The sequence below is a fragment of the Rhodococcus sp. GA1 genome (assembly GCF_024321955.1).
Taxonomy (GTDB): Bacteria; Actinomycetota; Actinomycetes; order Mycobacteriales; family Mycobacteriaceae; genus Rhodococcus; species Rhodococcus pyridinivorans.
The window spans coordinates 2,584,809-2,697,689 of sequence record NZ_CP097186.1; the positions used below are offsets into that span (position 1 = coordinate 2,584,809).

General features: G+C 67.7%; 114 protein-coding genes and 3 pseudogenes (1 of these 117 cut by a window edge). 50 read left to right on the plus strand and 67 right to left on the minus strand.

All coding sequences use genetic code 11. From position 1 onward, the window contains the following. Positions 1–545: the 5' portion of a TetR/AcrR family transcriptional regulator gene (locus M3330_RS12150; protein ID WP_024102478.1), read on the minus strand. 43 nt of this gene lie to the left of the window's left edge; only the first 545 of its 588 coding nucleotides appear in the window; it begins with the start codon at positions 543–545; the stop codon falls past the left edge of the window. Between the two features lie 81 nt (positions 546–626). Between M3330_RS12150 and M3330_RS12155 the strand changes: the two genes are divergently transcribed. Genes M3330_RS12155 through M3330_RS12165 form a run of 3 tightly spaced genes read left to right on the plus strand, consistent with a single transcriptional unit; the run spans position 627 to position 3,704 of the window. Further along, positions 627–1,859, plus strand: a complete 1,233-nt coding sequence (locus M3330_RS12155; protein ID WP_006550825.1) for an acyl-CoA dehydrogenase family protein — start codon at positions 627–629, stop codon at positions 1,857–1,859. Between the two features lie 16 nt (positions 1,860–1,875). Next, positions 1,876–2,949 (plus strand): phosphotransferase family protein, encoded by a 1,074-nt coding sequence (locus M3330_RS12160; RefSeq protein WP_064060737.1) that lies wholly within the window; start codon positions 1,876–1,878, stop codon positions 2,947–2,949. After that, a complete protein-coding gene (locus M3330_RS12165) occupies positions 2,946–3,704 on the plus strand; it encodes an SDR family oxidoreductase (RefSeq protein ID WP_006550823.1) in 759 nt (252 codons plus the stop codon). Before M3330_RS12160 ends, M3330_RS12165 begins: the two co-directional genes overlap by 4 nt. 88 nt (positions 3,705–3,792) lie before the next feature. Here M3330_RS12165 and M3330_RS12170 read toward each other — a convergent pair whose 3' ends face one another. Both M3330_RS12170 and M3330_RS12175 read right to left on the minus strand, forming a co-directional pair. Further along, positions 3,793–4,893, minus strand: coding sequence for an inositol-3-phosphate synthase (locus M3330_RS12170; RefSeq protein WP_006550822.1), 1,101 nt, complete (start codon positions 4,891–4,893; stop codon positions 3,793–3,795). Further along, complete coding sequence (locus M3330_RS12175) at positions 4,886–5,443, minus strand: PadR family transcriptional regulator (RefSeq protein ID WP_006550821.1); 558 nt, start codon at positions 5,441–5,443, stop codon at positions 4,886–4,888. Before M3330_RS12175 ends, M3330_RS12170 begins: the two co-directional genes overlap by 8 nt. A gap of 253 nt (positions 5,444–5,696) precedes the next feature. On the opposite strand from M3330_RS12175, the gene M3330_RS12180 reads away from it, so the two are divergent. The 7 genes from M3330_RS12180 to M3330_RS12210 all read left to right on the plus strand — a co-directional run bounded on the left by M3330_RS12180 (position 5,697) and on the right by M3330_RS12210 (position 13,506). Beyond that, positions 5,697–6,098 carry a DUF5318 family protein gene (locus M3330_RS12180; protein ID WP_082921003.1) on the plus strand — a complete coding sequence of 134 codons (402 nt, stop codon included), beginning with the start codon at positions 5,697–5,699 and terminating at the stop codon, positions 6,096–6,098. Between the two features lie 15 nt (positions 6,099–6,113). Continuing rightward, on the plus strand, positions 6,114–6,290 hold the full coding sequence (locus M3330_RS12185) for a hypothetical protein (RefSeq protein WP_153811623.1): 177 nt from the start codon (positions 6,114–6,116) through the stop codon (positions 6,288–6,290). Positions 6,291–6,813: 523 nt separating this feature from the next. Beyond that, positions 6,814–9,513: a transglycosylase domain-containing protein gene (locus M3330_RS12190; protein ID WP_255028900.1), complete on the plus strand. Its 2,700-nt coding sequence runs from the start codon at positions 6,814–6,816 to the stop codon at positions 9,511–9,513. Positions 9,514–9,522: 9 nt separating this feature from the next. Further along, positions 9,523–11,115 (plus strand): glycosyltransferase family 87 protein, encoded by a 1,593-nt coding sequence (locus tag M3330_RS12195; protein WP_219129711.1) that lies wholly within the window; start codon positions 9,523–9,525, stop codon positions 11,113–11,115. A gap of 27 nt (positions 11,116–11,142) precedes the next feature. Further along, positions 11,143–11,625, plus strand: coding sequence for an RNA polymerase subunit sigma-24 (locus M3330_RS12200; protein WP_247849658.1), 483 nt, complete (start codon positions 11,143–11,145; stop codon positions 11,623–11,625). 887 nt (positions 11,626–12,512) lie between these two features. Beyond that, positions 12,513–12,848, plus strand: a complete 336-nt coding sequence (locus tag M3330_RS12205; protein ID WP_255024887.1) for a WD40 repeat domain-containing protein — start codon at positions 12,513–12,515, stop codon at positions 12,846–12,848. Between the two features lie 121 nt (positions 12,849–12,969). Next, complete coding sequence (locus M3330_RS12210) at positions 12,970–13,506, plus strand: hypothetical protein (protein WP_064256091.1); 537 nt, start codon at positions 12,970–12,972, stop codon at positions 13,504–13,506. A 3-nt stretch (positions 13,507–13,509) separates the two neighbouring features. Here the strand turns inward: M3330_RS12210 and M3330_RS12215 are convergent, their stop codons facing one another. The 3 genes from M3330_RS12215 to M3330_RS12225 are packed head-to-tail and all read right to left on the minus strand — an operon-like array spanning position 13,510 to position 15,844. Then, entirely contained in the window at positions 13,510–13,890 is a 381-nt protein-coding gene (locus M3330_RS12215) for a DUF2752 domain-containing protein (protein WP_255028901.1), read from the minus strand. 26 nt (positions 13,891–13,916) lie between these two features. Beyond that, complete coding sequence (locus M3330_RS12220) at positions 13,917–14,504, minus strand: GNAT family N-acetyltransferase (protein WP_255024888.1); 588 nt, start codon at positions 14,502–14,504, stop codon at positions 13,917–13,919. Then, complete coding sequence (locus tag M3330_RS12225; protein WP_255024889.1) at positions 14,501–15,844, minus strand: glycosyltransferase 87 family protein; 1,344 nt, start codon at positions 15,842–15,844, stop codon at positions 14,501–14,503. Before M3330_RS12225 ends, M3330_RS12220 begins: the two co-directional genes overlap by 4 nt. Before the next feature lie 154 nt (positions 15,845–15,998). Between M3330_RS12225 and rpsF the strand changes: the two genes are divergently transcribed. From rpsF to dnaB, 5 genes are all read left to right on the plus strand, one after another. Continuing rightward, positions 15,999–16,286, plus strand: coding sequence for a 30S ribosomal protein S6 (gene rpsF / locus M3330_RS12230; protein WP_006550802.1), 288 nt, complete (start codon positions 15,999–16,001; stop codon positions 16,284–16,286). 64 nt (positions 16,287–16,350) lie between these two features. Further along, complete coding sequence (locus tag M3330_RS12235; RefSeq protein ID WP_006550801.1) at positions 16,351–16,869, plus strand: single-stranded DNA-binding protein; 519 nt, start codon at positions 16,351–16,353, stop codon at positions 16,867–16,869. A 41-nt stretch (positions 16,870–16,910) separates the two neighbouring features. Further along, positions 16,911–17,153 (plus strand): 30S ribosomal protein S18, encoded by a 243-nt coding sequence (gene rpsR, locus M3330_RS12240; RefSeq protein WP_006550800.1) that lies wholly within the window; start codon positions 16,911–16,913, stop codon positions 17,151–17,153. A gap of 17 nt (positions 17,154–17,170) precedes the next feature. Continuing rightward, positions 17,171–17,626, plus strand: a complete 456-nt coding sequence (rplI, locus tag M3330_RS12245) for a 50S ribosomal protein L9 (RefSeq protein ID WP_006550799.1) — start codon at positions 17,171–17,173, stop codon at positions 17,624–17,626. A 613-nt stretch (positions 17,627–18,239) separates the two neighbouring features. After that, positions 18,240–21,320: a replicative DNA helicase gene (gene dnaB, locus M3330_RS12250; RefSeq protein WP_255028902.1), complete on the plus strand. Its 3,081-nt coding sequence runs from the start codon at positions 18,240–18,242 to the stop codon at positions 21,318–21,320. A gap of 75 nt (positions 21,321–21,395) precedes the next feature. Here dnaB and M3330_RS12255 read toward each other — a convergent pair whose 3' ends face one another. Beyond that, a complete protein-coding gene (locus M3330_RS12255) occupies positions 21,396–21,896 on the minus strand; it encodes an ArsI/CadI family heavy metal resistance metalloenzyme (RefSeq protein ID WP_255024890.1) in 501 nt (166 codons plus the stop codon). A 93-nt stretch (positions 21,897–21,989) separates the two neighbouring features. Here M3330_RS12255 and M3330_RS12260 point away from each other — a divergent pair, with 93 nt between their 5' ends. Together M3330_RS12260 and M3330_RS12265 are read left to right on the plus strand one after the other, a co-directional pair. Next, positions 21,990–22,349 carry an Rv2640c family ArsR-like transcriptional regulator gene (locus M3330_RS12260; RefSeq protein ID WP_006550795.1) on the plus strand — a complete coding sequence of 120 codons (360 nt, stop codon included), beginning with the start codon at positions 21,990–21,992 and terminating at the stop codon, positions 22,347–22,349. Between the two features lie 48 nt (positions 22,350–22,397). Beyond that, positions 22,398–23,003 (plus strand): phosphoribosylanthranilate isomerase, encoded by a 606-nt coding sequence (locus M3330_RS12265; RefSeq protein WP_006550794.1) that lies wholly within the window; start codon positions 22,398–22,400, stop codon positions 23,001–23,003. A 23-nt stretch (positions 23,004–23,026) separates the two neighbouring features. Here the strand turns inward: M3330_RS12265 and M3330_RS12270 are convergent, their stop codons facing one another. The 4 genes from M3330_RS12270 to M3330_RS12285 form a co-directional block, all read right to left on the minus strand. Next, a complete protein-coding gene (locus M3330_RS12270) occupies positions 23,027–23,977 on the minus strand; it encodes a DUF808 domain-containing protein (protein WP_170318487.1) in 951 nt (316 codons plus the stop codon). A 205-nt stretch (positions 23,978–24,182) separates the two neighbouring features. Beyond that, positions 24,183–24,590: an arsenate reductase ArsC gene (locus M3330_RS12275; protein ID WP_019290558.1), complete on the minus strand. Its 408-nt coding sequence runs from the start codon at positions 24,588–24,590 to the stop codon at positions 24,183–24,185. Beyond that, positions 24,587–25,666 carry an ACR3 family arsenite efflux transporter gene (gene arsB, locus M3330_RS12280; RefSeq protein WP_024102459.1) on the minus strand — a complete coding sequence of 360 codons (1,080 nt, stop codon included), beginning with the start codon at positions 25,664–25,666 and terminating at the stop codon, positions 24,587–24,589. Before arsB ends, M3330_RS12275 begins: the two co-directional genes overlap by 4 nt. Continuing rightward, entirely contained in the window at positions 25,663–26,022 is a 360-nt protein-coding gene (locus M3330_RS12285) for a helix-turn-helix transcriptional regulator (RefSeq protein ID WP_255024891.1), read from the minus strand. Before M3330_RS12285 ends, arsB begins: the two co-directional genes overlap by 4 nt. A gap of 81 nt (positions 26,023–26,103) precedes the next feature. Between M3330_RS12285 and M3330_RS12290 the strand changes: the two genes are divergently transcribed. Together M3330_RS12290 and M3330_RS12295 are read left to right on the plus strand one after the other, a co-directional pair. After that, positions 26,104–26,862 carry an IclR family transcriptional regulator gene (locus M3330_RS12290; RefSeq protein ID WP_033098463.1) on the plus strand — a complete coding sequence of 253 codons (759 nt, stop codon included), beginning with the start codon at positions 26,104–26,106 and terminating at the stop codon, positions 26,860–26,862. Positions 26,863–26,965: 103 nt separating this feature from the next. After that, entirely contained in the window at positions 26,966–28,162 is a 1,197-nt protein-coding gene (locus tag M3330_RS12295) for a 4-hydroxybenzoate 3-monooxygenase (protein WP_039584387.1), read from the plus strand. Positions 28,163–28,165: 3 nt separating this feature from the next. Here M3330_RS12295 and M3330_RS12300 read toward each other — a convergent pair whose 3' ends face one another. Together M3330_RS12300 and M3330_RS12305 are read right to left on the minus strand one after the other, a co-directional pair. Beyond that, positions 28,166–29,383, minus strand: a complete 1,218-nt coding sequence (locus M3330_RS12300) for an alpha/beta fold hydrolase (RefSeq protein WP_255024892.1) — start codon at positions 29,381–29,383, stop codon at positions 28,166–28,168. 134 nt (positions 29,384–29,517) lie between these two features. Next, the gene (locus tag M3330_RS12305; RefSeq protein WP_050993543.1) at positions 29,518–30,507 is read right to left on the minus strand and encodes a bile acid:sodium symporter family protein; all 990 of its coding nucleotides are present in this window, start codon (positions 30,505–30,507) and stop codon (positions 29,518–29,520) included. Positions 30,508–30,591: 84 nt separating this feature from the next. On the opposite strand from M3330_RS12305, the gene M3330_RS12310 reads away from it, so the two are divergent. Next, positions 30,592–31,449 carry a LysR family transcriptional regulator gene (locus M3330_RS12310; RefSeq protein ID WP_033097578.1) on the plus strand — a complete coding sequence of 286 codons (858 nt, stop codon included), beginning with the start codon at positions 30,592–30,594 and terminating at the stop codon, positions 31,447–31,449. A gap of 70 nt (positions 31,450–31,519) precedes the next feature. Then, the gene (locus M3330_RS12315) at positions 31,520–32,014 is read left to right on the plus strand and encodes a hemerythrin domain-containing protein (protein WP_006550785.1); all 495 of its coding nucleotides are present in this window, start codon (positions 31,520–31,522) and stop codon (positions 32,012–32,014) included. Here M3330_RS12315 and M3330_RS12320 read toward each other — a convergent pair. Then, positions 32,007–32,690, minus strand: coding sequence for a hypothetical protein (locus tag M3330_RS12320; protein ID WP_006550784.1), 684 nt, complete (start codon positions 32,688–32,690; stop codon positions 32,007–32,009). The two genes, M3330_RS12315 and M3330_RS12320, sit on opposite strands and share 8 nt — an antisense overlap. An 85-nt stretch (positions 32,691–32,775) precedes the next feature. On the opposite strand from M3330_RS12320, the gene M3330_RS12325 reads away from it, so the two are divergent. Together M3330_RS12325 and M3330_RS12330 are read left to right on the plus strand one after the other, a co-directional pair. Beyond that, positions 32,776–34,050, plus strand: coding sequence for a glutaminase (locus M3330_RS12325; RefSeq protein WP_024102450.1), 1,275 nt, complete (start codon positions 32,776–32,778; stop codon positions 34,048–34,050). A gap of 208 nt (positions 34,051–34,258) precedes the next feature. Further along, complete coding sequence (locus M3330_RS12330) at positions 34,259–35,131, plus strand: alpha/beta fold hydrolase (protein ID WP_006550782.1); 873 nt, start codon at positions 34,259–34,261, stop codon at positions 35,129–35,131. A gap of 301 nt (positions 35,132–35,432) precedes the next feature. Here the strand turns inward: M3330_RS12330 and M3330_RS12335 are convergent, their stop codons facing one another. From M3330_RS12335 to M3330_RS12370, 8 genes are all read right to left on the minus strand, one after another. Further along, positions 35,433–35,906 carry a hypothetical protein gene (locus M3330_RS12335; RefSeq protein WP_039584385.1) on the minus strand — a complete coding sequence of 158 codons (474 nt, stop codon included), beginning with the start codon at positions 35,904–35,906 and terminating at the stop codon, positions 35,433–35,435. Between the two features lie 95 nt (positions 35,907–36,001). After that, complete coding sequence (locus M3330_RS12340; protein ID WP_006550780.1) at positions 36,002–36,676, minus strand: ABC transporter permease; 675 nt, start codon at positions 36,674–36,676, stop codon at positions 36,002–36,004. Continuing rightward, positions 36,673–37,317 carry an ABC transporter permease gene (locus M3330_RS12345; protein ID WP_039584383.1) on the minus strand — a complete coding sequence of 215 codons (645 nt, stop codon included), beginning with the start codon at positions 37,315–37,317 and terminating at the stop codon, positions 36,673–36,675. Before M3330_RS12345 ends, M3330_RS12340 begins: the two co-directional genes overlap by 4 nt. Continuing rightward, positions 37,314–38,423, minus strand: coding sequence for an ABC transporter ATP-binding protein (locus M3330_RS12350; protein ID WP_024102447.1), 1,110 nt, complete (start codon positions 38,421–38,423; stop codon positions 37,314–37,316). Before M3330_RS12350 ends, M3330_RS12345 begins: the two co-directional genes overlap by 4 nt. A gap of 16 nt (positions 38,424–38,439) precedes the next feature. Then, positions 38,440–39,351 (minus strand): ABC transporter substrate-binding protein, encoded by a 912-nt coding sequence (locus M3330_RS12355; RefSeq protein ID WP_024102446.1) that lies wholly within the window; start codon positions 39,349–39,351, stop codon positions 38,440–38,442. 83 nt (positions 39,352–39,434) lie between these two features. Next, positions 39,435–39,935 (minus strand): cysteine dioxygenase family protein, encoded by a 501-nt coding sequence (locus M3330_RS12360; protein ID WP_037217386.1) that lies wholly within the window; start codon positions 39,933–39,935, stop codon positions 39,435–39,437. 206 nt (positions 39,936–40,141) lie between these two features. Beyond that, entirely contained in the window at positions 40,142–41,035 is an 894-nt protein-coding gene (locus tag M3330_RS12365) for an amidohydrolase family protein (RefSeq protein WP_019290572.1), read from the minus strand. A 48-nt stretch (positions 41,036–41,083) separates the two neighbouring features. Next, positions 41,084–43,159, minus strand: a complete 2,076-nt coding sequence (locus tag M3330_RS12370) for an ATP-binding protein (protein WP_006550774.1) — start codon at positions 43,157–43,159, stop codon at positions 41,084–41,086. Positions 43,160–43,446: 287 nt separating this feature from the next. Here M3330_RS12370 and M3330_RS12375 point away from each other — a divergent pair, with 287 nt between their 5' ends. Continuing rightward, positions 43,447–44,370: a LysR family transcriptional regulator gene (locus tag M3330_RS12375; protein WP_006550773.1), complete on the plus strand. Its 924-nt coding sequence runs from the start codon at positions 43,447–43,449 to the stop codon at positions 44,368–44,370. A gap of 71 nt (positions 44,371–44,441) precedes the next feature. Here M3330_RS12375 and M3330_RS12380 read toward each other — a convergent pair whose 3' ends face one another. From M3330_RS12380 to M3330_RS12395, 4 genes are read right to left on the minus strand one after another with little or no spacing between them, the layout of a single operon-like run. Beyond that, a complete protein-coding gene (locus M3330_RS12380; RefSeq protein WP_006550772.1) occupies positions 44,442–45,314 on the minus strand; it encodes an SRPBCC family protein in 873 nt (290 codons plus the stop codon). A 53-nt stretch (positions 45,315–45,367) separates the two neighbouring features. Further along, entirely contained in the window at positions 45,368–46,222 is an 855-nt protein-coding gene (locus tag M3330_RS12385; protein ID WP_006550771.1) for a xanthine dehydrogenase family protein subunit M, read from the minus strand. Beyond that, positions 46,219–48,618 (minus strand): xanthine dehydrogenase family protein molybdopterin-binding subunit, encoded by a 2,400-nt coding sequence (locus tag M3330_RS12390; protein WP_255024894.1) that lies wholly within the window; start codon positions 48,616–48,618, stop codon positions 46,219–46,221. Before M3330_RS12390 ends, M3330_RS12385 begins: the two co-directional genes overlap by 4 nt. A 2-nt stretch (positions 48,619–48,620) precedes the next feature. Beyond that, on the minus strand, positions 48,621–49,109 hold the full coding sequence (locus tag M3330_RS12395) for a (2Fe-2S)-binding protein (RefSeq protein ID WP_006550769.1): 489 nt from the start codon (positions 49,107–49,109) through the stop codon (positions 48,621–48,623). A gap of 172 nt (positions 49,110–49,281) precedes the next feature. On the opposite strand from M3330_RS12395, the pseudogene M3330_RS12400 reads away from it, so the two are divergent. Next, a pseudogene (locus M3330_RS12400) lies at positions 49,282–49,601 on the plus strand (SDR family oxidoreductase); the annotation flags it as partial. Here the strand turns inward: M3330_RS12400 and M3330_RS12405 are convergent. The 6 genes from M3330_RS12405 to M3330_RS12430 form a co-directional block, all read right to left on the minus strand. After that, entirely contained in the window at positions 49,589–50,731 is a 1,143-nt protein-coding gene (locus M3330_RS12405) for an XdhC/CoxI family protein (RefSeq protein ID WP_039584380.1), read from the minus strand. The pseudogene M3330_RS12400 and the gene M3330_RS12405 overlap by 13 nt on opposite strands. Beyond that, positions 50,724–51,836 carry a VWA domain-containing protein gene (locus M3330_RS12410; RefSeq protein ID WP_006550766.1) on the minus strand — a complete coding sequence of 371 codons (1,113 nt, stop codon included), beginning with the start codon at positions 51,834–51,836 and terminating at the stop codon, positions 50,724–50,726. Before M3330_RS12410 ends, M3330_RS12405 begins: the two co-directional genes overlap by 8 nt. Continuing rightward, a complete protein-coding gene (locus M3330_RS12415) occupies positions 51,833–52,726 on the minus strand; it encodes a MoxR family ATPase (RefSeq protein WP_006550765.1) in 894 nt (297 codons plus the stop codon). Before M3330_RS12415 ends, M3330_RS12410 begins: the two co-directional genes overlap by 4 nt. 56 nt (positions 52,727–52,782) lie before the next feature. Further along, the gene (locus M3330_RS12420; RefSeq protein ID WP_039584483.1) at positions 52,783–52,992 is read right to left on the minus strand and encodes a hypothetical protein; all 210 of its coding nucleotides are present in this window, start codon (positions 52,990–52,992) and stop codon (positions 52,783–52,785) included. Between the two features lie 72 nt (positions 52,993–53,064). Further along, positions 53,065–53,229 carry a hypothetical protein gene (locus M3330_RS12425; protein WP_153811622.1) on the minus strand — a complete coding sequence of 55 codons (165 nt, stop codon included), beginning with the start codon at positions 53,227–53,229 and terminating at the stop codon, positions 53,065–53,067. A gap of 125 nt (positions 53,230–53,354) precedes the next feature. After that, positions 53,355–53,684 carry a helix-turn-helix transcriptional regulator gene (locus tag M3330_RS12430; RefSeq protein ID WP_006550764.1) on the minus strand — a complete coding sequence of 110 codons (330 nt, stop codon included), beginning with the start codon at positions 53,682–53,684 and terminating at the stop codon, positions 53,355–53,357. Between the two features lie 157 nt (positions 53,685–53,841). Between M3330_RS12430 and M3330_RS12435 the strand changes: the two genes are divergently transcribed. Further along, entirely contained in the window at positions 53,842–54,267 is a 426-nt protein-coding gene (locus M3330_RS12435; RefSeq protein WP_019290579.1) for an Hsp20/alpha crystallin family protein, read from the plus strand. A gap of 56 nt (positions 54,268–54,323) precedes the next feature. Here M3330_RS12435 and M3330_RS12440 read toward each other — a convergent pair whose 3' ends face one another. After that, positions 54,324–55,505 carry a zinc-dependent alcohol dehydrogenase gene (locus M3330_RS12440; RefSeq protein ID WP_019290580.1) on the minus strand — a complete coding sequence of 394 codons (1,182 nt, stop codon included), beginning with the start codon at positions 55,503–55,505 and terminating at the stop codon, positions 54,324–54,326. Positions 55,506–55,732: 227 nt separating this feature from the next. Between M3330_RS12440 and M3330_RS12445 the strand changes: the two are divergent. Then, positions 55,733–55,979 (plus strand): annotated as a pseudogene (locus M3330_RS12445) (DUF6480 family protein). 34 nt (positions 55,980–56,013) lie between these two features. On the opposite strand, the gene M3330_RS12450 reads toward M3330_RS12445, so the two are convergent. Both M3330_RS12450 and M3330_RS12455 read right to left on the minus strand, forming a co-directional pair. Further along, positions 56,014–56,478 carry a response regulator gene (locus M3330_RS12450; protein WP_255024895.1) on the minus strand — a complete coding sequence of 155 codons (465 nt, stop codon included), beginning with the start codon at positions 56,476–56,478 and terminating at the stop codon, positions 56,014–56,016. Next, positions 56,475–58,115, minus strand: coding sequence for a CHASE3 domain-containing protein (locus M3330_RS12455; RefSeq protein ID WP_039584378.1), 1,641 nt, complete (start codon positions 58,113–58,115; stop codon positions 56,475–56,477). The genes M3330_RS12450 and M3330_RS12455 overlap by 4 nt, the downstream gene beginning before the upstream one ends. Positions 58,116–58,379: 264 nt before the next feature. Here M3330_RS12455 and M3330_RS12460 point away from each other — a divergent pair, with 264 nt between their 5' ends. Continuing rightward, positions 58,380–59,252 (plus strand): LLM class F420-dependent oxidoreductase, encoded by an 873-nt coding sequence (locus tag M3330_RS12460; RefSeq protein WP_050993536.1) that lies wholly within the window; start codon positions 58,380–58,382, stop codon positions 59,250–59,252. Between the two features lie 87 nt (positions 59,253–59,339). Here the strand turns inward: M3330_RS12460 and M3330_RS12465 are convergent, their stop codons facing one another. Both M3330_RS12465 and M3330_RS12470 read right to left on the minus strand, forming a co-directional pair. Next, positions 59,340–60,110, minus strand: coding sequence for a thioesterase family protein (locus M3330_RS12465; protein ID WP_019290584.1), 771 nt, complete (start codon positions 60,108–60,110; stop codon positions 59,340–59,342). Continuing rightward, on the minus strand, positions 60,107–60,766 hold the full coding sequence (locus tag M3330_RS12470) for a TetR/AcrR family transcriptional regulator (protein ID WP_019290585.1): 660 nt from the start codon (positions 60,764–60,766) through the stop codon (positions 60,107–60,109). Before M3330_RS12470 ends, M3330_RS12465 begins: the two co-directional genes overlap by 4 nt. Before the next feature lie 89 nt (positions 60,767–60,855). Between M3330_RS12470 and M3330_RS12475 the strand changes: the two genes are divergently transcribed. From M3330_RS12475 to M3330_RS12495, 5 genes are read left to right on the plus strand one after another with little or no spacing between them, the layout of a single operon-like run. Then, on the plus strand, positions 60,856–62,475 hold the full coding sequence (locus M3330_RS12475) for a carboxyl transferase domain-containing protein (RefSeq protein ID WP_019290586.1): 1,620 nt from the start codon (positions 60,856–60,858) through the stop codon (positions 62,473–62,475). 8 nt (positions 62,476–62,483) lie between these two features. After that, a complete protein-coding gene (locus M3330_RS12480; protein ID WP_200359034.1) occupies positions 62,484–64,517 on the plus strand; it encodes an acetyl/propionyl/methylcrotonyl-CoA carboxylase subunit alpha in 2,034 nt (677 codons plus the stop codon). After that, positions 64,517–65,680, plus strand: coding sequence for an acyl-CoA dehydrogenase family protein (locus tag M3330_RS12485; protein WP_006550753.1), 1,164 nt, complete (start codon positions 64,517–64,519; stop codon positions 65,678–65,680). Before M3330_RS12480 ends, M3330_RS12485 begins: the two co-directional genes overlap by 1 nt. Next, positions 65,677–66,171, plus strand: coding sequence for a MaoC family dehydratase (locus M3330_RS12490; protein WP_006550752.1), 495 nt, complete (start codon positions 65,677–65,679; stop codon positions 66,169–66,171). The genes M3330_RS12485 and M3330_RS12490 overlap by 4 nt, the downstream gene beginning before the upstream one ends. Continuing rightward, positions 66,168–66,989, plus strand: a complete 822-nt coding sequence (locus M3330_RS12495; RefSeq protein WP_006550751.1) for a CoA ester lyase — start codon at positions 66,168–66,170, stop codon at positions 66,987–66,989. Before M3330_RS12490 ends, M3330_RS12495 begins: the two co-directional genes overlap by 4 nt. A gap of 7 nt (positions 66,990–66,996) precedes the next feature. On the opposite strand, the gene M3330_RS12500 is transcribed toward M3330_RS12495, so the two are convergent. Then, on the minus strand, positions 66,997–67,770 hold the full coding sequence (locus M3330_RS12500) for an IclR family transcriptional regulator (RefSeq protein ID WP_019290591.1): 774 nt from the start codon (positions 67,768–67,770) through the stop codon (positions 66,997–66,999). A 202-nt stretch (positions 67,771–67,972) separates the two neighbouring features. On the opposite strand from M3330_RS12500, the gene M3330_RS12505 reads away from it, so the two are divergent. Together M3330_RS12505 and M3330_RS12510 are read left to right on the plus strand one after the other, a co-directional pair. Next, positions 67,973–68,734 carry a CoA transferase subunit A gene (locus M3330_RS12505; RefSeq protein ID WP_255024897.1) on the plus strand — a complete coding sequence of 254 codons (762 nt, stop codon included), beginning with the start codon at positions 67,973–67,975 and terminating at the stop codon, positions 68,732–68,734. A 3-nt stretch (positions 68,735–68,737) separates the two neighbouring features. Continuing rightward, complete coding sequence (locus M3330_RS12510) at positions 68,738–69,391, plus strand: CoA transferase subunit B (protein WP_006550749.1); 654 nt, start codon at positions 68,738–68,740, stop codon at positions 69,389–69,391. Here the strand turns inward: M3330_RS12510 and M3330_RS12515 are convergent. Next, positions 69,378–69,914 carry a DUF1992 domain-containing protein gene (locus M3330_RS12515; RefSeq protein ID WP_039584374.1) on the minus strand — a complete coding sequence of 179 codons (537 nt, stop codon included), beginning with the start codon at positions 69,912–69,914 and terminating at the stop codon, positions 69,378–69,380. The two genes, M3330_RS12510 and M3330_RS12515, sit on opposite strands and share 14 nt — an antisense overlap. A gap of 138 nt (positions 69,915–70,052) precedes the next feature. On the opposite strand from M3330_RS12515, the gene M3330_RS12520 reads away from it, so the two are divergent. From M3330_RS12520 to dmpG, 4 genes are all read left to right on the plus strand, one after another. Next, complete coding sequence (locus tag M3330_RS12520) at positions 70,053–70,808, plus strand: IclR family transcriptional regulator (protein WP_033097576.1); 756 nt, start codon at positions 70,053–70,055, stop codon at positions 70,806–70,808. Between the two features lie 91 nt (positions 70,809–70,899). Then, on the plus strand, positions 70,900–71,745 hold the full coding sequence (locus M3330_RS12525) for a 2-keto-4-pentenoate hydratase (protein ID WP_039584373.1): 846 nt from the start codon (positions 70,900–70,902) through the stop codon (positions 71,743–71,745). Continuing rightward, positions 71,742–72,674, plus strand: coding sequence for an acetaldehyde dehydrogenase (acetylating) (locus M3330_RS12530; protein WP_019290597.1), 933 nt, complete (start codon positions 71,742–71,744; stop codon positions 72,672–72,674). Before M3330_RS12525 ends, M3330_RS12530 begins: the two co-directional genes overlap by 4 nt. Then, positions 72,671–73,726: a 4-hydroxy-2-oxovalerate aldolase gene (dmpG, locus tag M3330_RS12535; RefSeq protein ID WP_200359028.1), complete on the plus strand. Its 1,056-nt coding sequence runs from the start codon at positions 72,671–72,673 to the stop codon at positions 73,724–73,726. The genes M3330_RS12530 and dmpG overlap by 4 nt, the downstream gene beginning before the upstream one ends. 19 nt (positions 73,727–73,745) lie before the next feature. Here the strand turns inward: dmpG and M3330_RS12540 are convergent, their stop codons facing one another. The 9 genes from M3330_RS12540 to M3330_RS12580 form a co-directional block, all read right to left on the minus strand. After that, positions 73,746–74,036: a GNAT family N-acetyltransferase gene (locus M3330_RS12540; protein WP_024102424.1), complete on the minus strand. Its 291-nt coding sequence runs from the start codon at positions 74,034–74,036 to the stop codon at positions 73,746–73,748. Between the two features lie 91 nt (positions 74,037–74,127). Then, on the minus strand, positions 74,128–74,604 hold the full coding sequence (bfr, locus tag M3330_RS12545; protein ID WP_016693088.1) for a bacterioferritin: 477 nt from the start codon (positions 74,602–74,604) through the stop codon (positions 74,128–74,130). A 48-nt stretch (positions 74,605–74,652) separates the two neighbouring features. Further along, positions 74,653–74,850, minus strand: coding sequence for a bacterioferritin-associated ferredoxin (locus M3330_RS12550; RefSeq protein ID WP_019290600.1), 198 nt, complete (start codon positions 74,848–74,850; stop codon positions 74,653–74,655). Positions 74,851–75,001: 151 nt separating this feature from the next. Next, positions 75,002–75,751, minus strand: coding sequence for an AIM24 family protein (locus M3330_RS12555; RefSeq protein WP_016693090.1), 750 nt, complete (start codon positions 75,749–75,751; stop codon positions 75,002–75,004). After that, entirely contained in the window at positions 75,748–76,452 is a 705-nt protein-coding gene (locus tag M3330_RS12560) for an AIM24 family protein (RefSeq protein ID WP_255024898.1), read from the minus strand. Before M3330_RS12560 ends, M3330_RS12555 begins: the two co-directional genes overlap by 4 nt. Before the next feature lie 6 nt (positions 76,453–76,458). Next, a complete protein-coding gene (locus M3330_RS12565; protein WP_033097527.1) occupies positions 76,459–77,079 on the minus strand; it encodes an AIM24 family protein in 621 nt (206 codons plus the stop codon). An 83-nt stretch (positions 77,080–77,162) separates the two neighbouring features. Then, on the minus strand, positions 77,163–78,320 hold the full coding sequence (locus M3330_RS12570; protein ID WP_255024899.1) for an acyl-CoA dehydrogenase family protein: 1,158 nt from the start codon (positions 78,318–78,320) through the stop codon (positions 77,163–77,165). Positions 78,321–78,362: 42 nt separating this feature from the next. Beyond that, on the minus strand, positions 78,363–79,556 hold the full coding sequence (locus M3330_RS12575) for an acyl-CoA dehydrogenase family protein (protein ID WP_255024900.1): 1,194 nt from the start codon (positions 79,554–79,556) through the stop codon (positions 78,363–78,365). Then, positions 79,553–80,797 (minus strand): CoA transferase, encoded by a 1,245-nt coding sequence (locus M3330_RS12580; RefSeq protein WP_033097526.1) that lies wholly within the window; start codon positions 80,795–80,797, stop codon positions 79,553–79,555. The genes M3330_RS12575 and M3330_RS12580 overlap by 4 nt, the downstream gene beginning before the upstream one ends. 304 nt (positions 80,798–81,101) lie before the next feature. On the opposite strand from M3330_RS12580, the gene M3330_RS12585 reads away from it, so the two are divergent. The 4 genes from M3330_RS12585 to M3330_RS12600 all read left to right on the plus strand — a co-directional run bounded on the left by M3330_RS12585 (position 81,102) and on the right by M3330_RS12600 (position 86,220). Then, a complete protein-coding gene (locus M3330_RS12585) occupies positions 81,102–82,448 on the plus strand; it encodes an MFS transporter (RefSeq protein WP_006550734.1) in 1,347 nt (448 codons plus the stop codon). A 166-nt stretch (positions 82,449–82,614) separates the two neighbouring features. Further along, entirely contained in the window at positions 82,615–83,745 is a 1,131-nt protein-coding gene (locus tag M3330_RS12590; RefSeq protein WP_033097525.1) for a thiolase family protein, read from the plus strand. 40 nt (positions 83,746–83,785) lie between these two features. Beyond that, positions 83,786–84,550, plus strand: coding sequence for an SDR family NAD(P)-dependent oxidoreductase (locus M3330_RS12595; protein WP_024102416.1), 765 nt, complete (start codon positions 83,786–83,788; stop codon positions 84,548–84,550). A 14-nt stretch (positions 84,551–84,564) separates the two neighbouring features. After that, a complete protein-coding gene (locus M3330_RS12600) occupies positions 84,565–86,220 on the plus strand; it encodes an AMP-binding protein (protein ID WP_064060055.1) in 1,656 nt (551 codons plus the stop codon). A 126-nt stretch (positions 86,221–86,346) separates the two neighbouring features. On the opposite strand, the gene M3330_RS12605 is transcribed toward M3330_RS12600, so the two are convergent. Next, positions 86,347–87,531: an acyl-CoA dehydrogenase family protein gene (locus M3330_RS12605; RefSeq protein ID WP_019290607.1), complete on the minus strand. Its 1,185-nt coding sequence runs from the start codon at positions 87,529–87,531 to the stop codon at positions 86,347–86,349. A 165-nt stretch (positions 87,532–87,696) separates the two neighbouring features. Between M3330_RS12605 and fabG the strand changes: the two genes are divergently transcribed. From fabG to M3330_RS12620, 3 genes are all read left to right on the plus strand, one after another. Further along, a complete protein-coding gene (gene fabG / locus M3330_RS12610; RefSeq protein WP_006550729.1) occupies positions 87,697–88,437 on the plus strand; it encodes a 3-oxoacyl-ACP reductase FabG in 741 nt (246 codons plus the stop codon). Between the two features lie 40 nt (positions 88,438–88,477). Further along, positions 88,478–89,689 (plus strand): acetyl-CoA C-acetyltransferase, encoded by a 1,212-nt coding sequence (locus M3330_RS12615; RefSeq protein WP_006550728.1) that lies wholly within the window; start codon positions 88,478–88,480, stop codon positions 89,687–89,689. A 173-nt stretch (positions 89,690–89,862) separates the two neighbouring features. Continuing rightward, entirely contained in the window at positions 89,863–90,723 is an 861-nt protein-coding gene (locus M3330_RS12620) for an endonuclease domain-containing protein (protein WP_255024901.1), read from the plus strand. 77 nt (positions 90,724–90,800) lie between these two features. On the opposite strand, the gene M3330_RS12625 is transcribed toward M3330_RS12620, so the two are convergent. From M3330_RS12625 to M3330_RS12665, 9 genes are all read right to left on the minus strand, one after another. Next, entirely contained in the window at positions 90,801–91,901 is a 1,101-nt protein-coding gene (locus tag M3330_RS12625) for a class I SAM-dependent methyltransferase (protein WP_200359022.1), read from the minus strand. A 56-nt stretch (positions 91,902–91,957) separates the two neighbouring features. Continuing rightward, positions 91,958–92,869: a LysR family transcriptional regulator gene (locus M3330_RS12630; RefSeq protein WP_019290612.1), complete on the minus strand. Its 912-nt coding sequence runs from the start codon at positions 92,867–92,869 to the stop codon at positions 91,958–91,960. Positions 92,870–92,873: 4 nt separating this feature from the next. Then, the gene (locus tag M3330_RS12635) at positions 92,874–93,743 is read right to left on the minus strand and encodes a LysR family transcriptional regulator (RefSeq protein WP_006550724.1); all 870 of its coding nucleotides are present in this window, start codon (positions 93,741–93,743) and stop codon (positions 92,874–92,876) included. Between the two features lie 44 nt (positions 93,744–93,787). Further along, positions 93,788–94,582 carry an enoyl-CoA hydratase/isomerase family protein gene (locus tag M3330_RS12640; protein ID WP_255024902.1) on the minus strand — a complete coding sequence of 265 codons (795 nt, stop codon included), beginning with the start codon at positions 94,580–94,582 and terminating at the stop codon, positions 93,788–93,790. Positions 94,583–94,584: 2 nt separating this feature from the next. Further along, positions 94,585–95,346 (minus strand): crotonase/enoyl-CoA hydratase family protein, encoded by a 762-nt coding sequence (locus M3330_RS12645; RefSeq protein WP_255024903.1) that lies wholly within the window; start codon positions 95,344–95,346, stop codon positions 94,585–94,587. A gap of 1 nt (position 95,347) precedes the next feature. After that, positions 95,348–96,412 (minus strand): MBL fold metallo-hydrolase, encoded by a 1,065-nt coding sequence (locus M3330_RS12650; RefSeq protein WP_200359018.1) that lies wholly within the window; start codon positions 96,410–96,412, stop codon positions 95,348–95,350. Next, on the minus strand, positions 96,409–97,974 hold the full coding sequence (locus tag M3330_RS12655) for a long-chain-fatty-acid--CoA ligase (protein ID WP_006550721.1): 1,566 nt from the start codon (positions 97,972–97,974) through the stop codon (positions 96,409–96,411). The genes M3330_RS12650 and M3330_RS12655 overlap by 4 nt, the downstream gene beginning before the upstream one ends. Positions 97,975–98,172: 198 nt before the next feature. After that, positions 98,173–98,496: a putative quinol monooxygenase gene (locus M3330_RS12660; protein WP_039584361.1), complete on the minus strand. Its 324-nt coding sequence runs from the start codon at positions 98,494–98,496 to the stop codon at positions 98,173–98,175. Positions 98,497–98,559: 63 nt separating this feature from the next. Then, positions 98,560–99,756, minus strand: a complete 1,197-nt coding sequence (locus M3330_RS12665; protein ID WP_235367019.1) for a DUF418 domain-containing protein — start codon at positions 99,754–99,756, stop codon at positions 98,560–98,562. A gap of 160 nt (positions 99,757–99,916) precedes the next feature. Between M3330_RS12665 and M3330_RS12670 the strand changes: the two genes are divergently transcribed. Beyond that, on the plus strand, positions 99,917–100,441 hold the full coding sequence (locus tag M3330_RS12670) for a pyridoxamine 5'-phosphate oxidase family protein (RefSeq protein WP_039584358.1): 525 nt from the start codon (positions 99,917–99,919) through the stop codon (positions 100,439–100,441). A gap of 21 nt (positions 100,442–100,462) precedes the next feature. Here M3330_RS12670 and M3330_RS12675 read toward each other — a convergent pair whose 3' ends face one another. The 7 genes from M3330_RS12675 to M3330_RS12705 form a co-directional block, all read right to left on the minus strand. Further along, positions 100,463–101,950: a TerD family protein gene (locus M3330_RS12675; protein ID WP_255024905.1), complete on the minus strand. Its 1,488-nt coding sequence runs from the start codon at positions 101,948–101,950 to the stop codon at positions 100,463–100,465. Between the two features lie 3 nt (positions 101,951–101,953). After that, positions 101,954–103,189 carry a TerD family protein gene (locus tag M3330_RS12680; protein WP_064852028.1) on the minus strand — a complete coding sequence of 412 codons (1,236 nt, stop codon included), beginning with the start codon at positions 103,187–103,189 and terminating at the stop codon, positions 101,954–101,956. 42 nt (positions 103,190–103,231) lie between these two features. Continuing rightward, on the minus strand, positions 103,232–104,008 hold the full coding sequence (locus M3330_RS12685; RefSeq protein ID WP_052040079.1) for an HAD family hydrolase: 777 nt from the start codon (positions 104,006–104,008) through the stop codon (positions 103,232–103,234). A 65-nt stretch (positions 104,009–104,073) separates the two neighbouring features. Further along, positions 104,074–105,180 (minus strand): cysteine protease StiP family protein, encoded by a 1,107-nt coding sequence (locus M3330_RS12690; RefSeq protein ID WP_219129636.1) that lies wholly within the window; start codon positions 105,178–105,180, stop codon positions 104,074–104,076. After that, complete coding sequence (locus M3330_RS12695; RefSeq protein ID WP_039584352.1) at positions 105,177–106,472, minus strand: phosphoribosyltransferase family protein; 1,296 nt, start codon at positions 106,470–106,472, stop codon at positions 105,177–105,179. Before M3330_RS12695 ends, M3330_RS12690 begins: the two co-directional genes overlap by 4 nt. Beyond that, a complete protein-coding gene (locus M3330_RS12700) occupies positions 106,469–107,626 on the minus strand; it encodes an HpcH/HpaI aldolase/citrate lyase family protein (protein WP_006550712.1) in 1,158 nt (385 codons plus the stop codon). The genes M3330_RS12695 and M3330_RS12700 overlap by 4 nt, the downstream gene beginning before the upstream one ends. A gap of 29 nt (positions 107,627–107,655) precedes the next feature. Further along, the gene (locus tag M3330_RS12705) at positions 107,656–108,777 is read right to left on the minus strand and encodes a hypothetical protein (protein ID WP_255028903.1); all 1,122 of its coding nucleotides are present in this window, start codon (positions 108,775–108,777) and stop codon (positions 107,656–107,658) included. 292 nt (positions 108,778–109,069) lie between these two features. Between M3330_RS12705 and M3330_RS12710 the strand changes: the two genes are divergently transcribed. From M3330_RS12710 to M3330_RS12720, 3 genes are all read left to right on the plus strand, one after another. Next, positions 109,070–109,645, plus strand: a complete 576-nt coding sequence (locus M3330_RS12710) for a TerD family protein (RefSeq protein ID WP_006550710.1) — start codon at positions 109,070–109,072, stop codon at positions 109,643–109,645. A 104-nt stretch (positions 109,646–109,749) separates the two neighbouring features. Further along, complete coding sequence (locus tag M3330_RS12715) at positions 109,750–110,856, plus strand: DUF475 domain-containing protein (RefSeq protein ID WP_033097514.1); 1,107 nt, start codon at positions 109,750–109,752, stop codon at positions 110,854–110,856. A 121-nt stretch (positions 110,857–110,977) separates the two neighbouring features. Then, positions 110,978–111,637 carry a Tellurium resistance gene (locus M3330_RS12720; RefSeq protein WP_033097513.1) on the plus strand — a complete coding sequence of 220 codons (660 nt, stop codon included), beginning with the start codon at positions 110,978–110,980 and terminating at the stop codon, positions 111,635–111,637. 164 nt (positions 111,638–111,801) lie between these two features. Here M3330_RS12720 and M3330_RS12725 read toward each other — a convergent pair. After that, positions 111,802–111,930 (minus strand): annotated as a pseudogene (locus M3330_RS12725) (nitroreductase/quinone reductase family protein); the annotation flags it as partial. An 80-nt stretch (positions 111,931–112,010) separates the two neighbouring features. Next, on the minus strand, positions 112,011–112,835 hold the full coding sequence (locus tag M3330_RS12730) for a helix-turn-helix transcriptional regulator (RefSeq protein ID WP_255024906.1): 825 nt from the start codon (positions 112,833–112,835) through the stop codon (positions 112,011–112,013). Positions 112,836–112,881 lie beyond the last annotated feature (46 nt).

Sequence of the window (112,881 nt, forward strand, 5' to 3'; positions counted from 1 at the left end):
TCGACGACCTCGTCGACGCTCGGTGTGCCTTCGCGGAACCGGTCGATGGCCAGCGACTCCACGAACGCCCACCACGCCCGCAGCCGCATGCGGGTGACGGGGGTGTCATCGCAGCCCAGCGCCGCGACGACCCGCTCGACCATGGTGTCGCGCATCGAGTCGTGGATGTCGCGGATCTGAGGGTCGGAGCCGACGCCGCTGTGGAAGAACGTCTGGTAGTTGTCGCCGTGGCGGTCGATGAACGACACGAACGGGTGCAGCACCGCCCGGAGGGGATCCTGCTCGTCCGGATCGGGATCCGCCGCGCGGAGCAACCGGCGTGATGCGGCGCCGACGACGGCGACGTAGAAGTCCTGCTTCGTGGGGAAGTAGCGGAACAGCAGGCCGCGGGAGATGCCGGCGATCTCGGCGACGCGGTCGATCGACAGGGCGTGGATCGGGCGCGTCGACAGCTCCTGCAGCCCGATCGCCACGAGTTGCCGGCGACGTTCCTCGGGTGGCAGGCGACGCCGTCCTTTGGACGCCTCTTGTCGCGGGGTGCTCATACCGATAGCCTAACTGAGCATCGCTCAGTTACGACCGCCCGACCGGGCAGATTCCCGGTCGAACTCGACGGAAGGCACCCGATGGATTTCGCACAGTCCGAGCGCAGTCGCGACTATCTCGAACGCCTCCGAGCGTTCATCGTCGCCGAGGTCACGCCCGTCGAACAGCGACTGCGGGCCGAGCGACGCACCCCGGGCGAGGGACGACGCGACATCGACGCCGCCGAGAGGTGGGCCGTCTCCCCCGAATTCCGCGAGCTGCAGCGCAAGGCCCGCGCCGAGGGCCTGTGGAACCTCTTCCTGCCCGACGCCGAACTCGGTGCCGGACTGTCGAACATCGAATACGCCCCGCTCGCCGAGGAGATGGGCCGCTCGCAGTTCGCCTCCGCGGTGTTCAACTGCGACGCCCCCGACACCGGCAACATGGAGGTCCTCTACCACTACGGCAGCGAGGCGCAGAAGGAACAGTGGCTGCGCCCGCTCCTCGACGGTGAGATCCGTTCGGCCTTCTGCATGACCGAACCCGAGGTCGCGTCGTCGGACGCGACGAACATGGCCGCGACCGCCGTGGTCGAGGGCGACGAGATCGTGCTCAACGGCCGTAAGTGGTGGAGCACCGGCGTCGGCCATCCCGACTGCAAGGTGCTCATCTTCATGGGCCTGACCGATCCGGAAGCCCACAAGTACCAGCGACATTCGATGGTCCTCGTGCCCTTCGACACCCCCGGCGTGAAGGTCGAACGCATGCTCCCGACGATGGGCTTCTTCGACGAGCCCGGCGGCCACGGCGAGGTGTCGTTCACCGACGTGCGACTGCCGCTCGATGCCGTCATCGCCGGTCCCGGACGAGGATTCGAGATCGCCCAGGGCCGGCTCGGTCCCGGCCGCATCCACCACTGCATGCGCCTCGTCGGGCTGGCCGAGCACACCCTCGAACTCGCGTGTCGCCGCGGCCTCGAGCGCACCGCCTTCGGCAAGCCGATCATCAACCTCGGTGGAAACCGCGAACGCATCGCCGACGCCCGTATCGCGATCAACCAACTGCGGCTGCTCGTCCTGCACGCGGCCTGGCTGCTCGACACGCAGGGACTCGCCGGAGCGCGCTCGGCGGTCTCGGAGATCAAGGTCGTCGCACCGCGCGTCACCCAGCAGATCGTCGACTTCGCCATCCAGATCCACGGTGGTGGCGGGCTTTCCGACGACTTCCCCCTCGCCGGTGCGTGGACGGCGGCGCGAGCACTGCGTCTCGCCGACGGACCCGACGAGGTGCACCAGGGGCTCGTCGCCCGGTTCGAACTCGGCAAGTACGCGTGAGAGGGAGATTTCGACGATGACCACACTTCCCGACAACGCCCGCACCGTTCGCGAGGAAGACGCCTTCGACGTCGACGCGGTCGCGGCCTGGCTCGCCGAGCACGCCGGCATCACCGGAGTGCCGGAGGTCCGCCAGTTCTCCGGCGGCGCATCCAACCTGACCTACCTGCTGCGCTATCCGGATCGCGATCTCGTGCTGCGCCGGCCGCCGGCCGGGGCGAAGCCGTCGTCCGGGCACGACATGGCACGTGAGTACCGCATCCAGTCGATGCTCGCACCGGTCTACCCCTACGTGCCCACCATGATCGGCCTGTGCACCGATCACAACGTGCTCGGCAGCGACTTCTACGTCATGGACCGCGTTCCCGGCACCATCCTGCGGACGAATCCGCCCACGCAACTCGACCTCTCCGAAGCGGATACCCGCACCCTGTGCCTGCGCATCGTCGACCTGCTCGTCGAACTGCACGGCATCGATCCGGAGTCCGCAGGACTGTCCGAACTGGGTCGCGGATCCGGTTACGTCGCACGGCAGGTCGCGGGCTGGACGTCGCGCTACGCCAAGGCCCGCACCGACAACGTCCCCGACTTCGCCCGTGTCACCGAGTGGTTGGCGGCTCGGCAGCCGCAGGACGTCGCGCAGACCGTGATCCACGGCGACTTCCGGCTCGACAACATCGTCCTCGACGAGAACGATCCGCTGAATCCGGTCGCGGTCCTCGACTGGGAGCTGGCCACCATCGGCGACCCCCTGATGGACCTCGGCTCGTCGCTCGCCTACTGGGTCCAGGCGGACGACGACGACATGCTGCTCCTGACGAAGCGACAGCCGTCCGATCTCCCCGGCATGCTCACTCGTCAGGAGATCGTCGAATACTATTCCGAGCGAACCGGACTGCCGGTGGACGGTTGGGGATTCTACGAGGTGTTCGGACTGTTCCGCCTCGCCGTGATCGCCCAGCAGATCTACTACCGCTATCACCACGGCCACACCTCCAATCCTGCCTTCAAGGACTTCTGGATCGTGGTCGGCTATCTCGAATCCCGTTGCAGTGCATTGATCGATCGATACGAGAAGGAGAGCCGATGAGCCGCCCGCAGCGACGGAACATCCTCATCACCGGTGCGAGTTCCGGCCTCGGTGCCGGAATGGCGCGTGAATTCGCCGCGCGAGGAAGGAATCTCGCGCTCGCCGCTCGGCGCGTCGAACGGCTCGAGGAGCTGCGGGACGAACTGCTCGCCGCGTACCCGGGCATCACCGTGAGCGTGCGCGCTCTCGATGTGAACAAGCACGACGACGTGTTCACCGTCTTCCGCGAGTTCGACGAGGAGCTCGGTGGTCTCGACCGGGTGATCGTCAACGCCGGCCTCGGCAAGGGACAACCGCTCGGTACCGGCTACTTCCGCGCGAACGCCCAGACGGCGAACACCAACTTCCTCGGTGCACTGGCGCAGAGCGAAGCGGCCCTCGAGCTCATGCGGCCCCGTGGGCGCGGGCACGTCGTCCTCATCTCGTCCATGAGCGCGGTGCGGGGCATGCCGCGCAACCTGACGACCTACGCCGCGTCGAAGGCCGCCGTCGCCTCGCTCGGTGAGGGGATGCGGGCCGACCTCGCCGACACCGACATCTCGGTGAGCACGATCTTCCCGGGATACATCCGGTCGGAGATCAACGAGAAGGTGAAGAAGGTCCCGTTCATCGTCGACACCGAAACAGGTTGTCGCGCACTGGCGGCTGCGATCGAGAAGGAACCGGCCAAGGCGTACGTGCCGGGCTGGCCGTGGATTCCGCTCGGCTACGCGATGAAGGTGCTGCCGCTGTCGGTGATCCGGAAGATGGCGTAGGCGGGTCCGGAACCCACAGCGGCAACGGCGAAGGCCGCATCCCACGTGAGGGATGCGGCCTTCGCCGGAAATACTGCCGGAGAACGACTTACGCGTCGGCTCCGATGATGAACGCCTCGAGCTGGGCACGAGCGGAATCGTCGGCCATCTGGACCGGCGGGGACTTCATCAGGTATGCCGAAGCCGGGAGGATCGGGCCGCCGATGCCGCGGTCCTTGGCGATCTTCGCCGCGCGGATGGCGTCGATGATGATGCCGGCCGAGTTGGGGGAGTCCCAGACCTCGAGCTTGTACTCGAGGTTCAGCGGGGCGTCACCGAAGGCGCGACCCTCCAGGCGGACGTATGCCCACTTGCGGTCGTCGAGCCACTGCACGTAGTCGGAGGGGCCGATGTGCACGTCGCGGTCGTGGACCTTGCCGGCGAGGGGGCCGTTGAGGTTCGACGTGACGGCCTGGGTCTTGGAGACCTTCTTCGACTCCAGACGCTCGCGCTCGAGCATGTTCTTGAAGTCCATGTTGCCGCCGACGTTGAGCTGGTACGTGCGGTCGAGCACGACACCGCGGTCCTCGAACAGCTTTGCCATCACGCGGTGGGTGATGGTGGCGCCGACCTGCGATTTGATGTCGTCGCCGACGATCGGGACACCGGCGTCGGTGAACTTCTGCGCCCACTCGGGGTCGGAGGCGATGAACACGGGGAGAGCGTTGACGAAGGCGACGCCCGCGTCGATGGCGCACTGCGCGTAGAACTTGTCGGCCTCTTCGGAACCCACGGGGAGGTAGGAGACGAGAACGTCGACCTGGGCGTCCTTGAGCGCCTGAACCACGTCGACGGGCTCGGTGTCGGACAGCTCGATGGTCTCGGCGTAGTACTTGCCGATGCCGTCGAGCGTGTGGCCGCGCTGCACGGGCACGCCGAGCGGCGGCACATCGGCGATCTTGATGGTGTTGTTCTCGCTCGCGAGGATCGCCTCGGACAGGTCGAAGCCGACCTTCTTGGCATCCACGTCGAACGCGGCGACGAACTGGACGTCGCGCACGTGGTAGGGACCGAATTCGACGTGCATCAGGCCGGGGACGGTGGTCTCGGCGTCCGCATCCTTGTAGTACTCGACGCCCTGGACCAGGGAAGAGGCACAGTTCCCCACGCCCACAATGGCCACGCGCACCGCGGTGCTGTTCTCACCCATGGTCGGGTTCTCCTTCTTTGTTGCGTGCTGCTGACGACTGCTCGGCGGCGATGAGTTCGTTGAGCCAGCGCACCTCGCGCTCGCTGGACTCGAGGCCGAGCTGATGGAGCTGACGGGTGTAACGATCGAGTGTGCCGCTGGCCCGTCCGATCGCATCGCGGAGCGCTTCTCTGCGCTCCTCGACCTGGCGGCGCCTGCCTTCGAGAATTCGCATCCGCGCTTCGGCGGGAGTGCGACCGAAGAAGGCGAGGTGCACGCCGAATCCGTCATCGGTGTAGTTCTGCGGTCCCGTGTCGGCGACCAGCTCGGTGAAGCGTTCTCGACCCTTCGGGGTGAGCTGATAGACGCGGCGGGCACGTCGTTTCACGGGACCGGGAATTCCCGGATCCTCTTCGATGAGGCCGTCCGCCTGCATTCTCCGCAGAGTCGGATAGAGCGACCCGTAGGAGAAGGCGCGGAAGGCTCCGAGGAGCCCGGTCAGACGCTTGCGCAGCTCGTAGCCGTGCATGGGCGATTCGAGGAGGAGCCCGAGTATCGCCAGTTCCAGCACGGGTCACCTCCTGTTTCCGTTCGAACCAACCGATTGATACGACACGGAACTATATCGCGCCGATATATACGACGATACGCCCCATACGGTTCGTGTCACGTCCGGTTGCGGGCGGGCACCCTTCGCCGGACCCGATCGGACATGCGTCGGTGCCACCTCGACCACCCGTCTTCGATGTCCGGTGGGCCACTCCCCGCCCCTCGCCGCATCGCCCGCACGTACTCTGGAAGCCGTGCGAATTCAGCGGCAGGTGGTGGACTACGCGTTGCAGCGGCGCTCGCTGCTCGCAGAGGTCTACTCGGGGCGACGCGGAGTCAGCGAGGTCTGCGACGCGAGCCCCTATCTGCTGCGGGCGGCGAAATTTCACGGCCGGGGCAGCGATGTGATGTGCCCCATCTGCCGTAAGGAGCAGTTGACTCTTGTCTCGTGGGTCTTCGGCGACAAACTCGGTCCGGTGTCCGGGTCGGCGCGCACCCCCGAAGAGTTGGTGCGTCTGGCCGCCAGCCAGGAGGAATTCTCGGTTCACGTGGTCGAGGTGTGCCGCACCTGCAGCTGGAATCACCTGGTGCAGTCGTACGTCCTGGGATCGCAACCAGCACCCGAGAGCCCGCGTCGCCGGTCGACGGGATCGAGCCGTCGTACCGCCAGCGAGTGAAGGGGTACCGGCAACGTGCCCGTACGCTTTCTCGTGGAGTTCGCTCCTGGGTCCGACCCGCACGACCTGATCGTCGCGTCGTCCGCTGCGCACATCGTCGATCGACTGCCGTCCGTCGGCATCGCCGATCGGCTCTTCGTGGAGCAGTGTCGAGGCCGCGGCGTGATGCGTCGCGAGAACAGTTGGAGATGAGTACGTGAGTTCCCCCGACAACGAACCCGAGGACAACAAGGCCGTCCCGCCCCAGCGCAGCGGTCCCGCCGGACCGCAACCCGGGCAGCAACGTCCCGGTCCTCCTGCCGGTGCCGGTCAGGGACAGCCGGGTCCGGGACAGCCCGCTCCGGGACAGCAGCGCCCTGCCCAGGGCCCGGTGCAGGGTCGTCCGTTGCCGCCGCAACCGCGCCCGCAGGGCCAGCCGGGAGCACAGGGCCAGCCGGGTCGACCGGGCGGACAGCCCGGTGGTCCCGCAGGTCAGCAACCGCCGCGCCCCGGCGGCCGGCCGCCGTACCCGCCCCAGGCTCCCGGTCAGGGACAGCGTCCTCAAGCCCCCGTCCAGGGACAGCGCCCTCAGTCCCCCGGCCAGGGACAGCGTCCTCCGGCTCCCGGTCAGGGGCAGGGACCGGGCCCCCAGCAGGGCCGACCGGGACAGCCGTACCCACCGCGCGGACCGGTGCCCGCCCCGGGCGCCAACCAGCCGCGTAACCCCAACCAGTCGATGCCGCCGCGTCCCGGCACGTTGCCGCCCGGCGCGGTGCCTCCCGTCCAGCGCACGCCGCAGGCCGACCCGACCGTCGCCATGCGTCCCGGAGCGGACGCGGCAGGTGCGCAGCGTCCCGGAGCGGACGCGGCAGGTGCGCAGCGTCCCGGAGCGGACGCGGCAGGTGCGCAGCGTCCCGGAGCGGACGCGGCAGGTGTACAGCGTCCCGGAGCGGATGCCCCGACGCAGCGGGTCTCCGCGGCGAGCGCTGCAGTCGGTGCGAGTGCTGCAAAGAGTGCGAGTGCTGCGGACGATGCACCCACGACGCGCGTTGCCGGTGGCCCGCCCGCAGGCGGACCTCCCACGGTTCCGCCCGGTGGCGGTTCGGGTGGCGGCGCCGGGGGTGGAAAGGGCGACGGCAAGAGCAACCGCTGGCGCACGATCCGCCGGATCGGTTACGGCGTGGTCGCCGCCGGCATCCTCGTCCCGATCCTCATGTTCATGCTGGCGTACATCGTCCAGGACGTGCCGCGCCCCGGTGAGCTGCAGACGAACCAGGCCGCGACCATCTTCAACTCCGACGGCCAGGGTGTCATCACGAAGGTGATCCCACCGGAGGGCAACCGCACCGAGGTCGAACTCGACGCGATCCCCGTGCACGTCCGCAACGCCGTGCTCGCCGCCGAGGACCGCGATTTCTACAGCAATCCCGGCTTCTCGGTCACCGGCTTCGCGCGTGCCGCCCGCGACAACGTGCTCGGCCGCGACAGCGCCGGTGGTGGTTCGACCATCACCCAGCAGTACGTGAAGGTCGCCGTCGTCGGTTCCGAGCGGACGTTGACGCGAAAGCTCAAGGAGCTGGTGCTGTCGACGAAGATGGCGAACCAGTGGGCCAAGGACGACATCCTCGCGGCCTACCTCAACACCATCTACTTCGGTCGCGGTGCCTACGGCATCGCAGCGGCGTCGAACGCGTACTTCGGCAAGCCCGTCGGTGAGCTCACCGTCGAGGAGGGCGCCGTGCTCGCGTCGTCGATCCAGTTGCCGTCGCTGCTCGATCCCGAGCAGAACCCCGAGGGTGCGGAGGCGCGCTGGAACTACGTGCTCGACGGCATGGTCGCCGCCGGCACGCTCGATGCCGCCGAACGGTCGGGTATGAAGTACCCGGCCTACGTGCCGATCGCTGAGCTCGACAACGGCGACCAGTCGTCCGGCCCCGAAGGTCTGATCAAGAACCAGGTGCTCGCCGAGTTGTCCCGCGAGGGCATCGACGAGAACCTCCTCAATACGGCCGGTCTCCAGATCACCACGACGATCGACCCCCAGGCCCAGCAGTCGGCGGTCGAGGCGGCGCAGAGCAATCTCGAGGGCGAACCCGAGGAGTTGCGTACCGCGGTGGTGTCGGTCGATCCCCGGTCCGGGGCGATCCGCGCCTACTACGGCGGGGAGAGCGGTGTCGGTTACGACTTCGCCCAGTCCGGTCTGCAGACGGGGTCGTCGTTCAAGGTGTTCGGCCTGGCCGCCAACCTCGACCAGGGCGTGCCGTTGTCGCAGACCTACGACAGCGGTCCGCTGACGGTCAACGGCATCAAGATCGGCAACGTCGAGGGCGAGTCGTGCGGGCAGTGCACCATCGCCGAAGCGCTCAAGCGGTCGCTGAACACGAGCTTCTACCGGATGATGCTCGAGATGGACAACGGCCCGCAGGCCATCGCCGACATGGCGCACAAGCTGGGTGTCGCGAAGGAACTGCCGGGCATCGGTGAGACACTCACCGAGCCGGAGGGCGTCGGCCCCAACTACGGCATCGTGCTGGGCCAGTACCAGTCGCGCGTGCTCGACATGGCCTCGGCGTACGCCACGCTCGCGGCGTCCGGCCGTCATCACGAGCCGTACTTCGTGCAGAAGGTCGTGACGTCCGACGGCGAGGTGCTCCTCGACCGTGGCACCCCTGCCGGTGAGCAGGTCGTCGACGCGGCGGTGGCCGACAACACCACTTCCGCGATGACCCCGATCGCCGCGTACTCGAACGGCCACGCCCTGGCCGGCGGCCGTCCGTCCGCGTCGAAGACCGGTACCGCTCAGCTCGGCGACACCGGCTCCAACAAGGACGCGTGGATGGTCGGTTACACCCCGTCGCTGTCGACCGCGGTGTGGGTCGGCACCGAGGAGGGCCTGCCCCTCGAAAACAGCTGGGGCGGCATGATCTACGGCTCGGGTATCCCGTCGGACATCTGGAAGGACACGATGGACGGCGCTCTCGAAGGCACCGAGGTCGAGTCGTTCCCGAAGCCGGAACCGATCGCCGGTGTCTCCGGCGTGCCGGCGTGGACCGCGTCGACGACAGCTCCGGCCACCCGTGAGCAGACCACCACCTCGCGTGTCGTGCCGAGTCTTCCCGAGGTTCCGGAGATCACCACGCAGAACGTGGAGATCTTCCCCGGCGTCACCATCCCCGTTCCGGGTGTCGCCCCGCAGACGACCACCCAGAACGCGCCCTCCCGTCCCGGCAACGGTGGTCAGGAGGAGGAGAGCGAGGATACCGGCGGCGGAACCGGCGGTGGTACCGGCGACGACTCCGACGAGGGTGGATCGCCTCCGCAGAACCGCATCCCGGGACTCGAGAGCCCCGCGATCCCGGGCGCGCAGGGAGGCGGATTCCAGGGCGCGCAGGGCGGTAGTCCCCAGGGCGCGTTCGAATACGCTCCGGCCGGGTAGCCTCGCCGCGTGAGCGACGACCGGGGATCCGACGCCCGGCCGGTGGTGTCCGCTGCACCACCGGCCGAGGATCGTCGTTCCCTGGACTGGCGCGACACCCCCGGGCGTACCGACCCGACGGTGTCGCGCCTGACCGCCGTCATCGGCGGTCCGGTGGGCCGGCACGCCGTGCTCGGGCGCACCCGCTTCTTCACTCCCCTGCGGGCGATGTTGCTGCTCGCGGTCGTCTTCCTCGCCTTCGGCTGGTTCACGAAGGCGGCCTGCGTCCAGCAGGGACCCGTCGGTCCCGACGGCGCGCTCGGCCTGGACTGGAGCGGCAACCGGCAGTACGTGGCGATGTGTTATTCCGACATCGTTCCGCTCTACGGTGCCGAACGGCTCGCCGAGGGCGCCTTCCCGTACCGGACGTCGTGGGAGGAACCCGGCCCGGACGGGCAGGTGCAGACCCGGTACATGGAGTATCCGGTGCTCGCGGGGCTCTACCAGTACGGCTCGATGCGCATCGCGAAGGCGTGGGACGCCACACCGTGGCTCCCCGATGCACTGCAGGTCGCGATCTACTTCGCCGTCGTCGCGGTCGGTCTCGCGCTCGCCTGGCTCGTCACGGTGTGGGCCACCGCGATGTCGGCGGGCCGCAGGATCTGGGACGCCGCGCTCGTCGCGGCGTCACCACTGGTCGTGGTGCACGCCTTCACGAACTTCGATGCCCTGGCCACGGCCTTCGCCGCGGGTGGTCTGCTGGCGTGGGCCCGCCGTCGACCGGTTCTCGCCGGCGTCCTGCTCGGCCTCGGTGCGGCGACGAAGTTGTATCCCTTGCTGTTGCTCGGTCCGCTGCTGGTGCTGTGCCTGCGGACCGGCCACCTGCGGTCGTTTGCCCGCACCGCGGGAGCGGCCGCCGCGGCGTGGCTAGTGGTGAACCTGCCGATCATGGTGCTGTACCCGAGCGGGTGGGCGGAGTTCTTCCGACTCAACTCCGATCGCGGAGCGGATCCGGATTCGATCTACAACGTGCTGCACTCGTTCGTGGGCTGGCCGGCCTGGTCGGCCTCGACCTTCAATGGGGTCTCGCTCGTGTTGTTCGCCGCGGCCTGCGCCGCGATCGGGTGGATCGGGCTCACCGCGCCGCGCCGTCCCCGCCTCGCGCAGCTGTGTTTCCTTCTCGTCGCGGCCTTCCTGCTCACGAACAAGGTGTGGAGTCCGCAGTATTCGCTGTGGCTCGTGCCGCTCGCCGTGCTGGCCGTACCCCACCGGCGCGCACTGGTCGCCTGGATGACGATCGATGCGCTGGTGTGGGTTCCGCGCATGTACTACTACCTCGGTCCCGATCGGAAGGGGCTGCCGGAGCAGTGGTTCACCGCCACGGTCTTCCTGCGCGACGTCGCCGTCGTGGCACTGTGCGCGGTTGTGCTGTGGCAGATCCGGCGTCCGGTGCGGGATCCCGTGCGGTACGGCTTCGTCGACGATCCCGTCGGTGGTGTGCTCGACCAGGCTCCCGACCGTCCGCCACGATGGCTGCCCGCCAGGTTGCGACCTGCTCACCATCGGGTCACAAGAGAAGAATCATCCGAACGAGGGATGTCGGAGACTTCGTCGGTCCCCTAGGCTCGGGAACGAGCACGAGGGGGGACAATGGCGAGCGGCGGACGGGGATTCGGAGCGGGGACGGATGTCACCGCCTCACAGTTCACGACGTGTGAGTTGGCGTGGACGGTCGCGAGCGGCGACGCCACCGCGATCCCACGACTTCTGCGCGACCTGCATCCGCTCGTGATCGCCTACTTGCGGGCCCGTGCGAAAGCCGCCGGAGGTACCATCGCCGACGCCGATCGTCTCGCCCTGGCTGCCTGCCGTGCGATTCTCGCCGAGCTCACCGCGCCGTCCGGAGCCGACCGGCCTTTCCTGCGGTTGGCCTACACGCTGGTCGCCGACGCGGCCGATGCCGAGTTCGCGAGCCCGCGGGCCTTCCCTCTGACCCGACTCCAGCAGGAGATCCTCATCCTGCGCACCATCGTGGGCCTCGACTCGTGGCAGACCGCGGTGGCGCTCGCCGTGGCGCCGGGACGGGTCGGTGTCGAGCAGCACGCGGCGCTGAGTTCCCTGCGCGCGGCCTGAACCGGGTGGACAGAGTCCACATCCACGGGCGCGAGATGACAGCCGCCTCGCCGCTTCGGTCTTCGAGTCCGCTGTCAGCCAGGTGAGCAGAACTTCCTTCTCACGGGTGCTGAGCAGAGGCCGCACGAGGCCGCCGACACGCATTTCGTGGAACGAGGACGAACGGTGCTGAGCGCTCACGGCGAACCGCCTCTCGGCTGACGAAGAGTCTGGAGAACCGGTGCGAATGCGCCACACCGAATCCTCGTCGCCGTCGGCGCCAAGACCTACGCCCGCGCGTGATCCCGTACGAAATCCGTACAGTCATACATCGCTGAACTGCGGAAACGCAGATTCTTCCCGAGGGAACCGTAGATGACGGAAACAACCGTGGAGGCGGCCGATCCGACCTCCATCACCTCCCGGACCGAGTTCGGCCGGGCCCTGACCGCCCTGCGAACCCGAGCAGGACTGTCGATCCGAGATGTCGTCGACGCGTCCGGCGCATTACACGGCACGGTCGCCGGATGGTTCTCCGGACAGCACCTGCCGACCCGCGCCAGCGAGCCGGCCTTCCGTACCGTGCGGTCGCCGGGCAGTGGCCGAGGGGGTGATCCTCGTCGTCGGTCCCCTGTCGGCGGCCGAACTCGAATCCGATCTCGCTCCCCGCGCATCGCGGAGGACGGTCGAATGCTCTGCCGCTGTGGGGAATCGTCGATCCCGTTGCGGCGGTGGAACTTCCGTCCCTGAGCCCACCCGTCGAGGATCGGTTCAGCGGTGCCGCGGCACTGTCGAAGACCGGATCGCTCGCTGCAGCAGGAACATCCGTCGGGTCCGTGCACCTGTGAGATGTCGCGGACCCTGCCGTCCCACGCGAACTGGCGCGGATCACCGGGCCGGCGGACGCGGTGTATTCGCTGCACTTCTCCCCCTACGGGGATCGTCTCACGGCCGGCGTCGGCGACGGGTCGGCGTGGATCTGGGATGTCACCCGACCGGACTCCCCCACCACCCACGCGGTGCTCACCGCCTACGGAAGCCGGTTCTACGACGCCACCTTCGCGCACGACGGAGCGGCGCTCGTCGGAGGTGGTCCCGACCGTTCCGTGCGACTGTGGCAACTCGACCCCGAGCCCGTCGCGGCGACACTGTGTTCCACCGTCGGCACTCCGGTGACCGAGGACGAATGGGAACGGCACCTGCCGGGTGTTCCCTTCCGGCCGCCGTGCGGCGACACGGCGTGAATCGGAATGGCCGGAAGATGTTCCGACCGAGACAGATTCATCCGATTGCAGGATACGCACAGGCCTCGCGGTGTGGGAACGTCCTGGTGGGGGATTCAACGCATCGATCATCGGAGGAAGCATGTCTCGTATTCGCAGTTCGGGTCTGCGCGCGGTTCTGACGGCGGTCACGGTGGCGGCGGTCGCATTCGGTGCGCCCGTTGCCGCTTCGGCCGCTCCCACCGGCAGCGCCGGCAGCAACGATCTGCCCGGCAGCGTGTCCGAACTGCCCGGCAGCGTGGTGGATCTGGGTGGACGGGCGATCGATCTGGGCAGTGCGATCCTGGGCAACGGATCATCGCTGCCGACGACCCAGCAGTGCAACCAGTCGCGGCAGTCGGGAGGGGAAGGTGTCACCGGCACCTACCACGAGTTGGGTCGCAGCGGTCCCACGTCGTTCCTGCTCGAATGGGAGACCTACGACGTTCCCGACCGGATCCAGGTGTTCTACGGGGGTTCCCAGATCTACGACACCGGCCGTATCGGTGACAGCATCAACGAAGGCACCGGATCGGCAGTGGTGAATGTGCCGGCAGGTAGCGCATCCTCGATTCTCGTCCGAGTGACCGGGGATCCCGGGACGGACTGGGACTACCTGGTCAACTGCCCGATCCTCTGACGGTCAGATCCGTAGGGCGGTGAACGGCGCGACCGGGATGTTGCGCACGACGAACCACATCGCCGTCAGGATCAGCACGAGGTGCGGGGGCCACCGGTATCGCGTCCACCGCGGCATCGGTGTGCCCCGCGCCCTGCTCCACGTCCATAGACCGAAGGCCACGGTGAGCACGGCCAGCGCGACGAGACCGAGGGCGTTGTAGTGCAATGCTGCCGGCACGTCGAGATGGACGAGCGAATACAACATCCGCGACGAACCGCAGCCGGGACACAGGATTCCGAACAGTGAGTAGGTGGGGCACGGCGGAATGACCCCGCCCGGCGTGGTCGGGTCGGCCCACGCCACCGCGGCGCACACCGCGACCGCACCCACGGCGATCGCCATGGGGGCTGCGAGCGCGCGCCTCGTCCTCATCGCACCGTGCGCTCCTCGAGCCGGGCGCGTACCCCGGGCCACTCGTCGTCGGTGAGGGAGAACAGCGCGGTGGTCCGCCAGCTGCCGTCGCGGCGCCTGCGGTGCTTGCGGAGCAGGCCCTCCTCGGTGGCGCCGAGCCGGCGCAGGGCGTCGCGCGAACGGGTGTTGCGTTCGTCGGCGTGCCAGGTCACGCGCACGGCCCCGAGGTCGTCGAAGGCGCGCTGCAGCAGAAGCAGTTTCGACTCGCTGTTCACGTGGGTCCGCTGCACCCGGGTCGACAGCCAGGTGGCGCCGATCACCAGTGTGCGGTGGGCCGGTTCGAGGAGGTAGTAGGACGTCGACCCCAGCACCTCGCCGGTCGCCCTGTCGACGATCGCGTACGGCAGCCGGGACGGATCGGCCACGGCCTCGCGCACGAATGTGCGCGCGTCGTCGAGGTCGCGGATCACAAGGTGTGCCCAGGCGAAGATCGTGTCGGGATCGTCGGCGGCCTTCAGCAGATCTTCGACGTGCGCGTCGGCGAGGGGCTCGAGTCGGATACGAGGGCCCTCGAGGACGGGATGTTCCATCCAGTGGTCGTTCATTGCGCTCTCCCGGTCGTCGTCGGACGGCGAGCGTAGCCCGTCCGTTCCGTCTGCTGCCACGGAGTTCTGGGCGGGACGCGCAGGAAGACGAAGAACAGCACGACCAGCAGGACCGCGCGTCCCCACACTCCGATGTGGACGAGCGTGAGCGGCAGGGCCATGTCCGTTTCGCCGGCGGTCGCGGCGAACCATCGGAAGATGCCGATGCCGATGGCGAGATCGGCGAGCAGATAGGCGGCGACGAGACCCCATGGCACGCGCAGCAGAATCAACATCGGCAGCAGCCACAGCGTGTACTGCGGTGAGTGCACTTTGTGGAAGAGCATGAACCCGCACAGCATCGCGGCCCCGGTACCGAGCCACGGATAGACGCCGTCGCGGAGGTATCGGCGCCATCCGAGCCACAGGGCGAGCGCGAACGACAGCGCGATCAGCGTCGGCGACAACTGGGCCACCAACTCGTTGTACTGGGGGGTGTTCTCGTATTCCTGGTAGCCGCCCATCAGCGGCCGCAGACCCCAGTACCAGATGGAGTTGCTGGTCCCGTCCGCTTCCCGGTTCTGCTGGAAGGCGAACGACGCCCGCCAGCCCTCGTAGCCGAGGATCGCGAAGGGCAGGTTGATCGCGGCGACCGTCGCTGCCGCCGTGCCCGCGACGGCGAGGGCGCCGGGGACGTCCCGCTTCCGATCGGGTGAGCTCCCGCCGGTGAGAACATAGGCCATGAGCGGCAGAACGAAGATGCCCGGATAGAGCTTGAGACAGAAGCCCACGCCCAGCAGCACTGCCGCGACCACTCCGCGAGTCCGCAGCGACCAGCGTTCGATCGTCAGCACCGCGGCGGCGGTGACGGTGACCGCCACGACCGGCAGGTCCCAGTTGAGGAAGGCGTAGAGCACGAGCGGCGGCGTGAGCGACCACAACAGCGCGGCCCATCCGGCCATCCGGGCGAGCAACCACGCGGTGACCAGCCCGAAGGGGGCGAGCAACAACGCCGACTGCAGGAGGAACTCCGCATCGGTGTGGGCACCGATGGCCCCGATCCACATGAGCACCCCGCTGAGCACGGGGTACTCGACGGTGCCCCCGGTCAACGCTCCCGACGAGGTGATGCCCCCGTCGACGAAGGGGAAGACGTGGAGGTTGATGCCGCGGCCGATCCACAACTGCTGGATGTCGGAATAGCAGACGTCGGCGTCCTTGATGTCCTCGAACCGCAGCGTGCGGCCCTCCGCGTCGAAGGTGGGGCCGGCGCACCGGGCCTTGTTCAGGTAGCCGAACCACATCATCACCGCGCACGTCAGGACGGCGACGAGCGAGACGGTCCCGGAGCTCGTGCGCATGTTCTCACCCTAGGACAAATCCCCCGCCCCCGACGGTCGGCGATTTCGCTGGTCGCCGGGCCGTCGTGTACCCTTCATGGGTTGCTGACGCAACGACCCTCCTGTCACGGAACGTCCGTGACCGTTCACAGTCCATAGGAGGTGATGAGGTCTTATGCGTCATTACGAATTGATGATCATCCTGGACCCCAGCCTGGACGAGCGCACTGTCGCTCCCTCGCTGGAGACGTTCCTCAACGTCATTCGCCAGGAAGGCGGCAAGGTCGACAAGGTCGACGTGTGGGGTAAGCGCCGTCTCGCCTACGAGATCGCCAAGAACAGCGAAGGCATCTACGCGGTGATCGACATCAGCGCGACGCCTGCTGCCGTTGCAGAGCTGGATCGCCAGCTCGGCCTGAACGAGTCGGTGCTCCGCACCAAGGTTCTGCGCCACGGCAAGTGAGCCTGTCGGCGCCGGGCCGTAGGCTCTGGCGCATCAGGACTCCCCACACTGCAGGAGGAACCACATGGCAGGCGACACCGTCATCACCGTGGTCGGCAATCTGACCGCCGACCCCGAACTGCGTTTCACCCCCGCGGGTGCTGCGGTTGCGAACTTCACCGTTGCATCCACGCCCCGCGTGTTCGACCGTCAGTCCAACGAATGGAAGGACGGCGAGGCTCTGTTCCTGCGCTGCAACATCTGGCGTGAGGCAGCGGAGAACGTGGCCGAGAGCTTGACTCGCGGCTCGCGTGTGATCGTGCAGGGCCGGCTCAAGCAGCGCAGCTACGAGACGCGTGAAGGCGAGAAGCGCACTGTCGTGGAGCTCGAGGTCGACGAGATCGGCCCCTCGCTCCGTTACGCCACGGCCAAGGTCACCAAGGCCGGTCGCGGTGGCGGTGGCGGAGGCTTCGGTGGTTCCTCCGGTGGATCGGGCGGTGGCCGTCCCGCTCAGAACACGAACGTCGGCGGAGACGACCCGTGGGGCGACGCCCCGCAGTCGGGTTCCTTCGGTGGTTCCGGGGACGACGAGCCTCCGTTCTGATCCGACCTCGATCGGAACATCCAAAATTACGGAGAACGACCATGCCTAAGTCGCCCGCGCGCGAGAAGGTTTTGAAGAAGAAGGTCTGCACCTTCTGCAAGGAAAAGAACGTGCAGATCGATTACAAGGACACGACGCTGCTGCGCAAGTACGTCAGCGATCGCGGCAAGATCCGCGCTCGCCGCGTCACCGGCAACTGCGTGCAGCACCAGCGCGACGTCGCTGTTGCTGTCAAGAACTCTCGTGAGGTGGCTCTGCTCCCTTACGTCTCGACGACTCGCTGAGGAAAGGGAGGGACACGATGAAGCTCATCCTTACTGCTGACGTGGACAACCTCGGTGCGCCTGGCGACACCGTTGAGGTCAAGGACGGCTACGGCCGCAACTACCTGCTGCCCCGCGGCCTGGCGATCGTCGCCACCCGTGGTGCCCAGAAGCAGGTCGAGGGCATCCGCCGTGCCCAGGAGGCTCGCGCCGTGCGCGGCCTCGAGCACGCTCAGGAGCTCAAGGCCGCCATCGAGGGCCTCGAGGACGTTTCGCTGAGCGTCAAGACCTCGAGCGACTCGGGCAAGCTGTTCGGCTCGGTCACCGCTGCCGATGTCGCCGGTGCTCTCAAGGCTGCCGGTGGCCCGGTTGTCGACAAGCGCATCATCGAGCTGCCCAAGGCCCACATCAAGGCGACCGGCAAGCATCAGATCGTCGTGAAGCTGCACCCGGATGTCACCGCGAAGTTCACGCTGAACGTCGTGGCTGCCTGATTCCGGCCCCTCGAGGAGCCCCGCGCCTGGTCGGCGTGGGGCTCCTCGTCGTCTGTGCACAGCCTGTGGATAAACCGGGGGGTAAACCACACCGTTGTGACTCCTCGGAATGTCGTTCGGGGAACGAATGGGTGAACACGCCCGGCCCTCCGACACGCCGAAATTCTTCTTCTCCACACGTGTGAACAGACATTTTTCTGCTCCTACCTGCAGTTATGAGAGATGTGAGATGTGTTGTCCCCAGGTTGTGCACATCCGGTACACAAGGCTGTCCTCCTCTTTCCACAATTCATCCCCAACTGTGTGCACAACCCGAGTTGTGGAGGGTCATCCGGATCCCTAACGTCGGGCGCACGACTCCACACACAGGATGTCGGTAGGGGCGAGTAGAACCGGACACGAAACCCCGGGTACCGACACCGGGAGTGCGTGCAGGTATCCGCCGGAGCACAGCGCGCCGGACGGGGACATGTGGAGGAAGGCAGGCACTGCAGTGGCCGTCGTTGACGATCGTGGAAATCCCGAATATTCGGGACCTCCCGAGGAACCGAGTGGAGACTTCGGTCGACAGCCCCCTCAGGATCTCGTGGCCGAGCAGTCCGTGCTCGGTGGCATGCTGCTGAGCAAGGACGCCATCGCCGACGTCCTCGAAGTGCTGAGGCCCGGCGACTTCTACCGTCCGGCCCACCAAGCCGTGTACGACGCGATCCTCGATCTCTACAGCCGTGGCGAACCCGCCGACCCGGTCACCGTGTCGGCCGAGCTCGACCGGCGCGGCGAACTCAAGCGTCTCGGCGGAGCCGCCTATCTCGTCACGCTCACCCAGACCGTCCCCACCGCGGCCAATGCCGGCTACTACGCCGAGATCGTCGCCGAGAAGGCCGTCCTGCGTCGTCTCGTCGAGGCGGGCACGCGCATCGTCCAGTACGGCTACGCCGGCGCCGACGGCCAGGACGTCGCCGAGATCGTCGACCGCGCGCAGGCGGAGGTCTTCGAGGTCGCCGAACGACGCACCACCGAAGACTTCGTGCCGCTCGAAGAACTCCTGCAGCCCACGATGGACGAGATCGACTCCATCGCCAGCCGCGGCGGTATCTCCCTCGGCGTGCCCACCGGCTTCGCCGAACTCGACGAGCTCACCAACGGGCTGCACGCCGGCCAGATGATCATCGTCGCCGCGCGTCCCGGTGTGGGTAAGGCCCTCGCGCTCGACACTCTCCTGCCCACCCCCACCGGCTGGACCACGATGGGCGAGGTCGGTGTGGGCGACGAACTCCTCGGCGCCGACGGCCGCCCCGTCCGCGTCCTCGCCGCCACCGAGGTCATGCACGGCCGGCCGTGCTTCGACGTCGTGTTCTCCGACGGCACCGTGATCGTCGCCGACGAGCAGCACCAGTGGCGCACCGGCGACGGCGCGATCCGCACCACGGGCGAACTCGCCGCCACCGCCGACGCCGGGCACACCGTCGCGAACACCGAGGCACTGTCGTTCCCGGCAACAGAGCTGCCCGTCTCCCCCTTCACGCTCGGTGCGTGGCTCGGCGGCCCGTCGTCCGATCCCGAACTGCACATGCGTATCGACGGCGAAGGTGGTTTCACGAGCGCCCTCGTCGCGCTCGGCGCACACATCCCCGCCGAATACCAGCGGGCATCCGAACCGCAGCGTCGCGAACTCCTCGCGGGTCTGCTCGACGCCGGTGGAGAGATCGACGACGACGGCACCATCCGGTTCGTCGGCTCGTCCGAGCGTCTGGCGCAGGGCGTCGCCGAACTCCTGTCGGGCCTCGGTTACGCGCCGGTGCTCGACGGCACCGAGATCTCCTTCACCACCGACGACGACGTCTTCGTCCTGCCCAGCAAGGCCGTGCGGCACAAGGAATGCCGCGCCACCATGCCGCGCGAGCGCCGCATCGTCGCCGTCCGCCCGGTTTCCTCGGTCCCGGTGCGGTGCGTCGAGGTCGACGGCGACCACATGTACCTCGCGGGTCGCGCGATGGTGCCCACACACAACTCCACGCTGAGCATGGACTTCATGCGGTCGTGCTCCATCAAGCACGGCATGGCGTCGGTCATCTTCTCGCTCGAGATGGGCAAGACCGAGATCGTCATGCGTCTGCTGTCCGCGGAGGCGAAGATCAAGCTCGGCGACATGCGATCCGGACGCATGACCGACGACGACTGGACGCGTCTCGCCCGCCGCATGAGCGAGATCAGCGAAGCGCCGTTGTTCATCGACGACTCACCGAACCTCACGATGATGGAGATCCGCGCAAAAGCGCGGCGGCTCAAGCAGAAACACGACATCCGTCTCATCGTCATCGACTACCTGCAGCTCATGTCGTCCGGCAAGAAGGTCGAGTCGCGTCAGCAGGAGGTCTCCGAATTCTCGCGTAGCCTCAAGCTTCTCGCGAAGGAACTCGAGGTTCCGGTCGTCGCGGTGTGTCAGCTCAACCGTGGTCCCGAGCAGCGCACCGACAAGCGGCCGCAGGTCTCCGACCTCCGTGAGTCGGGCTGCCTGCCGGCGTCCACGCGCATCATGCGCGCCGACACCGGCGCCGAAGTCACGCTCGGCGAGCTGCTCGAGTCGGGTGAACAGCCCCTCGTGTGGTCGCTCGACGAACGCATGCGGATGGTCGTCCGGCCGATGGTGAAGGTCTTCCCCAGCGGCCGTAAGGAAGTCTTCCGGTTGGAGCTGACCTCGGGGCGTCGTGTCGAAGCCACCGCGAACCATCCCTTCCTCACCATCGACGGCTGGATGCCGTTGGGCGAGTTGGTCGCCGGTGAGCGTGTCGCAGTGCCGCGTGCGGTGCCCGCACCCCTCGACGTGATACCCGCATCCGACGACGAGGTGGTCGTTCTCGCGGACACTGCCGTGGCCGGCCGACTGATCCCCACCCGCGCGTTCTCGCTCCCCAAGGAGCAGGTCGCCGAGCTCGTCTGCCACATCTGGGAAGACAGCGGTGAGGTCGCATGGGACGCAGGCGCTGCCCGCGCCGTCGTCCGCTACCGGTCGGCGGAGCGTCGTCTGGCCGACGACCTCGCGCGCCTGCTCCTGCGCATCGGCGTGTTCGCGCGGATCACCGATGCCGTCGAGGGCTGGGACCTCACTGTCACCGGGGCGGAGAACCAGGCGGTCTTCCTCCACGACGTGGGCAAGCACGGAACCGCGGCGCAGTGGGTCCTGGCGCAGCTCGGACCGAAGCTCGTCAAGCACAGCCCCGACACCGTCACCCCCGAGATCGAAGCCGAGCTCGGCGAATTGCTCGCCGTCGAACAGCTCGCTCCGATCGGACCGGTCGCGTCCGCCACCCCGCGCACCACCGAGGGTGCACGCTCGCGGCTCGCCCGGGTCGCCGATGTCCTCGACACGGCCGACATCGACATGGTCGCCACCAACAACGTGTTCTGGGACGAGATCGTCTCCGTCACGAGTCTCGGCGAGCAGGACGTCTACGACGGAACGGTGCCCGGCACACACAATTTCGTCGCCGACGGCATCGCGGTGCACAACAGCCTCGAGCAGGACGCCGACATGGTCATCCTGCTGCACCGCCCCGACGCCTTCGAGCGCGACGACCCGCGTGGTGGCGAGGCCGACCTCATCGTCGGCAAGCACCGTAACGGCCCGACCGCGACCATCACCGTTGCCCACCAGCTGCACCTGTCGCGGTTCGTGGACATGGCGCGAGGCTGATACGAGTCGTCGCCCCGCCCGGCGGCGAGGCGACAGATCTCGTCCCGGTTCCGTGATATTCGTAGCGAAAGGCGGTCAGCAGCAGGAGGTTACGCCGGTTTTCGGCGTGGAGTTGTCGTCCTGCTGCTCGTCCGGGGCACCGGTCGTGCAGCATGTTCCGCCGCTGGCTTCCTGCGTGCCGTCGAGATGCTGCGGGCTCGACCCGAAGGTGGCCGAATCCGCCAGGACGGTGTACACCTCCCACTTCTCCCCTGCCGGACCCGTCACCCACGCCTTGTCTTGCGTGGCGTAGCAACAGGTCGTGCCCATCTCCTCGTCGGCGAACAGGCCCGCCTCGGTCAATCGGGCGATCTCGGTGTGCACCTTCTCGGACGAGTCGACCTCGACCCCGAGATGGTTGATCGTGCCGCCCTTGCCCGGGTTCTCGAACAGCACCAGCTTCAACGGCGGATCGGCGATCGCGAAGTTGGCGTAGCCCGGTTCGAGCTTGGCCGGTTCGGTGCCGAACAGTGTCGAGTAGAGGGCGACCGCTTCGGGCAGGTCGTCGACGTCGAGGGCGAACTGGATGCGTGACATGACTGCCTCCACCTGTGTGACATATATCGAATTACCGCCCACAGGATGCTCCTGTACTTCGACATATGTCAAGAAGGTGGTTAGGCTCGAATCATGCCGAAAGCGCTGCCCGTGATCGATGTCCGCGCCCCGATCTGCTGCGCGCCGGTATCGGCTGCGCCGATGCGCGACGACGCCGCCCTCGAGGTCGCGTTGCGGTTGAAGGCCCTGGCCGATCCGGTGCGCATCAAACTCGTGTCGATCCTGCTCACCGCCGACGAAGGTGCGGTGTGCACGTGCGATCTTGCCGCCGGTGTGGATCTGGCGGAATCCACGGTGAGTCATCACCTCGGACAACTACGCAAGGCGGGCATGGTCGAATCCGAGCGACGCGGGATGAACGTCTATCACCGTGCCCGCGCCGAGTCCCTCGAGGCGCTCAGGGTCGTCCTGGATCCGAACTGCTGCCGCTGACGGTCGCACACATATCCTCGAGGTGGAGAAGCGGCGAGGAAGGTAGTGATGACGTTCATCAAGATGTGCGGACTGCAGGACGAGGCGACGGTCGATCTCGCCGTCGAACTGGGCGTCGACGCGGTCGGTTTCGTTCTCGTGAAGAGCCCTCGTCGCATCTCCCCGGATCGGGCCGCGACGCTCCGCACCCGCGTGCCGGCGGGAACACTCGCCGTCGGCGTCTATGTGAATGCGTCCCTCGACGAGATCGTCACGACGGCCCGAGCCGCGAATCTCGATCACGTCCAGGTGCACGACCTGCGGTCGGCCGACGACGTGCGCGTGCTGCACGACGCGGGATTCACGGTGATCCGCGCGATCAACACCGGAGGAGCCGAGGCGCTGTCGGAGGACTTCGGCGCCGACCTGTTGCTCGTCGACGGCGCAGTCGCCGGTGCAGGGAAGACATGGGACTGGCAGGACCGCAGTGCCTTGCCGTCCGGCCGGTGGGTCCTTGCGGGCGGGCTGAACCCCGACAACGTGGAGAGGGCACTTTCCACGTCCGGGGCGTGGGGTGTCGACGTCTCCAGCGGCATCGAGGCCGAACGCGGCGTCAAGGATCCGGGTCTCATGCGGGCGTTCGCGCAGGCGGTCCGGAGAAACGCCCCCGAGTGACCCGTCCGGGGGATCCGGCGGCGTCAGTGCGCGGCGTCGGCCTTCTTCCGCCGCGGGATCAGGTGCATGATCAGCACGACGATCGCACCCACGATCAGGCCCACCAGAGCGGATGTCACGGTCCCCGCGGTCCACGACAGCACGCCGCCGAATCCGCCGTGCACGAGCTCGCCGAACCAGTGCTCGAGGTCGTGCAGACGATCGGCAGGCCAATGGAATCCGGCCTCGCCGACATTGACGAGCAGGATGTGCCCACCGACCCACAGCATGGCGGCGATCCCGACCACGGTGAGAACGGTCATCAGCTTCGGCATCGCCTTCACGAGACCGCGACCGACGCGCTGAGCGAAAGTGGACTTCCGTTTCGCGAGCGCCAGGCCGACGTCGTCCATCTTCACGATCAGGGCGACCACGCCGTACACCAGGACGGTGATGAGGACGGCGACGACGATGAGGACGAGCAGGCGAGTCAGGAAGGGTTCGTCCTCGACCGAGGCCAGCGAGATCACCATGATCTCGGCGGACAGGATCAGGTCGGTGCGGATCGCCCCGCCGATCATGGCCTTCTCGAACTCGGGGCCCTTCTCCGCTGCGGTGGCCTCTTTTTCGTGGTGTCCGCCGGTGAGCGCTTCGTAGACCTTCTCGGCGCCCTCGTAGCAGAGGAACAGACCGCCGGCGATGAGCAGATACGGCAGGGCCTGCGGGAGGAACTGACTCAGGATCATCGCGACCGGCAGGATGATCAGAAGCTTGTTGCGGATCGACCCGATCGCGATCTTGCGGATGATCGGCAGTTCGCGATCGGGGGTGAACCCGTGCACGTAGCGGGGGGTGACGGCCGTGTCGTCGACGACCACGCCCGCTGCCTTGACGCTCGCCCTGCCGGCTGCGGCGCCGATGTCGTCTATGGATGCCGCGGCTGCCTTCGCAAGTACCGCGACGTCGTCCAGAAGGGCGACGAGACCACCAGCCACGGGAACCTCCCACAGTTCGGCTGCACCGAGCCGATCGACCGACACGCGATTACGAGTCGTCTCAGAACGCTACCGGACCTGCGATGACGTGCAACGCGGTGTCCGGAGCAGGTCGGGGACGACGTGCGTCCACACCGAGTGCCCTACATGGGCGCCCAGCGTGACAGACCTGTGGGTACCCGGTGGATGCGGTTACCGAACTCGATCATGCCGGTGGCGTCAGTTCGGCGATCAACGCCTCGACCTTCGCCCGGATCTCGTCACGGATCGGACGCACGGCGTCGAGCCCTCGTCCGGCCGGGTCGTCGAGCACCCAGTCCCGGTAAGACGTACCGGGGAATACCGGGCAGGTGTCGCCGCACCCCATCGTGATCACGACGTCGGAGGTCTGCACGGCGTCGGCGGTGAGGATCTTCGGGTTCTCGCCGGAGATGTCGATTCCGACCTCGGCCATCGCCGCGACCGCAGCAGGGTTCACCTCCTCGGCGGGTGCGGACCCGGCGGAACGGACTGTGATGCGATCCCCTGCGAGGCGACTCAGGAACCCGGCGGCCATCTGGGACCGTCCGGCATTGTGCACGCACACGAACAACACGGACGGAACGGCGGTCACGACGCACCTCCGGCACGGGCGACGAAACGTGTGCGCAGGGCCAGAGCGACGTACACGAGTGCGACGAGGACCGGCACTTCGATGAGGGGGCCGACGACTCCCGCCAGTGCCTGTCCGGACGCGACCCCGAACGTGCCGATCGCGACGGCGATGGCGAGTTCGAAGTTGTTGCCCGCGGCGGTGAAGGCGAGTGTGGTGGTGCGTTCGTAGCCGAGTCCTACTGCAGCGCCGAAGAGATACCCGCTCCCCCACATGATCGCGAAGTACGCCAGCAGGGGCAGGGCGATACGTACGACGTCGAGTGGTCGCGAGGTGATCTGTTCACCCTGCAGCGCGAACAGGACCACGATGGTGAACAGCAGTCCGTACAGCGCCCACGGTCCGATGCGCGGCAGGAAGGTCTGCTCGTACCAGCTGCGGCCCTTCGCCTTCTCTCCGAATCGACGAGTGAGAAAACCGGCGACGAGCGGGATCCCGAGGAAGATCAGCACGGATTTCGCGATCTCCCACGGGGAGACGTCGAGCCCGGTCTGCTCGAGGCCGAGCCATCCGGGCAGCACCGACAGGTAGAACCAGCCGAGAGCGGCGAACATGATCACCTGGAAGACCGAGTTGATCGCGACCAGCACGGCTGCGGCTTCCCGGTCGCCGCACGCGAGGTCGTTCCAGATGATCACCATCGCGATGCAGCGCGCGAGGCCGACGATGATCAGACCGGTGCGGTATTCGGGCAGATCCGGCAACATCAGCCACGCGAGCGCGAACATCAGTGCAGGACCGACGATCCAGTTGAGGATCAGCGACGAGATCAACAGGGTGCGGTCGCCGGTGACCGTGTCGAGACGGTCGTAGCGCACCTTCGCCAGTACCGGGTACATCATGATCAGCAAGCCGAGGGCGATCGGCAGCGAGATCCCGTCGATCTCGATGAAACCCAGGGCTTCTCCGAGTCCGGGAATCATGCGGCCGAGCAGCAGGCCGACGACGATGGCGGTGCCGATCCACACGGGAAGGAAGCGGTCGAGTGTCGACATCCTGCCCATCACGGGAGTGTCCACCGCAGTTCGCTCACTCATGCGGGTACCTCGGTCGGCTCGATCCCGAGTACATCGGAGAGTTGCCGTAGTGCGACCGGAACCACCCAGTAGTACACCCAGGTGCCGCGACGCTCGCACTCGAGCAGGGCTGCCTCGCGCAGAACTCTGAGGTGGTGCGAGATCGTCGGTTGGGACAGATCGAGCGATCCCGAGATGTCGCACACGCACGCCTCACCGCCGGCATGGCTCGCGACGAGCGACAGCATCCGCAGACGCACCGGATCGCCGAGGGCCTTGAACATCCGGGCGAGGTCGGCGGCGCGATCGCCCGTCAGGGGTTGGCGCACGAGCGGAGAGCAGCAGGCGTCGTCACCCGCGAGATCTTGATTCGACACACGTCTATATTGACAGATGTCGAATCTACGGACGGATCCGGATGGTGAAGCTGCCCGGATCGGACACGGAACAATGGCGGCATGGCCAACTCGCCGTCCGGTGACTCGATGCTCGACCGCGTCGTCCGCATCCTCGAGTCGTTCGACGACACCCAACCCCGCCTGACGGTCGGGAGTCTCGCCCGCAGGTCCGGCATCCCGCAGGCCACGACCTACCGGCTCGTCGGCGAGCTGGTGCAACACGGTCTGCTCACCCGGGACGACGACGGCCGGGTACGGCTCGGTCTGCGCCTGTGGGAACTCGTCGCGCGCAGTGCACCCGCGCGCGATCTGCGGGAGTCGGCGCTGCCCTTTCTGCAGGACGTGCAGTCGGTGGTGCACCAGCACACCCAGCTCGCGGTCCTGCAGGACGACGAGGTCCTCGTCCTCGAACGGCTGTCGGCGTCCGATTCGGTGGTCAACCAGGCCTCGGTCGCGCGTCGGCTCCCCGTCCACGACACGTCGCTGGGCATGTCGATGCTCGCGTTCTCACCTGCGGAGGTGCAGGAAACCTATCGGCGACGACATCCCGAGGTGGAGAAGCGTTTCGCTGCGACGACGAGAGATTTCCGTCGCGCGCTCGCGGAGGTCCGCCGGCGGGGTTATGCGCGCTTCGACGGTGTGCTCGACGAGGGCACCACGGGCATCGCGGTGCCCGTCCTCGCGCGGTCGGGTCATGCCCTGGCGGCGCTCGGCGTGGTGGTGCCCACCGGTGCGTCCCGGCAACAGGCCGTCGTGCCCGTCCTCATGGCCGCTGCCCGCGGCATCGCGCGCGGAGTCGGCGAGCGTCCCCCGGACTGACCAGGTCGTTTTCTCATTGAACGAGAAGTCGACGTGTGCGGTGGGAGAGGCGCACGACACTCGACGGGACGCGAATCGGATATGCGCAGCGAAGGACGAACACATGAACGCAACCCGCACGGTCGTCACCACCGAAGTCGGCATCGTCGGCGGCGGCCCGGCAGGTCTCATGCTCTCCCATCTCCTCGCGAAGGCGGGGATCGACAACATCGTCGTCGAGAAGCGTGATCACGAGACCATCCGGACCACCCACCGTGCGGGGATCCTCGAGCACGGCTCGGTGTCGCTGCTCACCGAGAGCGGAGTCGACACCCGTGTCCTGAACGAAGGGCACCGCCACGACGGCATCGATCTGCGCTTCGGAGGTGAGAGCCACCGCATCGATTTCCGGGACCTCGTGGGTGAGTCGGTGTGGTTGTATCCGCAGAACGAGGTCTTCGTCGATCTGGCCGCCTCGCGCGAACGCGACGGTGGCGATGTGCGCTACAGCGTCTGCGACACAGAGGTTCTCGACATCACCACCGACACACCGAAGATCCGGTTCGCCGAATCCGACGGCAGGCCGGTCGAGATCCGGTGCCGCATCCTCGTCGGAGCCGACGGATCACAGAGCATCTGCCGCAAGGCGATTCCCGGCGACGTCCGCACCGACCACTTCATCGAGTACCCCTTCGCATGGTTCGGGATCCTTACCGAGGCTCCACCGAGTGCACCCGAATTGATCTATGCGCGTTCTGATCACGGATTCGCCCTCATCAGTCAACGCAACGAGTCGGTGCAGCGGATGTACTTCCAGTGCGATCCGTCCGAGGACGCGTCGACGTGGAGCGAGGACCGGATCTGGGACGAGCTTCAGAGGCGTGTCGACGGCCCCGACGGTTTCGAACTGAAGCGCGGCCCCATCTTCGAACAGATGGTCCTGCCGTTCCGCTCGTACGTGTGCGAACCGATGCGGCACGGAAACCTCTTCCTGGCAGGCGATGCCGGCCATACCGTTCCGCCGACCGGTGCCAAGGGACTCAACCTCGCCCTGGCCGACGTCCGGGTGCTCTTCCGCGCGCTCGACTCGTTCTTCTCCACCGGCTCGTCCGACCTGCTCGACGCCTACAGCGACACGGCGCTGCAGCGCGTGTGGAAGGCGCAGAACTTCTCGTACTGGATGACCTCGATGCTTCACACCCGTGAGGACGCAACGCCGTTCGAGAACAAACGGGCGCTGGGCGAACTCGCCGCGGTCGTCGGCTCCCGGTACGGACAGCAGTATCTCGCGGAGGCGTACACCGGCCGGCCCGACCGCTGATCGTCAGGGCGTGCGGGCCAGGAGTTCGTCGAGCCGATCGAGAACCCGCCTGTTGAGGAGGGTGCGGTTGCCCATCTCGCAATGCCCACCCGCACCCTCGGCGTCGATGAACGGGATGAGGGTCACCTTGTCGCCCAATCGATCGACGAACGTTCCTGCACCGCGCGCGAGGGCATCGCTCTCGGCGGCGGTCACCACGACCGGGCACGAGATACGCTCCCCGACCTCGTCGAGCGTGTACGCGTTCATCTCCGCGAACAGTTCCCGGATGTCCGAGACTCCGTTGACCCAGAATCCACGGGCGACGATCTTCCAGCGCAGCGACGGATCCGACTGCACCGCAGCCATGATCGTGTCGGCGTCCTGTGCGCTCATCGAGAGAGGATCGTCGAGGACCTCGGGGGAGAGGCCGAACGCTGCCCCGAGGGCCCGGGTGCCGGCCGCCACGCTCCACTGACCGGGATCGGCGACCACCGCGGCCAGACGATGCTCACCGGATGCTGCGCGCGGCGCGAGATACCCACCGAGACTCCATCCGCTCAGGACGATGCGTTCGGGGTCGACGATGGGGGAGGCCGTCGCATGATCGATCACCGCGCGCACGACCACTTCCCAGTCCGGACGCATCGGCATCTTCTGCTTGTAGAGCATCTCGCCCTGGCCCGGTCCGTCGAACAGGAGACAGTGGTAGCCGCGTCGCAGCGCTGCCACGGCCGATGCGAAGTACATGTCGGTGATCGTGGCGTCGTATCCGTTGGTGAAGACGATGAGCGGCCGCACGCTGTTCTCGTGGCCGGGTGCGGGAATCAGGTAGCCCGGAAGCGTGGTGTCCTCGAACGGAATCCTGGCAGCCTTGACGGGTGTGTCCCCGATCGCCAGCCCGGCATCGAAGGCCGCGACCTGCTTGTCGAAGGCGGCGATCAGACGTGGGTCGACGGGAGATCCGTACAGCGGGTGGTACGCGGTCGCGTAGTAGGCGCTCGCCCGCAGGAACAGCTCGCGTGCCGAGTCGTCGTGCCCGGCGGTCGCGCAGGACTCCGCTTCGGCGACGAGACGGTCCCCGGTCTCGACCCACGCCCGATAGAAGTCCCCGTCGTCACCGTCGCCCACCTGCCGGGCCACTGCGGCGATCTCGCCGAAGTCGGCGCCGCCGTAGGGGATGTAGGCCAGCGGCCAGGTTCCGAACTCGTCGTGCAGATGATCGTGGAACAGCAGACCCATGTCGGTGCTCCTTCGAGCCGAGGTTCGCGAATCGGGGTTCTCCCTGCACGGTGACGGCACGATGACGTCACCGCTACCGGAATCAGCGGATTTCACCCTCGGTTTCGTCTAACAGGAGCTTCGGTTTCGCTCTCCTATACGGCTACGAGCCCATCCGGTGCCTTCTTCGCCAGGCGTCCGGCGAGGGCCGCGCACACCAGGAGCTGCATCTGGTGGAACAGCATGAGCGGCAGCACGATCAGGCCGATGGGCTGGCCGGGGAACAGCACGATCGCCATGGGCAGACCGGTGGCGAGGGACTTCGTGGAGCCGCAGAAGAGGATCGCGACACGGTCCTGATATTCGAAACCGAGTCCGCGCGACGAGTACCAGGTGAGCGCGAGCACGATCGCGAGCAGCACCGCGCACACCCCGACGAGGGCGAGCAGGCGGCCGACCGAGATCATCGACCAGATACCCTCGTTCATGCCGCGGCTGAACGCCACGTACACGACCAGCATGATCGATCCGCGGTCGACGAGTTTGAGCGGCTTGCCGTGGGCCTTCACCCAGCCGCCGATCCAGCGCCGCAGGAGCTGACCTGCGACGAACGGCACGAGCAACATCAGCACGATGTCGAGCACGGCCGACCCGCTGAAGGTGACGCCCTGGGTGGACATCGTCAGCGCGACCAGCAGTGGAGTCGCGAAGATTCCGATGAGACTCGAGGCGCTGGCCGAGACGATCGAGCCGGGGATGTTGCCGCGCGCCACCGAGACGAGCGCGATGGCGGACTGCACCGTGGACGGCAGCAGGCACAGGTACAGGACGCCGAGATAGAGCGGGTCGCTCAGGATCGACGGCACGAGCACCTTGGCGGCCAGGCCGAGCAGCGGGAAGACGACGAAGGTCGTGGCGAGGATCGTCAGGTGCAGACGCCAGTGCTCGAGACCCTCGATGGTCTCCTGCGTGGACAAGCGCGCGCCGTACAGGAAGAACAGCAGCCCGATGGCGATCTTGGCGGCCCAGTTCACGCCGTCGAGTACGACCCCGTCGGCGGGCAGCAGAGCAGCGACGGCGACGGTGGCGAGGATGGCGAGCAGGAACGGGTCGAGCCGTCCGAGCACGGGGATCTTGGAGAGCACGAATCGACGGTACGGCAGCCGGATGTCATTACAGAAGACGGTCGCCACGTTTTCTGTAATCGCGATTCGTGATGAAATGGGGTGGTGTTCGATCCGGTGCACCTACGGAGCTTCCTGGCCGTCGAGCGGGAGCGCGGCTTCACCGCGGCCGCCCAGCGGCTCGGCCTGCGGCAGTCGACGGTCAGTCAGCACGTCGCGCGACTCGAGAAGGAGATCGGGCGCCGCCTGTTCGTACGCGACACGCACAACGTCGAGCTCACGGCGGACGGCGCCGACATGGTCGCCTTCGCCCGCGAGATCCTCGATCGCCACGATGCCGCCCGCAGGCACTTCTCGGAGTCGCCGCTCAGCGGCCGGCTGCGTTTCGGGGTCTCCGAGGACCTGGTGCTCTACGAGCTGCCGTCGATCCTCGCCGAGTTCCGGCGTAGTCATCCCCGCATCGATCTCGAACTCACGGTGGATCTGAGCGAGGATCTGCAGCGCCGTCTCGACGACAACGAGCTCGATCTGGTCTTCGGCAAGCGTCGACCGGGCAGCCGCCACGGTGAAATGATCTTCAGCGAGCGTCTCGTCTTCCTGTCCGCCCCCGATTACGTCCTCGATCCGGACGAGCCGACACCGCTGGTGTCCTATCCGTCGCCGGCCCTGACCCGCGACATCGCGCTCGAGGTCCTCCAGCGCAGTGGGCGCGGTGTCCGCGTTGCGTGCACGACCGACAGTCTCAACGGTCTGCGCGCTGCAGCGCTCGCGGGACTGGGCGTGGTGCTGCACGCCGAGCGGCTTCCACCACCCGGTCTCGTCCCGGTGCGCGATCCCCAACGATTGCTTCCCGGTGCGGGTGAGATCGAGTTCGTGCTCATGGCGCGTCGTTCCGTACTCAACGGCCCGGAGGCGGCACTGCGGGCGGCCATCCTCGCGAATGCGGATCGTGTGCGCGTGTGACGGTGTCGCGGACGGGTATTCCTGTGCCACGCCCGCTGGGGGCGGCAATGTTCACGCCGCAGGAGGAACCGTGTCCACAGACGCGATCGTGTTGCTGAAGGAAGACCACAAGGAGATCAAGAAACTCTTCCGCGACTTCCGGAAGGCCGAGGGGGAGAAGGAGAAGGGCAAGATCGTCGACAAGATCATCGAAGCCCTCACCGTGCACACCTATCTCGAGAACGAGTGCATGTACCCCGAGGTGCGTTCCCTGCTCCCCGATCTCGAGGACGACATTCTCGAATCGTACGAGGAGCACCACGTCGCCGACGTGCTCGTCATCGAACTGGCCGGGATGAAGCCCGACGCAGAGCGTTTCGACGCGAAGACGACGGTCCTCATCGAGAACGTCGAGCATCACATCGACGAGGAGGAGGACGAGTGGTTCCCCAAGGTGCGCGAGGCGCTCGGCCGTAAGCAGTTGCAGGACATCGGTGCCCGCATGCTCGAGATGAAGGAGGGCGCCCCGCGGTCACCGGCGCAGCCGTCCGCGCTGAAGAAGACGATCGACGCGGTGATCAGCTGACGGTGTGCTGCGGCCGGGCGAGGAAGGCGCCTCGTCCGGCCCGGCTCGCCCGGTAGGCGTCGCGTCGCGTCTCGACGAGCCATCCCGGCCACGGATCGACGAATCCGGGGCAGTGGACGGTCGGATCGAATGACGGCTGCTCCGAATCCTTCTCGGGTAGGTGGCGAGTCAGCGTCAGACGTCCCGCCGCTTCCAGAGGCCCGCGGGCGGAACCCACCAGGAGAGAGAACTCGAGCGGTATCTCGAGTGCCTGCACGGAGGTCGTCGAGGACGGTTGTCGTCCGCGCGGAACGGCGGTGATCCACCGCGGCGCGGGGTCGCTGTCGGTCCGATAGGCCATGAGCGTGCTGTAGCGGGCACTCGACCACGAACGGGCCGGCAGCAGCGCCACCCGGGCCGGCAGATGAGCCGATGCGAGCAGGACGTCCCACGGGCCGGTCTTCGTGGCGAAGCGCACCGCGAGACCGAGCACGTCCGGCATGCCGTCCGGTGTGCCGATGGCCCGCGACACCCGGGCGACGACAGGAGTAGGGCGGGGAATCTGCCGCGGCCACCAGGACGACTCGAGTTCGGCAACCCCTTCGAAGGTCGCACCGCGCGGGTGGAACACGCGCGCTCCGCGCAGCGCGGATCCCACTCGGAACGGCACGGACAGCGCCGACGACAGAGCAGTCATGGGGATGGCATACCCGCGATCCGCCGGTTCAATCGCCTTCGTCACTCCTCACCCCGGCAGCGTCCGATTCGGTCACGATGAATACATGCGTTCACCGTTGCCGGATTATCTGACCGAAGTGCTCCGAGGATGCGCCGACAGTTCGGGCGCCCTCGCCGACTACATCCCGGAACTGGCGAGGGCCGACCCGGACCGGTTCGCCCTCACCCTCGTGACCGCCGAAGGTGCGGTGTACTCCGTGGGCGACGACCACACCGAGTTCACGATCCAGTCGATCTCGAAGCCCTTCGTCTACGGTCTTGCGCTGCAACAGAGAGGCTTCGACGCCGTGCTCGACGTGATCGATGTCGAACCCTCCGGGGAGGCGTTCAACGAGGTCTCGCTCGAACGCAACACGGGCCGTCCGCTCAACCCGATGATCAATGCCGGTGCGCTCGCCGCACACGCCCTGGTGCTCGACGGACGGCAACCCGAGGCCTCGGTGGAGGACATCCGTTCTCTGCTGTCGTCCCTGGCCGGTCGCGAGCTGACGATCGACGAGAAGGTCGCGTCGTCGGAGCTCGAGAACTCCTACCGCAATGTCGCCATCGCCAATCTCCTTCGGGGGTACGAGGTTTTCGAGGACGATCCGGACGAGATCGTCGAGGGGTACATCCGGCAGTGTTCGGTGACGGTGACGACCAAGGATCTCGCGATGATGGCCGCGACGCTCGCGGCGGGCGGTGTGCAACCCGTGACGTGCGAGGAGATCTTCTCGCGGGACGTGGTGCGTCAGGTGCTGTCGGTGATGGCGACCTGTGGGATGTACGACGCGGCGGGGGACTGGCTCTCCACCGTCGGTATCCCCGCCAAGAGCGGCGTGTCCGGAGGAATCATAGGAATCCTACCGGGACAGTTGGGTATTGCCGCATACTCGCCGCGCCTCGACGACCACGGCACCAGCGTCCAGGGGGTCGCCGCCTTCGGTCGTCTCTCCCGCGACATGAACTTGCATCTGATGGACGCGCCGATGGTCGCACACTCGGTGTTACGCAGAAGACATGTCATCGGCGAGGGTGACGAGTCTCTCACCCTCCTCGAGTTGCAGGGCGACCTCCAGTTCACCAGTTCCGAGGGTCTCGTGACGGCCGTGGTCGACGAGCCTGTGGAGACGAAACGCCTGGTCTTCGACCTGTCCCTCGTCCGTACCATCCTGCCGGTCGGCCGAAGGATGTTGCTGGAGATGATCGGTCGGCTCCACCGGGACGGCGTGGAGGTCGTCGTGATCGACCCCGAAGGGCATCTGCCCGAACCCGACACCGGCTACGGCTTCCGACCGCAGGTTCACACCTCGTGGGAGGACCTGGAGGCGCAGGGGTGATAGGGCATTCGGCACGAAAGTGACGTGAGGGACGGCTGTGAAGTTTTCCGGAACCACGGGTGGCGTCCACACCGAGCACTGGGCTACGGTGTCGTGCGGTGTGCCCGAGGTTGGTCGGCGAAAGACGCTCGTACCCCACGAAAGAAGATCCATTCATGCCGTTCCGTGAATCCCTCGTCGTCCCCGGAATCGTCCGGGTAGGAGGATGATGGCGTTGCTGACACGTTCGCCCTACCGCTGCCCCGGAGACGGCAGCGTGATCCACCACGCGTGCGCAGGACTGCTGACCTACTGGGAGCGTCCCGTCGAGGAGCACGTCGCCCGCACCTCGCTGGGTGACACCTACGTGCTCACCACGGGTCCTGCGACCGCACCGCCGATCGTGGTGCTCGCGGGTGGCGATCTCCCGGCGGCGGGGCTGCGTCTGCTCGCCGAGCAGTTCGGCGAGCGCCACCGGGTGGTGCTCGTGGATGTCCCGGGCCTTCCCGGTGCGAGCGCGGGCAGCCGGCCCGACAGCCGGATCCACAGCGTCTACGGCCACTGGCTCGTCGAGGTGCTCGATGCACTCGGCGTCGAGCGGATTCCCGTGATCGGTCTCGGCTGGTCGGCCTCCGTGGCCGCTGCGGTGGAGGATCTTGACCGGATCGAGAAGCTGGTGATCGCGGCGCCGCTGGGTCTCGTCCCGCGCGTCCGGTGGAACCGCGCCCTCATCCCCGGCCTGCAGTGGCGCAACGAGCCCAACTTCGAGAACACCGAGCGGTACCTTCGAGCACTCGCGGGATGCGACTACCGGCCCGACGAACAGACCCTGCGGTGGTCCTGCCGCGTCGGTGCGTATTGCACGTCGCTGACGAACATGCCCCGCATCGATCGGGCCGTGCTGCGCCGCTGGCGCGGGCGTCCGGTCGAGGTCGTCGTGGGAAGCAAGGACCCCCTCGTACAGGTGGACGCGCTGAACAAGCTGGCCGACGACATGGGTGCTCATTTCGTGGCGCTTCCCGAGGTGGGTCATCTCCTCGCGGTCGAGGCGCCGGCCGCTCTGGCGGCGACGGCCGCAGCCGCAGCGGTAACGGAGAACTGAGAACCGGGACTCGGAAGAATCCGGTCCCGGAGAGTGTAGGTCGAAAGTGGCGGTGCCGGGCTGCCCCCGACGGGCGTAGCTGTCAGTCCGGCATCGCCACTTCCGGTCACCCTCCCAGTGGAACCCGAAGGCTCGAGTACCCACACCAGGGCTGCGATAATCCCCGAATTATTACGTTTTGGTCACGGGGACGCCTACGACCGTACCACCTGAATGCTGTGTCGTTGCAGATGTGTGTACCGGCGCGTCACACATCCGCGATTACGGGGACGCGATCACATCACGCCACGGCTCTGTCGGATCACGCCACAGCCGGGCTCCAGTCGACCACCACCGACCGTGCTCCGATGTATTCCAGCAGGTCGCGGACCGGTCCGCCGAAGCGGAGCTGACGGGCGACCTCCAGTTCGTCGAGGTCGTCGCTCTCCGTGCCGACGAGGATCCCATCGATCATGCTGCGGGCCGCGGACACGACGAGCGTCTCTTCCTCGGCCACGCGGACCGGTACATCGTTCTCGCCCGCCACCGCGCCGACCGCCACGGCCACGTAGTCCCTGTCCTCGTCCGCGTCGTGATACGCGACCAGGCGGCCATGCAGCACGGACTCGGGCAGGATGCGGTCGAGCGTTACGCCCGAGGGAACGCGCTCGTCCTCGGGACGGATGCTCGGGCCGGCTGCGGCCGGTGTGGCCGGGGATGCCGTGGGCTGCGCGGCTGCGTACAGGGGTACGCGCCGAGACGTCCAGCCGAAGTAGGTTTCGCGTTGCGCATACATCGCACCTGCGCCTCCTCGATAGGACTTCGTCTCTACCTCCAGTGTGCTCCGGGCCACCGACACGTTTGTCGGTTCCGAAGGAGGGGTCGTAGGAGCTAGTCGCGCGAGGCCCGGACGCCGGGTGAGACGAGCAGTCGGCCGAGGACCGCGAAGAGCGCGAGGATCACCAGCGAGCAGATCCCGGCGAGGGCGGCACCGCCCACGACCAGGGCGTAGTCGCTGCGCGCGAGACCGTCCACGATGGGCCTTCCCACCCCGCCGAAGCTCACTGCCGCGGCGATCGTGGCGGTCGCGACGATCTGCACGGCGGCGGTGCGCAGGCCGACGAGGATCAGCGGCAAGGCCACCGGCAGCTGGGCCCGCAGCAGGATCTGGGACGAGGTCATCCCCATCCCGCGGGCGGCGTCGGTCAGCGCCGGGTCGATCCCGCGGATCCCTTCGTAGGAGTTCAACAGGATGGGTGGGATCGCGAGTGCCACCAGCGGCACCATCACCGGAACGAGCCCGATCCCGTACAGCACGACCAGCAACACGAGCAGGCCGTAGGTGGGGAGGGCGCGTGCGGCGTTCGCTGTGAGCGACACGAGCACACCGCCGCGGCCCGTGTGCCCGGTCCACAGGCCGAGCGGCAACGCGAGGAGCACGGAGATCACGAACGCGAGCAGGGTATAGCCGAAGTGCTGGGCCAGTCGCGTCGGGATCCCGGACGCGCCCGACCAGTTCGCGGAGTCGCCGAAGTATTCGGCCAGATAGTTCAGCAGCGTCGTCATCGGCGCACCTTCGAGGTGCGGTGCATCCACGGCGTGGCGAGACGCTGGACGAGCACGAGCACCGCGTCGACGACCAGTGCCATCACGACGGTCGCGATGATGCCGATGATCGCCAGATCGAGTCGGTCGAGCTGCACCGAGGCGGTGAACAACGCGCCGAAGGCACCCATGCCGATCAGCGCTCCGACGCTCACCATGCTGATGTTCGCGACCGTCGCGACCCGCAGCCCCGCGATGACCGCGGGGATCGCCAGCGGCAGGTCGACGGTGAGCAACCGGCGCGGCGTCGAGAATCCCATCGCCACCGCCGACTGGCGGACACTGTCGGGCACAGCACGCAATCCGTCGACGACGTTCGGGACGAGGCCCGCCAGCGCGTAGACGGCCAGCGGAAGGATCACGGTGGTCCGGCTGATCCCGGTGAACGCGATGAGCATGACGAAGAAGGCAAGCGACGGAATCGAATACAGGACACTGCAGACCGCGAGCACCGGGGCGTACACCCGCGGCCACCGCACGCACGCGAGGCCCAGCGGCAGAGCGAGGACGAGGCCGAGCAGCGACGAGCCGAGGGCCATGACGAGATGATCGCCGAGCAGTTCCCAGAACGTCCCGAGATAACCGGGAATCCGCAGGCTCACCGCAACTTCCGCATCGCGAGCGGAGACGGGGTGCCGGCCTCCCTGTGGTTGTGCGCCGCGCGGACCGCCGCGGTCACCTCTTCGCCACTGATCACCCCGAGCGCACGTCCGTCGTCGTCCACCGCCACGGCATGGCCCGACGGTGAGAGCACGGCCGCGTCGAGCACGACGCGCAGCGGATCCCGCCCGGGAACGAACGGCTTTCCGGCCGGCAGGAATTCCGCATCGGCACTGCCGTCTCGCCACCCCGTCGGGCGTCCGTCGTCGTCGACGACGAGAAGCCAGCCGTCGCCGACGGCGAGTTCGGCGGCATCGCGGGTGACGATCGGATCGGTGCGCAGCGGCAGGTCGGCGGACGAGAAGAACGACATGAGTCGCACACCGCGGTCGACGCCGAGGAATCCGGCGACGAAATCGTCGGCGGGGGAGGTGAGAAGCTCCTCCGGAGTCGCGTACTGGGCGAGCACCCCGCCCGGCCGCAGGACGGCCACGCGGTCGCCGAGCTTGATCGCCTCGTCGATGTCGTGGGTGACGAGCACGATCGTCTTGGCCAGCACCGATTGCAGGCGCAGGAGTTCGTCCTGCAGATCCTTGCGGACCACAGGATCGACCGCGGAGAACGGCTCGTCCATCAACAGGATCGGAGGATCGGCCGCCAGCGCGCGTGCCACACCGACACGCTGCTGCTGCCCGCCGGACAGCTGAGCAGGATAGCGTTGCGCCAGTTCTTTTCCGAGGCCGACTCGGGTGAGCACGTCCATCGCGGTCGCGCGGGCCTCCTTACGGCTCGCGCCGAGCAACCGGGGCACGGTGGCGACGTTGTCGATCACTGTGCGATGGGGGAACAGCCCGGCGTGCTGGATGACGTATCCGATGCCGCGGCGCAGGATCCGGGGATCCTCGTCCCGGACGTCGCGGCCCCCGACGAGCACACGCCCGCTCGAGGGCTCGACCATCCGGTTGATCATGCGCAACGAGGTGGTCTTCCCACACCCCGACGGCCCGACGAACACCGTCAGGGTGCCCGTCGGGACTTCCAGCGAGAGTCCGTCGACGGCGACGGTCCCGTCGGGATAACGCTTCCCGACGTTGTCGAATGTGATCACGTGGCACCGACTTCCGTCAGTTCAGATCGTTCTGCTGCAGCCACTCCTCGGCGACGACGTCGATGTCGCGACCGTCGGTGACCACCTGTCCGACCAGGACGACGAGGGTGTCGGTGGTGAGCTTGTCGGACACGGCGTCGATCTTCGCGACGTGGTCGTCGTCGAGATCGGCGCGATGCACCAGCGGGGTGACGTTCTGGGCTCCGAAGACCGATTCCGGGTCCTCCAGCGCAACAAACGGTTCGGTGCTCAGCGACGGATCGGTGGTGAAGATGTTCGCGGCCTGCACGGTGCCGTCCGAGAGCGCGCGGATGGTGATGGGGCCACCGGTGTCGGTGGGGACGAATTCGCGGAACTCGACCCCGTACACCTCACGCAGACCCACGACACCTTGCTGACGCGTCTCGAACTCGGGCGGTCCGCCGAGGACGAGTTCGCCGGCGACCGGCGCGAGATCGGCGATGCTCACAAGGTTGTAGCGCTGCGCGGTCTCCTCGGTGACGACGAGGGCGTCCTTGTTCTCACCGGGGGCGGAGGCCAGGATCTCGAGCCCGTCCGGAAGGGCTTCGGACAGGGCCGCATTGACGTCCTCCGTCGTCGAGGCGGTGCTGTCGGGGTCGACCCGCGCGAGCAGTGCGCCGTTGTACTCCGGGACGAGCGTGATGGCACCCGAGGCGACCTGGTCGTAGTAGATCTCGCGGCTGCCGATGTTGAACTGGCGGGTGACCTCCGCCCCCGTGCTCTCGAGCGCCTGCGAGTAGATCTCCGCGAGCAGGACGTTCTCCGGGAAGTTCGCCGAACCGACGACGATCGCGCCTCCGTCCGCTGTGTCTCCGGCGAGGGGATCCTCGTCTCCGCCGCCGGAACAGGCGGCCAGGGCGAATACGGACACGGCGAGAAGCGCGGTGGTGCGTGCGAAGCGTTTCACGGGTTGCTCCCTCGGATGCGGCACGGTCGGTTTTCGACTCTATCCCGGCGGATACCCACTGTGCCGGATTTGTCACGAGTGGATCACCAGTCGTCGCCGGCACGCTCCGAGGTCGTGAGGGCGAGGATGCCGCTCTCGAGACGGTATCGGCTCATCGAGTCCAGCGCGGGGGTATAGGCGTGCACGGTCACCGCCGGGACGGGACCGTCGTTGACGACCTCGTGCACGTGCCGATCGTCGAATCGACGCGTGACACCCGTCGACAGATGGGTGCGGGAGAGCGTCACGCGTTGCCCGGGAAGATCTTCCGACCACGGCTGGTCGACGGTGTCCTCCCGGACCTGTCCCTGCGCGACGGCGAATGCACCGGCACTCCCACCGTGATCGTGGATCCCGGTGCGCTGCCCGGGAAGCCAGCTCAGCAACCACACCTCGTAGTCGTCGGCGACGGCGAGCCGGGTGTACCAGCGTTCGGTCTCGTCGAAGCGGACGAGCGGACGCCAGCGGGAGACGTCCGCGGCGATGTCACGGACGATCTCGGCGAGATCGACGCGCACGGAGGGGGACAGAAGAGCAGCAGCCATCGTGGTTCCTCGAAACGGGAGCCGGACGGGATCGTAGGGTCGTCCGGGCAGGGGAAGTGGGTCGGGCCGGGATCAACGACAGGCGCGACAACCACAGAAACCACCGGCGATGCGGACGTAGTCCACATGAAGCCTGCGATGCCGCAGGGTCGCCGGAAGACGCATGTCGCTCACTTCAGCGGCCGGATGCGGCACTGTCAAGATTTTCACTCGTGTGACGTTCGGAACAACCGGGCCGGATTGCGTCGCCGTACGGGCTCGTCGCGCGCGTCGCCGAACAGCAACGGTGCTGCGTACGGGCGGTCCGAACCGAGCACGACGCGGTCGGGGCCGAGTCCGGACGCCACGGCCTCGACGATCTCGGGACCGTACGACGAGGTGTCGACGAACACTCCGGCCGACGGGACCGTCGCCGGTCCGCCGCGCGCGGCCATCCGGTCGGCGTGCAGCGGCGCGAGCCCGGCGAGCATCGCGAACCCCACGCGCAGTCCGGGGAGGCGAGGGGCCCCGTACTCGTGCCAGGCGAACCACGCGGTGTGCATCTGCGCCACGTACGACACCATCGCCGGCCACCACGGCGGAGCCGACGGATCGGCCGCGGCGGGCCCGGGATGCACGAACAGGGGAGCACCGACGCGGTCGAGTTCGTCGAGGAGCGGGGCGCACCGCGCGTAGCCGTCGGCATCCGCCAACGCGGTGGCGGGAAGCTGGAGACCGACGCAGCCCGCCCCGAGCACCTTGCGCAGCGCCGCGGGATCGGGATCGTCGACCGACGCTGCCGCCCACGCCCCGAACGGGTGCGGCAGCGCGAGCACTCCCTCGTGGTAGGCGTCGAGCAGGCCGGCCCCGTCGGCTGCGGGAAGCGTTTCGATCCCCAGCGGGCTCGACAACGACACCAGCGCCAAGTCGATGCCGTCCTGCGCCGCGAGCTCGGCCCGCCGGGCGATCGAGTGATTCTCCGGTCGCACCTCGTACGGGGGTTCACCGCCGAGGTACAGCGTCCATCCGACGAGCCGCGGCGCACGGGTGCGTGCCCGTAACGCAGCGACGAGTGGTGCCGGCCAGACGTGCTGGTGGACGTCGACGCGGGGAACGGTCATGCCGTCAGGATGGCAGACCGCCCGCCCGCTGTCCGTTGTCCGCGTCGCCTACTGTCCCGCGCCGCGGGGAACCCATCGTTCGTGCAGCTGTCCGCGCCGGATACCCGGACTCGTCCCGGGCGTCGCGAGAGCGGGGGTGGGTGCCGAGTGACGGCTTCCGACCACCGGCTGCGATCCGGATGCCGGGTCGGCGTGGAACTGCTCGCCGTACTCCGACGGGGGATCGGGCAGGCGGCGCGGCCGATCGATCCGGTACGGATCGTCGTGGTTCCTGCCGGTTCCCTTGAGCAGGCTGGTCGGCAGGTAGATGCTCGCAGTGATGCCGGCATTGGTGGACGAGTCGAAGGTCGGACGCAGACGCACCGTGATGCCGTGACGGTCGGCGAGACGTGCGACCACGAACAGACCCATTCGCCGTGCGGCACCGGATCCGGTTTCGCCTTCCGCACCCAGCCGCATGTTGATGTCGGCGAGTTCATCTGCGGGGATACCGATTCCGCGGTCGGCGATCTCGAGGAGGAGTCCGCCGTCGACGGCGCGGGAGAACGCGAACGCCACGGTGCTCTCGGGCGGTGAGGCGCGCAGCGCGTTGTCGAGGAGCTCGGCGATCATGTGGACGACGTCGGTGACGGCGCTGCCGACCAGATTGCCGTCGGGCGCATTGCCGATGTTCACGCGCTGGTAGTTCTCGACCTGGGAGACGGACGCGCGCAGGACGTCGACGAGCGGTGTGTCGGGGACCCGGCCGAGACGCTGGCGGGTGCCGGCGAGGACGAGCAGCGAGTCGCCCGTGCGCCGCATGCGGGCGGCGAGGTGGTCGAGTGCGAACAGGTTCTGCAGACGTGTCGGGTCGCGCTCTTCGTGTTCGAGCGAATCGATCAGTGCCAGTTGCTGTTCCACGAGCGTCTTGTTGCGGCGGGCGAGGGTCTCGAGCATCTCGTTGACCTGTCGGCGCAGCTGGGCCTGTTCGCCGGCCAGACGCAGGGCGCCCTCGTTCATGCTGTCGACGGCGCGCGCCACCTCGCCGATCTCCTCGCGGGTGTGGACGCGGACCGGATCGAGTGTGACGGATTCGATCTCGGCGCCGTCCTTGATCGCGGCGAGCGCGGCGGGCAGATCCTGTTCGGCGGTGCGCAGGGTGTCGTCGCGCAGTCGGCGGAGCGGTCGGACGAGCGACATCGCGATCACGATCGCCAGTCCGAGGGCGAGCGCGAGGACGATCGCGATACCGATGGCGTTCTTGAGGGCTTCGGCGCGTGCTTCGGCCGCGAGGTCGTCGAGGGTGGCCACGGCTCGGGTCGCGGAACCGGCGACCTCCTCCTGGTAGATCATGAGGCTCTCGAAGAGCGACCCGCGCAGAGCGGCGACGTTGCCCGCTTCGTTGTCGAGGTTGGCCGTGAGGCTGCGGCGATTCTCGAGCTGGGTCATCAGACCGTCGACCCGGGAGGAGTCGGCGGTCTCGTTCTCGACGAAGGTGTCACGGAGGACGGCCAGTCGCGCGGACTCGACACCGAGGGCGTTGTTCCACATGAGCAGGGCACCGTCGGTTCCGGCGCTCAGCGCGGAGTATGCGAGGACCTGGTCGAGCAGGGACCACTGGGTGTCCCACAGGTCGAGAAGTGTCGCGCTCTCGCGCTGGACGGTGGGGTCGTCCGTGGTGGTGGTGATGGCGCGGTAGGCAGCCTGGGCGCGGCTGACGAATCCTTCGGCGCGCTCGCTGGCCACGGTCGGCGCCAGGGTTCCCGACGACGCGCTGTCGAGCAGGCTCTCGCCCTCGGCGAGCATGCGGTTGATCATCGCCGCGATCTGCGGATCGAGATCCTTCGCGTCGATGTGGTCGCGCAGCGTCGCGGCGGATTCGCGGGCGACCTGGGCGCCGTTGTCGACGGGCAGTGACAGGATCGTCGCTGCCGCGGCGCCGGTGACACTGGTGGCGTAGTCGGCGAGGGTCGGCAGGATGGAGACGTTCTCGGCGGCGGCGCTGTAGGCGTCGTTCTCCTGGTAGAGGTCGTAGACGCGGAGCGAGCCGTACAGGGTCGCTGCGACGATGGGGACGGCGACGACCGCGGTCATCCTGCGCCACAGACGCCAGTTGTCCGGCGTGTACTGCCGGAATTTCCTCATGACACTCACAACGTTTCGCCCCCCGAGCCTCTCTACCTGCCTGAGTCGGCGGCCGGCCGAAACTGGACTTCGGCAAGTAAAGAACTTCGCCTTGGAAATTCGGGCCAGGGCGAATCACGGTTCGCTGCCGTCAGGACGTGGGTCAGAGTAGGTAGTACTTCGCTGCGCTCACAAGATCGCCGTCCAAGTCCGATAGCTGGTATTCGATCTTGTGTATACATCACGGTCGTGCGCTACGATGCCGCCGGAATTTCCCGTTCCGCCGGGTTTCGATGTCAGGGGGGCGCATGGATCTGCGACGGGTCGATCTCAACCTGCTCGTCGTCCTCGAAGTCCTGCTCTCCGAACGCAATGTCACGCGCGCGGCGCGGCGACTGAACATGTCGCAACCGGCGACGAGTACGGCTCTCGCCCGGTTGCGCAAGCAATTCGACGATCCGCTTCTCGTGAAGAGCGGCCGCACACTGCGTCCCACCGTGCGCGCCCAGGCGATCGTCGAACCGCTCCGCGAGGTGCTGCGGACCCTCGAGCGCTCGGTACTGGCTGCGCCCGGCTTCGATCCCGCGACGGATTCACGCACCTTCACCATCATGACCGGCGACTACGCCGCGATCACCCTCCTGCGTCTGCTGGTCCGGGGGAGCACCCCGGCCGGCATCCGTTTCGATCTGCTGCCGTTCAACGGTGCCGGTCTCGATGCCTTCCGCCGGTTCGAGATCGATCTCGCGGTGCTACCGGAACACGTGCTCGAATCCCCGGAGTTCGAGAGCTGCCGGAGGCAGGTCGTGCTGACCGACAGACTCGTCGGGGCGGTCTGGTCCGGCCACCCGTACACCGGCACCAAGCTCACCCGCGAAGTGCTCGGCCGCTACCCGCTGCTGTCCTACGCGCAGTATTCCGACGACACCAACCTCGGCCGCGCTCTGCTGCGTGCGGGGGCGGTGGCCCAGGTCGGCGCGACCAGCGGCAACCTCGCGGTGCTTCCGTACGCCCTGGAGAACACCCGCATGGTCACGTTCCTGCCCGAGCGCTTGGCCCGGCACCTCGCCGAGATGGCGTTCCTGCGCATCCTGGAACCGACCTTCCAGTTGCCGCCCCTGCGCGAATTCGCGGTCTGGCACGCCGAGCGCGATGCGGATCCCGCGCACGCCTGGCTCCGTGCGCAGCTCGACCCGATCGGACGTCGCCGCGTCGCAGCACAGGCAGGCTGACGACGACGAACGCTGCGGACCGGCCCGTTCGACGGGGTTCGATCCGCAGCGTTCGAGTGGATCCGACGAGGTCAGCGTCCCGATCGACGCTGGAGGATCACCGCGATGACCACGACGAGAATCGCGACCACTCCGACCGGCGCGACCCGCGTCGCGACCGATCCCTTCGCGTACTGCATGAGGTCGAGCGGTTCGGCCTCGGGCTGCGGGGGCGCGGCCGGGGAGGGAGTCGTCGACGGCGTGGGAGGCGTCGAGGTCATCGTAGGCGCCGGTGAGGCGCTCACCGGGCTGGGCGGAACCGACTCGTTCGGCCGCAGCTGCGCGGAGTCGTCGTCCCCGGCGCCGGGCCCGACGAATGCTCCACCGGCCGGCTCGTCGCCCGAACCCGCGGCGGTGAGCGGCGGGCTCGCCGGCACGGACTCGTTGGGCTGCGACTCGGCTGCCTCAGCGGTCGCCGCGGAGGAGGAGGACACAGAGGAGGACGTGGAGGAGGCCGCCGCTTCGGGTCCGAGCTTCTTCGACAGGCAGTCCGCGAACTGCTCGAGGATCTTCCCACCGACATCCGAGATCATCCCCCGCCCGAACTGGGCGGGCTTGCCGGTGATCTTCATGTCGGTGCTCACGATGCCGTCGGTGCGGTCGCCGTCGCCGGTGAGGGTGACGGTGATGGTCGCGGCCACCGTGCCGTTGCCTCGGGTGTCCTTCGCATTGGCCTCGATGACCGCCCGGCGGGCGCTCTCGTCCTTCTCGACGTACACGCCGGTGCCCTTGAACGTGAGCGCCACCGGTCCGAGCTTCACCTTGACGGTCCCGGTGAACGTGTCGCCGTCGACCCCGGTGAGCGTCGCGCCCGGCATGCACGGCGCGACCTTCTCCGGATTCAGCAGGGCGGTCCACACCTCGTCGACCGGGGCGGGAACGGACAGTGTGTGTTCGAGTTGCATGAGGTCCTTTCCGAACAAGTGGTCCGGGATCTCGGTGTTCGGCGTGGAGACGCCTAGACCCCGGAGGCAGTGGTGACCGCTCGTTGGGTGAGTACCCGGGCGAGGTGGCTCCGATACTCGGCGTCGGCATTCCCGTCGGTCATGGGAGCCGTGCCGTCGGTGGCGAGCTCGGCGGCCTCCCGGATCGTCTCGGCCGTCGCGGGCTTACCGATCAGCGATTCCTCGACGCCGCGTGCCCGGACCGGGACGGCTGCCATGTTAGTAAGCGCGATCCTCGCCCGTTCGATGGTGTCGCCGGACGCCTGTAGGGTCGCAGCGACCCCGACGATGGACCACTGCTGGGCCGCGCGATGGAACTTCTCGTAGCGCGCAGACCAGCCCGTGTGCTTGGGAATCCGGACCTCGACGAGGATCTCTCCGGGCTCGACCGCGGTCGTGAAGAAGTCCTGGAAGAAGTCGTCCGTCGCGATGGTGCGACGCCCGGACGGACCGGCCACGGTGAAGGTCGTCTCGAGCGCCACGGCAGGCGCCGCGAGATCCCCGGCCGGGTCGGCGTGCACGAGCGACCCGCCGAACGTGCCGCGGTGCCGGATCTGGGGATCGGCGACGGTCGCCGTCGCCTCGGCCAGCAACCGTGCGTGCTCCGCGACGAGCGGGTCGTGCAGCACATCGTGGTGGGTGGTGGTCGCGCCGATCACCAGGGCGTCGCCGTCGTCGCGGATGCCCCGCAGTTCGGGGATCCTGCCGAGGTCGACGAGCACGGTCGGTGCCGCCATCCGCAGGCGCAGGACGGGCATGAGGCTCTGCCCACCGGCGATGACCTTCGCGTCCTCACCGGCCTCGGTCAGCGCGGCGACCGCTTCGTCGACGCTCGACGGGGCGACGTAGTCGAACGGGGCCGGTATCATTTCGTGCCTCCTCGGGCGTCGCGGAGCGCGTGCCAGATCCGCATCGGTGTACAGGGCATCTCGACGTCGGTGACGCCGAACGGCCGGACCGCATCGAGTACGGCGTTGACGACGGCCGGGGTGGAGGCGATGGTTCCTGCCTCGCCGACACCCTTGACACCCAGCGGATTACCGGGTGCCGGAGTGTCGGTGCGATCGGTGACGAAGGGCGGCAGATCCACCGCGGTGGGTAGCAGATACTCGGCGAACGACGAACTCAGCAACGTGCCCGACTCGTCGTGCACCGCTTCCTCGTAGAGGGCCTGGGCGATACCCTGGGCGAGTCCGCCGTGCACCTGACCCTCGACGATGAGCGGATTCACGACGTGCCCGACGTCGTCGACGCACACGTACTTGCGGATCCGCGCGTGCCCCGTCTCGGTGTCGACCTCGATGGCGCACAGGTGGGTGCCGTGCGGGAACGAGAAGTTGTCGGGATCGTAGGTCGCCTCGGAGTCGAGGTTCGGTTCGACACCGTCGGGCAGGTCGTGCGCGGCGAACACCGCGAGCGCGACGTCGGTGAGCCCGACGGACTTCGAGGTGCCCTTGACGCGGAACTGTCCTGCCTCGAAATCCAGATCGTCCTCGGAACATTCGAGCAAGTGTGCGGCGATCGGCCGGGCCTTGGCGACCACCTTCTCGGCGGCCTTCACGACCGCGATGCCGCCGACGGCGAGCGAGCGGGAGCCGTAGGTGTCGAGACCGCGCGGTGAACTCTGCGTATCGCCGTGCAGGATCTCGATGTCCTCGAACGGGATTCCGAGCCGGTCGGCGACGATCTGGCTCCACGCCGTCTCGTGGCCCTGACCGTGGGCGGACGAACCGGTGACGACCTCCACCTTGCCGGTGGGGAGCATGCGGATCGCGGCGTGCTCCCAGCCGCCGGCGCCGTAGGAGAGTGAACCGAGCACCCGCGACGGGGCCAGGCCGCACATCTCCGTGAACGTGGAGACACCGAGACCGAGCTGCACCGGGTCGTTGCGCTCGCGTCGTTCGGTCTGCTCGCGCCGTAATGCGTCGTAGTCGAACAACTCTCGGGCCTTGGCGGTCGCGGCCTCGTAGTTGCCCGAGTCGTAGGTCAGGCCCGCGACGGTGTCGAACGGGAACTCCTCGTGCTTGATCCAGTTCTTCTCGCGGAGCTCGAGGGGATCCATGGACAGTTCGACGGCGAGCTCGTCCATGATGCGTTCGATCGCGAAGGTGGCCTCGGGGCGTCCGGCGCCGCGGTAGGCGTCGGTGGGCACCTTGTTGGTGAACACGTTGGTGCAGGCGAACCGGTACGAGTCGAACTTGTAGATGCCGTTGAACATGAACGCGCCGAGGATCGGCACACCCGGGGTGACGAGACGCAGGTAGGCGCCCATATCGGCGAGCAGTTCCACCTTCAGGCCCGTGACGGTGCCGTCGCGGCGCGCGGCGAGGGTCAGCTTCTGGACCTGGTCGCGGCCGTGGTGCGCGGCGAGCATCGACTCGCTGCGCGTCTCGGTGTACTTGACGGGCTTGTGTAGGCGACGCGCGATGAGGAGCGTGAGCACCTCCTCCGGCGTGACCTGCAGCTTGCCGCCGAAACCACCGCCCACATCGGGGGCGATGACGCGCAGTTTGTGCTCGGGGAGACCGAGGGTCATCGCGAGCATCAGCTTCAGCACGTGCGGGACCTGGGTCGCCGACCACATGGTGATCTGCGAGGCGGTGGGGTCGACGACGACCGATCGCGGTTCCATGAAGGCCGGGATGAGCCGCTGCTGCCGGAAGGTCCGTTCGACGACCACCTCCGCGTCGCGGATCGCGTCCTCGACGTTGCCGCCGCTGCCGGCCTCGGCGGAGTCGAACACCCATGTCGCGCTGACGTTGGTGCCGAGATCGGGGTGGACGAGGTCGCCGTCCTGCGTCGCGCTCTCGAGATCGAGCACGACCGGCAGGTCCTCGTAGTCGACGTCGATCGCGTCGAGGGCATCGTGGGCCTCGTATGCGCTGCGGGCCACCACGACTACGACGGCCTCACCCGCGAACCGCACGGTGTCGACGGCCAGGGCCGGGGCGTTCGGGGTCTTCATGTCCTCGGTGATCGGCCACGCACACGGCAGGCTGCCCTGCTCCTCGGCGAGGTCGGCGCCCGTGTAGACGGCGACGACCCCCGGCTTGCCCCGGGCCTCGGAGACGTCGAGTCCGGTGATGCGGGCGTGCGCGATCGGGCTGCGCAGGATCGCGGCGTGCAGCATCCCAGGGAGCACGATGTTGTCGGTCCAGCGCGTGCGGCCGGTGATGAGGTGCTCGTCCTCCTTGCGGCGGCGTGCCCGGCCGAGTTCGGATTCGCCGGTGCCCTCGTCGGTGGTGGGATCCACGGTGCTCGTCATCGTCATACCTCCTGCGTGGCGGCCGGGTTCTCGCGCAGTCGCTGAGCGGCGTCACGCGCAGCGGCCACGATGTTCTGGTACCCGGTGCAGCGGCACAGATTTCCTTCGAGACCGTGCCGTACGTCCTCGTCGCTCGGATCGGAGTTCTCGGAGAGCAGATCGATGGTCGCCATGATCATCCCGGGCGTACAGAAGCCGCACTGCAGTGCGTGCTTCTCGCGGAACGCCTCCTGGACCGGATGCAGGCTGCCGTTCGTGGTGAGCCCTTCGACGGTGGTGACCGAGTGTCCGTCGGCCTGTACCGCGAGCATCGAGCACGACTTGACGCTGCGGTCGTCGAGCAACACGGTGCAGGCGCCGCAGTTGCTCGTGTCGCAGCCGACCACCGTGCCCACCTTCCCGAGTCGATCTCTGAGGTAGTGGACGAGAAGCAGTCGCGGTTCCACGTCGTCCGTGTACTGCGTTCCGTCTACGGTGACAGTGATGCGCATCGATCCTCCAAGTGCCTCGCGTAGCGCAGTGATACAGATCACTGACACTCTGCTGCATATCGCGCGTCGAAAGGACCCGAATCGCCGAAATCGCCTTTGGGCTCGCGTCGATCGGAGGCGGGATCGTCACGAGACACGCCGGCTGGTCGAGGCGGAGGGCGCCAAGGAACATCTGGTGCACTACACGACCAGCAAGCACGCCCTCGTCGGGATGGCGCGGGCCTTCGCCGCCGAACTCGGACAGCACGACATCCGGGTCGACAGCATCCACCCGGGCGCGGTGAACACCCCGATGGGATCCGGTTCGATGCGCGACCGCATCGCCCAGACCGCCGAGAGCAACCCCCGGCTCGGCGGCATGACCATGCCCTTCCTGAACAAGTACATGGCCGAGGCGGACGAGATCGCGAACATGGTCGCCTCGCGTCCGACGAGTCCGTCTTCGTCACCGCCCAGAGCTTCGCGATCGACGGTGGTGCTCAGTACTTCTGAGCGCCGATGTGCTCCTCGTGGGCGTGGATCGGTCCGCGTGTCTCCGCGAGGCGGCCGCCGCCCCCGCCCCAGCGCAGCGCGATGATCTCCGCGGCGATCGACACCGCGGTCTCCTCCGGGGTGCGGGCCCCGAGATCCAGACCGATCGGCGACGACAGGCGCGCCAGTTCCTCCTCGGTCAGTCCCGTCTCCCGCAGACGCTCCATCCGGTCGTCGTGTGTGCGGCGCGACCCCATCGCCCCGACGTAGGCCACGTCGAGCCGTAGGGCGACTTCGAGGAGCGGCACGTCGAACTTCGGGTCGTGGGTGAGTACCGTGATGACGGTGCGGGCGTCCACACGTCCGGCCTCGGCCTCGGCCGCGAGATAGCGGTGCGGCCAGTCGACGATCACCTCGTGGGCGCCGGGGAAGCGGGCCTCGGTGGCGAACACCCCGCGCGCGTCGCACACCGTCACCGTGTAGCCCAGGAACGAGCCGAGCCGGGCCATCGCCGACGCGAAGTCGATCGCCCCGAACACGATCAGCCGCGGCGGGGGCTGGAAGACGTTGACGAACACCGACATCCCCTCGCCGCGACGCTCACCGTCGGTGCCGTAGTGAAGGGTGCCCGAGCGTCCCACCTCGAGCAGGCCGCGCGCGTCGTCGACGACGGCGTCGTACATGCGGGACGAGGCGAGCTGTCCGTCGGCGCGGTCGCGCCACACGACCATCCGTCGTCCCCGTAACGCCGGGTCGGGATGGGCGGTGACGGTCGCGAGCGCGACGGGTTCGCCCGCGCGGACGGAGTCGAGCAGGTCGGTGAAGGCGGGGAAGGACGCGGCGTCGATCCGTTCGACGAAGACGTCGATGATGCCGCCACAGGTCAGGCCGACGGAGAACGCGTCGTCGTCGGAGACCCCGTAGCGTTGCAGCACCGGCTGCCCGCTGTCGATGACCGACCGGCCGAGTTCGTAGACGGCGCCTTCGACGCACCCGCCAGAGACGCTGCCGGTGACGGTGCCGTCCTGCGCGACCAGCATCGATGCACCCGGCCCCCGGGGCGCCGAACGGAAAGTCGAGACCACGGTGCCTACCGCGACGGCCTCCCCGTCCCGGTACCGCCGGTCGAGCTCGTCCAGAATTTCACGCACGCCGAACCTCCTCGAGAAGTTCTTCCAGTGTCGCAAGGCTGTGTCCCGCGAGCAGACGATCGATGTGCGGCAGGGCCGCGGAGATACCCGACTGGATCGGTTCGTATCCGGCGCCGCCGGCGTGCGGGTTCACCCACAGCACGCGGTGCGCGAGGCGATGCAGCTGCGCCATGCGTTCCCCGAGCTGCGAGGTGTCGCCGCGCTCCCAGCCGTCGGAGAAGATCACCACCACCGCGCCGCGCGCGAAACCTCTGCGCCCCCAGCGGTCCAGGAACGCGCCGAGCGTGTCGCCGAGACGTGTCCCGCCCGCCCAGTCCGGTACCGCACGCGAGGCCCCGGCGAGCGCGATCTGCGGGTCGCGGGCACGCAGCGCACGCGACAGGCGGGTCAGCCGCGTGCCGAGGGAGAACACCTCGGTGGACGACGGCGCGGCACGCGTGACGACGTGCGCGAACCGCAGGAGCGCGTCGGCGTAGGGACTCATCGAGCCGGATACGTCGATCAGCAACACCACCCGGCGCGGTCTCGTCGCTCGTGCCCGGTGCCGCGGCCGGACGGGTTCGCCTCCGCCCGCCAGCATGTCGCGCAGGGTGTGCCGCGGGTCCACCGGCCCGCGGCGGGAGGGCTTCGACCGCAATCCCCGACGCGTCGGGGGTCGGGGCTGCAACCGCGCGAGCAGTTCGGCGAGGTGAGCGCGTTCGGCGGTCGTCAATTCGGCCACGTCGCGGTGCCGGAGGACGTCGGTGTCGTCCGCCGCGACCTGCAGGCGTGGCGCGTCGTCACCGGAATCACCCTCGGCGCCCTCGCTGCGGGACAGCGCGGCGATCCGTGCGGTGCGGGTGCGTTGCCCGTGGGTACGCGAGCCGGTGGGGACGGTGTCGCCGAACCAGTGGACGAAGACCACGTCGTAGCGGGCCGTGTCGTCCGGTGTGCGGCACAGCGTGGCGCGGCCTGCCCAATAGACCTGCACGGGATCCCCGACGTCGACGTGTGCGAGGGCGTCGAGATAGGTGGCGGTGGCGTCGAGGGCGACGGGCAGACCGGCGGCGGCGAGGGCGCGGCAGAAGCCGGCCAACCCGGCGACCGGGCCGGGGGCGGTCGTCATCCGGCCCTCGAGAGGTCGAGTCCGGCGCGGGTGACCCGGTCGATGTCCTCGCGGTACTTCAGTACGGCACCGAGTGTCGCCGCAGCGGTCGCTGCGTCGAGGACGTCGCGGTCGAGGGCGACCAGTGCGCGCGCCCAGTCGAGGGATTCGGCGATCCCCGGTGGCTTCAGGAGGTCCTGTTCGCGGAACGAGCGCACCGCGCGGGCGATCTGCTCGGCGAGCGGGTGCCCCAGACCGGGCAGCCGCCGCTGCAGGATCGCGACCTCGCGTTCGAGATCGGGATGCTCCACCCAGTGGTACAGACAGCGGCGCTTGAGTGCGTCGTGCACCTCGCGGGTCCGATTGGAGGTGAGCACCACCAGCGGTGGGACCTCCGCGCGGATCTCGCCCAATTCGGGGATCGTCACCGCGTTCTCGTCGAGCAACTGGAGTAGGAAGGCCTCGAACTCGTCGTCGGCGCGGTCGATTTCGTCGACGAGCAGCACGCACGGTGAGTCGGTGAGCGCCTGCAGCAACGGGCGGACGAGGAGATAGCGCTCCGTGTAGAGGGAACGCTCGGCGGTGTCCGCATCGAGCACACCGTCGCTCGCCGCTTCGAGCGAGCGCAGATGGAGCAACTGCCGGGGAAAATCCCAGTCGTAGAGGGCCTGCGAGGCGTCGATGCCCTCGTGGCACTGCAACCGGACCATCGGCAGATCCAGGGCCTGAGCGAGAGCCGCTGCGAGCGAAGTCTTCCCGGTTCCGGGTTCGCCTTCGCAGAAGAGCGGCCGGCCCATACGCATCGCAAGGAAGACGACGGTCGCCAGTCCGTCGTCGGCGAGATATCCCGTGGTCTCGAGAGCAGCCGAGAGTTTCTCGGGTGAATCGATACGTGTTGCGTCGCCGGTCATGAAGCGAGCCTAGATGCTCACCCGCCTCCCGACCGGCGACTGCGACAACTATCGGATCAACCGTCGGCGTGCGCGAGCGGCGCGAACTCGCCGGTGAACAGTGTTGCGCATCCGGGGCACAACGTCGGATCGATGGCCCAGCCGTTCATCTGGGCATAGAGCTCTGCCTGCAGCTTGCTCTGTGCGGCAGTGCGGTAGCAGTGATCGCAATGGTCGCAACGGAAGACCCACCGGCCACCGGAGATCGGGTCGCGGTGCGGCGTCATGTCCACCTCGATATCAACAACTCGGTATCCGCGAATCGATGTCGTGGAATGGTCGGATCGTGCCGGTTCCTCTCAGGGAACCGACTTGCCCATGACGCGGGCCCACCATCCGTCCAGCGGGCTCGGATCGGGCCAGCGGATCGTGTCGTCTGCGATGTGATTGGGCCGGGATGCCATGTCCTGCTGTCCCTGTCCGGTATTCGGTGAATCGTGCTGTGCGTTGCGCACTGAGGTCACCCCTTATTGCTATCGGTGCGTCATTGGCGGACGCACTCCTACGCACCTCTGAGGCGTTCTTGAATCTTAGCCCGGTTCTACTGAACCGGCCCGGTCTTTCTGCTGTTTGCACAGGTAGAGGAGGTCTAGGAAGTATGCGGCGGGGGAGGGGGTCTGCTGTCCAGGGTGGAGCGCAGACGGTCGTTGTCCTCCTTGAGGGCCGCGTTGTTCGCCTCGAGTTCGAGGATCCGGGCGATTCCGGCGATATTGATTCCGGAGCCCACCAGTTCGACGATCCGTTGGACGATCTCGAGATCGTTGTCGCTGTAGCGGCGCGTCCCACCCGCTGTGCGTGCGGGGTTCAGCAGCCCTCGACGTTCGTACAGGCGCAAGGTCTGCGGGTCGAGTCCCGACAGTTCGGCGGCCACCGAGATGCCGTAGACCCCGCGCCGGGCGCGTAACGGATCTGGCGTCATCGTTTCCTCCGGAGTCGGTCTTCTCGGGTCGCGCTGCGGTCACCCGCGACTTGACCGAACCTTATCACAGGTCCATAATAAATCTGTGTCTACGGACGCAGATAATCAACAAAGCGTGGCCGTCACGAACGGCCGGACAGTCGGAGGTGACAGACCGATGTTGATGCGCACCGACCCCTTCCGCGATATCGATCGCTTCACGCAGCAGGTGCTCGGCACCATGGCACGGCCCGCGGTGATGCCGCTCGATGCATGGCGAGAAGGCGACCGTTTCGTCGCCGAGTTCGATCTCCCGGGCGTCGACGCCGACTCGATCGACCTCGATGTCGAACGCAACGTGCTCACCGTGCGCGCGGAACGTCCGGAAGTCGACCGGGACAAGGAATTCGTCTCGACCGAGAGGCCGCGAGGCATCTTCACTCGTAGGCTGTTCCTCGGTGACACCCTCGACACCGATCGGATCGAAGCGCAGTACCGCGGTGGTGTTCTACGCGTGACGATTCCGGTCGCAGAGAAGGCGAAGCCCCGCAAGATCTCGGTGATCGACGCGGAGACGAACGGCCAGGCCGCGATCGAGAAGTGAACCGCTACGGCGAACCGGACCCGGGATGATTCCCGGGCCCGGTTCGGCTGCGTCCACTACGGTTTCAGGCAGATCTTGATGGCGCCGTCCTGCTTCTTCTGGAAGATCTCGTACGCGTGCGGTGCGTCGTCGAGCGGGAGGCGGTGGGTCGCGAAGTCGTCGACCCCCAGCGGATCCTCGTCGGTCAGCAGCGGCAGGATCTCCGGGACCCAGTTCAACACGTTGGCCTGACCCATGTGGAGACGGATCTGCTTGTCGAACAGGGTGAGCATCGGCATCGGATCCGCCGCCCCGCCGTACACACCGCTCAACGAGATCGCGCCACCACGCCGCACGACGTCGATCGCGGTGTACAGCGCGTGGAGACGGTCCACTCCGGCCTTCTCCATGAACGGCTCGGCGATCGCCGACGGCAGGAAGCCGGCGGCACTCTGGGCGAGCTTCGCGACGGGCGAGCCGTGCGCCTCCATACCCACGGCGTCGATCACCGAATCGGTGCCGCGCCCGTTCGTCATGTCACGGATCATGTCGCCGGGATTGTTGTCGACCTCGCGCAGATCGACGACCTCGATGCCGCGGGAGGCCGCGCGGGCCAGTCGCTCGGGGACCATGTCCACGCCGATCACGCGGGCACCCTTGTGCACCGCGATGCGGGCGGCCATCTCTCCGATGGGGCCGAGGCCGAGCACCGTGACACTTCCGCCGTCGGGGATCTCCGCGTACTCGACGGCCTGCCACGCGGTGGGCAGCACGTCGGAAAGGTAGACGAAACGGTCGTCGGCCGGCCCTTCCGGGACCTTGATGTGGGTGGCGTCGGCATGGGGGACGCGCAGATATTCGGCCTGCCCGCCGGGCACGCTGCCGTAGAGCTTCGAGTAGCCGAACAGTGCGGCGCCGGTGCCCTCCTCACGGACCTGCGTGGTCTCGCACTGCGAATGCAGGCCGTGGGAACACATGAAGCACTGGCCGCAACACACCTGGAAGGGGATCACCACCCGGTCGCCGGGCTTCAGCTTCGTGACGCCGGAGCCGACCTCCTCGACGATGCCCATCGGTTCGTGACCGAGAATGTCGCCGGGAGTCATGAAGGCTCCCAACACCTCGTACAGGTGCAGGTCGGAGCCGCAGATGTTGGTGGTGGTGACGCGGATGACGGCGTCACCGGCCTCCTGGATCGTCGGATCGGGCACCGTATCGACGCTCACGTTGCGGCGCCCTTGCCATGTCACTGCCTTCATGTCGCTCCTCGGTTCCTCGGGTGCAGGAATGTCGGGCCGTGCCCGGCACGTGTCCCTCGATGCCTACCCCCGCTCGGCGCGGGCAAACGCTGCCCGCGAGCGGGTCCCTGCCGCGCCGCACATGTTTGCGCGTGCCGGAGGAGAGGTATGTCGCCACAGAATCGAATCACCGCGACACATGTCTGTGGCCGCTCTTGCGGGAGCGCAGCCGCACAGAAGGAGGTCAGGTGACCACTTCGGACCCCGAACACCACGGAAGCCAGGATCCCGAACCTTCGCGCACCCCGGATCTCGAGCCCGGTGGCGGCGTGGCGCCCGGATCGACGCCCCCGGACTCGGGGACGACGTCCCGGGCTGTCCGCTCCGGAACCGGACACGAGAAAGCGATTCCCCATCAGCGGGTGGCTCACGCTGCTCGCCGTCGCGGTGATCGTGATCATCTTCGTGGTCGCGATCTTCGGCATCCTGTCCTGACGGTTCGGCCCGAGCCGCCCCGCGGAGCTTCTCGTCAGCGTCCGCGACGCGGTAGCCGCACGACCTGCACGAAGAATTCGTCGATCTGCTTCACGGCACCGATGAACTGGTCGAGATCGACCGGCTTGGTGACGTACGCATTGGCGTGCAGCTTGTAGCTGCGGAGAATGTCCTCCTCGGCCGACGAGGTCGTGAGCACCACGACCGGGATGTCGGACAGTTCCGGATCGGACTTGATCTTCGTCAGCACCTGCCGGCCATCGTACTTCGGCAGGTTCAGGTCGAGCAGGATCAGATCCGGGCGCGGCGCACCCTCGTGGTCGCCCCGGCGGTACAGGAAGTCGAGTGCTTCCGCCCCGTCGCGGACGACGTGTAGGGCGTTGCCGATCTTGTTGTCCTCGAATGCTTCACGGGTCATCAGCTCGTCGCCGGGATCGTCCTCGACCAACAGGACGTCCACCGGTCGGGCAGCGGGATAGGTCACGATCGTGCTCCTCATGACGTTGTCCCCTGCTTCTGCTCGACGGGGCGTGATGCGGTTCCGAGGGTGAAGCAGATTCGAGTGCCCTCGGTATGAGTATCGCCGTACTCGGTGTCGATCCAGATTCTTCCCGCGTGATACTCGACGATTTTCTTGCTCAGCGCCAGTCCGATACCGGTGCCCTGGTAATCGTCGCGAGGATGCAGCCGCTGGAAGATGACGAACACCTTCTCGGCGTACTCGCTGTCGATCCCGATGCCGTTGTCGGTGACGCAGAAGTGCCACCGCGGACCGTCCGACTCGTCCTCGGCCTTTTCGCACTCGATCCTGATCACCGGGGTGCGATCGGGATGGCGGAACTTGATGGCGTTGCCGACCAGGTTCTGCCACAGCATCGTCAGCAGAGTGGGGTCACCGGTGAGCTCGGGGAGGTCGTCGGGGCGTTCGATCTGCGCCTGTGACTCCTCGATGGAGGCGGAGAGGTTGAACAACGCCTTCTCGAGCGGTCGGCCGAGGTCGACCCGGACGTAGGCGTCGTGGACGCGTCCGACCCGGGAGAAGGCGAGCAGATCGCTGATCAGCACCTGCATCCGTTTCGCGCCGTCCACGGCGTATTCGACGTACTGTCGTCCACGATCGTCGAGGACGTCGCCGTACCGTTTCTCGAGCAGCTGGCAGAAGGACGCGACCTTCCGCAGCGGTTCCTGCAGGTCGTGCGATGCGACGTAGGCGAACTGTTCGAGTTCGGTGTTCGAGCGGCGGAGTTCCTCGGCCTGGGCATCGAGATCCTCGGTCTGTTTCGCGAGCAGGGTCTGCTGCTTCCGGGAGTCCGCCAACGCGTCCGCGATACGACCGCGCATCGTCTCGACGTCGAGGGCGAGTGCCCGGATGTCCTTCGGTCCCTGGGGGTATATGTGCTGGTAGAAGTTCTCCTCCAGCGCGACCCGGCGACTGGCGTTGCGGAGTTTGCTGAGCGGCACGGCGACGAGATTGTGGACGAGGGCCACCATCGCGAGGCCGGTGAGGATGAACGTGATCACCATGGCGATCAGGACCGAGTTGCGGATCGTCCGGGACTGCACGAGATCGTCGAGGTTCTCTTCGAGCACACGGGAGAGCGCGTTGTTCTCCTGGACGAACATCGACCGGATCTCACCGAAGGTCAGCCGGTCCTCCTCTGCCAGGTTCGCATCGACGGGGCGCGGCTGCCCGGGCACGACTGTGGCGATGATCGGCTCTGCATATTGTGTCTGCCACTGCCGGGCGGTGGCGTCGATGGAGTCGATGTCGGCGAGGAGCTCGGGATGGTCGGCGAGGAGTTCACGGAGGCGATCGAGGGCGACCTGCTGATCGGCTCGGCCGGCGCGATACGGCCCGAGGAAGATCGGGTCGGTCGTGAGCGCATACCCGCGGACCGCGGTCTGCTGATCGAGCAATGAGCGCTGCAGCCGGTAGGACTCCGTCATCGCGGGGTGGATCCGCCCGGTCACCTCGTCGGTGATCTGCACGGTGCGCTGGATGAAGATTCCGCCCACGATCGAGCCGAGGACGGCGAAGACCGCGAGGACCGCGAACGCGACCTGGAACCAGCTCTGCACGACCAGCCGCGACGAGAACCGCTCGATGCGCGGTTCGGGAACCGAAGGATCCCTCATCGCCGCACCGTCGCTCCGACCTCGGCGGAACGCACGATACCGATCACATCCACCCCAGCTTCCCGGCCCGTGCCCGATTCGCGCCTACGGGCGACGAATCCCGACGGCGGTGCGGTCCCGAACCTGTCGGTCTGCGAACACACGTATGGACGGGCTGTCTGTTGAACCCGAATGCGAACTGTAGCCGACCGGTGGAGCCGTTCCGATCCGGCCACGGGCCGAACCGGCTGCACCGAGTGCCGGAACGCGACTAGGGTCGGTCGCATGACACGACGAGTGAGCGTGTGGGGTGGCGCGTTCTGGCTCAGTCGGAAGGTTCGCGAGCAGGCGCTCGATGCAGCCCGCGAACTGGAGGAGCTCGGGTACTCCCGGTTGTGGACGTCCGGCGGATTCAAGGACGGCTTCCCCTCCGTCTACGGTGAACTGCTCGCGGCGACGACGACGCTCGAGCTGGCGAGCGGCATCATCAGCATCTGGCACGCCGACCCGGAGACCACGGCGGCTGCGGTCGCCGATCTGGAGTCGCGGTATCCCGGTCGTTTCCTGCTGGGCGTCGGAACGAGTCACGCTCCCGTCGTCGACGCGCGGGAGAACACCAGCTACACCAAGCCCTACAGCCGGATGGTCGAGTACCTCGACGGCCTCGATGCGGCATCGACGCCGGTGCCCACCGATCGCAGGGTTCTCGCGGCGCTCGGCCCGCGCATGCTGAAGCTGTCCGCCGAGCGCGCGGCAGGAGCCCACCCGTACTTCGTGCCGTCCGAACACACGGCGATCGCGCGCGAGACCCTCGGCTCGGAGCCGTTGCTCGCCCCCGAGGTGGCCGTCGTCCTCGAAACCGACGAGACCGTTGCGCGCGGCATCGCCCGCGAGTACATGCGCGGCTATCTCGCGCTGCCGAACTACTCGAACAACCTGCGTCGCCTCGGGTACACCGACGAGGACCTCGCCGACGGTGGCAGCGACGGCCTGATGGACGCGCTCATCCCGTGGGGTGATCTCGACAGCGTCGTCGCCGGCATCGAGAAGCACTACGCCGCCGGTGCCGACGAGGTCGCCATCCAGGTGCTCACCGCGGATCCGTTCACCTTCCCGAGCGAGGAATACAGGCAGATCGCGTCCGCGCTGCTGAGCTGAGGCCACCGAACCCCGAGGTCACCGAACCCCGAGGTCACCGAACCCCGAGGTCACCGAACCCCGAGGTCACCGGATCGGTGTGGCCGCTCAGATCGGCCGCACCGTGAGGATCTGGGACATCGTGCCGATCGGGCCGGTCGCATCGTGCAGCACCGTGCTCGTCAGGCCGATGCCGTCGGTGCCGAACGAGACCGACGTATCGAAGCCGACCCATTCACCGCGGGGTTCGGCGAACAGGTGCGCGGTCAGGTCGACGTTGGGGAAGGCGACCGTTCTCGGATCGGCACGCACCGCCATGCCGTTGGCGATGTCGAACAGGCCGGCCGTGGCGGCGAGATCGCTGACCTTCTCGCCCTCCACGAGCGGGAGACCGGTGCGCACCCAGAACGAGGCCCGTCCGGGTGCGGTCGAGACGCGGCGCACCTCCACCGAGTCGATGAATCCTCCCGGCCACAGCGTCGTCGGGTCCCAGGGTTCGCAGTCCTCGGGCGTCGGAATCGGCTGCAGCGTGGTGCCGGCGATCTCCGCGGTGGGGCGGGTCTGCATCAGCCACGCGCGGGCACGCACGATCGCGCGCCCGTCGTAGGCGAGGGTCGCTTCCACGAGTTCGATGGTGCGTCCGGGCCGCAGGACCTCGACCGTCGTGACGACGGGACCGACGGGCACGGTGCCGAGGATGTCGTACGACAGGCGTCCGATCGTGAGGTCGTCGTCGCGCCGCGCGTCGCGGTCGCATTCGACGACGTGGGCGATCAGCCCGAGAGCGGGAGCGATGTGCTGCTCCGCCTCGTTCCACGCCCCACCGACATGTTCGGTGGCGCGGAAGGAGGTCGGGCCGAGTCGTTCGAAGTAGCTCATGCGGTCTCCGTTCGTGACGGCTCTGCCGCGAGAGCCGAGGGGGTCGCGGCGAGAGCTGCCAGTGCCATGCGTCGCAGCACCGCGCGGGTGCCTTCGGGGGAACGCGGGTCGGCGCTGTGCGGTGTCGAGTTGATGAGTCCGAAGGTCGCGTGCGCCATCGTGCGCGCATCGGATTCGGGCAGTGCGGGGTCGATGCGGCGCAGGGCTTCGACCCAGATCTCGACGTAGCGACGCTGGGTCACCCTCACCTCCCGCTGCCCCTCGTCGGGGAGGGACGTGAACTCGCGGTCCTGCACGCGGATGAGATCGGGCTCGCCCAGCGCGAAGTCGAGATGGAAGTCGACCAGGCCCTCGAGGGCGTCGCGCGGGTCGGGCGTCGTCTCGGCGACCTGCGTGCCACCTGCGAGGAGGCGGCGGCTGATCTCGACGAGGATCTCGACGAGCAGGGCGTCCTTGTTGGGGAAGTGTCGGTACACGGCGGGACCGCTGATCCCCACGGCCGCACCGAGATCCTCGAGGCGGACCCCGGGGAATCCGCGTTCGGCGATCAGGTGCGCCGCGGCACGCAGGAGGTCCCGTCGGCGTTCCGCCTTGGCGAGGCTACGCCGCGTCGGGCGTCCCGATGCGGTCGAGACGTCGATCGCGGACTCGGTCATGAAAATCTCCGCTCGGTGTGGTCTGGACAACTCGGTTAATCATAACTAACCTAGATTTCAGTTAATGGCGATTAGTCGATCTACCGAGGATGGTGTCCGTGACAACCGCTGAGACGGCCTCGACAACCAGCCGCGACCAGCACGAACAGCTGGTCGGAGAGCTCCGAGACAAGCTCGCTGCCGCAGCCCTGGGTGGCAGCGAGAAAGCCCGGGAGCGGCATGTCGCCCGCGGCAAGCTGCTTCCCCGCGACCGCGTGGACGAACTGCTCGACACGGGCAGCCCGTTCCTCGAACTGTCGCCCCTCGCCGCCGACGGCATGTACGACGACGAGTGCCCCGGCGCCGGCATGATCGCCGGCATCGGCCGCGTCGCCGGCCGCGAGTGCGTGATCGTCGCGAACGACGCCACCGTCAAGGGGGGCACCTACTATCCGATCACGGTCAAGAAGCACCTGCGGGCGCAGGAAGTCGCGCTGCAGAACAACCTGCCGTGCCTGTACCTCGTCGACTCCGGTGGCGCCTTCCTGCCGCGGCAGGACGAGGTCTTCCCCGACCGCGAGCACTTCGGCCGCATCTTCTACAACCAGGCCACCATGAGCGCCAAGGGGATTCCGCAGATCGCCGCGGTCATGGGCTCGTGCACCGCCGGCGGCGCCTACGTCCCCGCGATGAGCGACGAGGCCGTCATCGTCCGCAACCAGGGCACCATCTTCCTCGGTGGCCCGCCGCTGGTGAAGGCCGCGACCGGCGAGGTCGTCACCGCCGAAGAGCTCGGCGGCGGCGACCTGCACTCGAAGGTCTCCGGCGTCACCGACCACCTGGCCGAGGACGACCGCGACGCGCTGCGCATCGTGCGAGACATCGTCTCCACCTTCGGTCCGCGCAACCCGCGTCCGTGGGACGTCGAACCCACCGTCGAACCCGAGGCCGACCCCACCGAGCTGTACGACGTGGTGCCCACCGACTCGCGCATCCCCTACGACGTGCACGAGGTCATCGACCGTGTGGTCGACGGCGCCGGCGGTGACGGCCATGGATCCAGCAGCTTCCACGAGTTCAAGGCCGAATACGGCAAGACTCTCGTCACCGGCTTCGCACGCATCCACGGCCACCCGGTCGGCATCATCGCGAACAACGGCGTTCTCTTCGGCGAATCCGCCGTCAAGGGAGCGCATTTCATCGAACTGTGCGACAAGCGCTCGATCCCGCTGGTGTTCCTGCAGAACATCTCCGGCTTCATGGTCGGCCGCGACTACGAGGCCGGCGGCATCGCCAAGCACGGCGCGAAGATGGTCACCGCGGTCGCGTGCGCGCGGGTGCCGAAGCTGACCGTCGTCATCGGCGGCTCGTACGGCGCCGGCAACTACTCGATGTGCGGTCGCGCGTATTCGCCTCGCTTCCTGTGGATGTGGCCCAACGCCCGCATCTCCGTCATGGGCGGCGAGCAGGCCGCCTCGGTGCTGGCCACGGTGCGCTCCGACCAGCTCGACGCCTCGGGCAATCCCTGGACGGCCGAGCAGGAAGAGGAGTTCAAGGCTCCGATCCGCGCCCAGTACGAGGAACAGGGCAATCCCTACTACTCGACCGCGCGCCTGTGGGACGACGGCATCATCGATCCCGCAGACACCAGAAAAGTTCTCGGACTGGCACTGTCGGTGTGCGCCAACGCCCCGCTCGAGCCGGTCTCCTACGGCGTCTTCCGGATGTGAGTGCACCCATGACTGATACGACTCGGATCGACACGGTGTTGGTCGCCAACCGCGGTGAGATCGCGGTGCGCGTCATCCGCACCCTGAAGGCGATGGGCATCCGCTCGGTCGCCGTGTTCAGCGAGGCCGACCGCGACGCCCGGCACGTGCAGGAGGCCGACACCGCGGTGCTGCTCGGACCCGCCGCGGCGCGCGAGAGCTATCTGGTGATCGACAAGGTCATCGACGCGGCGCTCGCCACCGGTGCACAGGGCATCCATCCCGGCTACGGATTCCTTTCGGAGAATTCGGCTTTCGCCGCCGCGTGCGCCACTGCCGGTATCGCCTTCCTCGGCCCGTCCGCCCACGCCATCGAGACCATGGGCGACAAGATCACCGCCAAGGCCGCGGTGTCGGAGTTCGGCGTTCCCGTCGTGCCCGGCATCTCCCGGCCCGGACTGAGCGACGACGAACTGATCGCGGGCGCCGAGGAAGTCGGCTATCCCGTGCTCGTCAAGCCGTCCGCCGGCGGTGGCGGCAAGGGCATGCGCCTCGTCGAGGACCCGAAGGATCTGCCCGCCGCGCTCGAATCCGCCCGTCGCGAAGCGGCGTCGGCGTTCGGCGACGACACCCTCTTCCTCGAACGGTTCGTCCAGCGCCCCCGGCACATCGAGGTCCAGGTCCTCGCCGACGCGCACGGCAACGTCGTGCACCTCGGGGAGCGCGAGTGCAGCCTGCAGCGACGGCACCAGAAGGTCATCGAGGAAGCGCCCTCGCCGCTGCTCGACGAGGCCACCCGCGCCCGCATCGGTGAGGCCGCGTGCAACACCGCGCGCAGCGTCGACTACACCGGCGCCGGCACCGTCGAGTTCATCGTCTCCGCCGACAAGCCCGACGAGTTCTTCTTCATGGAGATGAACACCCGGCTGCAGGTCGAGCATCCGGTCACCGAGATGGTCACCGGCCTCGACCTCGTCGAGTGGCAGGTGCGCATCGCCGCGGGTGAGCCGCTCGGCTTCACCCAGGACGACATCACCCTCACCGGCCACGCGATCGAGGCCCGCGTCTACGCCGAGGATCCGGCTCGTGGCTTCCTTCCGACCGGCGGTGAGATCGTCGATGTCGTCGAGCCTTTCGGGGCGAGCGCAGCGACGGGGAACGTCACCGGTCCCCGCGTGCGCGTCGACTCCGGCATCCGCGCCGGCACCGTGGTCGGCAGCGACTACGACCCGATGCTCGCCAAGGTCATCGCCCACGCCGACGACCGCGCCGGAGCGCTGCGCCGCCTCGACCGGGCGCTCGCACAGACCGCCGTGCTCGGCGTCGTCACCAACGTCGACTTCGTGCGGTTCCTGCTCGCCGACGACGACGTCGTGGCCGGTGCGCTCGACACCGGACTCCTCGACCGCCGGGTCGGCGACTACACCGCCCCCACGACCGCCGATTCCACGCTCGTCGCCGCGGCCATCCTGCGGTGGCTCGACCGCTGGGCGGGCGACACCACCGATCCGTGGGCGGTGCCCGACGGATGGCGCGTCGGTGCCCACCGGCCCGTCACGTCGCGGCTCACCTCCGGCGACCGCACCGCACATGTGCGCCTGACCGGAACTCCGGCGGCCGGTGTCGCTGAGGTCGAGGACGGCGAGACCTACCGGTTCAGCGCCGTGCTGCACGGCTCCGCTCTGGCGGTCGTGCTCGACGGCCGGCGTCACAGCTACCGCGTCGGCGAATCCGACGGTGCGGTCTGGCTTTCCGACGGTCACGGCAGCGTCGCCGTCCGCGAGGTGCGCGAGGCGTCGGTGCGCGGCGACGACGCCCACGCCGGCGACGCCGACATCACGAGCCCGATGCCCGGTGCCGTCATCGCGGTGTCCGTCGCCCCCGGCGACACCGTCACGGCCGGGCAGACGCTCGTCGTCGTCGAGGCCATGAAGATGGAACATTCGCTCACCGCCCCCATCGACGGCACCGTCGAACTGTTCGCGGCCGCCGGTGAGCAGGTCAAGGTCGATCAACTTCTCGTGCGAATCACCCCGCACGCCGACACGGAAGAGACAAAGTGATGACGGAATACCTGGCCACGGGCCAACTTCCCGACGAGTACGAGCAGCTGCGCAAGACGGTCGCCGACTTCGCCCGCACGGTGGTCGCGCCGGTCGCGGCCAAGCACGATGCCGAGCATTCGTTCCCCTACGAGGTCGTGCAGGGCATGGCCGAGATGGGCCTGTTCGGCCTGCCGTTCCCCGAGGAGTACGGCGGCATGGGCGGCGACTACTTCGCGCTGTGCCTCGCACTCGAGGAACTCGGCAAGGTCGACCAGTCCGTCGCCATCACTCTCGAGGCCGGTGTCTCGCTCGGTGCGATGCCGATCTACCGCTTCGGCAACGAGAAGCAGAAACAGGAGTGGCTGCCGCAGCTCGCGAGCGGTCGCAACCTCGCCGCCTTCGGTCTCACCGAGCCGGGTGCGGGCAGCGACGCCGGAGGCACGAAGACCACCGCCAAGCTCGAGAACGGCGAGTGGATCATCAACGGCAACAAGCAGTTCATCACCAACTCCGGCACCGACATCACCTCGCTGGTGACCGTCACCGCCGTCACCGGTGTGCGGGAGAACGGCAAGAAGGAGATCTCCACGATCCTCGTGCCGACCTCCACGCCGGGCTTCACCGCCGAACCCGCCTACAACAAGGTCGGCTGGAACGCCTCCGACACGCATCCGCTCACCTTCGCCGACGTGCGGGTGCCCGAGGAGAACCTCCTCGGCGAGCGGGGCCGCGGCTACGCCAACTTCCTGCGCATCCTCGACGAGGGCCGCATCGCGATCGCCGCGCTGTCGACCGGCGCCGCGCAGGGCTGCGTCGACGAATCGGTGAAGTACGCCAAGGAACGCGAGGCATTCGGCAGCCCGATCGGCAACAACCAGGCCATCGCCTTCAAGATCGCCCGCATGGAGGCGCGTGCGCACGCAGCACGCACCGCCTACTACGACGCCGCCGCCGCGATGCTCGCCGGCAAGCCGTTCAAGAAGCAGGCCGCGGTCGCCAAGCTCGTCGCGTCCGAGGCCGCGATGGACAACGCGCGTGACGCGACGCAGATCCACGGCGGCTACGGCTTCATGAACGAATACGCCGTGGCGCGCCACTACCGCGACAGCAAGATCCTCGAGATCGGTGAGGGCACCACCGAGGTGCAGCTCATGCTCATCGGACGGGAGCTGGGACTGTGAGCGAAACCGACACCACCGTGGAGAAGCGGATCGTCCAGCGCGGCCTGTGGTTCGAGGAATTCGAACTCGGCGCGATCTACGAGCACCGCCCCGGCCGCACGATCACCGAGGCCGACAACACGCTGTTCACGACGCAGACGATGAACACGCAGGCGCTGCACCTCGACGCCGCCTACGCCGCCGAGACCAGTTTCGGTGAGCGTCTGGTCAATTCGATGTTCACGCTCTCGACGATCGTGGGACTGTCGGTCGCCCAGCTCACGCAGGGCACGATCGTCGCGAACCTCGGATTCTCCGAGATCTCCTTCCCCAAGCCGCTCTTCCACGGCGACACGCTCTACGCCGAGACGAAGATCGTCGACAAGCGCGAGTCGAAGAGCCGGCCGGGGGAGGGCATCGTCACCCTCGAGCACACCGGTCGCAACCAGCACGGCGATGTCGTCGCCGTCGCCGTGCGCAAGACCCTCGTCCAGAAGAGGCCCACGACATGACCTGGGAACTCCCCGGCCCCGCATGGCTTTTCTGTCCCGCCGATCGCCCGGAGCGCTACGCCAAGGCCGCCGAACGTTCCGACGTGGTGATCATCGACCTCGAGGATGCCGTCGCACCGGCCGACAAGCAGGCCGCCCGTGAGGCACTGATCGCCACGCCGCTCGACCCCGAACGCACCGTGGTGCGGGTCAACCCGGTGGGCACGGCCGACCACGAGGCCGATCTCGAGGCGCTGCGCCGCACGTCGTACACGCGGGTCATGCTGCCAAAATGCGAGAGCGGCGACGAGGTGCGCTCGCTCGCACCGCTCGAGGTGGTCGCGCTCATCGAGTCGCCCCTCGGGGTGCTCGCGGTCGAAGACATCGCCGTCGCCGAGAACACACTCGGAATGATGTGGGGTGCCGAGGATCTCGTCGCCGGACTCGGTGGCAACGCGAGCCGCCGCGCCGACGGGACGTACCGCGCGGTCGCGCAACACGCCCGGTCGGTGACCCTGCTCGCCGCGAAGGGTCACGCCCGCTGGGCGCTCGACTCGGTGTACCTGAACATCAAGGACACCGACGGTCTCCACGAGGAGGCCCTCGACGCCGTGGCGGTCGGATTCGACATCAAGGTGTCGATCCACCCGAGCCAGGTCGACGTCGTCCGCCGGGCGTACGCGCCCACCCCCGAGGAGGAGGCGTGGGCGCGACGTGTCCTCGAGGCCGCCGAATCGGAGCGCGGCGTCTTCGATTTCGAAGGGAAGATGGTCGACGCCCCGGTGCTGCGTCACGCCGAGCGCGTGCTGCAGCGCGCGTCGGCTGCCGCCTCGGCATGACCGCGTGTCACCGGGGACGGTGACGCAACAACTGAGTGAGACGGTGGGCGCTGTCGAGCAGCGCCTCACCGAGTTCGGGCACACGATCGGGCCGGAACCGGCTCTCCACGCCGGTCAGACTCAACGCCCAGGTCGGGGCGCCGCGGTGATCGAACACCGCGGCGCCCATTCCCCAACTGCCCTCGACGATCAGTGCCGGATTGACGGCGTAGCCGGTCAGCCGTGTCGTCTCGATCCGTTTCTCCAGTGCGGGTCGCGCGTGGTCCGGTCCCCAATCCTGCGTGAGATCCACCCGCGACAGATGCGCCTCGATCTCCTGATCGGGCATGTGCGCGAGGATCGCCAGCCCCGCCGACGCCACCCCGAGCGGGAACCGGATCCCGATGTGGAGCACGTGCGAACGCAGCGGGAAGCTGCCCTCCTCCATCGCCAGACAGACCGTCTCGTCGCCCCGCCGCGCGGAGAGGAAGGCGCTCTCGCCGGTCGCGCGCGCCAGATCGCGCAGCACGTCGCCCGCGAGATCGGTGATGTCGTAGCGCACGGAGGCGAGCGATCCCAGCAGGTAGAGCTCGGGTCCGAGGGCCCAGCGTCCCGACGCCGGATCCCGGTCGACGAGCCCCTCGTCGGCGAGCGAGCTGAGCAGCCGGTGCACCGTGGGCCGGGCGAGATCGGTGGTGCGGGCGACCTCCGAGGTCGTCACCCCTTCCGGTTCGTGCGACGAGACGGTGCGCAGCAGGGCGGCGATCCGCGCGACCAGTTGACCCCGTGCATCGGACGACATGCCTCGATTATACGTCCACTCAGTGAACGCATATAGCGTCTCTGTTCGATGAACGATCAATTTCAGAGAGATTCCGGCAGGTACTTGTGTTCGCCACCTGCAGACTCTTTAGTAGAAACCAAGCATGCGACTGCGTTCATCCAGTGGACGTGATTCGTCCAGCGGAGCCCGGCGGCTCCCCCGGAAACCCGAGAGGTGAGAGTTGGCAACGAAAGTGTTCGAGACGGCGGCGGAGGCCGTCGCCGACATCCGTGACGGTGCGACGCTCGCGGTGGGCGGATTCGGACTGTGCGGTATCCCCGACATCCTGATCCGGGCCATCGCCGACGCCGGGGCCACCGACCTCGAGGTGTTCTCCAACAACTGCGGTGTCGACGGCCACGGTCTCGGAATCCTGCTGGGCAGCAAGCGCATCCGCCGGGTCACCGCGTCGTATGTCGGGGAGAACAAGGAATTCGCCCGGCAGTACCTCTCGGGTGAGCTCGAGGTCGAGCTGACCCCGCAGGGCACCCTCGCCGAGAAGCTCCGCGCCGGTGGCGCAGGCATCCCCGCCTTCTTCACCCCCGCCGGCGTCGGCACGCCCATCTCGCAGGGCGGACTGCCGTGGAAGTACAACGCCGACGGTTCGGTCGCCGTGGCGTCGCCGGCGAAGGAGATCCGCGAGTTCCGCGGCAAGCGGTACGTGCTCGAGGAGTCCATCACCGCCGACTTCTCGCTCGTGCACGCCCTCAAGGGCGACACCGAGGGCAACCTGGTGTTCAACAAGGCCGCGATGAACTTCAACCCGCTCGCCGCGATGGCCGGCCGCGTGTGCATCGCCCAGGTCGAGGAACTCGTCGAGCCGGGCGAGATCGATCCGGGTGAGGTGCACCTGCCGGGAATCTTCGTGAACCGGGTCGTGCACACCGGTGTCCAGGACAAGCAGATCGAGAAGCGCACCGTCAGCGCCGCGAAGGGAGCGTAGAAGATGACCACAGCTGTCGAGACACAGGGTTGGACGCGCACGCAGATGGCCGCGCGCGCCGCGCAGGAACTCTCGCCGGGGGAGTACGTCAACCTCGGTATCGGCCTGCCGACGCTGATCCCCAACTACCTGCCCGAGGGTGTGCACGTGACCCTGCACAGTGAGAACGGCATCCTGGGCACCGGGCCGTACCCCACCGACGACGCGGTCGACCCGGATCTGATCAACGCCGGCAAGGAGACCGTGACGGTCAACCCCGGCGCTGCTTTCTTCGACTCGGCGCTGAGCTTCGGCATGATCCGCGGCGGCCACATCGACACCGCCGTGCTCGGCGGCATGGAGGTCTCGGCCACCGGCGATCTGGCCAACTGGATGGTGCCCGGCAAGATGGTCAAGGGCATGGGCGGGGCGATGGATCTCGTCCACGGTGCCCGCAAGGTCATCGTGCTCATGGAGCACACCGACAAGCAGGGCAACCCGAAGATCGTCTCGGAGTGCTCGCTGCCGCTCACCGGTGAGGGCGTGGTGCAGCGCATCATCACCAACCTCGCGGTGATCGACGTGACCGCCGACGGCCTCGTCCTGACCGAGTGCGCCCCCGGCGTCACCGAGGAACAGGTGCGCGCCGCCACCGGAGCACCGCTCACCCTTCTCTGACGACCGGCCGGTTCCGCCTGCGGAACCACCGGAAGATCCACCCCCTGCGCACGGCCCCGGCCTCGGACTCCGTCTCGAGCCGGGGTCGCGTCGAGTTCAGAGCCGTGCGGGCCTCCTCACGACGACGCGCCCGCTCGACCTTCCACACCTCCACCATCTCCTCGGCGTCGACCTTGTGGATCGGCACGGGCAGTCCGCTCGGGAACCGCAGGCAGTCGGCGATCCGCCGGTTGAGATCGGAGACGATCTCGCGCACCACCTTCTCGCTGGGCGCCGACCCGACCGTGCCGGGCAGCCGCTCGATCTCGCGCCGCAACTGCAGTTCGGGCGGCAGCAGAGCCTCCGTCGACAGGCCCTCACGCGCCAGATAACTCTTCACCCACCACAGATCGTCGTCGCCGTGGTCGGGGATGGGTTTGCCGTAACCGGGCAGATCGTCGAAATCGCCCCGGTCCTGCGCCACGCGGATCTGCCGTTCGATCCACGTCTCGAACGTCAGATCCCACCGCTTGCGCTCGGTCACACATCCAGGATGCCAGGGGCGGGCACCGGGTCCGGGCGGCTGTGGGTCCCGACCGCCACACGGTGCTGGTGTCCTAACCTGAGCCACGTGGAAGGACAGCGCGAGTCGCCGGTGCATGCCCGCCCGCCGGGCGACGGGGTGGACACCAACACGGTGCTCGGCAAGGTCGTCACCGTGCTGTGGGCGTTCACCGCCGACGACCACGTCCTCACCCTCGCCGAACTGGGTCGACGCACCGGTCTGCCGAAGGGGACGCTGCACCGCGTCGTCGGCGACCTCGTCGCCGTCCGGTTGCTCGACAAGGACCCGGCCGGTTACCGCCTGAGCGGGCAGCTCTTCGAACTTGGCCTGCGCGCCTCCCTCGAGCGGGGCCTGGTCGAGGTCGCCATCCCGTTCATGGAGGACCTCTACGAGCGCACCCACGAGACCGTGCACCTCGGCGTCCCCGAGGGTGTCGAGGTCGTCTATGTCTCGAAGATCGGCGGACATCGCCCCGCGTCCACGCCGTCCCGGATCGGTGGGCGAATGCCCATGTACTGCACCGGGATCGGCAAGGCTCTTCTCGCGTTCTCCCCACCGGAGCTGCTGGCCGAGGTGGTCGAGGCCGGATTGGCGCGCAAGACTCCCCGCACCATCACGACCCCCGGGCGGCTCGGGGCGAATCTCGCGACCGTGCTCGAGCGCGGGGTGGCCTTCGAGTTCGAGGAGTCCGCGGTCGGCCTGGCCTGTGTCGCCGCCCCGATCCTCGACGCGGACGAGCGTCCCATCGCGGCGGTGAGCGTCACCGGTCCCGTCACCCGGTTCCGTCCGGAGAAGCACGAGGGAGCGGTGAAGGCCGCCGCCGCGGGTATCGCCGCCACCCACGCCCGCCGCGAGGCCATTCGCAACCTCTGAGCGCGCACGTTCCACTCACCGGAACGACCCCCTGTACGGGGGCGGACCTCGCCGCCACGATGGTCGTAATCCATCGAACGACGAGGACGTGATGACTACCAGCTCCAACACCACATCAGCGGCGGATCGCACCCGCATCGCCGGTGCGGCAGCCGACCGTCTCATCGAGGCCACACGCAGCTCCACACCGTGCGGTCCGGTCCGCGACCTGCTCGGGGAGACCGACATCGACCTGGCGTATGCGGTGCAGCAGCAGCTCACCGACCGCCGGCTCGCCGAAGGTGCCCGCATCGTCGGACGCAAGATCGGCCTGACCTCCCCGGCGGTGCAGCAGCAGCTCGGTGTCGACCGCCCCGACTTCGGTGTCCTCTTCGACGACATGGACGTCACCGCTCTCGACGAGGTGCCCAGCAAGCGCCTGCTGCAGCCGAAGGCCGAGGCCGAGATCGCCTTCGTCCTCTCCGCCGACCTCGACTCGGACGATCTCGATCTCGCGACCGTCCGCGCCGCCGTCGGCCACGCGGTCGCCGCTCTCGAGATCGTCGACAGCCGCGTCGCCGGCTGGGACATCAAGATCACGGATACGGTCGCGGACAACGCATCCAGCGGCCTGTACGTGCTCGGCTCGCAGACTCTCACCCTCGACGAGTTCGAGCCGATCGACGCCACCATGCGGATGTACGTCGACGACGAGCTCGTCTCCGAGGGCAACGGCGCAGCCTGCCTCGGCGATCCGCTGAACGCCCTGCTGTGGCTCGCACGCACGGCACGCGAGTTCGGGCAGCCCCTGCGCGCAGGACAGGTCGTGCTGTCGGGGGCACTCGGCCCGATGGTCCCGGCGCCGCCCGGCGTCACGGTCCGCGCCGAGATCTCCTCGCTCGGCACCGTCACCGCGCGTTTCTCTTCCGAAAGCTCCACCGCACAGGAGAACTCATGACCACCAAGGTTGCCGTCATCGGGTCGGGCAACATCGGCACCGACCTGCTCATCAAGATCAAGCGACTGGCCGACGCCGAACTCGAGACCGTCGCCCTCGTCGGCATCGATCCCGAATCCGACGGCCTCGCACGGGCGAAGCGCCTCGGCATCGACGCCATCTCGACCGGTGTCGAAGGACTCGTCGAGCACCCGCGCTTCGACGAGATCGAGATCGTCTTCGACGCAACCTCGGCGAAGGCCCACGAGTACAACGAGAAGGTCCTGCGCCCCCACGGGAAGATGCTCATCGACCTGACGCCGGCCGCGATCGGCCCGTACACGGTGCCGCCGGTGAACCTCACCGAGCACCTCGACGCCCCGAACGTCAACATGGTCACCTGCGGTGGCCAGGCCACCATCCCGATCGTCGCGGCCATCTCGCAGGTCACCAAGGTGCACTGGGCCGAGATCGTCGCCTCGATCTCCTCGAAGTCGGCCGGCCCCGGCACCCGCGCCAACATCGACGAGTTCACCGAGACCACCTCGCAGGCCATCGAGAAGATCGGTGGCGCCACGCGCGGCAAGGCGATCATCATCCTCAACCCGGCCGAGCCGCCGATGATCATGCGCGACACCGTGCTCGCTCTCGTCGGTGAGGACCGCAAGGACGAGATCGTCGCGTCCGTCGAGGCGATGGTCGCGAAGGTCCAGGAATACGTGCCCGGCTACACCCTCAAGCAGGAGGTGCAGTTCACCGAGGTCACCGAGCCCATGGAGACGCTCACCGACCACACCGGCCCTCTGTGGAAGGTCGCGGTGTTCCTCGAGGTCAAGGGCGCAGCGCACTACCTGCCCGAGTACGCGGGCAATCTCGACATCATGACCTCCGCGGCGCTGCAGGTCGCACGCGCCGTGGCGGCACGCACGAAGGATCAGGTGACGGCATGACCGCGGCAACGACGACGCCTCGCGAATTCGCAAGCGACGGAACGGCTCTGTACATCCAGGACGTGACCCTGCGCGACGGCATGCACGCCATCCGCCACCGCATCACGCCACAGGACGTCGCGAAGATCGCCGGTGCGCTCGACCGTGCTGGTGTGGATGCCATCGAGGTCTCCCACGGCGACGGTCTCGCCGGTCACTCGCTGACCTACGGTCCCGGCAGCAACACCGACTGGGAGTGGCTCGAATCCGCTGCCGGAGCGATCAATTCGGCCACGCTCACCACGCTGCTCCTGCCCGGTATCGGAACCGTCCACGAGCTGAAGCGTGCCTACGAGATCGGCGTGCGGTCGGTGCGCATCGCGACGCACTGCACCGAGGCCGACGTCTCCGCGCAACACATCGCCGCGGCGAAAGAGCTGGGCATGGACGTGTCCGGCTTCCTGATGATGTCGCACATGGCCCCGTCCGAGGAGCTCGCCCGCCAGGCGAAGCTCATGGAGTCCTACGGCGCCGACTGCGTCTACGTCACCGATTCCGGCGGACGCCTCACGATGGACGGTGTCCGCGAGCGTGTGCGTGCCTACCGTGAGGTCCTGAACGAGACCACGCAGATCGGCATCCACGCGCACCAGAACCTGTCGCTGTCGGTCGCCAACTCCGTGTGTGCCGTCGAGGAAGGCGTCATCCGCGTCGACGCGTCGCTGGCCGGACACGGTGCCGGTGCCGGCAACTGCCCGATCGAGCCCTTCGTCGCCGTCGCCGACCTGCTCGGCTGGAAGCACTCGTGCGATCTGTTCGGGCTGCAGGACGCCGCCGACGATCTCGTGCGCCCGCTGCAGGACCGTCCGGTGCAGGTCGACCGCGAGACCCTCACCCTCGGCTACGCCGGCGTGTACTCGAGCTTCCTGCGTCACGCCGAGACCGCCGCGAGCATCTACGGTCTCGACACCCGCGACATCCTCGTCGAGATCGGCCGTCGCGGCCTCGTCGGTGGGCAGGAGGACATGATCACCGACGTCGCACTCGACCTGCGCAACCGCGCGGGGAACTGACCAGCGCCCGCGTGCATGTCTAGTCGGTCAGATCCCGGTAGTCCGGGTGCTTCTCGATGAACTTGTCGACGTACGAGCAGATCGCGACGATGCGCTTGCCGCGTTCGCGGACGTCGTCGAGGGCGAAACCGACGAGCTTGCCTCCGAGTCCCTGACCGGAGTAACCCTTGTCGATCTCGGTGTGGTCGAAGACGAGGCGGCCGTCGTCGTCGGGGTGGTACTGGGTGTATCCGACGACGGCGTCGTCGTCCCGGACTTCGTACCTCTGCTTCTCGGCGTTGTGCACCACGGTCACGGACGAATCGCTCATGGTCTTCCTCTCACCGTCGACAAGCTGGTGTGTCCCACAGCATAGAGAACGGGCCGCGGCGCAATGCCGCGGCCCGTTCTGCTGTGCCGGATTATTCCGGCGGAGAGATGTGCTGGGCGAGGTACAGCGGTTCGCCGAGCTGCTCGATCAGATCGAGCTGGGTTTCGAGATAGTCGATGTGTTCTTCCTCGTCGGCGAGGATCTCCTCGAAGATGTTGGCCGAGGTGATGTCGCTGACCGAGCGCATGTACTCGGCTCCCTTCCGGAGCCGGTCGCGGGCCTCGATCTCCACCTGGAGGTCGGCCTCGAGCATCTCCTTGACGGTCTGCCCCAGACGCAACGCCCCGAGGCGCTGGTAGTTGGGGAGTCCGTCGAGATAGAGGATCCGATCGGTGAGTCTCTCGGCGTGACGCATCTCGTCGAACGACTCGTCGCGAGTGTGCTTCGCGAGTTTCGCCCATCCGCGGTTGTCCTGCATCTTCGAATGCAGGAAGTACTGATTGATCGCGGTGAGCTCGGCGGTGAGTTGTTCGTTGAGCAACTCGATGACCTTCTTGTCGCCCTTCATGGCACCTCCCGGGGTGAACCATCAGGTTTACCGCCGGGTAGGGGCTGGCTACACGGCGGTCTCGAGTTCGATGGTCTCATTCCGCTCGCGAGCCTGCCGGATGATTGCGGAGATGTTCCGGACGCAGCTGCCACAATCGGTGCCGGCGCGGCACTTGGCGCTCACCTCGCGGGTACAGCGTGCTCCCGCAGCCACCTCTGCCTCGATGTGGTGGTGGGTAAGAGCGTGGCAACTGCAGACGATCATCAGAGCCACCTTTCTGCGACCGAGGGAACACTCACTTAGGTTGCCCAAACCTTACATCGGCTTAGGCTAGCCTAGCTTGTGATCGTAGTCACAAGAAGAGGGGGTCGGATCCGTGTTATGCCCAGGTCCGTCCCAGGGTGTGATACTGCAGCTACTGCTGTTGCAGGTGTTGCGAGACCACCTGGTTGATCCGGTGCAGACCGGGCGAGGTGAGGCCCGGGATCTGGTTCTCGATCGTGCGTACCAGCGACGAATCGTCGAGGACCTTCTCGCTCGACTGGATCAGGACGGTGCCGGCACCGGTGAAATCGAACTGCCGTTCCTCACCGGACTGCACACCGAAACGACGCGCCCCGGCCGAGACGAACCCGGTGATCCACGATTCGTCGTAGTGATGACTGGGGGACGGACAGTCGGCCCAGCCGACGAGCGCCTCGGGATCCACCCGCAGCGGCGGCTCGGCGAACATCACCGGCCCGTTCGACGACGCGAGGAAACGGCCCGTACCGATGAGGGTGAGGAAACCCGGGACGATCGACTGGTTGAGCGACAGGCCCGGTTCGAAGGCCAGCAGATTGGCCTGCCGGATCGTGAGGTTGCCGTCGTCGAGGTCGTACGAGTTGATGTCGTATCCGCGGTCGCCGATGATCAGCTTCCCGAAGCCTTCGGCCACGACGTAGTCGCCGAGATAGAGCGGAGCGGAGAACTGCTGGGCCACCATGTGCAGCAGGTGTCCTTGCAGCCCGTGGGTGAGTGCCGAGAACTGCACCTGACCGTAGTACGCGATCATCGCGCCCTTCGACAGGAACCAGGGCGTCTGCAGGTCGATGCAGTAGGCGTAGGGATTGCCCGGCACGTTGTCGCTGCCGCCGAAGCTCGACGGGTTCAGAACGGTACTCACAGCTTCTCCTCCGATGCCTGCACGTAGACGATGCCCTGTCCGCTGCATTCGAGTTGCATGGCCTCCCCACCGGTGCGACCGACGTTCCGCCAGCTCATCGACGACTTCAGTTCGGTGCGGACCGGGCCGTAGGACGCCACGAACGCCTGCGGGTCGACGACCACGGGCGTCGGACCACCCACCTGAAGCTCGAACACGCCGCCATGGGCGAGCAGCACCGCCGCGCCCTGGCCGATCAGCTGGGTGGTGAACATGCCGGTGCCGGTCATCGCTCCGGTGGCGGCGCCGCGCAGCGCCCCTAGCAGACCCCCGCCGCCACCGCCCCCACCGGAGGCGGCGGCCACCGAGACGACCGTGGACTGCAGACCGGTGGTGTGGGCGAGCAGGCGCGACGCTTCCGCCCGCAGCTCACCGCCCGCGGACATGTCGACGATGTGCGTCTCGAGACCGCGGAAGCCGTAGTGCACGATACCGTCGCCCTGCGCGAGCATCGTGGCCTCGTGCTCACCCTGCAGCATGCGTCCCGCCATACCGGCGAGACCACCGAGACCCGGAGCGCCCCCGACGCCACCGGGAACACCGTGGGGGGAGAACCGGACGTTGCCGGTGTAGAACAGCATCGCGCCGCGGCGGGCCACGACGGGACCGGACTGCCGCAGGTCGACGCGCACGACCTTGCCGTTGATCTTCGTGAAGTTCATCTGTTCCTACCGTTCCGCCGGCTGGATGGAGACCACGCCCACGCCGACCCACTCGAGGGAGAACGCCTCGCCGCTGCCCTGACCGATGGCCGAGCGCCACGACACGTCGGTGACGAACGACTGCGTGAGCTGCCCCTTCGCGCACACGAAGGCGTCGGGATCGACGACGAGGGGATACTGCGGCGACACCTCGAGATGGATGAGCGGGCCCCCGGCGGAGAGCAGCGCGACCTGCCCGGTCCCCGTCACCGTCGTGGTGAACAGACCCTGACCGCTCATGCCGCCGCGCAGACCCGCGAACGTCACGTTCGTGTTCAGATTCCCGCTCAGCGCCAGCAGCTGCTCGGACTCGACCTGCAGCGTCTCGTTGTTCAGCTCCAGCACCGTGACGTCCTGCGCCTGGTGCGCGAAGTAGACGACGCCCGTGCCGCTGCACTCCATGAGCGAGAGCCCCTCACCCGTCGCGCGCTGCCGCAGCCCGGAGAGAACACCCTCGCCACCACCGAAACCGGCGGACTTGAAACCGACCTGGCCCTCGTACGCCACCATCGACCCCGACAGGGCCCGGACGGACGAATTGTTCAGGTGGGCTTCGATCACCCTCTTGGTCTTCACGACTAGCCGCATGGCGGGAAACGATAGTCGGAAACGACTTCGGTGGAGTGAACCCCCGGTAGCGGGGCCCACTCCACCGAAGAACTACAGAAGACCTACAGTCCCAGATCCTTGGCGATGATCGTCTTCATGACCTCGTTGGTGCCGCCGTAGATGCGGGTCACGCGGGTGTCGGCGTAGAGGCGGGCGATGGGGTACTCGGTGATGTAGCCGTAGCCGCCGTGCAGCTGCAGGCACTTGTCGATGATGCGGCCGGCGGCCTCCGTCGCGAACAGCTTCGCGCGGGCGGCGTCGGGCACCGTCAGTTCGTCGCGGTCGTTGAGCTCGATCGCGTTGTCGACCATGATCTGCATGGCCTGCAGTTCGGTCGAGCACTCGGCGAGCACGAACTTGGTGTTCTGGAAGGACGCGACCGGCTTGCCGAAGACCTTGCGGTCCTTGGTGTATGCGATGGTGTGCTGGATCGCCGCGGCCGCGGTGGCGGCAGCACCGAACGCGATGGTGAGACGCTCCTGCGCGAGGTTCTGCGTCAGGTACGAGAACGCCTCGCCCTCCTCGCCGAGCAGATCGGCGACCGGCACCTTCACGTCGTCGAACGACAGCTCGGCGGTGTCCGAGGTCTTGAGACCGATCTTGTGGAGCTTGCGTCCGACCGCGAAGCCCTCGCTCTTGGTGTCCACCACCAGGATCGACAGGCCACCGCGACGGTCCTCGGGGTTGTACGGCGAGGTGCGGCCCACGACGAGAATGCGGTCGGCGAGAGCACCGCCGGTGATGAACGTCTTCGCGCCGTTGAGGACGTAGTGGCTGCCGTCCTCCGAGAGCTTCGCGGTGGTCGCGATGTTGGCGAGGTCGGAACCGGTGCCCGGCTCCGTCATCGCGATGGCGAACATCAGCTCACCCGAGGCGAACCCGGGGAGCCAGCGCTGCTTCTGCTCCTCGGTGGCGTTCTGCATGATGTACGGCAGGATCAGGTTCGAGTGCACCGACGACGAACCGAACGACACACCGGCCGCCGACGCCTCCTCGGCGAGGATCACGTTGAACTTCAGCGACGTCTCGCCGCCTCCGCCGTACTCCTCGGGAACCTGGATGCCGAGGAGCCCGAGTTCGCCCATGCGGCTGTAGAACTCGCGCGGAGGATGGCCGGTCTCTTCCCACTCGGGGTAGACGGGCACGACCTCCTTCGCGATGAAGTCGCGGACTGTCTGCCGGAACGCCTCGTGATCCTCGTTGTACAGCGTGCGCTTCACGCGTTGTCCTTCCAGGGATGGATGTGATTGTGGGGGAGCACCTTACAGTGCGTAGCTGCGCAGCACGCCCTTGCTGATGATCGTCTTCTGGATCTCACTGGTGCCCTCGCCGATGAGCAGGAAGGGAGCCTCGCGCATGAGGCGCTCGATCTCGTACTCCTTCGAGTAGCCGTAGCCGCCGTGGATGCGAAAGGCGGCCTGGGTGACCTCGGAGCAGTATTCGCTGGTGAGGTACTTGGCCATACCGGCGGCGACGTCGTTGCGCTCACCCGAGTCCTTCAGACGCGCGGCGTTGACCATCATCAGGTGGGCGGCCTCGACCTTGGTGGCCATCTCCGCGAGGGAGAACGAGATCGCCTGGTGCTGGGCGATGGGCTTGCCGAAGGTGGTGCGCTGCTGGGCGTAGCGGGCGGCGAGCTCGAAGGCGCGGATCGCGACACCGCACGCGCGGGCCGAGACGTTGACACGGCCGACCTCGACACCGTCCATCATCTGGAAGAAGCCCTTGCCGGGCTCCCCACCGAGGATCGAATCGGCCGAGGCCTTGTAGTTGTCGAAGACGAGCTCGGTGGTGTCGATGCCCTTGTACCCCATCTTGTCGATCTTGCCGGGGATGGTGACACCCGGGACGACCTCACCGAAGCCGGCAGGCTTCTCGACCAGGAAGGTGGTCAGGTTCTTGTGGGGCTTGTCGGAGCCTTCCTCGGTCTTGACCAGGACGGCGACGAGAGTGGAGCTACCACCGTTGGTCAGCCACATCTTCTGGCCGTTGATGACGTAGTTGCCGTCGGCGTCGCGCTTGGCCTTGGTGCGGATGGCGGCGACGTCGGAGCCGAGTTCGGGCTCGGACATCGAGAACGCGCCGCGGACCTCACCGGTGGCCATGCGGGGCAGGTAGTACTGCTTCTGCTCTTCGGTGCCGTGCTGGCGGATCATGTACGCGACGATGAAGTGCGTGTTGATGACGCCGGAGACGCTCATCCAGCCGCGGGCGAGTTCCTCGACGCACAGCGCGTAGGTCAGCAGCGACTCGCCGAGCCCGCCGTACTCCTCGGGGATCATCAGCCCGAACAGGCCCATCTCGCGCATCTGGTCGACGATGGCCTGCGGATAGGTGTCCGAGTGCTCGAGTTCCTGAGCGTTCGGGATGATCTCGCGATCGACGAAGGCGCGGACCGTGTCGAGGATCTCGGACTGGAATTCCGTCAGACCGAGGGTCTGGGCGAGGCGGGTCATGCGTGCTCTTTCTGGGAGATGCGGATGGTGCCGGATGCTGCGAGGGCGTCGATCTCGTCGTCGGTCAGCCCGAGATGTTCGGTGAGCACCTCGGCGGTGTCGTCGCCGTTGGCCGGCGCGGGGCGGACCTCGGGGTACCGGCCGTCGAAGGACATCGGGGTGCTCGGGGCGTGGTAGCTGCCGATGCGCGGCTGGTCGAGCTTGTGGAACATCGGGTTGTCGGTCACGCGCGGGTCGGCGGCGAGTTCGGCGAACGTGCGGTAGCGCTCGTGCAGGACCGAGGTGCCGCCCAGCGCCGTCTCGACCTCGTCGGCGGTGTGGCGCGAGAACCAGGCGCCGAACAGGCTGTTGAGCACGTGGCGGTGCTCGAACCGGGTGCCCTCGTCGCGGAAGTCGACGCCCAGGGCGGATTCGAGTGCGGCCACGGCCTCGGCGGTGCCGGTGAGCTCGGTGAGATCGCGGAAGTGGCGCGGCGTGAGCGCGACGAGCATGAAGCGTGCGCCGTCGCTGGTGGCGAAGTCGGCGCCGTAGGTGCCGTAGACGGAGTTGCCGACCTTCTCCCGGACGGGGCGGCCGAGCTGGGCCTCGGCGATGTAACCGAGATTGCCGACGGTCGCGAACGCGACGTCCTCGAGCGGGAGAACGACTCTTGTTCCGGCGCCGGTGATCTCGCGACGGTAGACGGCCGAGGCAACCGACAGGGCCGCGTACAGGCCGCACGAGACGTCCCAGGCGGGCAGCACGTGGTTGACCGGAGTCGAGACGTTCTCGGCACCGGTGACCTGCGGGAAACCGGCGGCGGCGTTGACGGTGTAGTCGACGGCGCCGGTGCCGTCGGCGCGACCGAGGACCTGCACGTGGATCAGGTCGGGGCGGATCGCGGCGAGTTCGTCGTAGTCGAGCCACGAGCGACCGGCGGCGTTGGTGACCAGCACGCCGGCATCGATGATCAGGTCGCGGATCAGGTTCTGTGCCTCCGGGCTACGGAAATCCGCTGCGAGTGATCGCTTGCCCTTGTTCAGGCCGGCCCAGTAGATCGACTCGTTGCCGTCGGTGACCGGCCAGCGGCGGTAGTCGGCAGCGCCGCCGATCGGGTCGACCCGGATCACGTCGGCGCCGAGCGCGGCCAGGGTCATGCCGCACAGGGGTGCGGCCACGAAGCTGGACACCTCGACCACGCGCACTCCCGCGAGGGGTGCAGTGGACGAGGGCAGTTCGTCGGTGGAAGCGGTGGAGTTCATGCTGGGCTCGCTCGTCCTCGTCGCAGATTGTTTCGGGCACAGTCAGCATGCCCAGGTTTTGCCGCCCGGAACAGCACCGATCGGCTATCGCTCGGTTAGCGCAGACCAATACTCGATGCGGCCTGAATCCGCCGTGTGATGAGTCATAGGTTTCAGTGATCGATTCGTTCGCCTCCCGCTCTTTGCTTCAGGTGACATGGCTCACGTTCAATACATGCAGACGCCAGGCGTGACGTTCCTCCGACAGCGACATACCGATCGTTCGTAAGTCGGCCATCCCGCTCGAGTTCTGAAGGGACTCCCAGTGACCACAGGCGAAATCGCGCACGACAAGTCGGCAGCCGCCGGCGGGCCCGGTCGGCCGACGACCGGCTCGACACCTCTCGTGACCCCCGGCCGCGCGTGGAGCATGACCGGCCTGGTCATCTTCCTCTACGTCGTCAACTACGCCGACAAGGCCGTCCTCGGCATCATCGCCCAGCCTCTGGCGCGTGAGCTCGGCATGAGCTCCTCCCAGATCGGCCTGGTCGGGTCGCTGTTCTTCGTCACATTCACCGTCGGCGGTTTCTTCGCCGGGCCGTTGAACAAGTACATGACCCTCCGCTGGGCCCTGCTGGCCCTCGGCCTGACCTGGTCGCTCGTCATGCTGCCGCTGGTCGTCAGTGCGAGTTTCGCGATGCTGGTCGTCACCCGCATGCTGCTCGGTCTCGCCGAAGGACCGAGCTCGGCGCTCATGCACACCGCCGCGTACTCGTGGCACCCGCCGGCCAAGCGTGGCCTGCCCGGCGCCTTCCTGGCCGGTTCCGCCTCGGTCGCCAAGATCGCCCTCGCTCCCGTCCTGACCTTCATCACCGTCGAATGGGGATGGCGTGCCGCGCTGATCTCGCTGTCGATCCTCGGTGCGATCTGGATGGGCTGCTGGCTCCTCGGCTGGAAGGAAGGCCCCTACACGACCCGGGCCGTCAAGGGCGCCGAGACCGCCGCTTCCGCCGCGCAGACCGAACCGTCCGTGCCGTGGCGCAAGATCTTCCTCACTCGCACCTTCATCAGCTGCGCGATCCTGATCATGGTCGTCTACGCGCTCACCACCGTCGTCCTGACCTGGCTGCCGTCCTACTTCGAGGTCGGTCTCGGCTACAGCGCTCTGCAGGCCGGCTCGATGTTCGCCCTGCCGTCCATCATCGGTCTGTTCCTCATGATCAGCTCGGGCACGGTCACCGACCGCCTCAGCGCCAAGGGTTACCGCTCGCGGGTCGTCCGCATCATCGTGCCCGCCGTCGGTGTGCTCATCTGCGGTGCCATCCTGGTCTTCCTCCCGTCCATCGGTACGCCGGCTCTGGCCGTCGCGGTCGTCTCCATCGGCTACGGCTTCGGCGCCATCGCGTTCCCGCTGATCAACGCCGCGATCTCCGAGTTGTGCCCGCCGCAGCAGACCGCCGGCACGATGGGTGTCTTCCTCGCGCTGATGGCGGTCGGCGGTCTCGTTGCCCCCTACGGCACGGGTGTCCTCGTCGACAACGCCGCCACCGCGGCGGAGGGCTATGCAACGGCCTTCCAGGTCATCGGTGCACTCGGTGCGCTCGCCGCGATCCTGGTGCTCTTCCTGGCCGACCCGGAGCGCGACCGCAAGATCATCCGGGCAGCCGCCTGACCTGTTCGGCATAGCTTCCGCCTAACGGAAGCTTCCGCCGAAAGACTTACCCCTACCGGCCGGGTGCATGGTCTCCTCGAATGTGAGGACCACCACCCGGCCGGTCGTCTTTTCCCACCACGGTTGCCCGGCAACCGTGTCCCGCAACAGCAAAGGACCGATTCGCATGCGCGATGCCGTGATCGTCGACGCCGTCCGTTCCCCCATCGGACGTCGAGGTGGTGCACTGTCCGAGATCCACCCCGTCAACCTGTCCGCCCACGTGCTGACCGCACTGGCGGAGCGGACCGGCCTCGATCCCGCCACGATCGACGACGTCCAGTGGGGTTGTGTGAGCCAGGTCGGCGACCAGGCCGGAATCGTCTCGCGCAGCGCCGTGTTCGCGGCCGGATGGCCGGTCACCGTACCCGCCACCACCATCAACCGGGCGTGCGGATCGAGCCAGCAGGCCGTGTCCTTCGCCGCCGCGACCGTCATCTCCGGCCAGAACGACGTCGTGATCGCCGGTGGTGTCGAGTCCATGAGCCGTGTGCCGATGGGCAGCGCCAGCAAGGACGGTCAGCACTTCCCGCAGAACGTGCTCGACCGCTTCGAGGTCGGCGGCTTCAGCCAGGGCATCGGCGCCGAGATGATCGCCGAGAAGTGGGGTTTCTCCCGCACGCAGCTCGACGAATTCTCGCTGCGCTCGCACGAACTGTCCGCAGCCGCCACCGACGCGGGCGCCTTCACCGGCCAGATCGCCGTGGTCGGCGAGTTCGCCACCGACGAGGGCATCCGCCGCGGCGGCACCGTCGAGTCGCTTGCCAAGCTCGAGACCGTCTTCAAGGAGGACGGCGTGATCCACGCCGGCAACTCCTCGCAGATCTCCGACGGTGCCGGCGCCCTGCTCATCACCACCAGCGAATACGCCGCGGCGCAGGGCTGGACCCCGCTCGCACGCATCCACACCGCCGTCGTCGCCGCCGACGACCCGGTCGTCATGCTCACCGGCCCCATCCCCGCCACCGAGAAGGCCATCGAGCGTTCCGGTCTGTCCATCGACGACATCGGCGCCTTCGAGATCAACGAGGCCTTCGCGCCGGTGCCGCTCGCATGGCAGGTCGAGACCGGTGCGAAGCCCGACCGCCTCAACCCGCTCGGCGGCGCGATCGGTGTCGGCCACCCCCTCGGCGGCTCCGGCGCGATTCTCATGACCCGCCTCGTGCACCACATGCGCGACAACGGCATCCGCTACGGTCTGCAGTCGATGTGCGAGGCCGGCGGCATGGCCAACGCCACCATCCTCGAACTGCTCTGATCTCACGTCACCCAGCTGCTACGAATCCGAAGGAAACACTATGGAACTCAAGGGTCTGTCCGTTGCCGTCACCGGCGGAGCGTCCGGTCTCGGTCTCGCCACGGCACGTCGCGTCCTGGCCGCCGGCGGCAACGTCACCCTCATCGACCTCCCCGGCTCGAACGGTGAGGAGATCGCCAAGGAGCTCGGCGACGGCGCCGTCTTCGCCCCCGGCGACGTGACCGATTCGGAGCAGTTCGCTGCGGCTCTCGACGTCGCGCACGAGCGCGGCGGCCTGCGCGGTGTCGTGCACTGCGCCGGCGCCGGACGCAAGATGCGCATCCTCGACAAGGAGGGCAAGGCCGGTTCGCTCGAGGACTTCGAGTTCGTGATCCGCCTCAACCTCATCGGCTCGTTCAACGCGCTGCGCCTCGGCGCCGAGCGCATGGCCGAACTCGACCTCATCGAGGACGAGCGTGGCGCCGTCGTCATGACGGCCTCCGTCGCGGCCTTCGAGGGCCAGATCGGCCAGATCAACTACTCGGCGTCCAAGGCCGGCATCGTCGGCATGACGATCGTCGCCGCACGCGACCTCGCCAGCAAGGGCATCCGCGTCAACACCATCGCCCCCGGCATCATGGACACCCCGCTGCTCGCCCGCCTGCGCGAGGACGTCCGCAAGTCGCTCGAAGCGACCGTGCCCAACCCGTCGCGTCTGGGCCGGCCCGACGAGTTCGGGCAGCTGGCCACGAACATCCTCGAGAACGGCTACATCAACGGCGAGACCATTCGCCTCGACGGCGCCATCCGTATGGCACCGCGGTGAACCGGGCGTCGACCATGACCTCGGCTTCCGACCTCGCACAGCGCAGGCTGTCGTACCCGGCGACGACGATGGCGGTGTGGGCACCGAGCCTCGCCGCCGTCTACGGCGACCGTCCCGCGGTGATCGACGGCGACCGGGTGCTCACCTACAACGACCTCGACGCACGCTCGGCGCAGTTCGCCGGCGTGCTGCACGAGGCCGGGGTGCGGGCCCGCGACGTGGTGCTCCTGCACCTCGGTAACTGCGTCGAGTTCCACATCGCCTACTACGGTGCGCTCCGCGTCGGAGCGGCGGTCACGCTCGTGAATCCGCTGCAGCCCGAACCGGGTCTGCGCCGGCAGATCGAGGAGACTTCCGCAGCCGCGGCGGTCACCGGTTCCGCACAGGCCGACACCCTGTTCCGGGCTGCGTCCGGAACGAGTATCCGGTTGATCGCGGTCGTCTCCGACGAAGCGGTCACCGCGCCGGGTGCCGTGCGCTTCGGCGATGCGCTCGAAGGACGTCCGCAGACCTTCGAACCGGTCGTCACCAGTCCGGACGATATCGCGCACATCGCGTACACCGGTGGCACGACCGGCATTTCGAAGGGCGTGCGCGTCCTGCACCGCAACGTCGTCGGCAACGTCACGCAGATGTGTGCGTGGCGCGCCGGGCACCAGCTGGTCGCCGATGTCGACGGGCGCATCTCGCTCGAACCGATCGGCGACCTGAAAATCGCCGGTGCGGTCCCGGGTCAGGGTTCGACGATCGTGGTGTCGCCGCTGTTCCACGCGCACGCGCTGATCAACACGTCGTTCCTTCTCGCGTGCGGCCTGACCCAGGTCCTCGCGGGTCGCTTCGATCCGGCCCGGATGCTCGAGCTGATCGAACGGTACGAGGCCGGCTACATCACCGGCAGCCCGGCGATGTGGCACGCCCTCGCTACGCATCCCGACGTCGAGACCCGCGACCTGTCCACCGTGCGGGTCGTGTCGTCCGGTGCCGCTCCGATCGACCACGTGACCCTCGGGAACCTCGAGCGTGCGTTCCCCAACGCACGTATCGCGGAGGGTTACGGGCTCACCGAGGGCACCTGCGTCGTCACGGCGATGCCGCTCGTCGTCGACTCGGAGTACCGCCTCGGAAGCGTCGGCCTCCCGGTCTTCGACACCGAACTCGAGATCCGCTCGCAGATCGATCCGACCGTCGTCCTCCCCGACGGAGAGCTCGGCGAACTGTGGATCCGCGGACCGCAGGTCACCGACGGATATCTCGGACACCCCGAGATCACCGCGGAACAGTACGTCGACGGCTGGCTCGCCACCGGCGACATCGCCTACCGCGATGCCGACGGATTCGTGTACATCGCCGACCGGGCGAAGGACATGTTGATCTACAAGGGCTACAACGTGTATCCGCGTGAGCTCGAAGAGATCCTGGTGACCCACCCGAAGGTGTCCACTGCGGCGGTCGTCGGGCGGGAGGCAGGCGCGATCGGTCAGGAGCCGGTAGCCTTCGTCGTCCCCGTCGACGGCGAGGAGCCCGCCGCGGAGGAGCTGAAGGCGTACGTCGCCGAACAGGTCCTGCCGTACAAGAAGATCCGTGAAGTGGTGGTGGTCGACGCATTGCCGACCTCCGCCGCGGGCAAGATCCTCAAGACCGATCTGCGATCGCGACTGACGGTCTCCTGACCCCGCACACGAGAAACCCCCGGCATCCGATGCCGGGGGTTTCTTCGTATGCGGTGGAAGGTGATTCGCAAGAATCGGTTCGGGGGCGGTTCCGGACGTACCTGTTCCGGAACCGCGCCCCGAAGGTCAGGAGTTCTTCTGTTGCTCCTGCTTGACGAGTCCGCCGCCGATGATCAGACGCTGGATCTCGCTGGTGCCCTCGTACAGGCGCAGCAGACGCACGTCGCGGTAGATCCGCTCGACCGGCACCTCGCGCATGTAGCCGGTGCCACCGTGGATCTGGACGGCGAGATCGGCGACCTTGCCGACCATCTCGGTGCAGAACAGCTTCGCGACCGACGGTGCGATGCGGCGGTCGGTCTCCTCGACCCACGCCTTCGCGGCGTCGCGGACGAGGGCGCGGCCGGCCATCACACCGGTCTGCTGGTCGGCGATCATCGCCTGCACGAGCTGGAAGTTTCCGATGGGGTTGCCGCCCTGCGTGGCGGTCGCGGCGTAGGCGACAGACTCGTCGAGTGCGCGCTGGGCCTGGCCGACCGACAGTGCGGCGATGTGCACGCGACCGCGGGCGAGCGAGACCATGGCGGCCTTGTAGCCGACGTCCTCGCTGCCGCCGACGAGCGCGGAGTTCGGCACACGCACGTCGTCGAAGTGTACGTCGGCGGTCCAGGCGCCCTCCTGGCCCATCTTGGCGTCCTTGTTGCCCACCGTCAGTCCGGGGGTGTCGGCGGGGACGAGGAAGACCGCGATTCCGGTGCCGTTCCCGTCTGCCGGACGGGTGCGGGCGAACACGACGAACAGGTTCGCCAGCGGCGCGTTGGTGATGAAGCGCTTCTCGCCGGTGATCACCCAGTCGTCACCGGCGCGCACGGCCTTGGTGCGCAGACCCGACGGGTTCGAGCCGGCGCCCGGCTCGGTGAGGGCGAAGGATGCGACGACCTCGCCGGAGGCGATGCCCTCGAGCCACTGCTGCTTCTGCTCGTCGGTGCCGAAGTTGACGAGCACCTGGCCGGCGATGCCGTTGTTGGTGCCGAACATCGAGCGCAGCGACAGGGTCGTGTAACCCAGCTCCATCGCGAGTTCCGCGTCCTGCTGCAGATTCAGGCCGAGGCCGCCCCACTCCTGCGGGATGGCGTATCCGAACAGGCCCATGTCCTTCGCGGCCTGGCGGATGTCCTCGGGAATCGCATTGGTCTCGGCGATTTCCTGTTCGCGCGGCACGACCACGTTGCGCACGAACGCGCGGGTCTGCGCGAGGATCTCGCGGAAGTCGTCCTCGTCGACCTCGGGGGCCGGGATGGAGAGTGTCATGTCTACAACCTTCGTGCGGCCGCGGGGAGGTGTCCAATACGAATGGCGCCATTCCCGTATAGGCATTGTCGATGGATGAGAGCCGTTCTACCGGCCGGTTCGCCGTTATATTCGGAGCATCGACTTGTCTGGGGGCCGTCCGAGTCCCGCCGAAAGGAATCATAGATGTCTCTGTTGGAGAACCGCACTGCCGTGATCACCGGTGGCGCTCAGGGAATCGGCTTCGCCATCGCGCAGGAGTTCGTCGACGCCGGCGCCCGCGTCGTGATCGGCGACCTCGATCTCGATGCCGCCACCGCCGCCGCCGAGAAGCTCGGAGGGCGCGACGTGGCCCGGGCCGTGCGCGCCAACGTCGTCGAGTCCGCCGACTGGGACACCCTCCTCGCCGAGGCCGTCGACGGTTTCGGTTCGCTCGACGTGGTGGTCAACAACGCCGGTATCACCCGCGACGCGACGATGCGCACGATGACCGAAGAGGACTTCGACCTCGTCATCTCGGTGCACCTCAAGGGCACCTGGCACGGCACCCGCAAGGCCGCCGCGATCATGCGTGAGGCCAAGCGCGGCGCGATCGTCAACATCTCCTCGCTGTCCGGCAAGGTCGGCATGGTCGGCCAGACCAACTACTCCGCCGCCAAGGCGGGCATCGTCGGCCTCACCAAGGCCGCCGCCAAGGAGATGGCGCACCACGGCGTCCGCGTCAACGCGATCCAGCCCGGCCTGATCCGTTCGGCGATGACCGAGGCCATGCCGCAGAAGGCATGGGACCGGAAGATGGCCGAGATCCCCATGGGCCGCCCCGGCGAGGTCGACGAGATCGCCTCCGTCGCACTGTTCCTCGCGTCCGACATGTCCTCCTACATGACCGGCACCGTCCTCGAGGTCACCGGCGGCCGCTTCATGTGACGGTCCATCCGTCACCTCCCTCTCTTCCCGAAAGGTCATCATGCGTGAAGTTGTCATCTGCGAGCCGGTCCGTACCCCGATCGGCCGCTACGGCGGAATGTTCAAGTCCCTCACCGCAGTCGATCTCGGTGTCGCAGCCCTGAAGGGTCTGCTCGAGCGCACCGGTGTTGCGCCCGAACAGGTTCAGGACGTCATCCTCGGCCACTGCAACGGCAACAGTGAGGCCCCGGCCATCGGCCGCGTCGTCGCTCTCGACGCCGGTCTGCCGATCACGGTGCCCGGCATGCACATCGACCGTCGCTGCGGTTCGGGCCTGCAGGCCGTCATCCAGGCCGCCTTCCAGGTCGGTAACGGCGACCACGATCTCGTCGTCGCCGGTGGCACCGAGTCGATGAGCAACGCGGCGTTCTACTCCACCGATATCCGCTGGGGCGGCGCCCGCACCGGTGTGCAGATGCACGACGGGCTGGTCCGAGCCCGCTCGACCGCCGGTGGCCGTTTCTACCCGGTGCCCGGCGGCATGATCGAGACCGCGGAGAACCTGCGTCGGGAGTACTCGATCTCCCGCGACGAGCAGGACGAGCTGGCCCTGAACTCGCACCTGCGTGCAGTCCACGCCCAGAAGAACGGGATCCTCGCCGAGGAGATCATCCCAGTCACGGTGAGCAGCCGTAAGGGCGACGAGGTCATCGACACCGACGAGCACCCGCGTCCCGACATCAGCCTGGAGACCCTCGCCAAGCTGAAGCCGATCATGGGCAAGCAGGACCCCGAGGCCACCGTCACCGCCGGCAACGCCAGCGGCCAGAACGACGCCGCGTCCATGGCCATCGTCACCACCCCGGAGAAGGCCGCCGAGCTGGGCCTGACCCCGCTGGTGCGGTTCGTCTCGTGGGGCGTCGCCGGTGTCCAGCCCAAGGTCATGGGCATCGGCCCCGTGCCGGCCACCGAGGTCGCCCTCGCCAAGGCGGGCATCACCCTCGCCGACGTCGACATCATCGAGCTCAACGAGGCGTTCGCCGCGCAGGCCCTTGCCGTGACCCGCGAGTGGAAGTTCGGCAAGGCCGACTTCGAGCGCACCAACGTCCACGGCTCCGGCATCTCGCTCGGCCACCCGGTCGGCGCGACCGGCGGACGCATGCTCGCCACCCTCGCCCGCGAGCTGCACCGTCGCGAGGCCCGCTACGGCCTCGAGACCATGTGCATCGGCGGCGGCCAGGGCTTGGCAGCGATCTTCGAGCGCGTCGCGTAAGCAGACAGCTCCCGGTTCGGGGAGGTTGTGTTCGGTTTTTCTCGAAAAGCCCGGACACAACCTCCCCGAACTTCTTTCGTCGCAGGTGACCGGGCTGGGGATGACGCCGGGTTGTCCACAACCGGGCCTCGACGCGGCGTCAGGAGGCGCGTCGCGCCCGGCATGCTCGGCGCGTGATCGACTTCGACGAACCGTTCTCGGGACGCGCGGCACTCGCTGCCGGCGTCGTCACGCGGCATCGGCTCGCACCCGACTTCGTCCACCTCCACCGCGACGTCTACATCCGACGAGAGATCCCGGCCACCCCGCTGCTGCGTGCGAAGGCGGCATGGTTGTGGTCGCAGGGCCGCGGCGTCCTCGCGGGAGTGTCCGCCGCTGCCGTGCACGGCACTCGATGGCTCGACCCGGATGCGGCGGCCGAACTCGTCCGCTCCGATCACGTCCGGTCGGCGCCGGGCATCTCGGTCCGACGCGCCCCGAAGCTCGACACCTGCGTGGTCGACGGGATGTTCGCGACCACACCGGCGCAGACGGCCTTCGATCTCGCCCGACGAATGCCGTTCGATCGGGCCGTCGAAACGATCGACGCGCTCTGCAACGCGACCGGCCTGAAGGTGCCTGAGATCGAGGAACTCGCGACGAGGAGCAAAGGCGCACACGGTATCGGTGCCGTGCCGCGGGTGCTCGCCCTCGTCGACGGTGGGGCTGCGTCACCGCCCGAGACCCACACGCGTCTGCTCCTCGTCCGTGCCGGTCTCCCACCGCCGGAGACCCAGATCGAGATCTTCGACGGCGACGTGTTCGTGGCGCGAGCCGACATGGGATGGAAGCAGTGGCGGGTGCTCGTGGAGTACGACGGCGTGCAGCACTGGACCGACCCCACTCAGCGCACCCGCGACATCGATCGGTACGCGGTGCTGCCCGAACTGGGGTGGACGGTCATCCGGGTCGGCGCCGACCTCCTCTACCGGCGGCCCGAAGTCTTCGTCGAACGGGTGCGGCGTGCTCTGGGAGCGGCCGGTGCGCCCGTCTGAGCAGAACTTCGGGGAGGTTGTGTGCGTGTTTTTCGAGAAACGCGAACACAACCTCCCCGAACTTTCGACGGGCAACGCTATTCGGTGCGGAGGAGGTAGAAGCGGAAGAAGCCGAAGTCCTCGATGGGGAGCACGTCGACCTCGGTGAAACCGGCATCGAGGGCATAGCGGCGCAGGGTCGCGGGACGCATGACGGTGCCCGTCGCGGCGCTCGGGGTGTGGCTCATACCGTCAGGGAGGCAGATGGTGAGGCTGTAGCCGTACATGAGCCGTTCGACGTCGTCGCCGGGCGCGGTGAAGGTGTCGGCGACCGCTTCGTCCATGACGATCATGAACCCGCCGGGTGCGAGCGACCGCCGTACGGCAGCCAACACTTCGACCGGTCGGGGCATGTCGTGGACGCACTCGAATGCGAAGGCCGCCTGGAAGTTTCCATCGGGCAGTTCGGACGCGTCGCACTGCGTGAACGTGACGCGTTGCGCCACATCGGCATTCTCCGCGAGGTTCGACCGGGCCATCTCCACCGACGGGGCGTCGATGTCGAAGCCGTGAACCTTCGCATCCGGATAGGTGCGCGCGATCGTGATCGTCGACCATCCCCCGCCGCAGCCGATGTCGGCGATCTGCGCGCCCGGCTGACCGAGCACCCGGTCGACCTCCGGTACCGACCGCAGAGCATCGGGCAGCGCCTTCTCGAACAGCGGCCTGTTCGCGTCGGCCTGCGACTCGCACACGTCGCGGCCGAACTGGCTCCAACTCACGCCGCCACCGTTGCGGTACGCCTCGAGCAGACCGGGAAGCTGCATCGTCGCGCCGACGATCATCCGGGCGAGCGGCGCCATGTACGCCAGGCTGTGCGGATCGGTGAGTACCTCGCGACCGACCGCAGACAGCGTGAAGCGTGGGGGATCGCCGTCGTCGACGTCGAGCAGACCGGTCAGAGCCTGCTGCTCGAGCCACTCGCGGGTGTACCGCGGGTGGGTTCCGGTGCGTTCGGCCAGTTCGCCGGCCGTCGCAGGTCCGTCGTCGGCGAGGCTTCGGTACCAGCCGAGACGGTCGCCGATCAGGATCGTGAGGGTGTCCATGGTGCCGAGGACGGAATCGAGGACGCGCTGCGCGTACGCGTCGACGGAATCGAGGTGGACGGAGGAAGTCGTCGAGGTGGACATACGGATCATCTCCCGAGGAGAAGTGGATGTCGTCCCCACCATCGTCGCCCCCGGATCCCCGGATGTCACCGTTCCGTCGGGAGTTGCTCCTCCGCGCCGGACTCCTCGGACGACCGCACGAAGTCGACGAAGGCGCGACCGGCCTTCGACAGCGAGGCCGGGTCGAACACCAGTCCGTACGACTGCGCGAAGGTCGGCTCGCACGGACGGACCACCGCGACGTCCTGCGCCGACTCGGCGAGCGTCCGTTCGACGAACGACCCACCCAGACCGGCGAGCACCATCGGCAGGCGGGCCTCGCGATGATCGGTGAGCACGGAGATGGGACGGCGCACCTCGGCCTGCCGCATTGCGTAGTCGATCGCGTCGCTCACGGAGCCACCGCCGCGCGGCACGAACACCATCGGGATGTCGGGGAGCTCGGCCAAGGACAGCGGCCCGGGTGGCAGGTCGGTGCCGGGGGGATAGGCGAGCCAGTACTCGGTCTGTCCGAGCTCGATGATCTCGAGACCCACCTCGTCCTCGACGGGCAGATGGGTGACGACGAACTCGCAGTAGCCGTCGTGGATGACCGACGCGGTGAACTCCTCCGCACGCAGATCACCGAGGCGCGCGGTGACTTTGGGATGGAGACGGCGGAACTCGGAGACCAGGTCGACGATCGGGCCGGTTGCGAGAGCGGGGAAGACCATCAGATCCAGTCGGCCCGTCACCTCGGTCGTCGACACGGTGAGCAGCTCTTCGACCGCGTTCACATCGCGGAGGATCTGCCGGCTCGGGCCGATCAGTGCCTTGCCCGCCGCGGTGAGCACCATGCCGCGCCCGATGCGGTGGAACAACTGCACCCCCAGCTCGCGCTCGAGGCTGCGCAGTGCCTGGGAGACGGTGGGCTGGGCGACGCCGAGCTCGGCGGCCGCGCCGTTGATGCCGTCGTTCTCCACGACGGCGAGGAAGTATTCGACCTGACGGAACTCCATGTCGTCACGCTTCCCAGGGGGTGCCGGTGGTGGTCGCCACGAATGCGGCGGCAGCGGGGGACAGATCGCCGGGTCGCATCACCAATCCGACGGGACGCCGGAACGGTGGGTCCAGGGGCCGGACGACCGCACCGGGGATCTGCTTCTCGGCGACGCGACGCGGCACGATCGTCCCGGCGGTGCCACGCTCGACGAACTGCCACAGGGCTGCCTGGTTGGCGCAGTCGACGACGACGTTCTGATCGCCGAGCAGTTCACCGGTGCGTGCGGCGCTCGCGCGGGAGCCGAGGTCGAGGACCAGCGGGAAGTCGCGGACCTGGGCCCGGGTGACGGGGTCGGGCACGTCGGCGGCGAGGTCGGGGTGCACGGCGAGCACCATCTCCTGCTCGAGGACCGGAACGGTGATCATGCCGGCGTGATCGACGGACAGGTCGGTGATGCCGATCTCCGCCTCGCCGCGGCGCAGCGCCGCGTGGACTCCGGGAGGGCCTTCGGCGTCGTTCACCCGCACGGTCAGGTTGGGGTAGCGCCGACGGAAGCGCTGGACGAACTCGATGACGGGGTGGATCGAGAACGTCGCGAAGGTGACGATCTCGACACGACCGGCCTGGAGATCGCGCACCGCCGCGACCTTCTGTTTCGCCCGCTCGACGTCGGCCAGGATGCGGCGTGCGGCGCCCTCGAGGACACGACCGTCCTCGGTGAGGGTGAGCCGTCGGCCGGTGCGGTCGAACAGGGTCGTGTCGAGGCGGCGTTCGAGGGTGCGGATGGCCTGCGACAACGACGGCTGCGAAATGTAAAGTGCCTGAGCAGCTTTCGTGATCCCGCCGTGGTCGACGACCGCCACGAAATAGGTCACGAGGTGCAAGTCCACCCGATTATCGTAGGTGACGCTCAGAACCGTCCCGGACGCAACCGTCAGGAAGGGGTGTCTACCGGGGGCGGTACCCGCCATCCGCCGGTGAACGACGGCTCGCGTTTGTCGACGAATGCACGCATCGCATCGGGGGCGTCGGTGGCGTGGTTGATCGCCTGCGAGCGGGCCTCGTTCTCGAGTGCTTCGCGGAGCGTGAGCGACGAACCCTGCTCGAGCATCCGCGCCGACATGCTCACCGCGACCGGCGGGGCGGCGGCCAGCCGCGCGGCCAGTTCGGCGGCGCGACCGGCGAGGGCGTCGGGCTCGACGAGCTCGGTCACCAGGCCCAGGTCGTATGCTTCCTCGGCGCACACGATGTCGGCGAGCATGACCAGACGCTTCGCCTGGTGCAGTCCCACGAGGCGCGGCAGGATCCACGACCCGCCGAAGTCGATCGACAGTCCGCGCCGCGCGAAGATCTGACCGAACTTCGCGGTGCGGGAGGCGACGACCACGTCGCACAGCAACGCCATGTTCCATCCCGCGCCCACCGCATACCCCTCGACCTGCGCGATCAACGGCTTCGAGAACTCCGCGACGGCGAGCGCCGTCTCGTTGATCTCCCGCATACGGTCGAGGGGATGGGTGGAGTCGCGCCGCTCCATGTCGGCACCGGTGCAGAAGTCACCACCGGCGCCGGTGAGGATCACGGCGCGGACGGAATCGTCGTGCTGGAGCGCACCGAACGTCTCACGCAACGACCGCCACGCCTCGACCGTCATCGCGTTCTTGCGCTCCGGTCGACTCAGCGTGATCGTGGCGACCGAGCCGTCCTGCGCGACCAGAACATCCGACATTCCTACTCGCTCTTCCAGACCGGTGCGCGCTTCTCGGCGAACGCCCGGGCGCCTTCCTTGGCGTCGGCCGACGCGAAGACCGGGTCGATGAACTTGCGCTGCGCGACGAAGGCGTCGGGGTCGGTGTAGTTGGCGGCCATCGCGACGACCTGCTTGGTGGCCTTGACGGCGAGGGGGCCGTTCGCCGCGACGCGGGCGGCGAGTTCCTTTGCCACGGTGAGTGCTTCACCGGGCTCGGTGACGCGGTTGACCAGGCCGTGCTGGTGGGCGACCTCGGCGGTGAGTGGGTCACCGGTGATGGCCAGTTCCATCGCGAGCGGGTAGGGGAGGATCTTCGGCAGGCGCAGCAGGCCGCCGGCCGCCGCCGCGAGTCCGCGCTTGACCTCGGGGATACCGAACTTCGCTTCGCGCGACGCGACGATCAGGTCGGCGGACAGGGCGAGCTCGCATCCACCGGCCAGGGCCCAGCCCTCGACGGCGGCGATGAGCGGCTTGCTCGGCGGTGCCTCGGTGAGGCCACCGAAACCGCGGCCGGGGATCGACGGGCGCTCCCCGCGTGCGAACGCCTTCAGATCCATTCCGGCGCAGAACGTTCCGCCGGAACCGGTGAGGATGCCGATGGTCAGGTCGGGGCGTGCCTCGAACTCGTCGATGGCCGCGGCCAACGCCTCCGAGACCTCCAGGTTCACGGCGTTCTTGGCCTCGGGGCGGTTGAGGGTGAACACCGCGACGCCGTCGGCGAATTCGGTGAGGACAACGCTCATGTCAGTTTTCCTTCGTATGGGTCGGAGTGGAGAGAGTCCAGTGGGCGGGAGTTCCACCGTCGGAACGGATGTCGCCTCTATCGGCGAGAACGAGCAGATGGGCCTGGGTTTCGCGGACGGCGAGTCGCTGCAGCCGGGGATCCATCACATCGATAGGACGCGACCACGTGACGCGGGTCGTGATCTCCCACGCCGTCGACTCGGGCCTGGACGCGACGGCATCGCGGATCTCGTCGAGACGGACCTCGTGGTGGTCCATGAGTTGGCGTGCGCGTTCGGTGACTCCGCGGAACCGGTACTCGTGGGCGGGCAGCACCTCGCAGTCCGGCAGAGCCGTCGTCGCATGCAGCGACAGCAGGTATCGGTGCAACGGGTCGCCCAGTTCGCCGGGGCCGGAGGAGATGTTGGGGCTGATGCGCGGGAGCATGTGGTCGCCGCTGAACAGCAAGTCGCGGTCGCGGTCGACGAAGGCGAGGTGACCGGGCGTGTGGCCGGGCGTCCACACCGCTTCGATGTTCCACCCGGGCAGATCGAGTTGATCACCATGAGCGAGAACGACATCCGCGCTCTCGCCTCGGGGGAAGCGGACGAGTTCGAAGCGGGCGGCCTCGACGACCTCGGGCGGTGCGCCGAGTCCGGTGAGGTCTACGCGCCATGCTTCCTTGTCGGCGGCGGCGTCCTCCGGGGTGAAGTGCCCGAGGGCGGCGGCGTCGGCGGCGTGCATCGCGATCACAGCGCCGGTCGTTTCCTTCAACCGGGGTGCCAGACCGAAATGGTCGGGATGCAGGTGAGTGATCGCCGCGTAGCGCACCTCGGTGATGTGATGGCCGGTCGCGGCGACACCGGCCACGAGGGTGTCCCACGACTCCTCGGTGTCCATACCGAGGTCGATCAGGGCGAGGCCGTCGTCGAAGGCGAGCGCATAGGACAGCACGTACCGCAGCGGGTTCTTCGGCATCGGAACCGGAATCGACCACAGTCCTGGCCGCACCTCTTCGACCGGTGGCAGTACGCCGGCCGCCCACGCTTCACGCTGGACGGTACCGAGATCCTCGGTGACGATCATGACGTCGTTCCTTCCCGTGCAGGAGCGAACTCGTCACGCAGTGTGCGCTTCAGGATCTTGCCGCTGGCGTTGCGAGGCAACTCGTCGACGAAGTGGATGTGCCGGGGCTTCTTGTAGGAAGCAAGACGTTCGACGGTGAACTCGAGGAGTTCGGCCTCGGTCGGTGTCTCGGCTCCGGGCGCGACCCGCACGACGGCGGTCACGGCCTCGCCCCACCGGTCGTCCGGAACTCCCACCACTGCGACCTCGGCGACGGAAGGATGTTCGGAGATGACCGATTCGACCTCGATCGGGTAGACGTTCTCACCCCCGGAGATGATCATGTCCTTCACGCGGTCGGTGACGAACAGGTAGCCGTCCTCGTCGATGTGCCCGGCATCGCCGGTGCGCAGAAAACCGTCCTCGGTGAACAGGGCGGCGTTCTCGGCCTCGCGTCGCCAGTAACCCTGTGTGTTGTTGCGCGACCGGCTCACGATCTCACCGGTTTCGCCGCGGGGGAGCGGTTCGCCGGTGGCGAGGTCACGGATCTGGACCTCGATTCCCGGCAGCCCGGTGCCGGCCGAACGTAGGAGGTAGGAGCGCGGACCGTGCGGGTCGTGGTCCTCGGCACGTAGCGCTGTGAGGGCGCCCATCGTCTCGGTCATCCCGTAACGCTGCACGAAGCGGCAGCCGAGGGTGTCCATGGCGCGGGCGAGTTGCGTGGGCGTGATGGGAGAGGCGCCGTAGGCGACCAGACGCAGCGCCGACAGGTCGTAGTCCGACAGGTCGGGCATCTCCACGAGCATGTTGATCACCGACGGCACGAGGAATGCGTGGGTGATGCCGTGCTCGGAGATGGCGGCCGCCACCAGGTTCGGGCGCATCTCACCGAGCAACACCAGGTGCAATCCCGCCGACAGGGTCGTGCTCATCCAGCCGGCGCCGGCGATGTGGAACAGGGGCAGCGCGTCGAGGGACACCGAGTCCTCGGTGAACTCGTACAGCGCGAAGTTCTGCGGTTCGTTGAACAGGTTGTGATGCGTCGCCACAACACCTTTGGGTCGACCCGTGGTGCCCGAGGTGTAGAGCTGCAGCACCTCGGTCCGCGGGTCGTCGCCGAAGCCGGGGTCGATGTCGTCACCGGAGGCGACGAAGTCGTCCCACGACCGTGCACCGGGAACGGTGGAGGCGTCGCCGACCACGACGATCTGTACGGCGGGCAGGACTGTGGCGGCAGCGCGGGCCGATGCGGCGAACTCGTCCTCGACGATCAGGACGTCGAGCTGCGCGTCGTCGGCGATGTCGGCGATCTCGCCCGGGTTCAGGCGCCAGTTGAGCGGGGTGAAGACCAGTCCGGCCTTGGCGCAGCCGACGAACGAGGACGCGCCGGGTAGGCCCATGCGCAGCAGTGCGCCGATGCGCTCGGACGTCGCCGGAACGGTCGCGAGCGCCGAGGCGACCCGGTTGGTGAGCGCGTCGAACTCGGAGTAGGTGAGTGTGGTTCCGCCGGAGCTGACCGCCGCACGATCCGGATGTTCGACTGCCAGCTGCCGGATTCGGTTGGGAAGGTGCAACTCGCTCACATCACGCTCCTGATCGACACGGCCGACGCGCGGACATGCCGTCCACGCCGTTCCAGTCGATCACGATCGTGACTGCTGCCACAAAGACCTGCAGCCGTACGCAACGTTAGGGCAAACCTATGGGCGCGTATCGAGACCGACGTCGTGTGCGAAATCCCCGACGGGTCTCGCACACGACGTCGGTCTCGAGGCGATCGATCAGTCGATCTGCAGTTCACCCATCCGGCCCCACTCGGTGCCCGGAATCTCCGTGTTGAGGATGCGCGGGGTCTCGACCAGCGCCGGCCGCATTGCGTCGAGCCCCCTGCGGAAGTGATCGGACTTCACGTGCTCGGATCCGGCGTCCCCGTCGCGGAACGCCTCGACGAGAACGAACTCGGACGGATCGTCCACGTTGCGGGACCAGTCGAACCACAGGTTCCCGGGTTCGCTGCGAGTCGCCTCGGTGAACTCCGCGGTGGTCTCGAGCCAACTGTCCTGGTACTCGGGCTTCACCTTGAAACGGACCACGATGAAGATCATCTTGCCTCCGGTCGGTAGATGTTGGAGGGACGGATCGTCCCTTCGTCGAACATATCGCCGTACTCACCGGTGAGGGCGTCGAATCCGTGACCGAGCGGCAGACCCCCACGAGGCAGCCCGACACGGACGTTCCGTCAGCCGCTCGTAGGACCCCCGCCACACCCATTCGACCGGTCCCTGGCGGAATCGGCCGAGCCACCAACGGGATCCGACGACCATCACCGCTCCCACCGCGATGTACACCGCGATCGTGAACGGGACCCGCATGGCGGGGTCCACGGTCTTCGCCAGACCGAATCCCCAGTCGTAACAGAGCACCGACGCGACGATGTTCTGCAGGATGTAGCAACTCAGCGCGGTCCGCCCGATGCGTTCACAGGCGGTGCCGACCGTGCCGGTGGTGGACCTGCCGATGTAGAAGTGGGCGATCCACGCCAGCAGGCCGAGCGCGACGAACGGGGCGATGCCGTAGCGCGCTGCGAATACACCTGCGGCACCGCCGAACAGACCCACGGCGAGGTCGAGCGGTGCTGCGATCGCCCCGACCACCATCAGCCGCCGGCGCAGCACCGCACCTCTGCTGTCGAACAGCCCGGAGGAATACAGTGCGGCGCCGGTCAGGAACAGCGCGACCGTCATCGGGATCACGAAGATCACCTCGGCGCGGAACGCAGCGGCGTTGTCCACGCGGAAGACGATCATGTCCCACCAGGTGGCGGTGGTCAGCTCGGGGGTCTCCGCATTCGGCGGTGAACTGGCGAGCGCCACGACGAGCGCGGTCACGGCCAGCGCGTGAACAGCGACGGCCGTACCCGCGACCCACAGCCGCACACGACGGGAGGAGATCACGAGCCCGCACACGAGCATGGACGTCAGCGCATACCCCATGAGGATGTCGAACTCGGCGACGAGCAGGTAGTGCACCACCCCGTCGACGAAGAGCAGGGCGGCGCGTACCCGGTAACCGCCGGGCCACGGCCGCCCCGCTCGCTGAGCGGACGCCGCCTGCACGGCCAGGCCGATCCCGAACATCAGTGTGAGCAACCCGAGGAACTTTCCCTGCGCGAGTTGCATGAGGATGCGTTGCGGCCACGGATCGGTGCCGATCGAGGCGAGATATCCGACGATCCCGGCGGGGTCGGTGAAGATCCAGACATTGGCGGCGAAGGTGCCGAGGATGGCGATCCCCCGGGCCACGTCGAGGGCGAGGATACGTTGCTGTCGCGTCGTCGAACCGGTGACCGTCATGATCCTCACCATGCGATGCGGCGGGGTCGGCGCGCGTCGGCCGACCGGGGGATGACGGGTCCTCCATGCGGGTGACCCGCGTTCGGTGATCTCCCCGAGAGCAGACATCGGCGAGGAGAACAGAGCAGGAACTGTCGGGTCCCGTGAGCCTCGGTGATGTGAACATGGAGCCATGCACGAAACCCCCACCGAGCTCGCCGACCTCCAGGTGCTCCTCGACACGTCGCTGTCCCGGTCCACATCCCACCTGAGGTCGATCGTCGACGAGTCGCGGACCCTCACGGCCGAGCAGCTCGTCGAGGTGCTCACGGGCATGTGCGTCCTCTCGCTGGCGACGGTCACCGCCGGCGGGGAACCGCGCATCAGTGCTGTGGACGGACATTTCCTGCACGGCAAGTGGTACTTCGGCACGGCCCGCAACGCCGCCAAGGCCCGGCATCTCGCCGCGCGTCCCGCGGCCAGCGCGGCGCACATGCGCGGGGAGGACCTCGGCGTGTTCACACACGGCCACGTAGAGATTCTCAACCCGCGCGGCGGTGAGCCGGCCGACGACTGGCCCGAACTGCTCGCCTACCTTCAGTCGTTCTACGGCGGGGACGCGTTCGATTGGAGCGAGGCGGTGGTCTACTACCGCCTGAACCCGCACTGGATGACCGTGTACGCGCCCGATGTCACGACACTCGTCGATCGGCGCTGATCCCTCTGTGCGAGGGGACGATCAGTCCGGAAGCGAACTACCACCCAGCGCGCCGCGCAGATGCTCGGTCTCGGTGGGCAGGCTGTCGGGAACGAACGTCCATCGGCCTCCCGTCCACGGATCGGCCAGCTCCCCGTCGACTGGAAGCTTCTGCGCCTCGTCCCACAGGATCTCCGCGACCCGATCGTCCGGGGGATCACCCGCGAGGACGACCGAGACCCGGCCGGCACTGCCGGTACGCGCGATCCGGACGATCTCGAGCAGGTCGTCGTGGTCGTAGCCGTAGGGGAACCCGGCGAGGACCAGCAACACGGGTGAGGCGGTCTCTGCGTCGACCTGCCGGGCGAGCGCGTCGAGGTCCGCCGCGTCGGCCAGCCCCCGGAGTCTGGCGGGGACCCGCGACCGGTCGTGGACGGGCGGTCCGGCAAGTCGGGCTGCGGTGAGGGGTTCGAGTGCGGGCAGCGTCCGCCCGGGATCGACGAGGTGCAGCAGGGTGTCGGGCCGGGCCGTGAGCAGCCGCACGACCACGGACGACACGACGGGACCGAGGTCGGCGGGGTCGCCGTCGATCCACAACGGTCGCGTGAGCGGTGCCGGCAGGCACAGGGGGATGCGCAGCGGACCCAGATCGGGCGCCGTCACCTCACCCACCCGCACGCCGTCGCTCGGCAGGTGCATGTGCATCCAGGCCGGGGAGATCCAGGATGCGAGTGCGGGCGGCAACGTCGCGTCGACGGTGAGCAGTTCGGCGGCGAGCACCGCGCTGTCGTCGCGGTAGCGGGCCTCGGCGACACCGACGAGCTCGTCGTAGCGCTGCTGCGCACGCGCCCGGGCACGGTCGGCCTCGGGCTCCATGCGCCGGGCGGGATCGGCCACCGCTGTCGAGAGTTCGTCGTCGAAACGGTGCTGGGCGAACTCCGCACTCGACGTGTACGCGGCGGCCGATCGGGCGGCGTCCTCGAAGATCTGCCACAGCACCTCGAGAGGTGAGAGGCCGATGACCGGGCCGGGCCCGGGAGCGGCCACCTTCTCCGCGTCGGAGGGTGACTCGACCTCCACCCCGTGCGCGGTGAACATCTCGGCGAGTCCACCGGCGTATCCCTGGCCGAGGGCGCGGATCTTCCATTCGTCGTGACGACGGTAGATCTCCCAGCACAGCAGCGCCGTCTCGGTACCGACCGCCGGGTCCACGTGAAACGACGCGAGGACGGTGCCCGCCGCGTCGCACAGCGAGGTCGACACCGCTGCGGGTCGCTCGCAGCCGACCGCACACAGCACGCGTGCGCCGGGACGGACCGCGTCGACGTCGACGACGATCACCTTGCCCTCGAGCCGAACGCCCGCCGTCGTCGGTTGGTTGTAGAACACGACGTCGTCGGAGGACGCCACCTGCAGGCCGTCGTCCACGACGAACGCGCACACGTCCAGAGGGACGGATGCGGTCGCCGTGAAACGGGCCGTGCGGGTCGGCAGCGGGGCGTTGCGCCCCGCTGTGAAGAGTTCGCCCACCGGTCAGACGGCCAGGAACCGGCCCAGTTGCGGCGCGGCCTCACCGGGATGCTTCGCCTGCATGCCCTCGCCGATGGCCTGCAGCTTCCATTCGCTGCCCTGGCGGTAGACCTTCGCCATGACCATGCCCGTGAACGGCATGCCGCCCTGCAGCGTGTAGCGGGCCAGCTCGGTGTCGATCGTGCCGTCGACGAGACGGCAGAACGCGTTCTGCACCTGCTCGAAGGTGTGGCCCTTGTAGGAGGTCACGATGAACATCACCGTCGTGACATGGGCGGGGACCCGCGTGAGGTCGACAAGCATCACCTCGTCGTCGCCCTCACCGGCACCGGTGAGGTTGTCGCCCTGGTGCTGGACCGAGCCGTCCTTCGACTGCAGCTGGCCGTAGTACACGACGTCGGCGATCTGGTTGTCGGCGAACATCACGGCCGAGGCGTCGAGGTCGATGTCGGCGGAACGGTTGCCGAACAGGCCACGCTTCTCCACCGGATCCCAGCCGAGCCCCATGCGCAGGAAGGTCAGCGCGACGCCGCCGTCCTTGCGGAGGGTGACCTTCTGGCCCTTCACCAGGCTTACCGGGCGGTTCTTCGTGAGGCTGACCTCCGCAGGCTGTGCCGGAGGTGCCGGCTGTGCCGGAGGTGGTGTCTGCTGCACGGGCGGTGTCTGCTGCACGGGCGGGGCCGGAGCCGGCGTGGGAGCGACGGGCTGAGGTGCGGCAGCAGGCTGGGCGGGTGCGTCGTCGACGCTGACCCCGTGATCGGTCACCAACGCCGCGAAACCGCCCGCATATCCCTGGCCCACGGCGCGGACCTTCCACGCGCCCTGGCGCCGGTACAACTCCAGCGCGATCACGATGGACTCGGTGCTCAGTCCGTCGATCCGGTACTCGTACAACACCGTTCCCGCACTGTCGGACACGCGCGCGGTGGGCGGTGCGAACCGGCCGAAGCTACTCGACGCGTCGTCGAGGGTGATCACGGCGCGCACCTGATCGATGTCGGCGGGAACCTGCGCGAGCGACACGGCGAGCGAGGCCGCCTGCCCGGGCGCGCCGGATACGAGACGCACACCCGGCCCGGTGGGCTGGTTGAAGAACACGAAGTCGGCGTCGGAGCGCACCTTGCCGTCGGCCTTGACGAGCAGTGCGGACAGATCGGCGGGCGTGGTCAGCTCGAGCGAGACGACGACGTCGGATGCGGTGAGCGGTCCGTTCTGACCCTTGGAGAGCGGAGTCGGCAAGAGATGTGTCCTCACTGTGTCGGTGACCGGGCACCTTCTACTCTACGAAGCGACCGGAAGACGAGCGGATCGGGCGAACCAGGCGAGGATCTCCTCCCCGGCGGTGACGCCCGCGGCGTCGGTCACCGAGACGGTCGGGTGGCGCCAGTCCATCAGTTCGAGTTCGCCGTGGCGAGGCCGGATCGCGGCGTCGGCGGCCTTCAGCATCTCCGCATCGAGCGCACCGTCACCCGCGGCGAAGACCGGGGCGTCGTCGGTAAGCACCCCGCGGTCTCGGAGCCGGCGGTGCACCTCGGCCACCGCGCGGCTCTTGCACACGCTGTTCGGCATCGTGTAGATCTTCCGGCCCTGCTGCGACGCGTTCCAGCCGCGCGTCGAACACCACTCGTGCCAGTCGTCGAGAAATCCCGCCGGTTGCCCTGCGACGTCGACGACGAGGTAGCAGAACAACTCGTCGGCGATGCGGAACTTCGACACCCAGTCCTCGGAGATTCGGCGGCGCAGTTCGGTCGTCATCTCGTCGAGGCTCGCACCCCCCGCGCGTACCGCTGCTTCCACGGTCCTGCGCCAGTGCGGGTCGAGATGCCCGTCCTCGAGGATCGACCCACCGTTGCTCGCGATTGCATAACGCCACGGACCGCCGGGGAGGTCGATGCGGCGGAACTGTTCGGGTGTGCGCGTGGTCGTCGGCACCATCGCGACCTCGCCGGCGAGCGTCCGAAGCTGTTGCGCAGCAATGTCGGTGACGTACGACAGCGGCGCGCTCTCGTAGTACTCGACACAGAGTAGATCCTGCGTGTCGAACTGGTCGCCGGTCATCGCGGCGCGCGAATAGATGAGGGTGCGGTCGAGATCGGTGGCGACCAGTGCGGTCGCAGTGCTGGTCACGGCAGGTCCTTGATCAGTCCCATGCAGGAGTAGGCCAGGTCGGGAACCTCCTCGACGGGAACGTCGCGAGCGGCCGCGAGCATCCGGATATGGGCGTGCTCGTCGGCGGTGATGTCGCGCACCAGAACCTTCCAGGGAACGCGGCGCAACAGCACGCGGGTGGTCTCTCCGACACCGGGTTTGACGAAGTTGACGCTCGAGATGCCGTACTGCGCCCGCACCCGCTCGACGGACTCCCAGCCGGCCCAGGTGGGGGTGCGGTCGGATTCGAGCACTGCCTGCGCGGCCGATGCGATGTCGCCGCACGTGTCGAACTCCGCGGCGACGGCGTCCAGCAGATGATTCGACACGTCGTCCGCGGCCAACTCGGCGTAGAACTTGGCGCCGTGGAACTCCCCGGGGCCGATCAGGCTGTCGTTGAGGACCGTTCGTGAGACCAGTCCGGAGACGGTGGAGTTCAGGCAGGCGGAGGCGATGAGAAAGTCGTCGCGCGTGCCGTAGGTGCGGACGCAGTGGCCGGGGTCGGCGAGTACCGCGAGATCGTCGGACAGGACGGGACCGCCTCGCGCGGTGTATTCGGCGAGCGCAGCGGACAGTTCACGCGCGATCGCGCCTTTGCCCGTCCAGCCGTCGACGAAGACGACCGACGCGGGAGCGTGCCGCGCGGTGATGTGGTCGAGAGCGGCGGAGTCGATGCCGCGACCCCGGACGATCGACACGGCGTAGTGCGGCAGCGTCAGACCGTGGTGGTGCAGCGCCCATCGACGGATCAGGATGCCGATCGGGGTGCCCGCCCGCGCGAGCGACACGAGGGTCAGGTCGGTTCCGCGTTCGGAGAGAAGCAGTTCGGTGACCGTGCCCACCGCGTGCGCCAACCGGCCCGCAGTGCCGGCCAGTGCCTTGTCGAACAGTTCGCGGTAGGCGGCGTCGGGTTGGTACTCGATCGGCAGGGACTCCGCGTAGTGCGCGAGACCCGCCTGGATCCGCGCCTCCCGTTCGGCGATGTCGCCCTCGAGGTCGGCGTGGGAGAGATCCTTGAGCAGCCACGTCACCTCGTCGGGCGCGTAGGAGCCGAACTCGGGTCCGGTCAGTGGCACGGTCATACGGTCTCCCTGTGGGTGCGCAGCACCGTCGGATCGGTGGCGGGCACGATCACGACGAGGACGTCCTCACCGGCAGCAGTGAGCACGTCGAGAACACCTCCCGGTGCGCGCAGGCGGTCGGTGTCGGCGGGCGAATCGATGACGAGGATCAGCTCGGCGCGGACCTCGGTGGACGTAGGCCACTGCGCGTTGTAGAGGAAGCGCGGCACCTCGTTCTCGAACTCGCTGTCGATGTGTTCGGGTGCGGTGAAACGGAATCCGCGGCGCAGCGGATATCCGTCGACGTCCATCACGTGGACGGGGGAGCGGGTCGTGGTCTGGAACAGGGCGGGAGTGCCGCGGTCGACGAGTGCCTCGGCGAGTCGCAGCGGCAGATACATCAATTCCTCGTGTCCGACGACGACGGCGGGTCGCCGGGCGTCGCGTACGTCCGCGATCGTGTCGGCGAGCGTCGACAGAGCCGCGTCGAAGGCCGCCGCGTCGGTGCGCAACATCCCGTGCCGCCCGCCGTCGGGCACATGGGACGGCCACGCCGCGTGGAGGAACCGGACGTCGCCGCGTTGCTCCCCCACCGGATTGAGGAGAGGGTCGGGTAACGCCGCGACCCGCGCGACGAGATCGTCGGGGACGACGGATCGTCCGGCGGCCAGGCTCACGTGCTCGATGCTCGTGCCGAGTTCCGCGGCGACCTCTGCCGTCCGGCGGCGATCCTGTTCCGACCGCATGTCGACGAGGGAGGCGAGGACGTAACGATTACGCGGATGATCGCGGTGCAGCGCGCGGATGGCGTCGAGGGCCGTTGCTCCCGTGGAGATCTCGTCGTCGACGAGCACGAGCGGCGCGGCGTTGGCGAACAGTGCGCCGGAGGTCGGCTGCAGCAGGTGGAAGGTCGCGTGCGAGTGCCCCTCCTCGAATCCGGTGAGCACCTCCGCTCCGGGAACCTGGCGTCGCGTCGAATGCAGACAGCATGCGGCGTCGAGGGCGTCGGCCACGCAGTGACCGAGACCCGTTGCGGTCTCGGCGAATCCCATGACGACGGCGTCGGATGCCGCATCGCCGAGGAGGTCGGTGACGAGCCGGCCGAGCCGGTGACCGGCGCCGCGCACCGCGGCCGGTTCGGTGGGGATGTGCTTGCCGAGAACCGTGGAGACGAGCAGGTGCGCACGCCGTGGATTGCGTCGCAGCCCGGGCCTGACGAGCTCGGGAACCGTGAAGCCACATGACGACTCCGCATGTTCGAGAGCGAAACCGAGCTCTGCGGTGGCCCAGGGGATGTCGAGAATATCGGTCATCGGTCCACCAACGCCGTCAGCAGGTCGACGAAGGTGATCCCCTTGCGGGTGACACCGAACACCGACGCGCGCAACAGGGTCTGCTCGGCCCACGTACGGTGGGGTCGTCGTTCGTTCATCTTGTTCCCGTATCCCGAGGCCTGCACACCACCGGTGTCGCGATCGAGGATGTCGGTCGCATCGTGGAACTCCTCGTGGGTCACGGCCGACAGGGCATGCACCGCAGCGACATGCGACGGATGGATGACGGTCTTGCCCTGGATGCCGTTGGCGCGGTCGAGGGCGATCTCGCGCAGCAGACCGTCGAGGTCGCGGCTGACGAGCTGCTGACGGAACAGCACGGCATCCTGTTCCTCGAAGGGTGTCGAGCGCAGCATCGGTCGGAACATGCGTTCGTGGTCGGCAAAGTACTCCCAGACGGGCCCGGTGATGACGAAACCCGTTCCGTCGGTTCGCCCGAGGTGGTTGACGATGTCGGCGATCACGTCGACGACGACCCGGACGTCGTAGATCGTCAGGTCGCGGTCGCGCCGGATACCGAAGGTCGCGCACATGTCGGTCGCGCCGATCCGGACGGCGAGGATGCGGTGGCGATGTTCGGCGAGGATGCTCGAGATCGCACGCAATTCGCCGTCGCGGGTCTCGCGGTGGACGACCTCGGCCGACTCGATGACGGGCATCGCGTAGAGGTGACGGCCGAGGAGGTCCGACGCCGCGGCCACCGCCTCGAGGAAGACGGGGCCGGTGTGTGCGGTGAACTTGGGCACCACGAATCCGGTCAGCACGGCCTTGCCGGCGCCGAGCATAGACGCGATCCGCCCGACACCGTCGGCGGTGCGGACACGGACGAACAACATCATCGGCGTCGGTCCGCGTTCGGCGAGCGCATCGAGTGTCGCGACGGCGTTCTGCAGGCCCTGCTCGACCTCGTCGTCGGCGACGGCGTCCTCGAGGTCGAGCACCATCGACGTCACACCCTCGGCCGCACGTTTCGAGATGGTCGTGACGAGATCTCCGCGCGTCGCGGGTACGTAGAGCGTGGCGCCGAGAGCGGTCGCCAGGCGGTCGCGATCGTCGCTGTGCCCGAACGGCTCGGGACGGTGCAGGAACAACTCCTCCATCGTCGCGCCGTCGAGATGCCGAAAGTGCTGCATGGCGCGCACTTCGGTAAGCGTGGCCCCCCTCATGCGTTCTCGGTCCGTCCTCTCATCCGATCGACCACTCCTGCGATGAAGGTAGACACCGCATCCAAATCTCTGACGTAGGCCCAGTAGTCGGGGTGCACACCGGTGAGTGCGTCGACGGCCCTGTCGATCCGGCTCAACTGCGAGTCGAGAACGGAACCCCATTCTGCGGTGAGACCGCGTTGCACGGCCAGGTGTTGTGCGTCACGGAGGTGGAACCGTACCTCGTCGACCTTGGCCCCCGGATTCTGCCGGACGGAGCGCAGCGTGGCGAGTCGTGCGGTCACGGCGTCGACGAGTTCCTCGGCGCGTGACAGCTCGGCGCGGATCGCCGCGACCAGCTCGAGCGCTTCCTCGGGGCGGCCGTCCTTCGCCGCCGCCCGTGCGCGTCCGAGCTGGTCCTCGGCGCGAGCGAGCAGTTCGGCGGCCTGTTTCTCGTTCCCGGACAGGTCGGCGGAGCTGGCCGCATTGAACTCGCGCAACAGCGCGGAGAAGGCCGGGGCGAGACCTTCCGCACGGGTCCGGACCGCTCCGATCCTGGTGGTGACCGAGGCGAGGGTGCGAACGGCTTCGTCGCGGCGCCCCGGTGCTGCGGCGAGGGCGTCGAGCAGAGCAGTGGTCGCCTCTTCGACTCGGAGGGCCGCTGTGCGGGTCGCGCCCACGCTGTGCGCTGCATCGAGGCTGTTCAGGGCCTTCTCGAGCGTTTCGGTGGCGGATCGGACCGACGGATAGTTCGCAAAGGAAACAAAATCCGGGGTCTGCGTCGCGGCGAGGGTGTTGCGCGCTTCGGTACGCATCCGGTGTGCCAGCTCGGGCACCGTGTTCGCCACGGTCGTCATGTGCTCGAGGTGTTCCCGGTTGTTTCCGAAGAATTCATCAAGTGTTCGTGTTGCTTCGGTTATCTGCCGCAGTGCCTGCTCGTAGTCCGGAGCAGGTGCGAGCGGTTGTTCCGGATCCGTCACTGCCAGTTGAAGATACGTCTCACCGGCGCGATAACACGCCTGACGGATGGGATCCCACTGACGGAGCAGGTGCCGTTCGGGTTCGAGCTCGTAGGACGCGGCCACACCGGCCTCGATGACGGACTGGCGCTTGTCCATGTCGAGGAACGCCGCGACCATCGCATCGTGTGCACGACGAGCCGCGGGATCTTCCGTGTTTCCCCCGCCGAACAGGCGGCGCGTCCATCGGCTCGCCACAGAACCGAATGGTACTGGGCGCACGTCCACCGGGCCGATCCGTCACCTTTCCGCCGGTCGGAACTGTGGTTCGTGCGGGTCACGAAGTGAGGCGCGGGACCGGGCATAGTGGATATGGGCGTACCCCACGGCAACAACTAGTGTGGGGAGAAACGCACACCGGGCGTGCCCTATACCGGTACGTCGACCGTTGGAACGATCGAAAGGACCCCGCATGGGCGTCAGCTTGACCAAGGGCGGAAACGTCTCCCTCACCAAGGAAGCTCCGAACCTGACGGCAGTGGCCGTCGGCCTGGGCTGGGACGTTCGCACCACCACCGGCACCGACTTCGACCTCGATGCCAGTGCCATCGCTACCGGGGCCGACAAGAAGGTCGTCTCCGACCAGCACTTCGTCTTCTTCAACAACCTCAAGTCGCCCGACGGTGCCATCGAGCACGCCGGTGACAACCGCACGGGTGAGGGCGAAGGCGACGACGAGGTCATCAACGTCGACCTCGCCGCCACCCCGGCGAACATCGAGAGCATCTTCTTCCCGGTCTCGATCTACGATGCCGATTCCCGCAGCCAGTCGTTCGGCCAGGTCCGCAACGCTTACATCCGCGTCGTCGACCGCGCGAACGGCAACGAACTCGCTCGTTACGACCTGTCCGAGGACGCCTCGACCGAGACCGCCATGGTCTTCGGCGAGCTGTACCGCAACGGTGCGGAGTGGAAGTTCCGCGCCATCGGCCAGGGCTACGCGTCCGGTCTCGCGGGTATCGCCCGCGACTACGGCGTCAACGTCTAGTTCGTTTCTTCCGGGTTCCGGCTTCGGTCGCAGTACCGAAGCCGGAGCCGACGTGCAGTAACCACCCTGCAACGCCCTGATTCCGATTAGAAAGGCCACGCTTCGTGGTTCTGCGAATATTCGGTGCATCCTTCGCGGTCACCGTCGTCTCCCTCGTGGTCGCCTTCCTCTACGGCGGCCCGCAGGCTCTGTTCCTCTGCGTGATCCTCGGCATCCTCGAGGTCTCGCTGTCGTTCGACAACGCGGTCATCAACGCGACCGTGCTGCGGCGGATGAGCGAGTTCTGGCAGAAGATCTTCCTCACCGTCGGCATCCTCATCGCCGTCTTCGGTATGCGTCTGGTGTTCCCCCTCGCGATCGTGTGGGTGGCGTCCGGACTCGGCCCCATCGCGGCACTCGACCTCGCGTTGAATCCGCCGCCGGACGGAGCCGCCTACTTCCCGGACGGCAGCCCCAGCTACGAGACCCTGATCACCGATGCGCATCCGCAGATCGCGGCGTTCGGCGGCATGTTCCTGCTGATGCTCTTCCTGCACTTCATCCTCGAAGATCGCGAGATCAAGTGGCTCGAATGGCTCGAGCGTCCCCTCGCGAAGGCCGGCAAGCTCGAGCAGCTCGAGGTCGTCGTCGCCACCGCGCTGCTGCTCATCACGGCCACCGTGATCGCACCCGAGGACAAGGTCTCGACCGTCATGATCGCCGGCGCGCTCGGCATGATCACCTACATCGCGGTCAACGGACTCGGCGAGATGTTCCACATCCCCGAGGAAGGCGAAGAGCCCAGCGGCGGACCGAGCGGCCTCGCGAAGGCCACCGGTAAGGCCGGCTTCTTCCTGTTCCTCTACCTCGAGGTGCTCGACGCGTCGTTCTCGTTCGACGGTGTCATCGGAGCCTTCGCCATCACGTCCGACCCGATCATCATCGCCCTGGGCCTCGGCTTCATCGGCGCGATGTTCGTCCGCTCGATCACCATCTTCCTGGTGCGCAAGGGCACGCTGTCCGACTACGTGTACCTCGAGCACGGTGCTCACTGGGCCATCGGTGCGCTGGCACTGATCCTGCTGTACTCGATCGGCACCCACGTGCCGGAGGTCATCACCGGCCTAGTCGGTGTCGCCCTGATCGGTGCGGCATTCGCCTCGAGCATCTACCGCAACCGCAAGATCGCGGCGAGAGAAGGCGAAGATGCTGTGAAGACCAGCATCCCCTGATCCTCGACAGTTCGAACCACATGCCGATGGGAGCCCTCGATCCGACATCTCGGATCGAGGGCTCCCATCGCTTTTCCGTACCCCGTGCGCATCCGCGCAGCACTCCGACGAAAGGCTCGACATGGCCATCGACTACAACAAGAAGCCCGAACAGAACGCAGGCGGCGTCAACCTGAGCAAGATCAACCTCACCAAGGAATCCCCGACCGTGAGCCTGTCGAAAGCCGGGTCCGGGCAGGGCGTCACGCGGGTGAACCTCAACTGGTCGCGCGATGAGCAGAAGAAGGGCTTCCTCGCGAAGCTCACGGGCGCGAGCGGCGGCGTGGACCTCGACCTCGGCTGCCTGTTCGAACTCGCCGATGGTTCCAAGGGAGTCATTCAGGCGCTCGGGAACAGCTTCGGCGCGCTGAACACCCCGCCGTACATCCACCTCGACGGCGACGACCGCACCGGCTCGAACACCGGCGGCGAGAACATGCACGTCAACCTCGAGCGCCCCGAACTGTTCAAGCGTGTGCTGATCTTCGCGATGATCTACGAAGGAGCGCCGAACTGGGCTGCCGTGGACGGCGTCGTGACGCTGACCCCGCCGTCGGGTCCGCAGATCGAGGTGCGCCTGGACTCGCCGAACAACGGCGCGCGTATCTGCGCGATCGCGATGCTGCAGAACACCGGGCAGGGCATCACCGTCGAGCGTCTCGTGCAGTACATCGACGGCAGCCAGTCCGACCTCGACCGCGCGTTCGGGTGGGGCATGCAGTGGCAGGCGGGGCGTAAGTAGCCCCTAGTGCGAATTTCTTTCCGGCCTGGTGGCCGGTCACGGGAGATCCCGCCGGCGCATGTCGGCGGGATCTCGGTGGTTCCAGGGGTGCAAGCAGGTCAGCGTCGTCGGAGAGCGAGGACCGGAATGGTGCGTTTCCCGCGCGTCTTCTCCTCGACCTCTGCTCGACCGGTCTTGCGGCCACGATGATGCACGAGCGCCATGGGCGCACCCTCGAAGTTGCCGCCGACCCGGCCTCCGTTGGCCCGGAACTCGGCGATCACCTGCGCATTCCAGTCGTCGGACGAACTCATGGGAGAAATCCTCCTGGCTACTGCAGTCGGCTACGAACCACCGTAATCATGTAGAGGACCACGGGGTCCGGAACGAGGAATCACGAGCGGTCGGTGGTCGCCGCCAAGGATCCCAATAGCCGAAGTTTGTCGTCACTGGGCGAGCCGGCAGAGGCCCGGTACACGATCAACTGATGTCCAGGTGCGCTGCGAACGTCGAATGCGTTGTATTCGAGGACGAGATCGCCGACGGCAGGATGCCGGAACTCCTTGGCCTCGTGTGTTTTGCCCCGCACATCGTGCCGACTCCACAGTTCGCGGAACTCCGCGCTCGCATCGTGCACCTCGAGAACGAGGGCACGAACGTCGTCGACCGAGCCGGTGTGGCCCAGAGCGAGCCGGAGATTCGCGACGCACGACGTCGTGGCGCGCTCCCAATCGGTGAAGAAGCGGCGCCCGAAGGGATCGAGGAAGGTCATGCGCACGAGATTGTCGATGCGCTCGAAGCCGCTGTAGAGCGCACCGGCGAGCTCGTTGTACGCGAGAACATCCAACCGGCGGTCGATGATGAGCGCGGGTGTGTGCGACCAGGATGAGAGAAGCTCCCGCAGTGAATCGTCCACGGTCTTCCGCACCGCAGTGGGCGGTGTCGGAGCCAGTCCGGCGAGACGGAACAGGTGCTCGCGCAGGTCGGTGTCGAGAGCCAGTGCGCCGGCGAGGGCGTTGAGAACCGCCGGAGACGGGTTCCGTTCGCGACCCTGTTCGAGTCGCGTGTAGTAGTCGACGCTGACACCGGCGAGCATGGCAACTTCCTCGCGACGCAGACCGGAGACCCGCCGCCCCGACTGCGCCGTGATACCGACATCCGACGGCTGCACGTGCCCGCGTCGCGCCTTGAGGAAGGTTCCGAGTTCGGTGGAGACCATGAGACGACGCTAGCTCCCCGGATGCGGTACAGACAGGCCCTGGTGC

Coding starts and splice junctions, on each gene's coding strand:
- M3330_RS12155 (WP_006550825.1), top strand. CDS start 627: ATGGATTTCGCACAGTCCGAGCGCAGTCGCGACTATCTCGAACGCCTC.
- M3330_RS12160 (WP_064060737.1), top strand. CDS start 1,876: ATGACCACACTTCCCGACAACGCCCGCACCGTTCGCGAGGAAGACGCC.
- M3330_RS12165 (WP_006550823.1), top strand. CDS start 2,946: ATGAGCCGCCCGCAGCGACGGAACATCCTCATCACCGGTGCGAGTTCC.
- M3330_RS12170 (WP_006550822.1), bottom strand. CDS start 4,893: ATGGGTGAGAACAGCACCGCGGTGCGCGTGGCCATTGTGGGCGTGGGG.
- M3330_RS12190 (WP_255028900.1), top strand. CDS start 6,814: ATGCCGCCGCGTCCCGGCACGTTGCCGCCCGGCGCGGTGCCTCCCGTC.
- M3330_RS12200 (WP_247849658.1), top strand. CDS start 11,143: ATGGCGAGCGGCGGACGGGGATTCGGAGCGGGGACGGATGTCACCGCC.
- M3330_RS12210 (WP_064256091.1), top strand. CDS start 12,970: ATGTCTCGTATTCGCAGTTCGGGTCTGCGCGCGGTTCTGACGGCGGTC.
- M3330_RS12215 (WP_255028901.1), bottom strand. CDS start 13,890: ATGGCGATCGCCGTGGGTGCGGTCGCGGTGTGCGCCGCGGTGGCGTGG.
- M3330_RS12220 (WP_255024888.1), bottom strand. CDS start 14,504: ATGAACGACCACTGGATGGAACATCCCGTCCTCGAGGGCCCTCGTATC.
- M3330_RS12225 (WP_255024889.1), bottom strand. CDS start 15,844: ATGCGCACGAGCTCCGGGACCGTCTCGCTCGTCGCCGTCCTGACGTGC.
- rpsF (WP_006550802.1), top strand. CDS start 15,999: ATGCGTCATTACGAATTGATGATCATCCTGGACCCCAGCCTGGACGAG.
- M3330_RS12235 (WP_006550801.1), top strand. CDS start 16,351: ATGGCAGGCGACACCGTCATCACCGTGGTCGGCAATCTGACCGCCGAC.
- rpsR (WP_006550800.1), top strand. CDS start 16,911: ATGCCTAAGTCGCCCGCGCGCGAGAAGGTTTTGAAGAAGAAGGTCTGC.
- rplI (WP_006550799.1), top strand. CDS start 17,171: ATGAAGCTCATCCTTACTGCTGACGTGGACAACCTCGGTGCGCCTGGC.
- dnaB (WP_255028902.1), top strand. CDS start 18,240: ATGCTGCTGAGCAAGGACGCCATCGCCGACGTCCTCGAAGTGCTGAGG.
- M3330_RS12255 (WP_255024890.1), bottom strand. CDS start 21,896: ATGTCACGCATCCAGTTCGCCCTCGACGTCGACGACCTGCCCGAAGCG.
- M3330_RS12260 (WP_006550795.1), top strand. CDS start 21,990: ATGCCGAAAGCGCTGCCCGTGATCGATGTCCGCGCCCCGATCTGCTGC.
- M3330_RS12265 (WP_006550794.1), top strand. CDS start 22,398: ATGACGTTCATCAAGATGTGCGGACTGCAGGACGAGGCGACGGTCGAT.
- arsB (WP_024102459.1), bottom strand. CDS start 25,666: ATGAGTGAGCGAACTGCGGTGGACACTCCCGTGATGGGCAGGATGTCG.
- M3330_RS12290 (WP_033098463.1), top strand. CDS start 26,104: ATGGCCAACTCGCCGTCCGGTGACTCGATGCTCGACCGCGTCGTCCGC.
- M3330_RS12295 (WP_039584387.1), top strand. CDS start 26,966: ATGAACGCAACCCGCACGGTCGTCACCACCGAAGTCGGCATCGTCGGC.
- M3330_RS12300 (WP_255024892.1), bottom strand. CDS start 29,383: ATGGGTCTGCTGTTCCACGATCATCTGCACGACGAGTTCGGAACCTGG.
- M3330_RS12320 (WP_006550784.1), bottom strand. CDS start 32,690: ATGACTGCTCTGTCGTCGGCGCTGTCCGTGCCGTTCCGAGTGGGATCC.
- M3330_RS12325 (WP_024102450.1), top strand. CDS start 32,776: ATGCGTTCACCGTTGCCGGATTATCTGACCGAAGTGCTCCGAGGATGC.
- M3330_RS12330 (WP_006550782.1), top strand. CDS start 34,259: ATGGCGTTGCTGACACGTTCGCCCTACCGCTGCCCCGGAGACGGCAGC.
- M3330_RS12335 (WP_039584385.1), bottom strand. CDS start 35,906: ATGTATGCGCAACGCGAAACCTACTTCGGCTGGACGTCTCGGCGCGTA.
- M3330_RS12340 (WP_006550780.1), bottom strand. CDS start 36,676: ATGACGACGCTGCTGAACTATCTGGCCGAATACTTCGGCGACTCCGCG.
- M3330_RS12360 (WP_037217386.1), bottom strand. CDS start 39,935: ATGGCTGCTGCTCTTCTGTCCCCCTCCGTGCGCGTCGATCTCGCCGAG.
- M3330_RS12365 (WP_019290572.1), bottom strand. CDS start 41,035: ATGACCGTTCCCCGCGTCGACGTCCACCAGCACGTCTGGCCGGCACCA.
- M3330_RS12370 (WP_006550774.1), bottom strand. CDS start 43,159: ATGAGGAAATTCCGGCAGTACACGCCGGACAACTGGCGTCTGTGGCGC.
- M3330_RS12375 (WP_006550773.1), top strand. CDS start 43,447: ATGGATCTGCGACGGGTCGATCTCAACCTGCTCGTCGTCCTCGAAGTC.
- M3330_RS12380 (WP_006550772.1), bottom strand. CDS start 45,314: ATGCAACTCGAACACACACTGTCCGTTCCCGCCCCGGTCGACGAGGTG.
- M3330_RS12385 (WP_006550771.1), bottom strand. CDS start 46,222: ATGATACCGGCCCCGTTCGACTACGTCGCCCCGTCGAGCGTCGACGAA.
- M3330_RS12390 (WP_255024894.1), bottom strand. CDS start 48,618: ATGACGAGCACCGTGGATCCCACCACCGACGAGGGCACCGGCGAATCC.
- M3330_RS12395 (WP_006550769.1), bottom strand. CDS start 49,109: ATGCGCATCACTGTCACCGTAGACGGAACGCAGTACACGGACGACGTG.
- M3330_RS12410 (WP_006550766.1), bottom strand. CDS start 51,836: ATGACGACCGCCCCCGGCCCGGTCGCCGGGTTGGCCGGCTTCTGCCGC.
- M3330_RS12415 (WP_006550765.1), bottom strand. CDS start 52,726: ATGACCGGCGACGCAACACGTATCGATTCACCCGAGAAACTCTCGGCT.
- M3330_RS12420 (WP_039584483.1), bottom strand. CDS start 52,992: ATGACGCCGCACCGCGACCCGATCTCCGGTGGCCGGTGGGTCTTCCGT.
- M3330_RS12430 (WP_006550764.1), bottom strand. CDS start 53,684: ATGACGCCAGATCCGTTACGCGCCCGGCGCGGGGTCTACGGCATCTCG.
- M3330_RS12435 (WP_019290579.1), top strand. CDS start 53,842: ATGTTGATGCGCACCGACCCCTTCCGCGATATCGATCGCTTCACGCAG.
- M3330_RS12440 (WP_019290580.1), bottom strand. CDS start 55,505: ATGAAGGCAGTGACATGGCAAGGGCGCCGCAACGTGAGCGTCGATACG.
- M3330_RS12450 (WP_255024895.1), bottom strand. CDS start 56,478: ATGAGGAGCACGATCGTGACCTATCCCGCTGCCCGACCGGTGGACGTC.
- M3330_RS12455 (WP_039584378.1), bottom strand. CDS start 58,115: ATGAGGGATCCTTCGGTTCCCGAACCGCGCATCGAGCGGTTCTCGTCG.
- M3330_RS12460 (WP_050993536.1), top strand. CDS start 58,380: ATGACACGACGAGTGAGCGTGTGGGGTGGCGCGTTCTGGCTCAGTCGG.
- M3330_RS12465 (WP_019290584.1), bottom strand. CDS start 60,110: ATGAGCTACTTCGAACGACTCGGCCCGACCTCCTTCCGCGCCACCGAA.
- M3330_RS12470 (WP_019290585.1), bottom strand. CDS start 60,766: ATGACCGAGTCCGCGATCGACGTCTCGACCGCATCGGGACGCCCGACG.
- M3330_RS12475 (WP_019290586.1), top strand. CDS start 60,856: ATGGTGTCCGTGACAACCGCTGAGACGGCCTCGACAACCAGCCGCGAC.
- M3330_RS12480 (WP_200359034.1), top strand. CDS start 62,484: ATGACTGATACGACTCGGATCGACACGGTGTTGGTCGCCAACCGCGGT.
- M3330_RS12485 (WP_006550753.1), top strand. CDS start 64,517: ATGACGGAATACCTGGCCACGGGCCAACTTCCCGACGAGTACGAGCAG.
- M3330_RS12495 (WP_006550751.1), top strand. CDS start 66,168: ATGACCTGGGAACTCCCCGGCCCCGCATGGCTTTTCTGTCCCGCCGAT.
- M3330_RS12500 (WP_019290591.1), bottom strand. CDS start 67,770: ATGTCGTCCGATGCACGGGGTCAACTGGTCGCGCGGATCGCCGCCCTG.
- M3330_RS12510 (WP_006550749.1), top strand. CDS start 68,738: ATGACCACAGCTGTCGAGACACAGGGTTGGACGCGCACGCAGATGGCC.
- M3330_RS12525 (WP_039584373.1), top strand. CDS start 70,900: ATGACTACCAGCTCCAACACCACATCAGCGGCGGATCGCACCCGCATC.
- M3330_RS12530 (WP_019290597.1), top strand. CDS start 71,742: ATGACCACCAAGGTTGCCGTCATCGGGTCGGGCAACATCGGCACCGAC.
- dmpG (WP_200359028.1), top strand. CDS start 72,671: ATGACCGCGGCAACGACGACGCCTCGCGAATTCGCAAGCGACGGAACG.
- M3330_RS12540 (WP_024102424.1), bottom strand. CDS start 74,036: ATGAGCGATTCGTCCGTGACCGTGGTGCACAACGCCGAGAAGCAGAGG.
- bfr (WP_016693088.1), bottom strand. CDS start 74,604: ATGAAGGGCGACAAGAAGGTCATCGAGTTGCTCAACGAACAACTCACC.
- M3330_RS12550 (WP_019290600.1), bottom strand. CDS start 74,850: ATGATCGTCTGCAGTTGCCACGCTCTTACCCACCACCACATCGAGGCA.
- M3330_RS12560 (WP_255024898.1), bottom strand. CDS start 76,452: ATGAACTTCACGAAGATCAACGGCAAGGTCGTGCGCGTCGACCTGCGG.
- M3330_RS12565 (WP_033097527.1), bottom strand. CDS start 77,079: ATGCGGCTAGTCGTGAAGACCAAGAGGGTGATCGAAGCCCACCTGAAC.
- M3330_RS12575 (WP_255024900.1), bottom strand. CDS start 79,556: ATGACCCGCCTCGCCCAGACCCTCGGTCTGACGGAATTCCAGTCCGAG.
- M3330_RS12580 (WP_033097526.1), bottom strand. CDS start 80,797: ATGAACTCCACCGCTTCCACCGACGAACTGCCCTCGTCCACTGCACCC.
- M3330_RS12590 (WP_033097525.1), top strand. CDS start 82,615: ATGCGCGATGCCGTGATCGTCGACGCCGTCCGTTCCCCCATCGGACGT.
- M3330_RS12595 (WP_024102416.1), top strand. CDS start 83,786: ATGGAACTCAAGGGTCTGTCCGTTGCCGTCACCGGCGGAGCGTCCGGT.
- M3330_RS12600 (WP_064060055.1), top strand. CDS start 84,565: ATGACCTCGGCTTCCGACCTCGCACAGCGCAGGCTGTCGTACCCGGCG.
- M3330_RS12605 (WP_019290607.1), bottom strand. CDS start 87,531: ATGACACTCTCCATCCCGGCCCCCGAGGTCGACGAGGACGACTTCCGC.
- fabG (WP_006550729.1), top strand. CDS start 87,697: ATGTCTCTGTTGGAGAACCGCACTGCCGTGATCACCGGTGGCGCTCAG.
- M3330_RS12615 (WP_006550728.1), top strand. CDS start 88,478: ATGCGTGAAGTTGTCATCTGCGAGCCGGTCCGTACCCCGATCGGCCGC.
- M3330_RS12625 (WP_200359022.1), bottom strand. CDS start 91,901: ATGATCCGTATGTCCACCTCGACGACTTCCTCCGTCCACCTCGATTCC.
- M3330_RS12630 (WP_019290612.1), bottom strand. CDS start 92,869: ATGGAGTTCCGTCAGGTCGAATACTTCCTCGCCGTCGTGGAGAACGAC.
- M3330_RS12640 (WP_255024902.1), bottom strand. CDS start 94,582: ATGTCGGATGTTCTGGTCGCGCAGGACGGCTCGGTCGCCACGATCACG.
- M3330_RS12645 (WP_255024903.1), bottom strand. CDS start 95,346: ATGAGCGTTGTCCTCACCGAATTCGCCGACGGCGTCGCGGTGTTCACC.
- M3330_RS12650 (WP_200359018.1), bottom strand. CDS start 96,412: ATGATCGTCACCGAGGATCTCGGTACCGTCCAGCGTGAAGCGTGGGCG.
- M3330_RS12660 (WP_039584361.1), bottom strand. CDS start 98,496: ATGATCTTCATCGTGGTCCGTTTCAAGGTGAAGCCCGAGTACCAGGAC.
- M3330_RS12665 (WP_235367019.1), bottom strand. CDS start 99,756: ATGGTGAGGATCATGACGGTCACCGGTTCGACGACGCGACAGCAACGT.
- M3330_RS12670 (WP_039584358.1), top strand. CDS start 99,917: ATGCACGAAACCCCCACCGAGCTCGCCGACCTCCAGGTGCTCCTCGAC.
- M3330_RS12685 (WP_052040079.1), bottom strand. CDS start 104,008: ATGACCGGCGACCAGTTCGACACGCAGGATCTACTCTGTGTCGAGTAC.
- M3330_RS12690 (WP_219129636.1), bottom strand. CDS start 105,180: ATGACCGTGCCACTGACCGGACCCGAGTTCGGCTCCTACGCGCCCGAC.
- M3330_RS12695 (WP_039584352.1), bottom strand. CDS start 106,472: ATGACCGATATTCTCGACATCCCCTGGGCCACCGCAGAGCTCGGTTTC.
- M3330_RS12700 (WP_006550712.1), bottom strand. CDS start 107,626: ATGCAGCACTTTCGGCATCTCGACGGCGCGACGATGGAGGAGTTGTTC.
- M3330_RS12705 (WP_255028903.1), bottom strand. CDS start 108,777: ATGGTCGCGGCGTTCCTCGACATGGACAAGCGCCAGTCCGTCATCGAG.
- M3330_RS12710 (WP_006550710.1), top strand. CDS start 109,070: ATGGGCGTCAGCTTGACCAAGGGCGGAAACGTCTCCCTCACCAAGGAA.
- M3330_RS12720 (WP_033097513.1), top strand. CDS start 110,978: ATGGCCATCGACTACAACAAGAAGCCCGAACAGAACGCAGGCGGCGTC.
- M3330_RS12730 (WP_255024906.1), bottom strand. CDS start 112,835: ATGGTCTCCACCGAACTCGGAACCTTCCTCAAGGCGCGACGCGGGCAC.